We start from the raw sequence: 115,343 nt of genomic DNA, 5'->3' as shown, positions 1-115,343 counted from the left end.
TCGAACCCGTGCCGAGCGTACGCCGAGACCGCCCGGTCGCTGGAGTGGACGGTCACTCGCTCCAAGCCCAGATCACGCGCCCACGACAAGACCGCGTCGATCAGCTCGCCGCCCAGGCCGCGGTCACGCTCGTCCGGCACGACGTACACACACTGCACGTCACCCGACATCCGCTTGAACGCCGGGGATGAGGGACGCGCTGCGTGATCGCCAACCAGGCCATGCCAATGACCGAATTGTCACGAACCATCACCATGCACCGATGCGACGACTCTGCCTCCCGGGCCCATTCCACGAATCGAGGCACAAACTCGTCCAACGTGGCGTCGGGTGTTCCGTAAACCTCGTGCACCCACCGCCAGCGCAACTCGGCGACAGCAGCTAACTCATGGGGCTGGGCGGGGCGGCAAGCGATGTCATCCACGGCTTCATCCTGGCGCAGTTTCCTCAGCGCGACAGCCGCTCCCGCAGCATACGGGCGGCGGCCGGGGGCCACTTCGTCGGCCGACTCAGTTCTTGATTCCGCCTGCTGGGAGGGGCAATGGCCGCTCATGACACCACCGTCCCCACCCTCATCGATCCCGTCGACGGCACGGCATATCCGATAATGGCCAACCGGCCCCTCGGTTCCCCTGCCCTGGACCGCTACGGGGGTCATGACGACGGGGAAAAAGTACCCTTCCTCAAGGGCATCGACAACGCGTTGCGGTTCTACTTCCCGCCACTCATCGCCGCGCGGTCGGGGCTCGGCCGGTCCTGGTCCGGCGCCATGCTGGCCCTGGGCGCCGCCACCGCTGGCCTGGCCCTCATGGGGGGTGTGGTCAGGCGTGGGGCTCTCGGCCACGGCGTTGACGAACGCGCAGCCGCGGAAGCCTTCGACCTCCCCCGACAGCCATGCGTCGAGCGCATCAAAGACCGCCAGCATGCGGTCCCGCGGAGCGGACTGCTGTTCCACGGCTTCGGTCAGCCGGTCGCGCCACGCTTCGTCGCGCCGACGGAGATAGGCACTCACAAGCTCGTCCTTCGAACCGAAGGGACTCGGCGCGCGCCCTCCGCCCCCACGCGAGCGGCGTATTCGGCCACCCCCGCCGTGTTCTCTCCCGCCCAGCCCACGTAACCGTCCGGGCGGATCAGGAACACCCCCGCCCCATACCCTGCCGTCGCGCCCGTCCCCGCCTCCAACAGGGTCCAGTGCGGTCCTCGGAACACGTCAAACAACCGCACCCCCTCCACCACACCGTCCGGTGCTCGGTCACCCGCCCGCACAAGGCCCGGGATGTCGCGGGTTTCGACCGCCAGAGAGGAGGTCCGGTAACCCAGGCCGAGCTGGCCCGTCGCCTCACCGCGGCGGGCCTGGCCGCGGTGGATGCTCGTCGACAGACCGAGCATGTCCGCGGCGATCGGGCGCCGCTCCTCCTCGTAGGTGTCGAGGAGTGCGGCGGGCGCGCCGTCGCGCAGCACGGCGCCCAGCTTCCAGCCCAGGTTGTAGGCGTCCTGCACACTGGTGTTGAGGCCCTGGCCGCCAGCCGGTGAGTGGACGTGCGCCGCATCCCCGGTAAGGAAGACACGGCCCTCGCGGAAGCGGTCCGCCAGGGCCGCCCGCGGACGGAAGTCCGAGGCCCACCGCACCTCGGTCACGTCCTCGGCCGCGATGTGGGACCGGGCGGCGACGCACATGCGCACGCCGTCGAGGGACAGGTCCACCGCGGAGCCTTCGGGGAACTGCGCCACGAGCTGGAAGTCGGCCGTGCCCGCGAGCGGGCAGATCGCCATGAAGCCCTCGCCCTCCCCGCTCGGTGGGAAGATATGCCAGTGGCCGCGGTCCAGGCCGGTGATGCGGACGTCGGCCACCAGCATCGGGTTCGGGTCGACCGTCTCGCCGGTCATGCCGATACCCAGCGCCCGGCGCACCGTCGAGCGGCCCCCGTCGGCGGCGACCACATAGGTGGCCCGCACATCGGCACCGTCGGCGAAGCACGCGGTCGCCCCGTCGGCGTCCTGCGCCAGGCCGACGACCTCCCGGCCGAAGGCGATGCGCCCGCCGAGCTCTTCCAACCGCGCCAGCAGGATCTCCTGCGTACGCCACTGCGGCATCATCCACGGTTCGGTGGACGCCGAGTCCTCTGTCGCCTCGGCCGGATCGAACATCCGGTGCTCGCCCATGCGCTGCCCGTTTTGCCAGACCATCCCGACCGGGTAGGCGCCCCCGGCGGCGCGGATCGCCTCACCGACGCCGAGGTCGTCGAAGACCTCCATGGTGCGCGGCTGGATCCCCTTGCCGCGCGAGCCGGGGAACAGCGCGTCGGCCCGCTCGACGACGAGCGCCTCCACCCCGCGCCGGGCGAGGTCGATGCCCAGCGTCAGACCGCTGGGACCCGCGCCCACGACCAGTACCTCCACCTGTGCCACCACGCGCCCACGCTCCTTAATGCCATTAAGTTAAGTTGGCTACGACGATGTACTTAACGCCGTTAAGCTGTCAAGCGTGAATGCGAAGCGACGTGCGCCGCTCGACCGCAAACGGGTCGCCGACACCGCCCTGGACCTGTTGAACGAGGTGGGCCTGGAGGGCCTGACGCTCAGTGCCATCGGCCGCGAGCTCGGTGTCAAAGCACCTGCCCTGTACTGGCACTTCACCGACAAGCAGGCGCTGCTGGATGAGATGGCGACGCAGATGTACCGCCGGATGGTCAACGGGATGGCACTCGACCCTGCCGACACTTGGCAACAGCGGCTGCGCGCGTCCAACCACGGCCTGCGCGAGGCGCTGCGCGGCTACCGCGACGGCGCGAAGGTCTTCAGCGGCTCACGCTTCACCGGCATCGAGCACGCCGAGCAGATGGAGGACACCCTGCGCCTGCTCACGGCTTCCGGCTTCACCCTCTCCCAGGCAGTGCGCGCGAGTGCGACGACTTATGTGTACACGATCGGCTTCGTCACCGAGGAGCAGGGCGTCGAGCCGCTGCCCGACGAGCGGCGCGAAGGCTTCGATGTAGGGGAGCGTGCCCAGAGGATGGCCGACTTCCCGCTGTCCGCCGCTGCGGGCGCCGAGCTCTTCGACGACTACGAGCGGCACTTCGCCGAGGGGCTGGAACTCGTGATCGCCGGTATCGCGGCACGGTACAAAATCCACTGACCGAGAAAGCGGCCGTGCCGGGTGTGCAACCCGCTTCGGGCCGCGCACCCGGACTCCCGCAGAGCGCTTCTGTTACCTAGCGCCCGTCGGGAGAACCTCCCTCGTCTATCCGGGACTGCAAGTCCCGGAGGTAATTCCGGTCAGACTCCGCGCGCTCGCGTTCAAGCTCGACGATCTGCTCGTCATCGAGACGGTTCTGGGCATCGTAGACAAGACGGAAGTCGCGGTCGGTCTCGTGCTCGGCCAGCTCCACCGGCATGACCTTGTTGATCAGGATCCAACCGACGACGAACAGCGGAAGCATCACCACGACCAGCGGCGGGATGAACAGGGTCACCCCCACGCACATCACCGCAAGGGCGATCCGCCCCCAGACCCGGTTGCGGCGCGCCTGCTCCTCGGGTGCCCGCATGCGAGAACGGCGCGGGGTCGCGGCGGCGATCGCCTCCGCCTCGTCCAGCTCACCCTGCTGAATCCTGACAATGTCGCCGTGGCTCACACCACAGGCGTGGAGATAGCGAACGTGCTTACGCCTCTCCATGAAGCTTCCGTACCGCTTCTTCTCCCCCACCTGCCACCTTCCGGACCATCGCGCAGTATAAGTCCGGTGATCCTATCTCCAAGCGGCTGACAGCCAATCCTCTCGCGATGTCACGCGTGCATGTGCGCGCCCTTGACGACCTTGTCGACCGCGTTGCGCGGCCCGTAGAAAGCGATTCCCACCAGGTCGAGGTTCTCCTTTCCCACCGCTCACACAGCCGACCGGTTGTCACGGTCGTTGCTCGTGGCGAAAAGATCAGAGGTGCAGACAGACAGACGCATGCCGCGATTGACGGCGCGCCCGTGCGACGTGACAAGGGTCTGCTTGTCCCCTTCAAAGACGAGGACGGGCTGACGGAACTTGGGGAGGTACTCCGTGCCGCCCGCATCCGCGTAGGGCTCGCCGATCACCTCCGGCGCCATCCGACCGATTCCGCTCACCAGGAACGATGTGACATTGAGGCGCTGCCACACCGTCAAGTCGTCACGCAGCAGGACGGCGATCTTCGTATCGAAACGCACAGGCTCATTCACGGAACTCATGAAAGACATACAAGCGCGTTCGGCCCGGCGGATTCTTGTACGATCTTTGCATGATCGATCCGGGGCGGATCCGAGCCTGGCGGCCGGAACTGCCCCGGAATGGCAGAGGTCTTCCACGCCCACTTCACTGATCACGCCTATCCCATGCACACCCATGGCACATGGACGCTGCTGATCGTCGACGACGGGGCGATCCGCTACGACCTCAATTGCCATGAACACGGCGCGCTGGACCAGGTCGTCACACTTCTCTCCCTCCGCACGTTCCACATAACGGACAGCCGGTCAGCCGGTGCAGACGCTTGGGTGCCCTGACGGCCTGCTAGCCACTCGTCCTGGCCACAGCCTCGTGCGGCCTTTTCAACGGAGCAGATCAGGCCGAATCGGAAGACGCCTCGACCGACCAGAAGTCCACGGTCGACGTCCCTGAGACATTCGCCCGGGAGGTCATGCTCTTCAACAAGGACAGCGACAACGTGGCGGCCCGTCTCGAACTCGGCACGGTGGAGGCCACTGACGAGTCGATCGCGGTCTATCTGTCCCTCACCAATCAGGACGAGACGACGTCCAGTCTCTCGATCGACAGCACCAAGCCCCTGCTATTCGACCCGGTCGGCGGCCGGGTCTATCCGCTCATGGCCGACGGACCAGTTGATCGCCACGGCCGTTTCGAGGTCACCGGCAAGGGCAGCTCTGAGCCGGTCGCGAAGGAGGGCAGCGAGAACGACGAGGAGGCGCACAAGCGCAACCGCCGCGTCGAGCTGTCCTACGAGGTCACGGCCGCCCGCAATGACAAGAACGGCAACGGATCGGACAGCGGATCCGGAATCGCGGCGGCCGAGCGCCACGTCGCCCTCCCCGCGTCCTACCGCGCCGACCCGGGAAAGCCGGTCGCCAAGAAACAGGACGGGGAATTCGAGCTCGCGATCTACCCCTTGCTACGCGACGGTGCCAACGTGATCGCCGAAATCGAGCTGACCAACCGCGACAGCGGCCACGCCACACCCGACCTGGGCGACGACCCCTCGCGACGGACCCACATCAGCAGGCGCGGCGAGTCTCTCAGCGGCTTCCGGCTCCTCGAGTCCGACCCGCACATCGCCCGCTACCCGCTTCTGATGCTCCACGAGGACGAGTACATCCCGATCGCCGAACGCTCCCACGCGTTCGGCCCCGGCGAGACCTTCCGACTCGCCATGCTCTTCCCGGCACCATCACCCGAGACCAACGAGGTCACGCTCGACGCGGGCCCCTTCGGCGAGGTCCCCGTCCCGATCGCCTAGATCAGTGCTTACCGGGAATCACTGATCGAAGGACCGATTGGCCGGTATGGTCGTTCGGTCTCGCGTCGCCAGTCCGATCCGTGTCCCTGCCAGGAGCGTTTCCACGGCCGACACGCACCATCGGCCCCGGCCGGGCATCACCCGTGCATCCTGCGGGGATGAGCCTTGACAGATGTTCCTGTACCGGAAGTAGGTGTCCTCCCGACCGGGGAACACGGCGTACAGACAACAACAGGGACCCGAGGAGCAGGGCATGGCCTCCGGGACGGAGAAACGTGGGTGCCTGCGCCCGGCGCTTGGCTTCACCTGTGCCGCCGTGGCCGTCATCCTGGTGTACGTGGGGCTCATGTGGGGACTTCAGCGCTCGCTCATCTACCTTCCGTCCTCCGGCGACGTGCCACCAGCAGCGGAGGTCATCGACGGCGCCCGGGACGTCACTCTGACGACGGAGGACGGTCTGGAGCTGGGTGCCTGGTTCGTCCCCGCCAGGGAAACGGACCGGGGGATGGCAGTACTGGTAGCCAACGGCAACGCCGGAAACCGACAGGTGCGCGCCCCGCTCGCCGAGGCGCTCGCAGAGGCTGGGCTGTCCGTTCTCCTGTTCGACTACCGCGGCTACGGAGGCAACCCCGGGCGTCCCTCCGAAAGCGGTCTCGCGCTCGACGCGGACGCCGCGGCCGCCGCCCTAAAAGGGCTCGGCCCCGAGGAGGGATACGCCCCCGAAGACACGCTCTACTTCGGCGAGAGCCTGGGAGCGGCGGTCGTCACCAGCCTCGCACAGGAGCGGCCGCCGGCCGGGCTCGTCCTCCGCTCGCCGTTCACCGAACTCGCCGATGTCGGGCGCCACCACTACCCGTTCCTGCCAGTCCGAACGCTGCTGGCGGAGCGCTACCCGGTGACAGATTCGGTCCGTGGGATCGAAGCGCCGATCACCGTCGTCTACGGCACGGGCGACACGATCGTCCCGCCCGACCTCAGCCGCGAGGTGGCCGCCGCGTCCCCCCACCTGTTCGAGGAGATCGTGGTCGACGGCGCGGGCCACAACCACCCCGCGCTCCTCAGCGGCCCCGAGCTGACTGCCGCGGTTGTCCGCCTCGCCGACCACGTGCGGTGAATCGGGCGTCTGGATGACAAGACCCGAGGGTGCCTACTCCCAGCATGAGACGAGGGGGTTCCCTCCCCGTCTGCAAGGCGATCGCTGCGCACCCGACGCCACTACCGGACGTTTGTTGATGTACGGCCCCGGCATCGGATACGCGTGCTCCAGCTTCCAGGAGTCGACGGCCGTGCAGCTCACGCCGTCGTCGACCTCGGTGGTGACGTTGTGCAGCTCCTTGGCGAGCTAGAAGGCGATAGCGTGCTTGCCGAAGCTCCTACGACCCGAGTTGTGCCAACTTAGTGCGCACGTGTGTTGTGGCCGTGGATGGCCCGTAGCGCCTCGCCCAGGTCGCGGGGTAGGGGGTGGGCCGCAGTCAGGGTGTGCTTTCCGGCCTGGATATGGATGGTGCGGTAGCGGCGGGCCGTGCGAACGAACTTCCTGATCGACCACCCGCTGGCTGCCTCAATCCAGCGGGAGACCGCCAGGGCGGCGAACACGATGGTCAGGTGCGCTTCGATCGAGTCGCGTTTGCGGTGGTAGATCGGCCGGGCCCGTAGGTCGTGCTTGGACATGCGAAACGATTTCTCGATCTGGAACAGCCGGTGGTAGGCGTCGATGACGAACTGCGCGCTCACGCCCTGCAGGTTGGTCACATATCCCTTGATCCCGGCCAGAGCCCGCGCCTTGGTCTCCAGGTCCCGGTTGACACTTCGGGAGCCGCCGGACAGCGCGATGAACCGGTTGCGCTTCAGCGGGGCGCCTCCGGCCACCGCCTTCTTGGCCTTGGCGACCTGCTCATCGATGCCGCGCAGGGTGCGACGCGCCCTATCGTGTCGGTACTGGTAGTAGATGACCTGGTTGCGGCGCTTTTCGCTGGGTCCGGCGGGCTAGGGCTGGGTGAAGATGTGGCCGTCGGGGATCGGCTGGTCGGGGTGGTCGCGGCGCCACGTTTGGACGGCGTAGGGGACGTCGGGGATCCGTATCCCGAGGATGAAGGACAGCCCTGCGGCCTCGATGGCCCGCTTGTTGGCCTCGGAGATCATCCCAGCGTCAGCCACCACGGTCACGTCCGGTAGACGGTGGGCTCGCATGAACGCCTCGATCACCGGAAGCATCGTCGTGGTCTCGGCCTTGTTGGCCTCGAACGCGTTGACCATCAGGGGGAAGCCCGAAGCGTCGGTGAGCAGCCCGATGGTGATCTGCGGGTCCAATCGGCGCTCCTTGGAGAACCCCGGTTCGCGGAACCCGTCGCCGGTGTCGGTCTCGAAGTACAGGGTGGAGACGTCGTAGAGCACCAGGCTGGCCGGGCCCAGCCCGGTGTGCTTCGCGCATGCTGCCGCCAGTGCCTGGCGCCACGAGGGTTCGGCGAAGACGGGCAGCCGGCGCAGCACGGTGCGGTAGGCGGGCGGGTCGATCCCCGCTTCCTGCAGCACCCGTAGCGCGTCGAGTTTGCTGGTGGGCTCGATGATCCGGGCCAGCACCAGGGCCTTGAAGACCTCGTCTGCGCCGGTGGCCGCCTCCAGGCCGAGCGCCTGATAGCCGCGGGCCAGGGCGTCGGCCAGGTGTCCCATCCGCGAGGACGTGATCGGAAGCGGCCCTTTTGCGTTGCTGGTCATGCCCGCTGCTGTGTCGAGGCCGAGGTCGAGCTCGTCCTGGCCTGCGGCCATGCGCTGGTGCGCGGCCGCTTTGAGGACCTCCAGTTCCACATCGTCGTGGGCTGATCCGATGTGCTCGATGTCCCGCGATCCGCGCCGTGAGGAGTGCACGATCTGCACTGCGGTCGCACCGGAGGCGGTCTTCACCGTGCGCACATACGCGGCCATGGCCCAACCCTAGAGACGAGCGTTTAGTGCGCACATCCGGAATCTCTAGATCAGGAGCCCCGAGGTCACAGCCCTGCACCTCGGCCACACAGCCAAACCTGGCACAAGTCAGGTCTCAGCGGGACGCGCCTATGCCAAGGCACGTAAAGAACTGGGAATCTAGAGACCCCGCCACGCCTATTCAAGCGTCCGTCGAACGCGGCGCCCTTGATCAGTGCGTGTTCCACCGCCTCCCGACTGGCGTGCACGACCGCAATCGCCATCGTTCTGGAGACGGCGCAGGACGAAAAAGATCACCCACCAACGGGCCGTGGAGGCAGCACGGACATATTAATGGCGTCGACGCCGCCTTCATCATCCCCATTGATGATAACTCCGGAGCGCTCGACCCGGTGCCAGGTTTCCCCGACCACGAAAGGTTCACAGAGAACAACCGGGCTGACGTGCACCTCAATCATTCTGATCAACTCATCCAACGGGGGGATCGATATGGACTTCGTCTCGCCAATTCCAGTCGGAAGCTCAGCGACCCCTCCCGCCGCCTCAATTCCGATGTGCCGGAGCCGATCCTCCTGAGTGAACCCGAGTTCAAGGTCACCATATCGGCAATACACCGGGCTGCGGCTAGCGAACAGCTTCGCCTCTCCGAATTCCTCGACTATCCTGGAGTAGTCGCAGCCCAGAGTGATCCCTTCGATCGTTCCCTGCTTAATAAATGCCATCAAGGCATTCGTCTCAAGCACCATCCCTGCAACTCTTTCTAACGCGACTACTCACCCCACCATGGTGGATCACCAGCCGGACCGGGCGCAGCAGCGCCCGGCGCGGCCGGCAGGAGCAAGCAGTCTTGCGGCGACGCGGCATATAGGCCGCCGCGGAGCGTAGCAGGTACAGGACCCTCCTGGCTGACGCGTCATCGCCGGTCACCAGGTTCATGGCCGCCGCAGGAGCGGCGGCGCTGGGCGCGCTGTTGCGGCCCCCAGTACTGATCGGCGGCCCGCCAGCGGGGCCGAGACCCCGCAGACACCGTCTCAGGCGGCGCTGCTGTTCGCCGCGATGAGCATCTCCGCCGCGTCTCGGGCCGCACGCATCGCCTTGCCCGGTCGTTGAGCACGGTGGTGACGTTGTCCAACTCCTTGACGGACGGGAACGAGAGAGCGTGCTCTCCGAAGTTCCTTCGCCCACCACACCTCCGCCAGCCTCGTCGGTATCCCTCGCGTGTCACACCGCGACCAAGTGCACGTCGTCAGCGCCAATCGCCTCGACGTAGGCGGTGATGTCCCCTGGGTCACTCGTGAACACCACCGCGCTGCGGTGCTTCACCGCCGTCCAGGCGACAAGGGCGTCCACCGTGTCCGGTCGCTTCTTCGCAGGCAGATCCGCCATCCCGAGCACCGCACCGATGCGCCGCCAATCAGCGGTATCAGGAGGTGTCACACATGCGATGCACTGCGCCTGCCCGGCCTTCGTCGGACGCAGAGCAGCGGGAGACGTGCGGGCCTGGGGCACCGTGCATTCCTTGAGGACCGCGCTCATAGCGTGCACGGTCGCCGGATCGGGACGCCACACTTGGGCCAGGACCGGCCCCGGAACAATGGGGCGGTGCGGCGCCCGGACCAGTCCTCGGTGCATCTGGACAGCCTTCGCCTTGTGCGCGGCCAGCGCAATGAGCATCCCAGAGTCGTAGACGGGGACGCGGGCGTTCACGCGACCTCGCCCTGGCCCCGGGAAGTGGCCTCCCCTGCGCCGTACACCAAGCGCATGGCCTCGTCGACCTCCCGGTGCTCGTCTGCGGTCAGGGAGTCATCGGCCGCCTCGTCGATAGCCCGGTGGGCCTCAGCCCGCTTTTCGGCATCGGCGATCAGGGCGTCGACCCCGACGAACTCGGCCTCGGCGGCCTCGACCTCGGCCATCTGCCGAACGGCGGCATTGACCAGGTAGGACGACACGTCCATCCCCGCACGCTCAGCGTGCACTCTCACCCGCTCGGCCTCGTCCGGTTCGAGGCTGATACTGATCCGAACCTTCGCCATGCCGACAGCATAATACGCGTATTACGACTGGTCCAGCAGTTACCGCCCAGCCGGACCCGGGGCACTCTGACGCTCGTCGCGACTCGGGGAGGACGAACGAGCCAACCCCACGAGACGAAGTGAACGGCCTCCCCCTGCCGACGTCGAGGATGGCACGATAGGTGACCGCGTGGAGCCTTCCGCGGCAGATCGGCGGAGTGAGGGGTCCCCGGATGAGGGCACCCCCCACCATCTAGGGGCGGGTGGGCAGAAGCCGCCGGTGGTGGCATCTGCTCGCCCTATTCCCACCGCCCGTTGATTCCCAGGCCAAGCATCAAACTCCTGCTGGAGTGCTAGCTCTTCGCCTCTCTCCAGAATCGCTCGAACTCCTCCCTGGAGATATCTCGCGCACAGAATCCTGGACTGCTAGATATCTCCTCATTTGAAGGAAACGCAATCTCAGAAAGTCCTACAGTTTCGGTTTCGCGAGTCTCATCAGCCCACTCAGTTCGACCATCCCTGTAGATTTGCACTTTTCGCAGCTCATATCCATCCTCACCCAACTCACTTAGATAGACAACTGGATCGTCTTCAAAGTCGTGCTCCCACTTGACCCTAACATACCTCATTTCAACTTCTCCCAGACCCAAGGATTCGACCTGCGACGTTGAGCGGCCCCGAGTTTGGAACAACAACACCTGGACACCCTTGCAATATGTTCAACCCCCTCGCGTCAATCGCAATGTAATGAGTGAATTTTCTGCCCGCCCAGGGAACACGAACAAATGCGGCAGACAGCTGGCCCAGCGTCTTAGTTCCGGGCTCGATGTCGGTAAGGTATTACCCATCCCCATACCGTGCATCCTTAGGATTATTCGCCTTCCAAGACGGATACATCTTTCCACTCGAAAGGATTCCATCATGGCCAGCCTGATTGGTGTAGTGGTACAGCGTCCCTGGTGTATCGCCCCCACAGTTGTGGGTGAGCACGTCGCTCGACGCGCCGACTGCGACGTTGAAGGTGTGGACGCCCTCGACTGTCAGGTTATGGACCTTGGCGGACTGGGTCCATGCCCTGGTCGCAGTGACCTGGACCCACGTGCCTGCTGAGGTCTCCAGCCACATGCCCGGCCACAGGTCGCCAGCATCGACCCACTCCTGCAACTCAGGGACCCAGAACGGGTGACTCTCGGTGGAGATGACGATGTCTCCACCAGCCAGCGGGCCGGGCATACCGCCGCTGCCCTTCAGGCCGCCCTCGTCAGAGCCGAATTCGGCGCCGGTCGGATTCTCCGCGCTCGTGCCAATCGTGATTTCGACCAGGTCTTACGAACCCGAGCCGATGATCGTAGCGAGGACCGCTGTATCCGACGCGCCGCCGATAGCTTTCCAGAACCATATTCAGTAGCCCTGATACACCGCCGATGGGACCTGATATTCTACTCGGTCCTCAACCAGACCCACCTTCCCTGGAATCCAAAGTTGCGAGAGATGATCGGATCTGAGCAGCAAACTCAGCGTCTGTCAGATCTCCGTCGTCGCGCAGTTCAACATAGGGAGAGTAGTCTTCCATCGCATTAAATACCTCCTCCAGTGCAATCTCCAGCGCGCCTCGCACCCGTTCACCTTCGGCCAACGACCTACGCCGTTCTTCTTGCCAATAGTGAACGAACTCGCTTGAGGGCATATCCCCGCGAGAGAATGACCTCATCAGTTCGATCTGTCGAGCAACATGAGAACCCGGATCGACTTCATGAAGTGCAGACCATGCATTATGCCGTGGAGGAAAGTCCAGTGCCACATCAGCCAAGGCGGGGTATTTCTCAGCAAGCTTTTTCCCTTGCCGCATGAATCTGACCTTCGCCGCATCAACTCCCTCCGGAAAGAAGGCCCCTACAAAACGCTTTCCTCCCGCCGCGAGACTATATCCATCAGCGGTGATCAGAACGGCGAAGGAGAGATCACCTGCAGCGACGATGATGTCGGAGTATGTGGGATATCTGGAACTCATCCCGAGAACGTCGTTTGAATGGACAGCGAGTTCGACGATTGCGTCCTCCGCCAGCTCCCGGCTCGGCGACGCCATCATCAGCCTGGACACGCCCAATGCATACGCAGCCGCTTGCAGTCTCCTAAAGACAGAGGCGTCCAATGGCGATGGCGATGAGAGTGGAACGATCTGCTTTGAGTCTACGTCGAGCCACTGGCGATTGAAGACCCTGGAGCCCTCTAATAGATACCCAAGAAGGACATTTTTGGCCCCAGAATCGGATCCTTCCTCCCCAGCTACCAAGGAAACCCCTTATCTACAATACCGGAGAATTGCTTGTTCGAGAGCCGCCACCCTGACCAGAATTTCCCGTCATTTTTCAACATCACCATGAGCCTGGAATCAGGATTGATGAACCCGACAGCCGGACCCTGATTTCTGTAGTTGCATCGATAGATCTTTGTCCCACCATCAACCATGTGGTCCATCATGGCCCCTTTAAAAGCCTTGATATTCGCGCCGTTGCGATTCCCAGTAATTCCGAAGTCACCAGCACGCTGTCATACTTCTTACTCATGGTCTTTTGACTAGAGAAGTCAGCTTTGTTCGCCCATCCACCCTTGGCCCCACCGCAGTTGTGGGTAAGGACGTCACTCGACGCACCGACTGCGACGTTGAATGTATGGACGCCCTCAACCGTGAGGTTATGAACCTAGGCGGGCTGCGTCCAGGCTCGGGTCGCGGTGACCTGGACCCATGTTCCGGACGAGGTCTCCAGCCACATGCCCGGGCGCAGGTCGCCGGCATCCAGCCACGCACCCAGTTCGGGGACCCAGAAAGGGTGGCCTTCGGTGGAGATGATGATGTCTCCACCGGCCAGCGGCCCCGGCATACCGCCGTTGCCCTTCAAGCCGCCCGTGTCCGGGCTCAGTTCGGCGTCGGCCGGTTTCTCGGTGGTGGTGTCGACCGTGATCTCGACCAAGTCCTTCGACCCTTGCCCGATGATCGTGGCCAGAACCGTCTTGGCCGACTGCTCACTTGTCTCCGGGTCGGTTGCGACAACCTTGTCACCGACATCGGGTTCTCGATCGGCTATTTCAACCCATGGGGAATTAGGACTCTGCCACCCATGGCCTAAGCGAAAAATACGGGAAGCCCCTGTCGACACGTTAGCCGCAGAATCGACAGGGGCCGAACGCTTAGTCCCAGGCGTTCTTAATCTGTTCCTCGAAACTCCATCCTTGAGGTCGTTCGGATTCCACCCACCAACGACAACCTGAATCTATCCACTTGCGCCTAGCCAGGTGAATCCCCGCGTCGGTCGAGTCTTCATAACCGAACTCCACGCCACAGCAGTCGCATATTTCATAGGTCGGGCTCCTTCCGTCATCCCCCCACGGGGGATCCTCCTGAAGAAGGCCACAAACTCGGCAGTGAGAGCTAGACCTATTGGGCATTGAAGTAATCCAGATTTGACGAATACCCATGCTGGCCGGGATTTGGCTTGAAGTAGGTCCTGGGAACACCCGACGGATCCATAACGCCAAATTCATCTGTTGTCGGATTAAACCGCAAGACATCACCATTCGCTCGAGTTCGAGTCAGCACATTCGGGTCCCCGCTGCGAAGAAATCTATTTGCCGCTTCGACATACTGCTTCGCATTATTGAGCCCTGGAAACTCCGACTTATGCTTGTTCCAGTGCCCAAGGGCGTTTTGAACTGATGTCTTTCTTCTTGTGGAACTCCAGATTGACCCGCCGCAGTTGTGGGTGAGCACGTCGCTCGACGCGCCGACTGCGACGTTGAAGGTGTGGACGCCCTCGACTGTCAGGTTATGGACCTTGGCGGACTGGGTCCATGCCCTGGTCGCAGTGACCTGGACCCACGTGCCTGCTGAAGTCTCCAGCCACATGCCCGGCCGCAGGTCGCCAGCATCGACCCACTCCTGCAACTCAGGGACCCAGAAGGGGTGGCCTTCGGTGGAGATGACGATGTCTCCACCAGCCAGTGGCCCCGGCATGCCGCCGTTGCCCTTCAAGCCGCCCGTGTCCGGGCTCAGTTCGGCGTCGGCCGGTTTCTCGGTGGTGGTGTCGACCGTGATCTCGACCAAGTCCTTCGACCCTTGCCCGATGATCGTGGCCAGAACCGTCTTGGCCGACTGCTCACCTGTTTCCGGATCCGTAGCGAGGACCGTGTCGCCTACCTCGACGTCTTCGATCGGCTTCTTCGATCCATCCGACATCACCACGGATGTCCCTGCGACAAAGCTGTTGGTGAGACACGTGCCAGCTGGGTCGCTGCCACCGCCCCTCGTGCGAGAGAAAAGGCCGGACATTCTGCTCGACAGTCCGGAACGGCCGCCGCCTACTCCCACGCGACTGGCGCCGCTGCTGAACATCGACCCGATCTTGCTGGAGGCTGCCGAGGCGACCTTGCCGCCGAGGGCACCGCCGACCGCGCCGAAGGCGCCGCCCAATGCCGTGGCTGCTAACGCATCGGTGACGCTCCATTGCTCCTTGGGGGTATCCAGCTGGTATTGGACCAGGCCGGAGACAGCGCCGCCGAGGGCTGCGCAGCCAATGGTTCCGGCCCCGGCGGTCGCCACCGAGCAGGCGGCGCCGACTGCGATTCCGGCACCTGTTGCGATAATGGTGTTCTTATGTCGACGTACAAAGGATGACGTAGCGCGATACGCGCGCTTCACATAGCTCTTGGTCTTGTGGTACGCGCGGCGGGCGTACCTTCTGGCCTGGTGGTACTTCTTCCGGACGTAGCGCTTCGCCTGGTGGTACTTCTTCTTGACGTACTTCTTGACCTTCTTGTACTGGCGCTTAACGTACTTCTTGCCCTTGTTGTAGACCTTCTTGGTCTTGTTCCAGGCCTTCTTCCCGGCGCTCGTGACCGCGTTCCAGGCCTTGTCGAGGAACATCCCCGACGGGTCGCTCCAGGTGACCGGGTTGTTGTTCGAGTACACGTAGCCGTGCATCTGCTGGGCGTCGGTCGGGTCCATCACCGGGTCGACCGAGATGAACCGGCCGATCGCCGCGTCGTAGGCGCGTGCCCCCAGTTGGGTGAGGCCGGTGGACGCGTCGATCGTGCCGCCGACGAAGCCCTTCTCACCCGGCCACTCTCCGGTCGAGGAGCGCTCCTCGCCGAACGGGGTGAACCTCCGCTGGACGGCCTCACCCGTCGAGGCGTCGATCGCGAGCTGGCCGCTGCCGTGGTGGTCGGAAATGAGCCAGTGCAGCGACCCGTCGTTCTCGCGCATCGCGACCGTCTCGCCCGCGTGCTCGTAGTACCGCGTCGCCTCGGTCTTCTGGTCCGTGGCGTCGAACCGGAGCTCCATCCCCGGCAGGTAGAGCGTTGACGACTGGGCGTCGCGGCGCAGCAGGCGCTGGCCGTTGGCGTCATAGGTGTAGCTGGTCGCCTGGTCGCCCTCGGTGACCTTGACCAGGTTCCCCTCCGCGTCCCACTCCAGGTTCTGGTCGTGCTCCGCAGTGAGTCGGCTGGTCATGTTGCCCGACTCGTCATAGTCGTACTTCTCCAACCGGTCGCCCTCAGGCCCGGTCTCCTCGACCTTGGTGAGCGCGTGCGGCTGGAGCTTCCCCGGGTCGGGGTGGGTGTAGGTGCGGACAGTGTCGCCGTTACCGGACGCGGAGTGTTTGGTCTCCGTCAGCCGGTTGCCGACCTTGTCGTAGGTGTAGGAGTGCCAGTACGGTGCCGCGCCGCCCGGCTTGTCGCCCGACGGCTTCTCCGCACAGGACTGCTGGTCGTCGTCCTCTCCGGGCTTGGGGGTCCAGGCGTCGGTGAGGCGGCGCGTGCGGTGCGCTCCACTTCGGGAACGTCGTCGCCCGCGGAGTCCCACATGGCGGGGGTCGAGGCGGTGAACACCGACTCCCCACCGTTCTCACCCAGGGCTTCAAGGTTGCCCGCCTGGTCGGAGCTCATCCGAACGCCCTTGGTGCCCAGCGCCAGTTCCAACTCGGCCAGATCGGGGTTCTCAGCGGCCTTGCGTGTCTTGACCACCAGGACTTGGGAGAAACCGTCGGTTCCGGCCGTGAGCACCAGGTCGAAATCCGGCAGCACGTCGGCGTAGGTGGCGCGGTCCTCCTCCAGTGTCGGAGCGGGCAGCTCGCCGGGCCAGTCCAGCTCGACCGCCTTGGATCCGATTCCGATCCGGGCCATCGGCGCATCGCCACCGCCGGAGAATTCGACCTCGGCCGAGGACGCCTTGGGCTGCACCATGCCGTCACCCGCCGTGACCAGGGTGGTGTCGACCGGCTCCCACCCATTGGCCGTGCGTACCCGTTCGGGCACCGCCGACTGCTCCAACGTGAACGAACCATCCGGCTCGGCGAACACCCGCGACCGTTCGTCCGTCGCGGAGGTGATCTCCACCCGCTCGCCCGACCTCTCGGCCTTCTCCGCGGCCGAGCGCTCCTCCGCTGTCAGGTCGTGGGCTGGGGAGTCCGTGTCGGCTGGAGCCGGTGACACCGAGAGCAAGCTCCCAACCAGCACGCCCGCCACCACGGCGGCACTCCTTCTCACGGCACGCATCCGCTCCGACACACGTTTACGTCGTCATTGGTTCCGGTGCCTCCGCGCAAACCCGGCGGAGAAATAAAGCGCCGATAAAGCTGCCAGAGCCCCATCACCGCGTGCAACTGTGTCGCAACTCACATGCAAGCATTTCCTCCGGGGGTTGCCGACAATTCCTAGAAACGGAATTGCGCATCCACCTGCAGAAACGCATTCTGATCGACAGGATTCGCAGAGGCCATTGTAATTTTTTGGAAAAAAATGGCTCATCGTCGGCCTCAAGCGCGACCAAACCGCAACCTTCGGCGCACAGACCGGCTGGGGCACCGGTTATGATCCCTACCGGATTCTTCTGTCTGCGGGGCGAGGCTCGGCGGTGACAAAGTAGACGCCAGCACTGTGGATGGCTCCATTCCCTGGAGGGAATTCACCGTCCGATTCATTGGAAACCCGCAATGATCAGCAGTAACGCACCGGAAGGTGTTTGATTCCGTTGATCCACGACGAACGGAACCGCTCCGGTGGCCCCGTCTGGCGGATGTCGGGCATGTGGTCGGCGATCGCGTCGAAGATCAGGCCGATCTCCAGGCGGGCGAGGTTGGCGCCCAGGCAGTAGTGGGCGCCTGTGCCGCCGAAGCCGAGGTGGGGGTTGGGGTCCCGCGTGATGTCGAAGGTGAAGGGGGCGTCGAACACGTCCTCGTCGAAGTTGGCCGAGCTGTAGTACAGGCCCACGCGCTCGCCCCTGCGGATGGGCTGACCGCCGATCTCGGTGTCGGCTGTCGCGGTGCGCTGGAACGCGATCACCGGCGTCGCCCACCGCACGATCTCGTCCGCGGCGGTCCGGGGCCGCTGGTGCTTGTAGAGGTCCCACTGGTCGGGGTTGGCCAGGAAGGCCAGCATGCCGTGGGTGATCGCGTTGCGCGTGGTCTCGTTGCCGGCCACGGACAGCAGGATCACGAAGAACCCGAACTCGTCGTCGGTCAGCCCGCGGCCGTCGATGTCGGCATGGACCAGCTTGGACACGATGTCGGCACGCCGATCCGCGCGGCGCTCCCCCGCCAGCACCATGGCGTAGCCGAGGATCTCCGCCGCGGCGACGGTCGGGTCCACCGTGTACTCGGGGTCGTCGTAGCCGAGCATCTCGTTGGACCAGTCGAACAGCCGCGCGCGGTCCTCCTGCGCCACCCCGATCAGCTCAGCGATGGCCTGCAGCGGCAGCTCGGTGGCGACCTCGGTGACGAAGTCCCCCTCGCCCCGGGCCGCGGCGTCGGCCGCGATCCGCTCCGCCCGGGCGCGCAGTGCGTCCTCAAGCGTGCCGATGGCGCGCGGCGTGAATCCCCGCTGCACGATCTTGCGGAGTTTCGTGTGTTCCGGTGGGTCGATGTTGATCAGCATGTTCTGCCGCTGCACCTCTAACCCCTCCGTGCTCATCCCCTCGTAGAAGCGGACGATCGCGGTGTTGGCGTGGGTGGAGTACAGGTCGGCGTTGATCGACGCCTCCCGCACATCGGCGTGCCTGCTTAGGATCCACAGGCCGCCGTCGTCGAAACCGCTCGCCGCGGGCTGCGGGTTCCAGTAGACGGACCGCGTCGCGCGCAGGGCTGCGAACTCCTCGTGCGGAATGCGCTCGGCGATGAGGTCGGGGTCGGTGAAGTCGAATCCGTCGGGGAGAGTGGGGAGGCGAGGCTGGGGCGGCTGGGGAGGTTCGGGTGTCATGGGAATGCGTCTCCTCTTACTCCTGTCGACCGGTCCGCGTGGGGGACTGCTCGTGCGGGGGCGGCTCGCCCGCCGCCACCCGCCTGGCCCAGCGGTAGTCGGCCTTTCCGCTGGGCGAGCGCCGCACCTCGGGAACGACGCGGTACTGGCGCGGCACCTTGTATCCGGCGACTCTGCCGCGCACGAAGGCATCGAGGTCCGCCTCCGCGACGCTGTCGGCGACCGACACCACGGCGGCCACCCGCTGCCCGAAGCGGTCGTCGTCGACTCCCACCACGACGGCGTCGCTCACCTGCGGGTGGCCTTTCAGGACCGACTCGACCTCTTCGGGGAAGACCTTCTCTCCGCCGGTGTTGATGCAGACCGAGCCCCGCCCGTGGACGGTGACGGTGCCGTCGGCCTCGACGGTGGCCATGTCGCCGGTGAGCGTGTAGCGCACGCCCCCGGCCTCCACGAACGTCGCGGCCGTCTTCTTGCGGTCCTTGTAGTAGCCCAGCGGTACCCGTCCCGATCGGGCGACCTGGCCGATGTCCCCCGATCCCGGCGCCACCGGCCGCAGGTCCGGACCCAGCACCGTGATGCGCTCGTCGTCGAAGCGGTAGCGCAGCCCCGTCTCCGGTGTGGCCCCCACGACGCCCCACGCGACCAGGCCCGTCTCGGTGGACCCGTAGTTGTCCAGGACGGCCCGCCCCGGGAGCAGCTCCTCCAGCCGGGCGCGGACCGAGCCGGACAGGATGGCGCCGCTGGAGCTGATGACGTGGAGAGAGGAGAGGTCGTAGTCGCCCGCCGCCAGCGCGTCGGCGAGCGGTGCGGCCATGGCGTCGCCCACAAGGTTGATCGTCAGCACGCGCTCCCGCTCGATGGCGCGCAGCACCGCGTCGGCGTCGAACCCGCGGACCAGCACGATGGTGCCGCCGACCCACATGCAGATGAAGGCGGTGAACTGCGCCGCGCCGTGCATCAGCGGGGCCGCCGGCAGCATCGCCGCACCGCCGCCCGATGTCGCCTTCTCTACCAGCTCCTCGGGGGTGGCCACCGGTGCGCCGCCGGGGTTGCCGCCGCCGTGGCCGCTGAAGAACAGGTCCTCCTGGCGCCACATCACCCCTTTGGGCAGCCCGGTGGTGCCGCCCGTGTAGATGATGTAGAGGTCGTCGCCGGAGCGCTTCGAGAAGTCCCGCTCGGCACTCTGCCCGGCCAGCGCCGCCTCGTAGCCGGCGCTGCTGACGGGCGGTCGCGTGTCGAGGGGCGGGCCGCCGACGGCCACGAGGTGGCGCAGCGTGGGAACCTCGGGGAGCACGGCCGCGACACGGTCGCCGAACTCCGCGTCGTAGACGAGGGCGGCGAGATCGGCGTCGGTGTAGAGGTGCCGCAGCTCGTCGGCGACGTAGCGGTAGTTGACGTTGATCGGCACCGCCCGGATCTTCAGCGCGGCGAGCAGCGATTCGATGTAGGCGGCCCCGTTATACAGCTGCATGCCGACGTGGGCGCCGGGGCCGATGCCGGAGGCGGTCAGGTGGTGGGCCAGCCGATTGGCGCGCGCCTCCAATTCGGCGTAGCTGCGGCGGTCGTCGCCGCAGACGAGGGCGGTTCGCTCGCCGATCCGGTCGGCGATGCTCTCGAACAGGTCGGCGAGGTTGAACTGCATCCGGCCTCCCGGTGTGGTCACTCCCCCGGAGGTCAGTCCCGTTTGGTGTCGGTGGTCGCCCCGTTAGCCCCGTGCTGGTGCCGTTGATGATGTTGTCGTTGGTTTCGGTGGTTCCGTCAGGTCGTCATGGCCGCTCCGCTCCGACGACCCACATCGCGAAGAACTGGGATCCCGCACCGTAGGCGTGCCCGAGAGCCGTGCCGGCCCCGTCGATTTGGTGCTCGCCCGCCGCCCCGCGCACCTGCTGGGCCGCCTCGGCGAACCTGATCAGCCCGGACGCCCCGACCGGGTTGGCGGAGAGCACGCCACCCGACGGGTTCCACGGCGTGTCCCCGTCGAAGGCGGTCGCTCCCGCCTCGGTGAGTTTCCAGCCCTCCCCCTCACTGGTGAACCCGAGGTTCTCCAGCCACATGGGCTCATACCAGCTGAATGGCACGTACACCTCGGCCACGTCGATATCACGACGCGGGTCGGCGATCCCGGACTGGCGGTAGACGTCGGCCGCGCAGTCCCGGCCCGCCCTCGGGTTGACGGCGTCGCGCCCGGCGAACGAGATCGGCTCGCTGCGCATGGCGGTGCCGCGCACCCACGCCGGGGCGCCGCGCGCCGCCCGAGCCGCCGCCTGCCCGCCGAGCACCACGGCACACGCCCCGTCGGACGAGGGGCACGTTTCCAGGTAGCGGATGGGCTCCCAGAGCATGGGCGAACCCGCCACCGCCTCCGGTGTGATGTCCGGGATCTTCAGGTGGGCATAGGGGTTGCGCAGCGCGTTGCGCCGGTCCTTGGCCGCGACGATGTGCCCGATGTGGCCGGGTGCCTCCGCCCGCTCGATGTAGGCGCGGATGAACGGGGCGAAGTAGCCTCCGGCGCCCACCACCAGGGAGGTCGACATGGGGTGGGCGACCGTCAGCGCCCACGTCGCGTTGGATTCGGACTGCTTCTCCCACGCGACCACCAGCACCCGCTCGAACGCCCCGCTGGCGATGTGGCTCGCCCCGACGATGGCCGTCGATCCGCCGACCGATCCGGCTGTGTGCACGCGCAGCAGGGGTTTGCCCCGCGCCCCGAGGGCGTCGGCCAGGTACAGGTCGGGCATGATGACGCCCTCGAACAGGTCGGGCGCCTTGCCCAGGACCACCGCGTCGATGTCGGCGAAGGTCAGCCCCGCGTCCTCCAGCGCGCGCAGCGCCGCCTCGCGCACCAGCCCCGCGATGGAGACGTCCTCGCGCCGGGTCCGGTAGCGCGTCTGCCCGACCCCGATGACCGCCACAGGCCTGCCGCTCATCTCACCCCTCCAGTACCGTGACGAGGTTGTGCTGCAGGCACGGCCCCTGCGTCGCGTGGGCGACGCCGCGCTCGGCCGTACCCTCGGCGATTCGGCGGGCGACCTCGCCCACCCGGATCAGCCCGGTGGCCATCACCGGGTCGGCGCCGATCGGCCCGCCGGAGGGGTTCACCTCGACCTCGTCGCCGAGGCCGAGCGCCCGGCGCAGCAGCGGCTCCTCGTGGCTGAAGCGGGCGTGCACCTCGGCGATCTGCACCGGCGCCGTGCCCACCCCGGCCGCGAGCGCGGCGAGCTCGGCCGAGGCGCACCGCGTCAGGTCGCGGGCCGCGGGACTGTGCGCGTCGATGCGCTGCTCCAGCCCGCGGATCCACGCCGGACGGGTGCCCTGGGCCCCGGCGATGCGGCGGGCGGCGTCGCCGGAGGCGAGGACGACGGCGGCGGCGCCGTCGCAGGGCCGTGCGATGTCGCCCGCCCGTAAGGGGTGCGCCACATGGTCCTCCTCGTCGAGGAGCGCGTCGGGGGTGAACCCGGCCTCGGCCGAGAAGGGGTTGGCGCGGGCGGCCGTATGCGCGCGGGCGGCCACCTCGGCGAGGTCGTGCTCGGTGACGTGCCCGGCGTCGAGCAGAGCGCGGGCCTGCAGCGCCGACAGCGAGACATGGTCGATCTCCAGCGGGGCCAGGTAGTAGGGGTCGAGCTGCTGGGTGAGGATCTCGGGCAGCTCGCCCTGCGTGGCCTTGCCGAAGCCGTAGACGAGAGCGGTGTCAGTACCAGGGTCGCCGTGCCGCAGGCGCAGCCACGCCTCGTACAGCGCCCACGCCGCGTCCATCTCGACGTGGCTCTCGCTGATCGGCGGCCACGCCCCCACCGCGTCGAGCGCGCCGACGAAGGAGAAGGGGGCGCCGCCGAGGTAGTCCAGGCTGCCGGAGACGGTGAACCCGATGTCGCTCCGGTCGATCGCGGCGCGGGCGAGAACATCGGAGACCACCTCGTGGACGAGGACCGCCTCGGGTGTCCCGTTGTCGACGGCGCTGTGCCGGGTCTGGGCGAAGGCGACGACGGCGATGTCATGGTTTTCAGTGGTTTCGGGGGTGCTCACGCGTTCCTCCCCTCGTCCGCGTGTACGGGGACGAACCAGCGGATGCTCGGCCGGGTCCGGCTGCGCTCGTCGGGCGGCAGCCACTCGGCCCGCACCCGCATCCCGGTGCGCACCTGGGACACCTCCACCCCGCCGATCAGGGCCAGCAGGTCCACGTCGGCCCCGTCCAGGCGCACATAACCGGTGACGAAGGGGACGTCGGGTGCGCGGGGGTCGGGGACGTGGTTGACCGAGAACATGGTGAGCACGCCGGTGTCCGGTAGCTCCACCTCCTCCACGCCGGGACTGCCGTCGGTGGGGTCGAACTCCCGCAGGGGGACGTACACGGTGCCGTGCCGGGACCGCATGCCGAGGATCCGGCCCTCCACCTGCCCGTCGAGGTAGCGGGTGAGGGCCGTTCCGGCCCGGATCGTGTAGTCGAGCCGGGTGCGCGCGACGACCCGGGTGACCTCGGGGCGGAAGGAGGCGATGTCGGTGATGGCGCCGACGCGCTCGTCGCGCAGCTGGGGCCGGACCCGCAGTCCGGTGCGCAGGTCGCGCGGCGGGGCGCTGCCGTTGTCAGGGCCGAAGTCCAGGGTGTGCAGTAGCGGGGTGTCGGCGCCGTCGAGCAGGATCAGCGCCCAGGCGAAGGGGTGGCCGAGGGGGTGTTTGGGCCGGGGGGCGGCCACCCAGGTCCAGGTCGTTACCGTCCCGGCCGGGCCGACTTCGACGAACTCGTCGGTGACGGGGGAGCCGTCGTCCGGGTCGTACTCGGTGGGCGGCACCAGGACGCGTCCCGAGCGGGTGCGCACTCCGACCAGGCGTCCGTCGCGCAGTTCGGTGAGGAAGCGTCCGATCACCGGGCCGGTGCTGCGGGTGTAGCCGCCGGGGAACTCGACCGTGTGATCGCCGGTGAGGGGGTGGTGGGGCGGGGTTCCCAATGCTCACCTCTGTTCGCTGGTCGCGCCGTTGTCCTGCCAGTAGGGGTCCCGGAGTTTCCGCTTGATCAGCTTGCCGTTGGGTTCGCGCGGCATCTCGTCGATGAAGTCGATGCTCTTGGGCCACTTCATCCGGGCCAGGCGCCCGTCGAGGGAGCGCAGTAACCGGTCGGCCAGCTGGGGGCCGGGTTCGACGCTGTCCGCCGGTTCGACGACGGCCTTGATCTGCTGGCCCCACTCCGCGTCGGGAACGCCGAACACCGCCACGTCCATGACGTCGGGGTGGGAGAGAAGCTCGTTCTCGATCTCGGCGGGGTAGATGTTGACGCCCCCGGAGATGATCAGATCCGATCTGCGGTCGCTCAGGTACAGGTAGCCGTCGGCGTCCACGTGCCCGAGGTCGCCCATGGTGAAGTAGCCGCGCAACCGACCGGCCGCGGTCTTCTCGCGGTCGCCCTTGTACTCGAAGTCCGAGCCGGTCATCTTCATGTAGACGGTGCCGACCTGCCCGGTGGGGACCTCGTTGCCGTCGTCGTCGACGATCATCAGGTCGGTGATCGGCCAGGGGCGGCCGACCGATCCGGGGTGCGCGCGCCAGTCGTCGGGCGTGGAGATAGTACCGCCGCCCTCGGTGGCGGCGTAGTACTCGTAGACGCAGTCGCCCCACCACTCCAGCATCGCCTCCTTCACCGCCCGCGGGCAGGGGGCGGCGCCGTGGATGAGCCAGCGCATGGACGAGACGTCGTAGCGCCCGCGCACCTCCTCGGGCAGGTACAGCCACCGCTTGAAGTGGGTCGGGACCATGTGCGTGCTGGTCACGCGATAGGTCTCGATCAGCCGGAGCGCCTCCTCGGCCTCCCACCTGTCCATGTAGACGACGGTGTGCCCCATGTGCAGGGCGATGGTGCTGAACTGCGTGACGGCGGTGTGGTAGGTCGGCGAGGTAACCAGGTGGGTGTGGTCCGGCCCCGGTTCGATCCCGAACACGTGGAAGAGGAACGTGAGCAGCTCGGCGGCGTCATCGGGGTCAAGCCCGCTGAGCGGGCGGCGCACCCCTTTGGGCCGGCCCGAGGTGCCCGAGGTGTAGTGCATGGCGAGCCCGGCCGTGCGGTTCTCGGGGGTGGCGTCGGGATAGCGCCCCACGAGGTCGTCGAGCCCGACGCATCCGGGGACGCCGCCGACCGAGATGCGCGCCGCCGTCGGCAGGCCCGCGGCCTCGGCCCCGCGGATGCCCTCCTCGGCGTACCGCTCGTGCACGACGAACGCCTTGGCCTCGCTGTCCGCCAGGATGTGGGCGATCTCCGGGGCGGTGAAGTGCCAGTTGATCGGCGTGTAGTAGAGGCCCGCCTGGGCGGCGGCCAGGTAGAGGGTGAGCCCGTCAGCGCCGTTGGGCGTCAGCCCGCAGACGACGTCGCCGGTGCGCAGTCCCATGTCGCGCAGCGCGTGGACGAGGCGGTTCGCCCGGCCGAGCAGGTCTCCGGCACGGTGCTCCGTGCCGTCGGGATCCACGCATGCGAGTCGGCCGGGGTGGGCCTGGGCGAGCCTCCAGAAGCCGGGCCGCGTCACATCCGACATTGAGATCTCCCTCACATTAAGAGGCGCTCGGCGCTAAGTAGAGCACGTTCTCGTTTTATCGCGCAAGACGTGTCACCGTGGGTTTTAGCATCTAGAATCGGTTTCTCTTGCTGGATCCATTCACATCGTTAACGGTGTTCACAAACAGGAGGCCACATGGCCGAGCTTCTTTCTATTTCGACCCCGCACTGCCATGTGATAAGAGACGGCAACATCGTGACGGTGACCATGCACCGCCCCGAGGCCCGCAACGCGCTCTCGACCGACATGCTCGTCGGACTGGCGGACGCCTTCGCCTACATCGACTCCGAGCCCCGGGTGCGGGTGGGCATCCTGACCGGAGCGGACGGAGTGTTCTGCGCGGGCGCCGACCTCAAGGCCATGGGCACCCCCTCCGAGGACCCCCGGGTGCGGCGGCGGGCGGCCGAGATCGAGGACTTCCACTGGAAGGGCCTGCTCCGGCAGGCGCGGCCGAGCAAGCCGCTGGTGGCCGCGGTTGAGGGGCCCGCTGTGGCGGGCGGAACCGAGCTGCTCGTGGGCACCGATATCCGCATCGCGGCGCGCGGCGCGACGTTCGGCCTGTACGAGGCGCGGCGCGGCCTGTTCCCCATGGGCGGCTGCGCCGTCCGCCTCGCCCGGCAGATCCCCTACACCCACGCCATGGACATGCTGCTCACCGGGCGCTCCTACACCGCGCGCGAGGCCGCCGACATCGGGCTGGTCACCCGGATCGTCCCCGATGGAGCCGCGCTGGACGCCGCCCGGGCGGCCGCCGCGTCGATCGCGGACTGCGGCCCGCTGGCCGTGCAGGCGATTCTGCGGGTCCACCGCGAGACCGAGGGGATGGCCGAGGAGGAGGCACTGCCGGTCTCCGACCGGATCGGCTGGGAGGTGATGGCGTCGGACGACGCCAAGGAGGGCGCCCGCGCGTTCGCGGAGAAGCGCGCCGCGCGGTTCACCGGCACCTGAGAACGCGCCGCGCCCCACGGCTTCCCGGTCAGTCCACGGCCTGCGGTGCGTGGTCGTGGCCCTGCGCGAGCGGAGCGGAGTAGCGCACCAGCTTCCTGGGCAGCCCGCCGGAGACGGCGCCGCGAGTGACCACCCGCACCCCGGCCACCAGGTCGGACAGGCCCGTCTGGTCGCGGCGGGCCATGGCCGGGAGGCCGTGCAGGGCCGCCACCGCCAGCGCCCACCACGGGAGGTCGAGCACGAACATCACGGTGACGGGCGTGTAGAGCAGCGCCGAGCGCAGCAGCACCCGCCACCGCTCGGCCGGCAGGGGACGGCCAAGAGCCGCGAGCGCGAGGTGGACGGAGGCGCGGCCGGGCGTGCAGCGGTCGCGCCGCAGCAGTGGCACGACCAGCCCGAGAAGGACCGCCAGCGCGATGAGGGCGATGTCCATCGCCGCGGCGCCCGCATGCCGCGGAACCGCGCCGACGGCCACCGCCAGGGCGGCCAGCGTGCCCGCGCCGGACCACCACAGCCCCAGATCGAGCCCGTGGCCCAGGAGGCGGCGGGAGATCGCGGGCGGCATCATGTCGGCCATCGCGCCGGGCCAGGGACGCGGCAGCCAGCGAACCGCGGCGGTGCCGACCAGCCATCCGGCGAGCGCTCCCAGTCCGCCGAGGACGACGTCGTCGACGGCCGCGACCCGGTACGCGCACGGATAGAGCCCGAGCACCCCGGTCAACTGCACCGCCTCGATCAGCAGGGCGAGCAGGAGCCCGAGCGCGCCGGCGAACACCGCACCGCGCCGGTAGCGGTAGCGGGCGAGCAGGCCGACGGCCGCGTAGACACCGGCGGCGAGCGCGATATGCGCGGCGGAGGGCCACGCCAGGGGCGCCGTCTGGAGCACGGCCAGCGGGCCGAACCGCGGGGCGGCGCCGCCGCTGATAGCGCACAGGCCATCGACGCCGCGCGGCAGCGGGTAGACGGCGTAGGCCGCCACGCCAACGCCGACCAGCACCGTGATGAGGCCGACCTGCCCGGGCCAGCCGCGCATCGGCCCATAGCGCTGATGGTGGCGCGCGAAGAACAGCGCGGTACCCAAAAGGATGCCCAGCGCGGCCCCCGGGAACACGACCGCCGCCACTGTGGGATCACCCGCGAAAATCCCTGCCATAAGTACCTCAGGCTAACGGCCGCGGCCTCATTGCGCAGCGAAAACGTGGATCCCACGGTAACCGCCGCAGCGCCCAACAGACCGGACAAACGGCCCCACAGGCATCCCCTTCGGTAACTTTTTGATAATCCTTCTGCTGTCCCGCGAACCACTCCACACCCACACGCACACGCATACTCAGGGCGAACGCCCTGGTTAGGACCAAAGTCCCACCGCGACGCACTGGTTACTAACCGACTGCATAACGCAACCACCACGCAAACAGTTGATCTCGGGCGAGATACGATCCCCACGCCGACCCCTAGAGCAATGGTTTTTTCACCGGCGCACCCCTGATCCCCGGTGCCGTCGCGCGGTACATCCCCGACAGACGACGAGTGTCCCCGGTCCGGTGCGCCCGTCTCCGGGCCATAGGAGAGCAGTGCAGGCAGCAAAAGAACAGCGAGTCCACGGCATCGGCACTCGCCTCCGCAAGATCGTCCTGGCCCCCACGGCGGCTCTCATCGCCCTGTGGCTGGTGGTGACCGGCTATCTCGGCTACAGCGCCGTGCTTCAGTACGCCCTCGTCCAAGGGAACCGGGAGCTGCTGACCCCGTCGGCGGTCGCGCTCACGGCGGTCATGGACGAGCGCTCGGCCACCATCGCCTTCCTGGAGGACCCGGACGGGCAGCGCGAAGCTCTGCGCAAAGCGCGCGCGACCTCCGACGAGCACATGAGCACCTTCCTTGACAAGTTCAAGGACGTCCTGCCCTACTCACCCGAGCCCGTCCAGCAGCGCCTCCACGACCTCGACGAGCAGTTCTCCGAGATCGAGGACTTCCGCGCCCACGTCGACGACGACGTGAAGAACGGTGAGGGCTCGCGCAAGTCGGTCCTGAACTACTACAACGACCTCTCCGAGGCCGGGGCCGACCTGTTCGAGGAGGTCGGGCGCGCCGGGCACGCCGCCGAGACCATCGGCCCGGGCATGACCGCCGTCTACACCTTCCGTGTCGTCGACACCCTCGGGCGGGCCGACGCCCAGCTCGCCCGCGGCCTGGCCACCGGCCAGCTGTCCCGGGCGGACCAGGTGGAGTTCACCCGTCTCGTCGGCTCCTATCGCGGCATGATCGACGCGCTTCACGAGTACTACGGGCCCGATACCAGTCAGAAGCTGAAGGATCTGCGCGGAAGCGACGAGTGGGCGCGGCTGGAGAAGCTGGAGAACACGATCTCCGACCGTCCGATCGGCACCACGACGGACCCGATCACCGGTGAGTCCCGCCAGGACCTGTCCATGCCGGTGGACGCCGAGGAGTGGCACGCCGCCTATGACCCGGTGAAGTCGACCCTCACCGACATCGGCGCCGAGCAGTCCCTCCAGACATCGGAGATCCAGGAGGACGTGGCGGTTCGGGCCATCATGTACGCCGTCGCGGGCAGCATCGGCATCGCCGTGCTGTCGATCCTGGCGTTCGGCTACGCCCGCCGGGCCGCGGAGAACCTGATCCAGCGGCTCAACCGGCTGCGCGACGACACACGCGACCTCTCCGAGGTCAAGCTGCCCACCATCATGGACCGGCTCAGTCGGCACGAACCCGTGGACCTCGACTCCGAGCTGCCCGACCTGATCTCGCACCAGGAAAACGACGAGATCGGGCAGGTCGCCAACTCGTTCGACACCGCCCAGCGCACCGCCGTCCAGGCCGCGGTGCGCCAGGCCGAGCTGCGCGAGGGCATCAACCGGGTGTTCCTCAACATCGCGCACCGCAGCCAGACGCTGGTCCACCGGCAGCTTCGCCTGCTCGACAAGATGGAGCACGAGCAGGAGGACCCGGAGCACCTCACCGAGCTGTTCAAGCTGGACCACCTGGCCACGCGCTCCCGGCGCAACGCCGAGAACCTGCTGATCCTCGGCGGCGAGACCCCGGGCCGTACCTGGCACCGGCCGATGCCTCTGATCGACGTGCTGCGCGGCGCGATCTCGGAGTCCGGCGACTACACCCGCGTGGAACGGCAGCACATCGCGCGGGTCCAGCTCAAGGGCCCGGCCGTCGCCGACGTCATCCACCTCGTCGCCGAGCTGGTCGACAACGCCACCACCTTCTCCCCGCCGCACACCCAGGTCCGCCTCAGCAGCGACCAGGTGCCCAACGGCGTGGTGGTCGAGATCGAAGACCGCGGCCTCGGCATGCGCGAGGACGAGTTCGAGGCCGCCAACGAGCTGCTGGCCCACCCGCCGGAGTTCGACGTCATGCGGCTCAACGAGAAGATGCGCCTGGGCCTGTTCGTCGTCTCGCGCCTGGCGCACCGCCACGACATCAAGGTCCAGCTGCGTTCGTCGCCCTACGGGGGTGTGCAGGCGATCGTCCTGCTGCCCACGGCCGTCATCGCCGGAGACCCGCTCGCCCTGCCCCAGGGGGTCGAGAACACCGGGGAGCAGCGGATCATCTCCGCGCGGGAGGAACGCGCTGACGGGGACGGCACCGACGGCACCGACGGCAGCGGAACGTCGGGCGACGACACCGGCGCCGGGCCGGACACGGCGCCGGGCCCCTCGGCCCGTGGGCCGGCCACCATCTCGAACGGCACGAAGCAGAAGGATCCCACACTGGCGCCGGGCACGCTCACCGGCGATGTGCTGGCGAGCACCCCGACCCCGCCCTCGTCCTCTCCTTCTCCGTCCGACACCGGCCCGCGCCCGGCGCTGCCCCGGCGCGAGCCGCGCCCCGGCGTGTGGAAGGGCGCCGACGACCTGCGCCAGCACTCGCAGGATCGCCCCAAGCCCCCCGCACTGCCGCGTCGCCGGGAGGCGACCCCCGACGATGCGTCACCGGTATCCCCCGCTCCGGCCGACGCCTCGGCACCGACCGACACGCCCACGGCTTCTGAGGAGGGATCGGCCACGTCGAAGGACGGACGCCCGGCGCTGCCCCGCCGCACCCCCCAGGTGAATCTGGCCCCGCAGCTCTCCGAGGAACCCGAGGCGACCCCCGCCCCTGCCAGCTCCGCACAGCAGGATGCGGACCGCTCGGCGCGCCTGCGCCGCAACATGGCCGCATTCCAGCAGGGCACCGAACGAGGTCGGCTTGAGGCGAAACAGCGCCAGAACGACAGCGAGAGCGAGAAGGACTCCCGATCTTGACCAACAATGCCGCAATGGACCTGAACTGGCTACTGGACGAGCTCGTCGAACGGGCCGCGGGTGCCAAGTACGCCATCGTCCTCTCCGCCGACGGCCTGCTGATCGGCCGCTCCCAGGAGCTGAGCAAGGACGACGCCGAGCAGCTCTCCGCCGTGGCCTCGGCGTTCCAGAGCCTGGCCCGCGGCACCGGCCGACAGTTCGGCGGCGGACAGGTGTTGCAGACCGTCGTGGAGATGGAGCACGCCTATCTCTTCGTCACCGGCGCCGGGAGCGGCGCCTGCCTCGCGGTCATCGCCGATGAGGGATCCGACGTCGGCCTCATCGCCTACGAAATGAACGTCCTCGTGGAGCAGGCGGGGCGGTTCCTCAACGCCGCTCCCCGCGAGGAAGGTGCCGCCAGCGGAACGCCGGCTGTCGGCGGAGCCGCCGAGAATGCCACCGGTTGAGGCGGAGGTGAGCCATGTCAGATCACAGTGAGGAGCACGAGGCGGACGCGGCTGGTCCGTTGGTGCGCCCTTATGTCATCGCGCAGGGGCGGCAGCGCTCCGACACCGTCCAGTTGGACATGGTCAGCGTGGTCATCGCGGCCCGGGCCGAGGTGGACGAGATGTCCCTCGAACCCGAGCAGGTGCGGATCCTGGAATTCTGCCGCCGCCCGCAGTCGGTGGCGGAGGTGTCCTCGCACCTGGCCCTTCCGATCGCGGTGACCAAGGTTCTGATCGGCGACCTCATCGGCCGGGGCTACGTCCTGGCCCGCGCCCCCTACACAACCGAGAGCCCGGTCAGCCGGGACATACTCCAGGCGGTACTTGATGGCATCCAACGACTCTGACCGCGCCGCGGACCACATCCCCTCCGCGATCAAGATCCTCGTCGCAGGCGGTTTCGGAGCCGGTAAGACCACCCTCGTCGGTTCGGTCAGCGAGGTGACCCCCCTGAACACCGAGGAGGTGATGACCGAGGCGAGCCTCGGTGTGGACGACCTCGCCGGGGTGGAGGAGAAGACCACCACCACGGTCGCGCTCGACTTCGGCCGGATCACCATCTCCGACCAGCTCGTGCTGTACCTGTTCGGCACCCCGGGCCAGGAGCGCTTCTGGTTCATGTGGGAGGAGCTGGCGCTCGGTGCGCTGGGGGCGGTGGTCATCGCCGACACCCGGCGGCTGGAGACCTGCTTCGCCGCGGTCGACTTCTTCGAGCGGCGCGGGCTGCCGTTCGTGATCGCGGTCAACTGCTTCGAGGGGGCGCACCGCTACGACGTCGACGAGGTCGCCACCGCGCTCAACCTCCCCTCCGGCATCCCCGTCGTCCTGTGCGACGTGCGCGAGCGCGAATCGAGCAAGGAGGTCCTGCTGGCGCTCGTGCGGCACGTCGCCGAGAGCATGGCTGTGTCGGTGTAGGACCTCCCACCTCGCACGGCTCGGTGTAGCGGCCGTTTTTCCCCAGGGGCCACACCCGCGTAGCCGTAGGGTTTTCCGCCGTCCTACTCTTGCGGTGATGAGGGGTGGATCGCATTTTCCGTGCGCTCCACCACCTCTCCCCCACAACAACGGCGGAATCGGAAGAGTTCGCATGAAACGGTACGACTGGTACGACGAGATCCACCGGCTGGACGCGGAAGCCGACTGTCGGCGGATCACCCAGATCCTCGCCTGGCATGAGTTTCCATGGGACATCACCCAGGCCCTGGGGCTGGCCCTGTACCGCACCTACGCTGTCCCCAGCATCGGCGGTCTGCTCGACCGCACCCGCGAATTCACCACCCGCACCCAGTACCGCTACGACGACACCGCGCTGCTGCTCGGCGCGATGCTGCACCACGGCTTCGAGCCGGGCGAGGGGCGCGACGCGCTGCGTCGGATGAACCAGATGCACCGCTCCTTCGACATCAGCAACGACGACTACCGCTACGTGCTGAGCACGTTCGTGGTCATGCCGGTGATCTGGCTCAACGACCTCGGCTACGGGTGGCGGAAGCTGACCGAGCACGAGATCGCCGCCGGGACCAACTACTACCGCATGCTCGGCAAGCACATGGCGATCAAGGACATCCCCGCGACCTACGCCGAGTTCTACGATCTCTTCGACTCCTACGAGCGGGAGAACTTCGCCTACTCCGAGGGCGGGCGCGCCGTATCCGACGCCACCCTCGACCTGATGGTCGACTTCTATCCGCCGTGGCAGCGCCCCATCATCCGCCCCTTCAGCATGGCGCTGCTGGACGAGCGCCTGATCACCGCGTTCCGCTACCCCGCGCCCTCGCGGTTCTGGCGCTTCGCCGCCCGCGCGGGGCTGCGGGCGCGGGCCAAGGTCGTCCGCTTCATGCCGCCGCGCGTGGAACCCTTCCAGGAGAAGGACAGCCCGAACATCCGCAGCTACCCGCGCGGCTACGATGTCAACCGCATCGGCACCTTCCCGCAGGGCTGCCCGGTGCCGCACGACCTCGTCACCACCGAGGTGCCCGGCACCGACATCCGGGTCCCCGCCCCGGGCCAGGAGCTGGCTCCGGAACAGAAGGCGGGCTGAACCAGCCCTGGGCGTCACACCCCCTGCCGCCAGTGCCGGACGCGAGGGCCGCACGCCGCTCCGTCTCGCCCTTCTCCGTTAATCCCGGACACACCGGGGTCGCGACCGCCCGCGCGACCCCGTTTCCCCGGGATCCAACGGAACGTCAGTGGTCCCCCACCCGCTCGTCGGCCACCACCGTGTTCAGCCGCTCCAGGGTGTCGCCGAACTCCTCCATGAACTCGTAGACGACCTGAGAGGTGGACTTCACCCGGTTCAGAGTGCCCACGATCTGGCCGACGGGCGAGGGCGTGAGCGAAGGGTGACGCACCCGGCTGACCCGGCGCAGCGCGTCGGCGATCAGCATGAACTGCAGGGGCATGGGCAGTGTTCCGGGGGAGTCCGCGCCCTCCCACGCGTCGGTCCAGTCGTTGCGGAGCATGCGCGCGGGCTTGCCCGTCATGGACCGCGACCGGACGGTGTCGCGGGAGGTGGCGCCGAGGATCTGTTCCAGGGCGCCGGGCGGGGTGTCGGCCTCCTCCGTGGCCAGCCAGACCGATCCGGTCCACACCCCCTCGGCTCCCAGTGCCATGCCCGCGGCCATCTGCCGACCGCGGCCGATACCGCCCGCCGCGAGCACCGGTGCCGGGGCGACCTCGTCGACGATCTCGGGGACCAGGACCATCGTGGCCACATCCCCGGTGTGACCGCCGGCTTCGGTGCCCTGGGCGACGATGATGTCCACGCCCACCTCGCGCTGCTTGCGCGCGTGGCGCACGCTTCCGGCGATCCCGGCGACGGGGACGCCGCGGCCGTGCGCCTGCTCCACCACGTCGGCGGGCGGCGCGCCGAGGGCGTTGGCCAGGAGGCCGATGGGGTGGCGGAGCGCGACCTCGACCTGCGGCCGCGCGGTGGCGTCGGTCCATCCGAGCAGGAAGTGCGCGGTGTCCTCGTGGGTGATCTCGGGGACGCCGTGCTGGGCGAGCAGTTCGTTGACGAAGCGCCGGTGACGGTCGGGGATGAACTCCGCGAGCCGGTCCCGCAGCCCCTGGCCGTCGGCCGGAGCGAGGTCGTCCCCGGCGTAGGCGGCGGGCATAACGACATCGACGCCGTAGGGCCGGCCGCCCGCATGCGCGTCGATCCAGGTGAGTTCGCGTTCTAGTTCCTCGGGGGTGAAGTAGAGCGCACCGAGCACCCCCATGCCTCCGGCCCTGCTCACGGCGGCGACGACGTCACGGCAGTGGCTGAAGGCGAAGATCGGGAGGTCGATGCCGAACATCTCGGTCGCACGGGTTCGCATGCGGTTATGGAAACACGGAATTGAAACGTGTTCTAGATACGTTGTCTGGCGATTTTCCGGTTGGCGCCGGGACATTCGGCTCTCCGGCGGGCGCCGCCTAGCGCGCCAGCCGCCGCCACACCGGCCGCGGCAGCACGCGCAGACCGGCGAACACCAGCCGCAGCTTGCGCGGCACCCAGACGACGGCGGACCCCTTGCGCAGGCCGTCGGCGACCGCCTCGGCGACCTGGCGGGCCGTCGCCGGGAAGGGCGCGGAGGGGACGTGGGCGGACATCCTCGTGGGCACGTAGCCGGGGCGGACGACCATCACGCGGGCGCCGGTGCCGTGCAGAGCGTCGCCGAGCCCCTGGGCGAAGCCGTCCAGACCGGCCTTGGCCGCGCCGTAGACGTAGTTGGCGCGGCGTACCCGGACCCCGGCCACCGAGGAGATGACCACGATGGTCCCGTGGCCCTGTTCCTTGAGCCGCGCGGCCACGGCGATGCCGGCGGAGACGTGTCCGGTGAAGTTGGCGGTGGCGGCGTCGGCGGCGGCCACCGGGTCGGTGTCGAAGACGGCCTGCTCGCCGAGGACGCCGAACGCGTCGATGACGACGTCGAGGTCGCCGACCAGCTTCACCGCCTCGTCGACCACGTCGGCGTGGGTGTCGGGCCGGGCGGCGTCGAAGTCGATCGTGTGGACGGCGCTGGCGCCCAGCGCGAGGAACCGCTCGGCGGTCTCCTCCGCACCTCCCCGGTCCCGTGCCTGGCCGGTGCCCGCGTCCCCGCCGTGGCCCTCGCCGCCGCGGGCGGGGCGGGCCGCCAGGACGACCCTGCGCGCGCCGTCGCGGACCAGGCGTTCGACGACGGTCAGCCCGATCTCGCTCCGTCCACCCAGGAGGAGGACCGAGTCCACCGTCCCCACCGCGTTGCGCATGCGACCCCCTCCTCGACCGAGATCTTGGACGTAGCTTCCCAAACGGCGCCGCCCCAGGGAAAGGGTTGGCCGGGGAAACCGCGTATCAGCGAGGTCCCTGGCGGACCGCGACCGGGCGGCGGATAGGACGGCGCCGGTCCCGACCTGGTGCGCCCCCGGCTTGGCGCGCTCCAGGGCGCGCCGCCTGCTCCCCCCTCGTCGCCGCAGACGCGGTGGCCAGGCGCGGGGGATGCGGGCTGCGGCTCCGTACGGGGAGCGTTCCCCCGAGCGCTCCAGGTCATCGACGCAATTGCCCGAGCGCAATATCGACAACCGCTCACGACAGGACTGGGGTCGCTTACTCCGGGTAGGGGTGAACGGGGCATCCAGGTCCGACGGAAAATGGTGGAACAACCGAATAACAGGAGGCCTACGTGGTCGCGTTCTCTGTCGTCTGCTTCAGCTGTGCCGCATTGACCTCGGTCGTCGCCATCTGCCTGACCGGCGCCGCACTGACCGCGGTCGCCCTCGCCATCCTCCACACGGAGCGACGACGAAGAGACGGCTCGGCCGACGGGGGCGCCCCCCGCGCGGCCCAGCCCGATGGCGGGGACGACGCCTGGTACCACGTCCACCGGGCGTTCGGTCCGTGTTCCTCCTGGATGGCCGGGATCGTCGTCGTCACTGCCCTGCTCGCGAGCACCGTCCCGGTCGACGTGGTGGAACTGTCCGTGCCGCTGATCCTGACCGCGGCCGTCGCCGTCACGTTCGTCTGGAGCGCGACGGCGCGCCGCAGCCCCCTCCACCGCCGCACCTTCGAATGCGACGACCGGTGGGACTGATACCGCGGCCATCCCTCCGCTCCTGACCCAGGTTCCCGCTCCTTGAGCCCGCTTGAGTCCGCGCCGCCCGCCCCGAAGCGGCCCGGTCGGCCCGGCTCGGAAGCGACCGCCGGAGCAGCGGCACGCGGGGCTCGTCGCCGCCCTCGACGACCCGCACACCACCGCGGAGCGGCGCTCGGCCCGCACGGAGGCGCCCTGGTCGGACGCCTCACCCCACCGGCGGCGCCTTCGGTGCCTTTCCCGCCGCCGAGGAGGGAAGCGGCGGCATCACAGCTCCAACCTGCGGGACAGGTCGGAGACGAGAACCCCACGCGGGTCGACGCGCTCGCGGACCGCGCGCCACTCGTCGAGGCGCGGGTACATCGCGTGTACCGCCAACGCTTCGGCCCGGCTGTCCTTGGCCAGGTAGATGCGTCCGCCCGCGGAGAGGACCAGCTCGTCGCACGCGCGCAGCAGGCGTGCCAGGCCGGGGAGTTCGGCGGGCAGGTCGAGGGCCAGGGTCCAGCCGGGCATGGGGAAGGACAGCGGCGCGGGGGTGCCCGGGCCGAAGCGCTTCAGCACGGTGAGGAAGGACGGAGCACCGGCCGACGCCAACCGCTCGGCGATCCGGCGCAGGGTGGCCTCCTCGCCGAACGGCACCACGAACTGGTACTGCACCAGACCGTGGGGCCCGTACAGGCGGTTCCAGCCGCGCACGGCGTCCAAGAGGTGGAAGAACGACCCCAGGCCCTGGATCTCGTCGCGGCCGCAGCGGGGCGCGCGGGCGTAGTAGGCGGTGTTGAACGCCCGTACGCTCCACGCGTTGAGCAGCCGCGGAGGCACCCAGGGCGGTGCCCCGGCCACCGTCCGAGGGGCGTAGCGCAGGGGGTCGCGGCGCCGACGGGAGGGCAGGTCGGCGACGCGGGCGTGGTGGGCGCGGGTGAGGACGCCGCGGCCCATGGAGGCACCGCGGGCCAGCAGGTCGATCCAGCAGACCGTGTAGTGGTACCGGTCGTCGGACGCGCTCATCAACGCCAGCGCGGTGTCCAGGTCCGGCGTGCGGTCGGTGTCGACCCGCACAGAGGACGTCTCCACTCCGATGACGTCGAACGTCGCCTCGGTGATGATCCCGGTCAGGCCCATGCCGCCCACCGTCGCCCAGAACAGCTCCGGGTCTTCGGCCGGGCCGATGACGCGCTCGGCACCGTCGGGGGTGACGAGGGTCAAGGAGCGCACGTGCGCACCGAAGGAGGAGTCCACGTGGTGGTTCTTGCCGTGGATGTCGGCGCCGATCGCTCCCCCCACGGTGACGTGCCGCGTCCCGGGGGTCACCGGCACGAAGTAGCCGTGCGGCAGCAGGTGCTCCATGAGGTCGGCGAGGCTGGTCCCCGCCGAGGCGGTCGCGGTGCCGGCCCCCGGGTCCAGCCGCAGGCCGGGCGCGAGGTCGGCGCACTCGATCACCAGGCCCCCGGCGCTCTGCGCGGCGTCGCCGTAGCTGCGGCCCAGGCCGCGCGGGATCGCTCCGCGCCCCGCCGCTCCCGAGGCGCCCGACGTGCCGTGCCCGTTCGGCACACCCTCGGCTCCTGCTCGGCGCAGGAGCAGCGCCGCCTCCTCGGCGGTGCGCGGACGCGCGACCGTCGCGAGGCTGGGCGCCGTGCGGCCCCAGCCGGTGAGCAGGCGGCGGTTCACGCGTAGATCCCGAAGCCGATCAGCCCCACGAGCGCCAGCAGGCAGAGCTGGAGTGGGCGGTCGCGCAGGGCGATCTCCTCGGGCTCCTCGCCGACACCGCGGTCGACCAGCTGGTGATAGCGGAGCACGAACACGAAGAAGGGGATGATGCTCGCCGCGTGGAAGCCGTTGGGCTGGTGGGCGGCGCCGCCCTCCAGAGCCCACAGGCAGTAGGTGACGATCACGGCGGCCGACGCCATGGTGCGGATCTGCACCAGGTAGCTCCGGGAGTACCCGTTGAGGGACGCGCGGGCGCCCGCACTGCCGGGGCTTCGGAGCTCCGCCTCCCGCTTACCGGCCACCACCAGGAGCGCGGCCAGCGACACCACGATGATGAACCAGCCCGTGATCGGGACGCCGATGACCACGCCTCCGGCGACGGCGCGCAGCACGTGGCACCCGGCGACGGCGGCGATGTCGACGACGGTGATGTCCTTCAGCCACAGCGTGTAGGCGGTGGTGAGGGCGAGGTACCCGAGGAGCACCCCGAGCAGGGGCGGGTTGCCGCTGGCGATGGCAGCGATCAGCGCGAAGGCCACCAGGGCGGCGCCCGAGCCGACGGCGAGCGGGACCGGGACGACGCCTGAGGCGACCGGGCGGTTCCGCTTGCGCGCGTGCAGCCGGTCGTGGTGGACGTCGCGGGCGTCGTTGAGGAGGTAGGTGCCGCTCGCGGCGAAGCAGAACAGCACGAAGGTCAGAGCGGTCCAGCCGAGAACGCCCGGGTCGGTGAGCGTCCCGGCCGTTCCGGGAGCGGCGAGGACCAGGAGGTTCTTCAGCCACTGCTTGGGCCGAGCGGTCCGGAGAAGGCCAACCGCGCGTGCCCCCGGCCCCGGCGTCGACGCGGGGTGCGTCAATGCCGGGGCCGGGGGGCGGGACAGCGATTCGCCCATGCGGTCACCAGCTGTTCAGTGCCGGCCGTGGGCCGAGGTCCGGGATCCGACGAGCAGGACGCCGCCGAGGGCGATCAGCACCACGCCGACGATGAGCAGCGCCAGCGGCAGGGTGGTGCGAACGAGCGGGATCAGGTCGGCTCCCTCGGACGCGGTTTCGAGGTTGGACTTCTTGGTCTCGTCGGTGAAGCGCATGTCGCCGTCGAAGAGGACCAGCTTCTCCTCGCCGTCGACGAAGGCGCCGCGGTGCTGCTGTTCGCGCAGGTCGATCGGGGCGCCGGTGGTGGGTTCGATCCAGTAGGTGCGGGTGACGTTGTACATCACGTCGGTGGTGGCGTCGCCATCGCCCTTCATCCCCAGGAGGGACTTGGGCAGGGTGCGCTCCTCGATCTTGGTCGGCTCGATCTTCTGCGTGAACTTGTAGGTGTCGACCTTCTGGCCATCGACGTCGAGGGTCTCTTCACCCGCGAATTTGATGGGGAGGGTCTGCTTGGTGGCGGTGTCGAAGAACTCGTAGTCCTTCTTCTCGGTCAGGAAGGGGAATTTGAACGCCTGCCCCTTCTGCTTGACCGGCTCCTCGTTGACCGAGGCGTCGCAGCAGTCGACCGCCTCGCCGGTAACGCGGTCGTGGCCGACACGGCGTGTGTTGGACAGGAACGCGAAGTCCCGGTCGACGTCCTTGACCCAGGTGAACTGGTCCCAGACGGCGGTGTCGTCGTCGCTGGCGGCCACGTCGCCGCGGACGGTGGTGTAGGCCTCCACCTCGGCGTGCTCGACCAGTTTCAGGTCCTTGGCGCTGAAGTAGGTGGCGTCGTCATCCCGGTTGACCGTCTCGCTGTACTGGTCGAGGGGGGCCTTCATCGCGGCGCCGGCGACCCAGAACCGCAGCAGCGGGGCCAAGACCAGACAGAAGACCCCGAGCGCAATGCAGACGACTGCGGCGGTACGACGCATGAGTTCTCCCGGGCAGAGTTAAGCGGATCTGGAACTTGCTTCATTTTCGGGTAGAGTACTTCTCCATGGCGTGCAACGTCACCAGGGCGTGTCTGAATTTTTATAACATGTTCTAGTCTGCCACGGGGTCGGTGACCTGCCCCAAGGCACCCCCCGACTAGAGCTCGGCGCTCGCGCCACGCGCCCACACCCGCCAGCCGACGGCATGTGGAGGAGGCCGGCCTGTGACAGCACCGCCCGAAGCGAATGGGGCCGCGGTTGGAAACCCGCCCGCGGCCGACTTCGGGACCGGCAACGGCAGGGGCACCACCGCCCCTGCCACCCAAGCCAGACCCGACGTGCGATTTCTTCCCCAGGTCAGAGGGCATCTCACCGGGCTCGACGGCATCCGTGCCATCGCCGCCCTGATGGTGCTGGTGTTCCACGTCGCGATCGAGACCGGTGCGGCGCTCCACCCCGGTGTCTTCGGCGCTCTGCTGTCCGGCGGGCAGTACGGTGTCCCGCTGTTCTTCGCTCTGTCGGGACTGCTGCTGTACCGGCCGTGGGCGCGTGCCGCCCTCGACGGCACGCCGCGCCCAGCGGCCCTCCCGTACCTGTGGAGGCGCGCCCTGCGGGTGCTCCCCGCCTACTGGATCGTGGCGGTCACGGCGCTGCTGCTCTGGTCGGACAACCGGCTCGGGTCGGTGAGCGCGTGGGTCGAGGTGATGACGCTGACTTTCACCTACGACCTCGATCCCTGGTGGGTGGGGACGGGCCCCTACGGCCTTGGCCAGATGTGGAGCCTGTGCGTGGAGGTCTCCTACTACCTGCTGCTTCCGGTGATCGCGTTCCTGCTGGCGCGCTATGCCGCGCGCGGCGGACCGGGCGGAAGGCGCAACGGACGCGGCGCGGCGGACACCAGCGGCGCCCCCTCCGCCTCCATCGTGGACGCCCGGGCCAAGCGCCTGCTCATCGGGCTGGCCGCGCTGGTGGTCCTGAGCCTGCTGGCGTTCTTCCCGCAGTTCTATCCGGAGCCGCGCCCCTACATGCACTCCTGGCTGCCGCGCACGCTCGGGATGTTCGCCGTCGGGATGGGGCTCGCGGTGGTGTCGGAGTGGGCCTGGCGTGAGTCCGGCCCCGACGGCCCGGTGCGCCGCTTCTGCCGCACCGTCCCGCGCGCGGCGACGCTGTGCTGGGCGCTCGCGGCAATCGTCTACCTGCTGCTCTGCACGCCGGCCGCCGGCCCCCGGTTCGTCGGCGTGGACGGCCTGTGGGTCGGCTGGTTCAACACGACCGCCTCGATGGCCTTCGCGTTCTTCCTCATCGCGCCGGTGGCACTGATGCCGCGGCACGACACGGCCCCCGAGAGCACCGACGGCGCCGCCCCCGCCCCGCGCTCGCGCTGGAGCGATGGCGCCTGGCTGCGGACGCTGCTGGCCCACCCCGTGAGCGTCTACCTCGGCAAGATCTCCTACGGGATCTTCCTGTGGCAGTTCGTGGTCCTGTACCTGTGGCGCGGCTTCACGGGCCAGGAGATCTTCTCGGGGTCCTTCTGGTTCGACATCGTTCCCGTCACCCTGGGAACGATCCTGTGCGCGGCCGCCACGTACCGGTGGGTGGAGGGACCCAGCCGCCGCTGGTACAACGCGGTCGGCCCCGGGGGCGGACGGCGGAAGGCGGACCGGGCGGCCGCCACCGGTTGACCGGCGGCGGCCGGAGGAGCCGGACCCGGAGCGCGGGCGGGGCCGCGGTCACGACTCGGACCCCTCCGTCCCGCGCCGAGCTGGACTACGCGTCGCCCTTACCGTCCGTCCTCGCCGTCGTCCTCGTCCTTCTTCGTCTTGTCCCCGCTGCCCTCGTCCTTCGCGCCGTCGCCGCCGTCCTCATCCGCGTCCTGCCGCGCCCAAGGATTGCCGTCGGTCTGCGGCTCCAGCTCTCCGAAGGTCACCCACTGCATGCACAGCTCGTCCTTCCTTGTGTGCAGCAGCAGTTTGTTGCCCGCCCCGGAAACGGGGACGTACCACATGCCGCCCTTGGGGGCAGCGGGCAGCTCGGTGTCGATCCACGCGTCGCCGAGAACGACGCCGATGCGCGTCGAGGTCTCGGCTTTGTAGTTGATCGCGAGGATCATCGTCGGCCCGCCGAACGACTCGACCTGCCACATCACCTGTCCTTCGAGGGTGGACATGCACTTCTCGTCGTCCGGCTTGCCGAAGAAGGCGCTGTCGTCCTTGGGTTTGGCGGGGACGAGGTATCCGGCGTCGTTGAACACGAGTGCGGTGTCCGCGGGGCCGGGGTCGCGGAGCCGCTCGGCGACCCCCTCGTCGGCGAGCGGGCTCAGGACGTGCGAGCTCAGTCGGCGCGGTCCGTTCCATGGCAGCACGATGTCCGCGGGCACCGGACGCGGATAGACGCCCGCCTCCTTCGGTATCTCCGACATCTGGGCGCGCACGGTGTCCAGGTACCAGCGCACCCGGTTGCCGCTGAGGGTGTCGGCGAAGGCGTAGGTCGAGTACCCGGCGGCGAGGATGAAGGCCATGGTGGCGGCGATGGTGACGTCGCGGGCGCGCTTGGGCGGCGGCGTCCACCGGAAGGCGGTGGTGCCGTCCGCCCGGCCCGCGTGGGCACCGCGTCCGGTGCCGTCCGCACCCGGGTCCTCCTCCCGCGTGGGCATGTAGGCGAAGGCGAGGCAGAGAGCGAACACCAGCGCGGCGTCGGCGACGTAGCGGGGGTCAAAGCCGATGGCGTCCTCGTAGCGGCCGCGGGCGATGAGGGTCGGGATGATGTCGACGACCAGCAGATAGCCGAGCACGATCGCCCAAGCGCGCCACGAGCGGCGGCGCACGAGCAGGCTGACGACGATGACCAGGGCCAAGACGGCCCACGCGCCGATGACCACGGGCGCGGACGGGTTGAGCAGGCCACCGGCCGGGGTGACCGGCCCCCATTCGAAGGGTCCGCCGACCGTTCCGGCCGGGAACGTCTCGCCGAGCAGCCGTCGCGCCGCTGTCACGGCGGTGTCGAGCTTGGGCAGCCCGGCGCCCTCGCCCTGGGCGGTGTCCTGCTTGGCGAGGTAGAGCAGGCCGTGTCCCACGGACAGCGCGGCCATGCCGACCCAGAAGGGCATGTCGCGTTCCAGGGTCGCGGCGAAGGCTTTGGGGAACCTCCCGCGTACCAGGAATGCCGCGGCCACGACGAACAGCAGCGGCGGCAGGAACATCGCCTTGACGGAGAAGGCCATGCCGAGCACGACGGCGCCCGCGGTCATCCAGCCGTACCGGGGGTCGCCGGTCCGCAGGTAGCGCACCATCCACAGCAGCGACAGCGCCATGGCCAGCTGGAACGGCACGGCGTTGAGCGCGGCGGACCACCAGGCCAGGACCGGCATCGTCAGCGGGGCGAAGAGGTAGACGGAGAGCGGGGCGAGGATGGCCCAGCGGCGGCCGAAGAGCACCCACAGCAGCCGGAAGACGGCGGCCGACGCGCCCGCCTGGAAGGCGGCCATGATGCCTGCGGCCAGGCCCCAGTCGTAGGGCGCGATGGCGGTCTGAATGTAGGCGAGCAGCATCGCCCCGGGCATCAGGTGGCCTTTGTGCAGACTGGTCAGATAGTCCGGGGTGAGGTTGCTGGCGGCGGCGTTCCCGAAGAAGAGGAAGTCGTCCTCGACGAAGTAGGCGGAGCGCAGCACGTAGATTTTGAGCGCGATGGCGGCGAGGACCAGTACGCCGCCGAGCACCACGAGAGGATCGCGCATGCCGTGGTCGGCCGCGGCGATGGCCCGGCGCACCAGTGTCTGGTCGCTGCGTCCGTCACTGGACGTAGCGGCATCGGCTTGGGCAGGCGTCGAGGGGGCCGAGGTAACGTCCGGAATGGGGTCGCCACCGTTGAGGCCGTGGCCATCGGCCTCCTGCCTCGTGCCTTCGGGACCAGGCATGAGCTCTCACTTCCCAGGGGGTCGGTGCCGGGCCATTTGACGACACCACTCAAAGTGATGTCACAATATAACAAGTTTCACATGCCGCCGTGAGTGTCGCCGCAGCTCCATTGTGGCGGAATAGTCAGAACAAGAACCGGGTTCACCCCCGGGTGAGGGATACCGCCAGGGGGTGGGATCGTGGGCCTCGACGAGGTGCGTGAGGACTGGACCCGGCTCGGGTCGACCGAGCCGCTGTGGGCGGTGTGCGTCGACCCGTCCAAGCGCGGCGGCGGCTGGGACGACGACGAGTTTCTGGCTTCGGGTGCCGCGGAGATCGATGGTGCCATGCGGCGCCTTGAGGAACTCGGCATCCGGCCCGCGGGAGGCCGCGCCCTGGACTTCGGGTGCGGCGCGGGACGCCTCTCCAACGCGCTCGCAGCGCACTTCACATCGGTCGTCGGCGTCGACATCTCCGAGCCCATGCTGGCGGAGGCGCGCCGCCTGGACCGCAGCGGCGGCCGGATCGAGTTCCGCCTAAACGACACGACCGACCTGCGGGCGTTTCCGGACAACGCGTTCGACCTCGTCTACACCGACCTCGTGCTGCAGCACCTCCCCTCGGACCTGGCAGAGGGCTACCTGCGCGAGTTCTGCCGCGTGATCCGGCCGGGCGGGGCCATGGTCATCGGTATCCCAGCACGCGAACGGCGCACCTTCAAGGGCCTGGTGTTCAAATACCTCCCGTGGCCGCTGATCCGCGTCGCCCAGCGCGTCATCCTGCGCTACCCCGCCCCCATGCGGATGCACACCCTGACCCCGGACGACCTGGCATCGCTCCTGGCCCCGGGCGGCGCCCGCATCGTCGCCTCGGACGAGTACTGGGGCGGCGACCACTGGCAGCACCTCCGCCACTTCATCACGGTCGCGCAGGACGACGCGTCAGGACCCGCCGCGGAGGGCACGCCAACGGATAAGCAGGAAACAGACGGCCCCTCCGAGTCAGCGCCAGGAGCCACCCCATGAGCAACACGGGCCTGACAGGTGCCCCCGGCCACTCACCCGCCACCCCGTTCCGCGCCACTCTCGGCCGCTCGGTCGCACTGTTCTCGGCCTTCCGCAAGGAACAGACCGACCCCGACCACTTCTACGGCACCCTGGCCCGCGACACCGTCGCCCAGCTCCGCAGCTACACACCGCTCGACGGAGCCGTCGTCGTCGACATCGGCGGCGGCCCCGGCTACTTCTCCGACGAACTCCGCGCGGCAGGCGCCCACTGCGTCTGCGTCGACGCTGACGTCGACGAACTCCGACTGCGCGACGGCCATATCCCTGACACGGCCGTTCTCGGCAGCGCCCTCGACATGCCTATGCGCACCGGCTCGGTGGACATCTGCTTCTCCTCCAACGTCCTGGAACACGTCCCCCAGCCAGAACGCATGGCCGAGGAGATGGTCCGCGTGACCCGCCCCGGCGGGCTCGTCTACCTCTCCTACACCCTGTGGCTCTCCCCCTGGGGCGGCCACGAGACCTCCCCCTGGCACTACCTCGGCGGCCGCTACGCGGCCGAACGTTTCACCAGAAAACACGGCCGCCGCCCCAAGAACGACTTCGGCTCCACCATGTTCGCGGCCTCGGCCGCCCAAATGCTCACCTGGGTCAAGACCCGCACCGACGTCGACGTCGTCGACATCCTGCCGCGCTACCTGCCCACCTGGATGAAGCCCATCGTCCATATCCCGGGACTGCGCGAAATCGTCACCTGGAATCTGCTCCTGGTCCTCCGGAAGCGCTGATCAATCGCTGCCGTTGCAGCTATCGGCCCCGTCGGTGTCCGGCTTCTTCGCGACGAACGAGCCGAGGCCGACCTCTGGCCGGACGAGTCCCTCTGCCTTGAGGTAGGCCAGTGCCTTCTGGGCGGTGGAGGCTGCGATACCGAATTCAGTGGAGAGGTCCACGACAGAGGGCACCTTGGCGCCGATGGGATATGTTCCATCGGCTATTCGCGCCACGATTACGGACGCCACCTGTCTCCAGATAGGCCGTGTCCGGTCAAGATCCTCGCTCATCCCCCGGACGCTAGAACACTGCGATATACCGTGCGACCGCGGTAGACTGCGGTATACCGTGGTCACTTTGCTACGGCAACAGAAGACCCCGGCGAGTCGGCCAGGACTCCCGGGGTGCGGCCCCACTCGTATGAGGAGTGAGACATGTCCATACTGCCATCTAGGCAGAGCCGACGGATCCGCCCGTACATCACGGCGCTCGAAGCCCAGCGCGCCACAGAAGACCGCCGTTTCCGCCAGTTCGCCGAAACAACCACGGTGCGCGCCGTGGAGGTCAGCCGATGACTTCCACGGCGAACCGGGTCGTGTGGGGCGACTTCTCCGTCACCTACGACCCCGGCCTCTCATCAATGCTGCGCTTCACCGTTCGCGGGCTCGGCGGGCGGATCGTGCGCCTGCGCTCTCCCTACGACGAGGCCCACCGCGCCCTGGTCCAGGAATGCGGCCTCACGAAGGCCGAAGCGACGCGGCTCCTCGGTCAAGCGGCGGGGGTGGAGTCGTGATGGCCACCTACCGCGAGATCCGCGAGGTCTCCGACATGGCCGGCCTAGAGGCCTGGGCCGAGTCCCACGAAGCACCGATCGCCCGCGGCGGGCAGACCCTGAGCGGTCGCGCCATCTACAGCGCGACCTGCGGCTGCCTCACACTCGTCTGCGTCACCCCAGAAAAGGCCCCCGCCCCGCTGGTGTGGCGGTCGCCCTTCGAGTAATCCGGACCCCGCGCGCCTTCCGGGGCAGTGCAGGCGGAGGGCGCGCGGGCGGGGAGCACGTCATCGGCAACAACCTCCACGTCACTCCGGTCTACGAAGATCGCCGCCGTCTCAGCCGCCTCTCCCCCCAGCGCCCTCGTCCCTGTCCGGGCCACCTGACGGGCACGGTCTGGCCTGTCAGCGGCGGCGCAGGGCAGGGTCAGTCAGCGCCGGAGGCGTGTAAAAGGTTTCGTCTCGGCTGACGTCGGTGCCGGGCGGGACGATCTCGTCGATGCGGTCCAGGACGGACGCGTCGAGCTTCACGTCCACGCCCTCCAGCAGGCCGTCGAGCTGCCCGCGGGTGCGGGGACCGATGATGACCGACGTCACCGCAGGGTGGTTCCGCACGAACGCCGTCGCCAGGGTCGGCAGGGAGACACCGGCCTCGGCGGCCGTCTTCTTCAGCTCCGTCACCGCCGCCAGCTTCGCCGCGTTCTCCGGCAGCGCCGTGTCGAACAGCGAGCCCACCATGGGACTGCGGTGGGCCGTTGTCGGGTCGGCTCCGTCCGGGCCGCCGTACTTGCCGGAGAGCCATCCCCCGCTGAGCGGGCTCCAGGTCAGCACACCCATGCCGTACTTCTGCGCAGTGGGCAGCACGTCCGCCTCGATGTGGCGCGCCAGGATCGAGTAGGGCGGCTGTTCGCTGCGGAACCGCACGTGCCCCCTGCGCTCGGACATCCAGTGCGCCTCGACGATCTCCTCCGCGGGAAAAGTCGACGTCCCGACCGCCCGGACTTTGCCCGACCGGACCAGGTCCGACAGCGCCGACAGCGTCTCATCGATGTCGGTGCCCGGATCGGGGCGGTGCACCTGGTAGAGGTCGATCCAGTCGGTGTCCAGACGGCGCAGGCTGTCCTCCACGGCGCGGACGATCCAGCGCCGAGAGTTGCCCCCGTCATTGGCGTCCGGCCCCATCGGCCGGTTGAATTTCGTCGCCAGGACGACCTTGTCGCGCCGGCCCTTGAGCGCCTTGCCGACGATCTCCTCGGACTCGCCAGCGGAGTACACGTCGGCGGTGTCGATGAAGTTGATACCCGCGTCGATCGCGGCGTGCACCATCGCGATCGAGTCCTGGCGATCGGTGTTGCCCCAGGCGCCCAACATCATCGCACCCAGTGCGAACTCGCTGACGGAGATCCCCGTTCCGCCGAGGATGCGTCGCTGCATCTGTTCGCCTCCTCCGTATCCGGCGGCGCCCATCCCCTGGTGGGGCGTCCGCACCGCCAAACACTCTGCTCGCGGACGGGCGGGGCGACCAGGCCCGCTCTAACCGGGGTCTGCCAGTACCAGGCTAGATAACGTTGATGTCATGGTGCACGACCACGCAGAGATCGGGCGATTCCTCAAGGCGCACCGGAGCGCGCTCTCACCGGACCGCGTAGGTCTTCCCGAGGGACATAACCGGCGCCGGGTGCGGGGCCTGCGCCGTGAGGAGGTCGCGCAGCTCGCGGGCGTGAGTGTCGACTACTACACCCGCATCGAGCAGGGGCGCAGCGGCGCCGTCTCACATGAGGTCCTGGACGCGCTCTCCGACGCCCTCCACCTCACCCGCGTCGAGCGCGACTACCTGCAGAATTTGGCGAGGCGGTTCGCGCGGCGTTCCGGCGGGGCTGGGCGGGCAGCCGGGCCCGCCAACGGACCGTGCGCGCCGCCGGACCTGCCGCCCGAGCGCGTCCGCGGCCCGGTACGGGCTCTCATCGACGCCATGGACGACGTTCCTGCACTGGTACTCGGCGGCGGCCTGAACCTGCTCGCATGGAACCGAATGGCCGGCCGACTGATGCCCATCCTCGACGAAATCGCCGAGCCACACCCGAACATGGCCCGGCTGCTCTTCCTGCATCCCGACGTCGCCGCCCTCCACCTCGACCTCGACGAAATGCGGCGCGAGGTGGCGGCCAAGCTCCGGGCCGACACCGGCCGCCGCCCCGACGACCAGCGGCTGTGCCGAGTGGTGACCGGACTTAAGGCCGAAAGCCCGCTCTTCCGCGACATGTGGGAGGCCCAGGAGGTCCGCGAGAGGATGAACGGCGAATGCCGCCTGCGACACCCGGTAGTCGGCGACCTGTCGCTCCACTTCGAGAAGATGCTGATGCCCGCCGACCCCGGCCAGATGCTGGTCACCTACGTGGCGGAACCGGGATCGCCCGCCGAGTCGGCGCTCCGGCTGCTAGCGGGGGCCGAGGAGACCGTCTGACCGCGGACGCCGTCACCGCGAACAGTACGGGTGTTGCCGCCGTACGAAGGGCCGTTTCGCCCCTCATTTATTGGGCTGAAGCATCGCGATGCCCCGCCCGGGAGGACGAGGAAAGGCGACGCCGATGGTCATCCATTTCACCTCCGCGTGCGCGGAGCTTTGAGCAAACGACCTGCCACAACTCAGCTCGTTATCTTAATGCGACCTCGACCAACATTATTGCGGTCACTGTCCATCCGGGATTCCTCGTGCTAAGCCGTTTGGGCTATCCACCACGCCCGAAAGTGCGCTCTGGAGCGGGTTGTGTGATGTGACCAGAGGCCGGGTGCTTGGTTCTCCAGGAGGGCGGGCTCGCTTGCGCAGCAGATGGGGAACGCACCTTCCGTTGGCCCTGGGCCTGCCATGGTCGCGGAGCGAGGGCGAACGTTTACCGCTACCGCGTGGACCGACTATCGGACTCGACGGTTTCGGTGGCGCCAGTTCCGCCGCTCACTGGGCGCGCATCGGTGGGGAGGTCTGAGACAGCCGGGGCACGCACTCGCGCGGAAAGCGCTGGTCCGCGCGAGGGTGCTCACCCGGCTGACCGGGTGTTCCATGGTCTTTTTCGGGGTTTGTCCCAACCTCACCTGGGGCAACAGAGTGAATACATTGCGCATCCGACGCAGGGGTGAGCGTGGTCCGTAAGCGGTTCGAACGGGAGTGGGGGCCGATCTCGCCGGGGTTGGGGGCGCGTCCCGCCGACCTGTCCGTAACCGCAGGGGACCGGTCGTCGGTTCGTGGGTGAGACCCGTCCCGGGCTGGGGGCGCTCGGGTTCGAGAGGGAACGGGCGCGTCCGAAAGCGTCGGTGCGACGCGCCGGGGCGGTCTTCGTTCCGGGCCGCAGCAGTCAGGCACGGTCGGCCTCCGACAGGCGGAGAGGCGGGGAAGGAGCGGTGCGATGCGGGCGCCGGAGACGGTGGGACGGAACGTGTGCGAGCAGGAGCCACCGACGTTCGGGGAGGCGGAGCGGCACACAGGGCGAATCGCCGCCAGGTTAACGGAGGAGATCGCCTCCGGCGGACTCGATCTGCCCCTTCCCGGGGGCGGTTCCACCTGGCTGCGCTGGGAGCGCTTGCGTGACCTTGCCCAGGAGGACCTCTCCCTGGCCCGGTTGGCCGAAGGGCACACCGATGCCATCGCGATCCTGTCGGAACTCGGCGGCCCGCCCGCCGAACCCGGCAGCGTGTGGGGCGTGTGGGCCGCGCATCCCCCCGGAATGCCTCTGATAGCGGACAAGACGGGCGGGAACTGGAGGCTGCACGGCGCCAAACCGTTCTGCTCCGGCGCCCGCGTCTGTACCCACGCCCTCGTCAGCGCCGACATCGCCGCTGGAGAACGTCGGCTGTTCGCGGTGCGTACGGACGAAACGGAGCCCCGGACGGGCACGTGGGCGTCGGCGGGCATGGCGGCCAGTGACACGCTGACGGTCCACTTCGACGGTGTCGACGCCGAACCGGCCGGACGGCCTGGCGGCTATGTGGGCCGACCGGGGTTCCACCACGGCGGGGCGGGCGTGGCGGCCTGCTGGTTCGGGGGAGCCCTCGCCGTCGCGCGTCCCCTGGCCGCCCGCGCCGACCGGGTCGAAGCCGATGCCCACCTGCTCAGTGCGTTCGGGGCGGTGGACCGGGAGCTGTACGCCGCGGGTTCTGTGCTGCGCCGCGCTTCGCGTGAGATCGACGACCATCCGCGGGACGGAAGCCGCGCCGCCGTGCTCGCCGCGCGGGTGCGGGCGGTCGTCGCCGATACCTGCACCCGTGTTTTGCGCCGGACGGGAGAGGCGCTCGGCGCGGGGCCACTCGCGGGCGACGCGGCCTACGCCCGCGCCACGGCCGACCTGTGCGTGTACATCCGCCAGCACCATGCTGAGCGGGATCTTTCCGAACTGGGAACGCTTGTCGCCCCGGGAACCTGGATGGGTGCTGCCAATGACTACTGACACCACCCGCTCCTCGCATTCGTCGAACCCTGCCGACGACACCGGGACGCCCGAGGCGGAGTGGAGGCGGTGGCCGGAACTCGGCCGGATCCCCGACTTGGACCTGCGCGGTGTGCGTGAGGCGGCGGTCGTGGCCCCTCATCCCGACGACGAGACGCTCGGCTTCGGCGGCGGGCTCGCACTCCTCGCCGCGAACGGCGTCCGCCTGCGGATCATCGCGGTGACCGATGGTGAGGCATCGCATCCCGGCAGCACCGCGTTCACGCGGGACCAGCTCGTCGCCAAGCGCGCGGCCGAACGCGCGCACGCCTTGGCGGCGCTCGGAGCGGCGGACGCCGAGGTGGTGCGGCTGCGTCTGCCCGACAGCGGTGTGGGCGAGTGGGAGACCGCGCTGGCGGACCGGTTGGTCGATCTGTGCGGCGACGCGGACGTGTGCGTGGCTCCGTGGGAAGGGGATCCGCACCCCGACCACGAGACGGTCGGCCGGGCCGCGGCCACATCCGCGCGGACGCGCGGTACGCGGCTGCTGTCGTACCCGGTGTGGACCTGGCACTGGTCGTCTCCCGGTGACGCGTCCGTTCCGTGGGCCCGGGCGCGCCGACTCGGCCTGTCCACAGACGCCCGCTGCCGTAAGGACGCCGCCATCCTCTGCTTCGAGACGCAGATATCGCCGATAGGTCCGGAAGCCTCGGACCGGGCCGTCCTGGAACCGGAGATGCTGGCCCACTTCGCGCGTGATTTCGAGGTGGTGTTCGCGTGACGGTCGACAGAGCCTATTTCGACGCGATGTACGCCGTTTGCGACGACCCGTGGGGGTTTCGGACTCGGTGGTACGAGCGGCGCAAACGCGCCGTGAGTATGGCTGCAATGCCACATGAGCGCTACGCGTGCGCGTTTGAGCCGGGGTGCTCGATCGGGCTGTTGACCAGGGAGCTCTCGTTTCGCTGCGATCAGGTTCTGGCGTGGGAGGGCGCGTTTGAGGCCGCCTCACGGACGCGGGAGGAGCTGGCCGACGCCGGGAACGTCCGCGTGGTCTGGGCGCGTGTGCCCGAGAAGTGGCCGGAGGGCGAGTTCGACCTCGTCGTCCTGTCCGAGCTGCTCTACTACTTCGACGACCAGGACTTGGCCACCGTCCTCGACTTGGCGCGGGGTTCGCTCCGGCCAGGGGGAACGCTTCTTGCCGTCCACTGGCGCCATCCGGTTGCCGAGCACACGCGTTCGGGGGATGACGCTCACCGGGCATTAGCGGAACTCCCCCGGCTGGGACGGCTGGTCGAGCACCGGGAGGAGGACTTTCTCCTCGACGTCTACCAGGCCGGGCGCTGCGCGAGGCCCGCCTCTGTTGCCCGGGCCGGGGGGCTGGTGTGATCGCCGGGGTGGCGGTGGTGGTCCCGGCGCACCAGGAGGAGCGGCTTCTCGGGGACTGCCTGGGGACGGTGAACAGGGCACTGGACGCCTGCCCCCTGCCTCCGCACGCGCGGCATGTGGTCGTCGTCGCGGATGCCTGCACGGACCGGACCGCGTCGATCGCCCGCTCGGCGGGCGCACACGTGGTCTCCACATGCCACCGCAACGTGGGCAACGCTCGCCGTGAAGGGGCGAGGTATGCCTTGCGGTTGGCACACGGCTTGGCCCGGGACACGCTGTGGCTGGCCGCGACCGACGCGGACACGCTTGTCCCCGAGAACTGGATATCCGGACAACTGCGACTCGCCCGCGAATACGACGCCATGGTGGGGACCATCGACGTGCCGGACTGGTCTCCCCGCGCCCCTGGTTCCGCCCAGTGCTTCGCCCACCTCTACCAGCGGGGCGAGGGGACAGGCCACCCCCATGTCCACGGGGCCAACCTCGGTGTCCGGGCGTCGGCCTACTGCGCCGTCGGCGGCTTCCCACCTCTCCCCTGTTCCGAGGACCATGCACTGGTGGCCGCGTTGGAGATCGGAGGATATCGGGTGCACCGGTCCCGCGATCTCTCCGTGCTGACGTCCGCGCGGGTGGACTCGCGCGCACGCGGGGGCTTCGGCGACTACCTCACCCGGATCCTGTGAGAGAGGGGACCGCACCCGGCCGCCCCCATCTCCGACGAGTCTGTTCACCGTGGTCGCCGACACTCGCGTGCGCGGTCGGCCCCGCCACGTGGCGCGTGCCCGGGGATCCTGCCCGCTGATCGCCCGCCGCCGCTCCCAGCACCGTTCGGGGCTGGGCCCGACGCTGGGTGGTGGAGCGGTGTTGGGCCGACGTCGTGCTCGCCACGGCGCGCGGCCACTTCGCGAGAAAGGGGGGCCGTCCGCAGGGGCGGACGGAAGGGAAAAAATCCCCCTTGCCAGTTTCAACGTATAGCGCACCGGGGGGCTTGCGGCAAGACCCGGGTCGTGTCGCAGAATCGTCGATCGCGACCAGAACCCGCGAGAATCAGGGATCCGTGAAGCGCGGGCGCTTTTGCCCATGTGCCGGTCACGCGGGACATCGAACCGCCGCTGGGACGCGGCGCGCAGTCGCGGACACTCGCCACACGGGTACGGGTGTGCGCGTTGCCGGACCGCGCGCGGCGACTGGTCGAGACGCGGCCATTGTCGAATGGGGGGTTTTCTTGATTGACGTGATCGTGGTCGGCGGCGGGCCGACCGGCATGATGCTGGCCAGCGAGTTACGCCTGCACGGCGTGCACACGCTCGTGCTGGAAAAGGAGGCAGAGCCGACCACGTATGTCCGCGCGCTCGGCCTGCACGTGCGCAGCATCGAGGTCATGGACCAGCGCGGCCTGCTGGACCGGTTCCTCGCACACGGCCAGCGGTACCCGGTCGGCGGCTTCTTCGCCGCCATCCCCAAGCCCGCGCCCGACCTGGACACCGCCCATCCCTACGTCCTCGGCATCCCGCAGCCCACCACCGATCGCCTACTGGCCGAGCGCGCCACCGAGCTCGGCGCCGAGATCCGACGCGGCGGCGAACTGGTCGGGCTGAGCCAGGACGACCACGGGGTGAGCGCCGAGCTGGCCGACGGCACGCGGTTGCGCTCGCGCTACCTCGTCGGCTGCGACGGCGGCCGCAGCACGGTGCGCAAGCTGCTCGGCGTCGGGTTCCCCGGCGAGCCCGCCAGGGCCGAGACGCTGCTGGGCGAAATGGAAATGACCGAGGATCCGGAGACGGTTGCCGCCATCGTCGCGGACGTCCGCACGACCCACCAGCGGTTCGGCGCCGGGCCCCTGGGGGAAGGGGTGTACCGCGTCGTCGTACCCGCCGCAGGGGTGGCCGCGGACCGCTCGGTCCCGCCGACCCTGGAGGAGTTCCAGCAGCGGCTGCGTGCGGTGGCCGGCACCGACTTCGGTGTGCACTCACCGCGCTGGCTGTCCCGGTTCGGCGACGCCACCCGGCAGGCCGAGCGCTACCGGATGGGCCGGGTGCTGCTGGCCGGGGACGCGGCGCACATCCACCCGCCCGTCGGCGGGCAGGGGCTCAACCTCGGGATCCAGGACGCGTTCAACCTCGGCTGGAAGCTGGCCGCCGAGGTCAACGGGTGGGCGCCGGAGGGGCTGCTGGACAGCTACCACACCGAACGGCACCCGGTGGCCGCCGACGTTCTGGACAACACCCGCGCGCAGATGGAACTGATGTCCACCGAGCCGGGTCCCCGGTCAGTACGACGGTTGGTGTCGGAACTGATGGACATCGAGGAGGTCAACCGGCACCTGACCGAGAAGATCACCGCGATCGGGGTCCGCTACGACGCCGGAGCGGGGCATGACCTGCTCGGCCAGCGGATGCGCGACATCAGCCTGAAACGGGGCCGCGTGTATGAGCTGACACGCGACGGGCGCGGACTGCTGCTCGACCAGACCGGCCGACTCTCGGTGGCGGGCTGGGACGACCGGGTCGACCGCGTTGTCGACGGCAGCGAGGAACTGGACGTCCCCGCCGTACTGCTGCGGCCCGACGGCCATGTGGCGTGGGTCGGTGACGATCAGCAGGACCTGCTCAGCCGACTTCCCCGATGGTTCGGTGCTGCCGTCGGCTGAACGCACGGCCGTGGCCCGGAAAGAGGGGCCTTGATCGCGGCGCTGGAGTGGCTGGTGGAACGCCGCGACCGCGCAGTCAAGGCCCCTACTTGCTGCCGGATGACCGCCCTGCCGCACCGGAGTCGGCGGTGGCCGCGACGCTGCCGCTCAGCGTGGTCAGCCGGGAAAAGGCCGCCCCTGTCCGCGTCAACCACACGGGGCGTCAAGCCAGGGAATAAGGGCCCGGCGTCGAGCAACAGCACCGGTTTTGTCCACGATCACGCTGCGCAGAGTTCTCCGTGGTCGCTACCAGAGGTACCCGGCAGCACCCATCGCCACGACGAGGACCAGCGCCACGACCGCTATGGCGATCAGCAGCCACCGCGGGACGGGCTTTTTGGCACCAACGAAGTACAAGCCGCTGACGCCCGGAACGAGCTGGAGAATTCCAGCACCGGCCACCACGAGATCCACCGTGCTCTCCTCACTCAACATCGGGGTCCGTGTCAATCCGGGCCGCCGCGACTGCGCCCGGGACAAAAAGCGTCAGCAGAGGTCCAGCGATGCCAGACCCGAGGCATCCGGTCCGGCGGCCCGTGGTGTACCCGGAAGGATGCGCCACAACGATGGGTGAACCGGCGGCCACCGCTGGGGGCGCCCTTTTCGGTACGCGTTCCCGCCTCGATCTACTGTCCCGTGAGGTCGTGGCGCGGCCCGCGCCGCGCACGGGCCGCGGCCAGGAGCCCCGCGGCGAGGAGGACCGTACCAACCGCCCCCAGGACGATGGGGAGGTAGGTCCGCACCGCGATGAGGAGCAGGCGGGTAGAGCGCGCGTTCTCCGTGTAGGCGGAGACCTGGGTGTCCTGCAGGGTGAGGTCGGCGTCGAGGAGGACGCGCTCACCCCGGCCCGACTCCGAGCGCAGTGTCTCCGTGCGTTTCTCGGCGGCGTTCACCACGTTGCCGCTCACCGGTTCGATCCAGTAGGTGCGTTCCACCTCGACCCACCGGGTGGCGTCGACCGTACCGTCGCGGTCCAAACCCAGGGCCGCGGCGGGGACCTCGCGGGACGACTGCGGGACCTGGGTGGGGCTGATGCGCTGGACGAACCGGCGTGTGGCCGTCCCACCGATGTCCTCGGTCCCGTCGAACACCATCCGGGGCGCGGCGCGGATGTCAGCGTCGTAGAAGGCGTATTCGTCGTCGGTGGCGTTCGCGGGCCAGCTCAGGACGAGTCCGGCCTGCCGCACCGCGCGGTCTCCGTCGACATGTTCGCCGCAGCAGTTCACCGCCGTGCCGGTGGACCGGTCGACGATGACCCGCCGGTCCATGTGTTCGATCATGTGCTCCTTGGTCGCGGTGTCGGTGGACATGTCCCAGGCGCTCCACCCCGGGTTGCCGGGGCTCGTCGTGCCGGTGACGCCGATACTGCGCACCACCTCGGTGTCCTTGACCGTCTTCCAGGTGCTGGTGTCGAGGTACGTGGCGGCCTCGTCGGTCAGCCGCAGCTCCATCCGCATGTCCGCGGGGATCATCGCGATCTGGCTGTACAGGAAGAACCTCAGGAGGAGGGCGAAGGTGATGCAGAAGGCCCCGAACGCCGCCAGCAGCGGGGCGGCGTTGCGGCGGAGCACGCCAGGACCGGTTCGGGCGGCCTGTGCCTCGGGGGTCAGGGGCTCCCTGGCGGTTGCCGGGCTCACGTCGTCACCTCCTCGACGTCCCGTTCGCCGTCCGAGCGGCCGTCGCCCGCGGTCGCTCCTGCCCTGGCACCGCTGCCGCTGCCGTTGCCGTTTCCGGGCGGGGCCCCCTCCCGCGACGCGTCCGTCGCCGTGTCGACCATGAGTGGGCGCGTCCGGTGCGCGTCGGCGTCCGGCTCCGGCTGTTCCAGGATGGTGAAACCGCCTAGCGAGACCACCATCCGGGCGACAGCCGGCAGGCAGAACAGCTGCGCCACCCAGCCGCGCAGCGGGTCACCGAGCAGCTCCCCGATGTCGTGGAAGGGCATGTACATCGACAGGTAGGTGCCGACAGCCAGAGAGATACCCGCGCACGCGAGCGCGACGGTGACGGTCCACGGCCCGGCGAGCCAGCGGATGATGCGGCCGCCCAAGGCCGGGCGCTCGGGTCGGGCGTGCCGCAGTCGACCGGACGGGGCCCTCCCCAGCCACCACACGAACACCAGTACCGCGCCCGTGACCGCGGCACCGGACGCACCGGCCACCCACAGCCCCAGGCCGACGCCGGCGGGGACCAGCGCGATGCGGCCGACCCTGCCCACGCGCCCCGGCACGGCGGCGGCGAGGCGTGCGGCGGGACGGGTCTTCTTCGGGCGGCGCAGGGCGAGGACGCCGGCGAGGAGCGCGAGCACCGCGCCGACTCCCAACGCGAGGTGGTAGATGCCGTCCGGGGCATACGAGAGCGTGACCGTTCCGTGGGTGCCCGCGGGCAGCTGCCAGGCCTGCTTCCACCCGTCCAGCCGCACGGGCTCCAAGGGGTCGTCCGACCCCTCGACGGTCGCTTCCCACCCGTCGTTGAAGTTCTCGTTGACGACGAGGTAGCTGTCCTCGTCGACGGCCACATCGAACCGGCGCTCGCTGTTGCCCCAACCGGCCAGTCTGGGGACGTCGGCCGTCGTGACCGGTGTGACCGAGTCCCCGGAGTTCTTCTCGCCGCCGCTTCCGGCTGGCTTCTCGGCTCGGGCCGCGAGGTCGGTACCGTCCTGTTCGACGATGGCCGAGTCCACCTGGTACTGGTTCCCGGGCTTGACGACGAGCCGGTTGGACCCGGCCTTCAGGTCGACGTCGTCGCAGCTCTCGTAGCCCAGCGGTTTCCCGTTGAGCTTGTCCTCCAGCGTCCCGGAGACGATGCGGGTCTCCACGCGCTCGCCGTTGACGCGGAGCACCGGACCGAGCCCGCACGCCGTCGTGGCGTCACCGCCCTTGATCGGCTTCAGCGGTTTCACGCCGGGCAGGGCGATCCGCTGGATCTCCAGCGGCTGGTTCTCCGGCGGGTCGAAGGTAATGGTCAGCTTGTCGGTGGTGACCGGCGCGAAGTTCACCCACCCGTTGCCGTCGAGCCAGGCCTCGCGGACCGTGGATCCGGTGTCTACGGTGACGCGGATGGGCCGGGAGAGGCCGATGCCGCGCGGGAACTCCACGCGCATCCCGTTGAGCTTGGTCGACTTTCCCAGGTCGACGTCGAGCTGGGGCTGGTCCTCGTCCGGGTCGGGGTACCAGACGGTCTTGTCGTCGCCATCGAAGGCGTTGCGCCCCACGGCCGCGGGATGCCGGACCGACGTGGAGGACGAGGTGATTTTGGGGTATCCCCCGGCCCGGTTCGCCGCGTTCTCGACGTCGACCGGGTCGATGACGACGGCCTCGCCGCGGACGGTGTGCCGCTTGGACGCCGCGTCCTTTGACACCTCGAAGGTGCGGTCCATCCCGAAGGCGTCCTCGCCCTGGACGGCGAGCCTCGGGTTGCACACCCACACCTCGGAGCCCTCCATGCACCCCGGAACGGTGCCGGTGGACCCCGTGAACATCATCGTCCCGGCTCCGGCCACGCCCGGCACGTCGAGGGTCCGGGAGGCGTCCAGGCCGGGGATGTCGATGTCGGTGATGCCCACGCGGCTGCCGAACCGGTAGTCCGGCTCCCACGCGAGCTTCTTGATCTGGATGCGGAGCCGCTTGGTCTCCCCGCTGGGGAGGCGGAAATCCTGTGGTTTGCCGGTGGCGGACACGGGAGCGGTGACCCGGTCGTCGTCGGTGACCAGCGCGATCTCGGAGGGCGGCGGCTCCCCGGTGATCTGCTCGAAGGCGATGCTCACCTTGCGGAGGTCGCGCGGCTTGTCGAACTCGACTTCCAGCCACTGACCGATGGAGCCGGTGAACCCGCTGGACCGCCACGAGGTGGCGAACGAGTCGTCGAGCGCGGCGAACGGCGCCCGACCGGGGTCGCGGGTGCCGGGGCTGGCGTTGGCTCCGGCCTCCGACGAGGATGCGGTGACGGACGCGATGCCGCGGTTCTTGGCCACGGCCGTGTACCCCTCCCAGGCCGGGTCCTGGATGTCGGGCGCGGGCGCGTCGCGCTCGTACTCCTCGTCGGCGGTGAGGGTGTGGCTGACGTTGTGCCGGACGTCGGAGTAGACGACCTCGCGGCGCCGGGCGGTGTCGGTGACGACGGTGTTCTCCGGCGCGATGTCCTCGGCTCCGGGGTCGTCGCCGACGATGACCGGCCGGTCGTCGCGGAGGATGCCCTGCTCGGCCATGGAGAGCAGGGATTCGGGGCCGCCGGTCACGCGCAGCGCCTTGTCGGCGGGCACGGTGCCGACGACGGGCGCCGGTCCGCCGTCCCGGCCGTCGACCCCGTCGCCGACCTTGTAGATCTCCAGCGAGCGGTAGGGCTGGTCGTACCACTCGCTCGCCCGGTAGGCCTCCGTGGCACCGATCTCCGGGCCGAAGGCCACCACCCGCGTGATGCCGGGCGAGTCCCGCAGCGCCTGGTGGACGCGGGCGGGCCAGCCGCCGTTGTTGCCGGTGCGCTGCAGGTCGTTGCGGACGAGCAGGTAGGTGACGCCCATGCGGGACAGCGTCGCGGTCAGTCCGGCCGAGCCGCGACCCGAGGAGATCCGCTGGTCGAGCTCATGGGTCAGCCGGGAGACGCCCGCGGAGCCCCAGGGGATGATCTGCTGGTTGGTCCACGCGCTGCGCATCAGCGGCTGCATGGGTTCGTCCATGGGCCGCCCCCACTCGTACTCGCCGCGGGCGGAACCGGGAACGGCCATGGTCATGCCGCCGGGTCCGCTGTTGTGCGCGTCCAGCCACTTCGCGGCCTCGTACCAGTATCCGGGGATCCGCTCGAAACCGCCGCGTGTGGCCACGCCCACCGTCGCGACGGGGGTGAGGGTGATGAGGAAGGCCACCGCGACCGTTCCCGCGACGGCCCGGCGCACCACGTGGTGCGAGAGCCCCAGCGTGCGGATCCATCCGCTGCGGCGGTCGGCCGCGTCCAGCGCGGCGACCACGGGCAGGTGGGCCAGCCCCAGCACGAGCGGGAGCCGGATGAGCGCGTCGAACTTGTGGATATTGCGGAACGGGCTGAGGATGCCGTCGAACGCCGCCTGCATGGTGGGGGCGAGCGGACCGGTGAGGTCGCCGGTGTATCCGGCGACGATGATCGCCGTGCCGGTGAGCACGGAGACCACGAGGAACACGCGCTCGGGCATCCGGCGGTTGATCAGCCCGGCCAGGCCGAGCCCGGCGACGAGCGCGGTCGCCACTACCAGCCAGGGTTCGGTGGAGAGTTCGGCGCCGGCGGGCAGCGGAGGCTGGCCTTGCGTGGGGACGTAGCCCATCCAGTTGGAGGCGCCGCGCAGCGCGTTGATGAGGGAGGTGACGCCGGTGGTCGTGGCCGCGTCCTCGGTGAACGGCATGAACGAGAACACGTAACTGCCCATGACCAGCAGCGGGGCCAGCCACCAGAAGGAGACCAGGAACAGCGCCGTCAGCCACCAGGCCAGCAGCCGGAACTTGCGCGCCCCGTTGGCGCGGGTGAGCAGGTAGATCAACGGGACGACGAGGACCGCCAGCTCGGAGGCGGCGTTGGTGCCGCCGCACAGGAGGAAGGCGACGCCGGAAAGCATTGCCATGCGCATCGGGTCGCGCCCGTGGCGGGCCCCGTAAACGAGCGGCAGGATGATCCACGGCAGCAGCATCATCGGCTGCAGCTCCGCGGAGTTGTAGGAGATGAGCGTGAGCACGCGGGGCGCCAGCGCGTAGGCCACGCCCGCGATGATCCGGGTGTTGGTCGTGCCGATGCCGAGCGCGGCGGCAAGTTTGAAGGTGCCGAGGAACGCGGCGCACAGCAGCACGGCCATCCACGTGCGCTGGACCAGCCATTCGGGCATGTCCAGGGCGATGAGCAGCGCGTGGAACGGCCCGTTGGGGAAGAAGTACCCGTAGGCCTGGTTCTGCAGCTGGCCGAAGTAGGACGGGTCCCAGAGGTAGAGGGCGCGTTCCAGGAAGCCGAACGGGTTGATCGTGAGGTCGATCTTGGTGTCGCCGACGATCAGTTGCGGGTCGAGGCTGAACGCGACGGCGCTGAGCAGCAGGCAGACGCCCAGCAGCTTGAGTCGGCGCAGCAGGTTGGTGTCCGTGTCGGGGCGGGCCTCCTCGCCGGGTCCGCCCTGATCGCCCCGCCCGTTCGGAGCGTGCGTTGCGGGCAGGGTCACGTGGCGGCCTCGCCTGAGGGGGATGCCGTCGGGGCGGTGGACGCGGGTGCCGACACGGACGCGGTGTCGGGTGCGGTGGCGGCCACGCTGGTGGGCGCGTCGGCGCGGCCCAGGGTGGAGGCGATCAGGCGCGTCATGTTCGCCCCGCTCTTCTCCCAGGTGAAGCGGGCCGCCCAGGTGCGGCAGGCGGCGCTGATCTCGGCGGCGCGCGCGGGATCGCTGAGTTCGGCCAGCGCCTTGTCCACGACCTCGGTCAGGTCCTCGCCCTCGCGCACCAGCCATCCGGTTTCGCCGTGCCGCACGGAGTCGCGTAGGCCGTCGACGTCGTAGGCCACCGTCGGGACGCCGAGCCCGGCTGCCTCGATCACGGTGAGCCCCCACCCCTCGAACTCCGAGGCGGTGACGTGCAGGAGGGAACCGGCCAGGACGGCGTTCTTCTCCGCTTCGGGGAGGAAGCCGTGCAGCCGGACGTGGTCGTGGAGGCCCTCGCGTTCGATGCGCTCGGCGATCGGTTCGGTTTCCGGGCCGCGTCCGACAATGTGCACGCGCAGGCCGGGCCGGGAGTCGCGGAGCCGGCTGGCGATGTCCACGACGCGGGAGACGCGCTTCTGGACGACGACGCGGCCAAGGCTGACGATCGCCGGGGAGCCCATGGTGTCGTCGTGCGTGCCGGTCGGGGCATCGGTGCGGGTGGCCTCGCCCGACCGCGCGCGCCGGGCGGCACGCGCGCAGTCGAGCGCGATCGGCTGAACGGGCGGGCTGCCGTTGTGGATGACCGTGATGGGGGCGCGCCAGCGGAGCTTTTCGCGCATGGCGCGGCGCGACGACTCCGAGACCGTGACGGTCATGCACGAGCGGTAGACGCGGCTGGCCACCGTGCTCTCGATGAATCTGCCGAACCAGGCGAGAGGACGGTTGAAGTACGCGTTGAACTGCAGGTCGTGGACGTGGTGCACGACACTGATGACGCGGGTGCGGCGGGGCAGGAGCAGCCGGGAGAAGAACGGGATGCCGTTCATGCAGTCCAGGGCGACGTGGAACTCGCGCCGCCAGAGCAGCAGCCAGAGCATGACCAGCGGGTAGACGCTGAACTTCTGGCCCATGCGGCGGATGACGATCCCTTGGCGGGTCTCCACGCGCGCCTGGCCGGGCTCGCGGCTGGTCAGGAAGGTGACGCAGGCGCCGCGCCCGGCGAGGTGGCGGCTCATCCGCCAGGCGTACTCCTCGGCGCCGCCGGCGACCGACTGCCACGGGTCGCGCCAATTGATCATGACGATGCGGACGCCGTCGAGGCGTGGCTCGGTGGGCTCGTCCGGCTCCCTGGGGCTCTGCGCGCGCGCCGACTCCTGGGCGTGCTCCGCCTCGGGGCCACCCGCGGCCTCCGAGGGGAAGGGCACGCCCACCGGCCGGATCCGGCCCGCGCCGGAGGTCTCCGGCGCCTCGGGGTCGAGGGTCACCGGCGGCCCGTAGATCGGGTCGAGGAAGAGGGGGGTCTGCTGGTAAACCACATGCTCTCCTGTTCCGCCCACTCACCCAGACGAGCGCTCGTTCAGGCGTCGCGGCGACGGTTCCCAGGGCTGGGAATCTCTGGGCCGGACGGGGGAGGAATCAGGGCAAAAGGTGCACTGTAGTGGCGATCCTGACCGCCAACAACACCACGAGTTGCGGGTTCCCCCACCGGCCGGACCTGCTCTGACGGGCGGGCCACGCGGGACCGCGAGACGATGTCGGACGTCGGGGAAGACTCTCAGACGGCCTCGCTGTCGACACAGCGCAGCGAGGCCGCCCGCGGCGAATTAGCGGTCGCCGTAGTTGTAGAGAGACTCATTCACCGGCTCGGCCGATGAATTGGCGCTCGTTGCGACAGTGGACCCGACGAGGGCCAGCGTGCCCGCCATAGCCGCTCCGATCACTGAGGCGACGACGATCTTGATCACTGGGAGCTCTCCTTCCGCGATTCCGCCCCGGCACTGCGGGCCGGACGCATGAGAACGAGATTAGAACCTGATTCAGCACATGACCAGAGAATTGCCCCAACTGTAACTAACCAGACGGTAACTTCCAAGAGCGAGAGGTGGTCCTTTACCGCCGCGACGTGCTCATCTGGCAGTCGGATGAGGGCAAGACGCGCGCCGTCGTGGACCATCTCGGCCCCCTCGGAGGCAAACAGGAACTTGTTCTCTGTGGGGCGTTGGGAGGGGGGTTCGGAAGCGGGGTCAAAGGACTCCGAAGACGAGGACACCGCCTCGCGCTCGACGAGCATATAGCGGATCCCCAACCCGCCCAGGCGGGCGGCGGCGCCGGGGGCGCGCAAGGACGCCGGGATCTGCTCTGGGGCGACTGAACCCGCGCCGTCGGCGCCGATCACCTCAGCGGCCCGGCGGGCGAGGGGGTCTTCACCCTCGACAATGTGGACTTTTCCGGACTCCGCGACCCGAAGGTCATCGTTCCACACGACGCGCCGACCGAACAGCTTTGTCGCTGGATCGAGTACCACGATCGTACGTCCGCCGCCGGCCCAGTCAACGCCGCGGTAGGCGCTCCAGGGGAGGACCAGGACCGCGCCAGGGGCGGGGTCGGCGGCGGCGACGCGCTGCACCTGCCGCCACTCGGCGGGGTAATCGACCGGGGCCAGCCGCCCGGCGGCGCCCCAGGCGAGGCCCGGCAGCAGCACGAGCGGGGCCAGGAGCAACAGGAGAGCGGCGAAGGCGCCGGCGGCGTCCCCACGGCGCCCTGTCCACAGGGTGGAAGGTGGGAGTGGCGGGGTGGCGGGCGGCTCGGCTTGACTTGAAGAAAGGGGCTCCCCCCGAGCCTCGACCTCCGCATGCCCGCGAACTCCGTCGATCCCCCGCGCTCCCGCACGCCCACCGGCCCCGGCATCCGCCCGGACCACCGCGGGCCCGCCGGCTCCCGCAGGGGCCCGACCCCCTGCGTCGCCCTCGTCCCCCCGCGCGTCACGGGGGTCGCTCGCGTCCCCCCGCAGCCACTTCACCGCTCCGCCGAACCCGACGGCTTGCAGCAGCGCCAGCGGCGCCACGTAGAGCTGTCCGTCCCTCAGCGGGCCGAAGCCCGGCCACACGGCGATCAGCCCGCGCAGCAGCTCGCGCCCGATATCGGTGACGCCCAGCAGCGCGATCGCGAAGCCGATGGCCGCCGCCCCCGTCAGCGCCCCGGCGACGTCGGGCCGATGGCGCCGCACCAGCCACACCCACCCCCACAGCGCGGCGATCACCAGCAGGAGCCTGCACGCCGCGACGAACGGATGCCCGTACCACTCCGGCACCGCCTGCGCGTTCCAGACCCCGCCCAGCATCAGGAGCGACCCCACCGTCCCGAACGGCGTGTCCGCGCGCGGCGCGAACAGGTCCACCGCCGCCGGGTCGGTCCGCGCCCCGCTCTCCAGCGCCGGAATCAGCCACGGCAGGCTCACCACCAGCAGGCCACCCGCGACCTTTGCGACCGCCGCGCCCGCCGTCCACGGGCGCCACCGCCGCCCGGGCCGCCCTCCGCGCGCCACCGCCGCCGGAAAGGCGACTACCGCCGACAGCACGACCGAGGAGAACCCGCCCACCGCCGCCGGGACGAGCGCCACAACCAGTCGCGACAGGCGGGCCGAGCGCACCACCGCCCCCAGGACCCACGGCAGCCCGGCGTACCCCAGCAGCATCGCCCATTGCCCGAGCAGCAGCCGCTCCGCGACAAAGGGGTTCCACACGTAGAACACGGCCGCCGCCAGCCGGGGCACGACCCACCGCCCCGGAACCAGCCGGGCCGCGCCCGCCGCTCCGATCATGAAGATCGCCAGCAGCACCAGCGCCTGGACGGCGTCGGCGGGCAGCGGAAGGATCCGGTTCAGTGCCCCCACCACGGCATCGCTGGGCACGGCGCGCGGGAAGCCGTCACCGCCGCCCAGAGTCACCGCTGACAACGGCGGATCGGGAACGAACACCATGTCGTACCGCAGGGCGAACCCCGGCCCGAGCGCCGGACCCAGCGCGAGGGCGCCGGCCCCCAGGCCGATTCCCCATGGCGCGAGAGCCACCGGCCGGAGCCGTCCCCGCGCGGTCCGCGGCGCCCGCCAGTGCCGCCACATCCGCCGCCTCTGCCACCGCCGCGGCACTCGTGACCGCGGTGGCTCCGGCCCTCTCGCCGACCGGTCGCGCCCGCCACCCCGCATCTAGTCCTCCACGACGAACTCGACCGGATCCGCGGCGTCGCCTGCCAGGTAGTCGCGGTGCGAGACGACGACGAACTCGGCGGCGGGCTTCCCCGCTGTGTCGATGGCCCAGCGGCGCTCTCCGTTGACGACAGCGACGCTGGTCCAGCCCTCTCCCTTCCCCGGCCCCTTGGCGTCCCGCGGCTCACACGCGGGAGAGGCGGACGCGGCGCCGTCAGCGTCGTCCGCGTCCTCCCCGTCGGAGGGCTCCGCGCACTTCATCGGGCGGCGCCACACCTCGAAGTGGGTAGCGTCGGGGACGGCCGCCCACACCAGGTACGTGCGCTGATCATCGACCTTCACCCACCTCGGCGCCGCGGGCGGGTCCGAGTCGGTGCGAACCGTGACCACCCGTGAGCGCCGCCCGCCGTCGCCGCCCTTGAACGGCCGCACCACGAACTCGTAGGTCGCCCCGCTGAGGAGGTGGTCGATCTCCGCGGTCACCGGCCCCGCCCCCGTCCGTGTCACCTCGTTCAGTACCGGCACCTGCTCGTCGGGGTCGGGGCGCAGCCTCCGCTGCAGCACCTGGTAGCGGGTCGCGCCCAGGACGGGGTCCCAGGACAGAACGACTTTGCCGGGCTCCTTGCGCGCGACGGTGGCCTTCGGCCGGGTCTGCGGACCGACCGGCACGTCCGGCAGCGGCCGCGGGTACGGCTCACCCAGCCCGAGCGGACCGCCCAGGGCGTCGGCGAACGCCGCCGCGATCTTCAGCTCGCCGCGCGCGTTGGGGTGGGTGGTGTCCCAGTTGTCCTCGGACGCGGAGTAGTGCGCCGACGTGCGCGCCACGACGACCGGCGAGGCCTCGCTGGTCATGTCCTCGGCGATACGGGGCAGCGCCATGTTGAACTCGGCGATCTGCCGGTTGAGCCGCTCGTCATCGCCGGTCCCTCGCACCGGTGTGAGCTCACCGATAACGATCTGGAGGTCGCCGCGCACGACCCGCGCCGTGCGGATCAGATCACGGATCTCCTCCAGCGCCTCTGGCGCGTCTCCCCCACCCACGAAGTCATTGATCCCCGCCATCAGCAGCAGGTAATGCGGGTCGTATTCGGCGACCTGCTCCCCGATATGCTCGGAGAGCTTGTTCACGGGCGCGCCCCACACAGCTGCGTGCCGCTGGTCGAAGTCCGGGTCGGCATACCCCTGGGAACCGCTCCCGTCCCCACTCACATCGAGCACCCCGTTGTAGGGCCCGACGAACTCCACGTCGGCCCCGTCCTGTTCATCAAGGTGCTTCCAGAGCCGGTAGCGCCACGTGTAGTCCCCGCTGCTGCCCTGGGTGATCGAGTCACCGACCACCATGATTTTGGCCGTCCCCTCGGGCGGGGTGCCCGTCGCCGGGGCCGGCTCGCGCTCGGGCGCCTCGCCGCCGGGCCGGAACGTCCCGATGAAGCTCTGGATCAGCAGCAAGGTGACGAACATGGCGGCCAGCGCGACCCCGATCAGGCCGAGCGGTCCGGGACGGAAACGCGGCTTCGCGCCATCGGTGGAAGCACCGCCGGCGGAAGCCCCCTCGGTGGAAGCGCCGCCGGTCTCCTCGTCGCTGCGGTCGGTCGACACGGTCGCGGTCAGGCCTCCGGATCGCGGGGCAGGCCGAGCAGGCGCTCCCCGATGATGTTCAGCTGCACCTCAGTGGTCCCGCCGTAGATCGTCATGGAGCGTCCGAAGAGCATGGCCCGCGCCCAGACCCCGCTGGGGCCCTGCGGGTCCGCGCACGCGGCGGCGCTCCCCTGCCGCTCCCAGATGAAATCCGCCGCCCTCTGATTGAACTCCACACCCTGGAGCTTGCGCACGCTCGACTCGGCCCCCGGTTCGGTCCCCGACACCTGCTTGAGCGCCACGCGCAGCCCCAGCAGCTCGATCGCCTGCCCCTGGGCCACGAGGCGCCCGAGCTCGACGCGCACGTCGCGGTCGGCCGCGCGCGTCGGCTCCTCGGTGAAGAACGAGAGCAGCTCGGGCAGGCCGACCCCGATCCCGCTGCCGCTCGACAGCGCCACGCGCTCGTTGGTCAGCGTGTTGCGCGCGACCTTCCATCCCTCGCCCGGGGCGCCGATGACACAGTCGTCGGGGACGAACACGCCGTCGAAGAACACCTCGTTGAACATGGTGTCCCCGGTGATCTCCCGCAGCGGGCGCACCTCGATGCCCGGGGAGTCCATGTCCACGACGAAGTAGGTGATGCCGTCGTGCTTCCCCGCGGCCCCCGGGTCGGTCCGCGCGAGGCAGATCCCCCACTGGGCGACGTGCGCGATGGAGGTCCAGATCTTCTGGCCGGTGAGCCGGTACCCGCCCTCGACGCGCTCGGCGCGCGTCGACAGCGCCGCCAGGTCGGACCCGGCGCCCGGTTCACTGAACAGCTGGCACCACATGACCTCGCCGCGCAGCGTGGGGCGGAGGAAACGCTCCTGCTGTTCCGGAGTTCCGTATCCGGCGATCGACGGCAGTACCCACGCGCCGATGGCGAGCATCGGTCCGCGCACCCCGGCGCGCCGCAGCTCCTGCTGGATGATCAGCTGCTCCAGCGGGGAGGCGTCCCGCCCCCACGGGCGCGGCAGGTGCGGGGCCACCCAGCCTCCGTCGGCCATCTCCACGAACCGTTCCCGCTGGTCGGTGATGGCGGCGAGCCGGGCCGCCTCCGCCCTGATCCGCTGACGCGGTTCCTGGCTCTCGGCGTGGTCGAGCTCGATCTCCACCGGACGCCGCCGCCCGGCCAGCGCGGCGTCGGCGACGGTGGCGGCCCAGTCCGGCGCCGGTCCGGCGAGCGCGCGCAGCGTCGCGGCGCGGCGCAGGTAGCGGTGGGCGTCGTGCTCCCAGGTGAAGCCGATGCCTCCGTGCACCTGGATGCAGTCGCGCGTGCAGACCAGGGCGTTGTCGGGAGCGATGAGCCCGGCGACGGCCGCGGCGAAGTGCGCGCTGCCGTCCTGTGTCTCCGCTGCCGCCTCGCGCTCCCGCCCGCGGGCGTCCAGGGCCCGCGCGGCGTCCCACACCGCGGCGCGCGCCTGCTCGACGGCGATGGCCATGCGGGCGCACTTGTGCTTGATCCCTTGGAACTGGCCGATGGGGCGGCCGAACTGCTCGCGCGTCGTGGCGTAGTCGACGGCGGAGTCAAGGGCCCAGGCCGCGATGCCGGTCGCCTCGGCGCCCAGCAGCGCCGCCGCGATGCTCGCCACGTCTTCGGTGGTCAGGCCCGGCAGGGCCGCCTCGGCCGGAATGGTGACCTGGTCCGCGTCAACCTTGACGACGGCACGGTCGGTGTCCAGGCTGGGGAGCGCGGTGATACGGAGGGCGGTGGCGTCTAGTACCACCCAGGCGTCGCCCCCGTCGGTCGCCGCTGTTCCCGCGTCTGCTGCTTCCGCTTCTCTCACCGGCGCCACGATCACGTCGGCGCGGTGCCCGCCCAGGACGGGGGTGAGTGTGCCGTTCACGATCAGGGTGCCGTCGTCGCCGCGTCGGGCGGTGAGCGGGGGGCACAGGGCGAGCGCCGCCGTGCGCGTTCCGTCCGCGAGGCCGGGCAGCAGCTCGGCGCGCGTGGCGTCGGCCTTGTTGCCGCTGTGCGCGATGACCGCGCTGGCCAGGACGGTCGGCAGGAACGGTCCGGGGAGGAGCCCGCGTCCGAGCTCTTCGAGCGCGACCGCCAGTTCGAGGAGCCCGGCGCCCTGTCCACCGTATTTTTCGTCAATGTGGAGGCCGAGGAGCCCCTGCTCGGCGAAGCCCGCCCAGAATGGGGGCAACGTCGCTTCGGCAATTTCAGATGGTTCGTTTGGTTTGACCGATTCGGCCGCTGCCGCACCTCGCACGCGCTCGGTCCAGCCGCGCACCGCGGCGGCCAGCTCCTCGTGCTCGGCTGTCAGCCCGATGGCCATCGTCGACCCCTCATTCACGTCGTGGCAGTATCCCCAGACTAGAACTCGTTATATAAGCTGGGTCAACAAGGATCGGACTTCGCACCCCACGCCGATCCGAACACGTCCAGATGGTGGCGAGCTTAGCGGTAGCGTGCTGCCGCACTCCGGACAGGTCAGCGTGTGGGCAACACGTTCTACACGCCGGGCCCCCGGTGTTCCTTGCCCCGGTCATCCCTCTCAGGTCCCTAGGAAAGGCGGCAGCGTGTGCTAGGTCTGATCGCCGCGCTCCTTTCGGCCGCGATCTACACGATCGGGCTGACCATCGAACAGCGCGCCCTCCACCACGCCCCGGGCATCAGCCTCAACCGCCCGTTGCACTTGGCCCGCGTACTGCTGGGTAACCCCCGCTGGGTGGGCGGATGCGTCCTGGCCGCGCTCGGCAGCGTCGGCCTGATCGTCTCCCTCGGGCTCGCCCCCGTCTCGGTGGTGCAGCCGGCCTTCGCCGGCGGCATCGCGATGATGCTGCTGGTCATCACCCTGATCCTGGGCGACCCCATCACCCGCGGGGAGCGCGTGGCGCTCGCGCTCATGCCCGTCGCGCTGCTGCTCCTCAGCCTGTCCCTTGGCGACGGCGGTACGACCGGGACCACCCCGCACCTGACCGCGCTGCTGGTCGTCAGCGTCGGCACCGTCATCGCCTGCGTCGCGGCGATGACGCTGGCCGGAAGCCACGGACGCTACATCTCCGCGGCCGCCATCGGCGCCGCCGCGGGCCTGTCCCAGGGGGTCGCCGGTCTGCAGGGCAAGGGGCTGGGCGGGCTGCTCGTCGAACGGGGTCTGGCGGACGCGATCGTTCCCGCCCTGCTCTCCCCGTTCCCCTACCTCTACGCGCTCGGCTGGGCGGTCGGCATCGTGCTGTTCCAGACGTCGCTGCAGCGCTCCCGCGCGTCGATCACCGCTCCCGTCGCCAATGTCGTCGGCAACGTGTTCATGGTGGTTCTGGGGACCCTGATCTTCGCGGAGCAGCTGCCGTCCGACCCGCTGGTGCTCGCCCTGCGCGTCGCCGGGTTCGTCCTCACCCTCGCCGTCGTCGTCCTGGTACGCGGCAACGTCGCCGAGGCGGAGGCGGACACCACCCGGCTGCGCACGAACGCCGGGGCCACCTGATCAACGCAGTACGCGGGGGACGGCGGGGCGCGCCGTCCCCCGCCGCGGATCAGACGGCGACAGCGACCGCGTCGCGCAGCGCCGGGGCGGAGACGCCCGCCCACGCCTCGATGACACTGGTCGGGTCCGCCAGCTCGCCGCGCGTCAGCAGCAGACCCGGCTCGGCGACCCACGCCCCGAGGTCCGAGAGCAGGACCCGCAGGTCCTCCTCGATGTTGCGTCCGTTGCGGAGGTCGTCCACCACAGCCATCGGCACGGCCACCGCACGGCCGAGCCCGAGCTCGGGCAGCCGGTCCAGGAACACCTTGAGCAGCCCCGTGTAGCTGCCGTGCGCCTGCGGCGAGGCGACGAGCAGCACATCGCTCTCGCTCACCCCGCGCAGCGCCGCGGAGACGTCGGCGCCGGTGTCGGCCGCCAGCAGCGCCGGGCCGAGTTCGGCGAGGTCGATGACGTTCGGGGGGTCGGTAATGCCGGTGTGGGAGGAGATGGCCTCGGCGGTGCGGACAGCCGCGGCGCGGACGGCGGAGCGCGGATGCTGGTCGGCGATGAGCACGGTGAAACGGGTCATGGGATTCTCCTGGTGAGAACGGTCCGCGGGGACCGTGAAGCGCATGTGGGGTCGACCCGGCAGACCGCCATATGCGGGAGAGATCGCACGACGATGTGCGTACGCGCAGGGGGTTGTCTGCCGGCAGCGGTGGCTAAGTCGGGAACGGGAGGAGAACGACGGTTCCCAGGGCAGGACCGAAGAACGGGCCTGCGGAGGCACGTTAGCTACGACAGAGTGCGCTGGCCTGCTGTCGCAGATCGACATGCAGGCGCTGGACGAGCAGCTCACCGGCGGACATGACCCCATGATGAGCGGACGGAGCGCTATCGTCAATGCGTGATGGGCGGATTTGTCGCTGTCGCAGAGAGTCCGGCGACCCGCTCACCGCGACGCCGGACCCGGGTGCGGCCGCGCGATGCCCCGGCTCTCCTGGGGATTCCCGAGGGCCGTGTACGGCGTCGGCGCCCCGAACGGCACGGAATGTGGGATCGGGCACAGAAGGGCGTGGCATATGGACCAGGGCGTGACCGGGACGACGCTGACCAACGCACGGCTGGTCACCCCGGAGGGCACCCGCGTCGGATGGTTGCGGTGCGAGGGCACGCGGATTACCGACCTCGGCACGGGGGAGCCGCCGCAGCCGGGAGGCGCGCGCATCGACGTCGGCGGGCGGTGGGTCCTGCCCGGCCTGGTCGACATCCATATCCACGGAGGCGCCGGCGCGGCGTTCACCGCCGCCGACCCCGACCGCATCATGGCCGTCGTCGAGTTCAACCGCTCCCAGGGCGTGACCTCGGTCGTGGGCGGCCTCGTCTCGGCCTCCCCCGAGGACACGCTGCGCCAGGTCGCGGCGCTGGCGGAGGTCGCCGACGCGGGGGAGATCCCGGGCATCTACCTTGAGGGCCCCTACATCTCGGCGTCCAAATGCGGCGCGCACGAACCCGCGCTCCTGCGCGACCCCGACCTCGCCGAGTTCGACCGGATCGTCAAGGCCGGGCGCGGCCACATCAAGATGATCACCGTCGCGCCGGAGCTGCCCGGCGCCCTCGACCTGATCCGCGCGGCCACCGCACAGGGGGTCGTGGCCGCTATCGGCCACACCGACGCCGACTACGCGCAGACACGCGCCGCGATCGACGCGGGTGCGACCGTGGCCACCCACATTTACAACCAGATGCGCCCGCTTCGGCACCGCGACCCGGGCCCCATCGCCGCCGTGCTCAATGACGAGCGGGTGACCGTCGAGCTGATCAACGACGGCGTCCACGTCCACCCGGGCGCCGCCCAGGTGGTGTTCGACGCGGCGGGCAGCGACCGGGTCGCGCTGGTCACCGACGCCATGGACGCCACCGGCCTCGGCGATGGCGAGTACACCCTCGGCAAGCTCCGGGTCCGGGTCCGCGACGGCCAGGCGACCCTGGTCTCTACCGGGGCGATCGCGAGCAGCACCATCGTGCTGCCCGACGCTATCCGGCAGGCCGTGCGCAACGTTCACGGTGTGAGCGTCGAGGACGCGACCCACGCGGCCTCGGCCGTCCCCGCCCGGGCACTGGGGCTGTCCGGAGTCGGCTCCTTGGCCCCGGGGCACCGCGCCGACCTGCTGCTGCTGGACGAGGAGCTCACTGTGGCCGCCGCGATGCACCGCGGCTCTTGGGTGCGGTCCCTGTAGGGGCCTGCAGGGTGGGTTCGGCCGAACCGACAGCATCGCGGCGACGCCCGGGAGCGGCGGCACACCAGGGTGTCCGCGGCGTATCCCGCCATGTGCCTTTTTGGCCGCCTTACGGCGTGTCCTCTGCCTGGAATTGTCGCGCTGCGAAATAGTCTGATCGCATACGGCAATGATTTCGGATTCGCGGCCCCCTCGCGACTCCACATGACTCCAGGTACGGACATGGCCGAGGGGGACGATGGCATTGCTGAACACGTACCGGACCGTTCACGCCGCGTTCGGGCAGGGGCTGAAGCCGACGGTCCGAGCGGTCCTGAGGATCTTCGCCCGGCAGTTGCCCGTCTCCGTGCTGCTCATGCCAATGGCCCTGCGCTGGTGGCGGCTCCTCCGGGACAATCCCCGGCTGCGCCCCGCCCTGTTCCAGGGACGCCCCGTGCTCGCCCGTGTCTGGGAAGGGCCGCTGTCCGCCGACCAGTTGGCGCGCTCTAACCTGCGGCGCTGCGTCGACGTGCTGGACGCCGAGGGCGTCGACTACTTCATGGTGCGCGGCCTGTCCGAGCGCGAGTACACCGTCGGCGTCAACGCCGCCCACCGCACGCGCGTGGTGGCGGCGCTCGCGCGGCGCTACGGGCCAGAGGGGGCGTACGCCGCCCCCATCGGTCGCGGACTGCTCGACTTTCTGCGTCCGCTCGCCGACCGGCGCGGGCTGCGGCGCCTGAACTCGGCGGGGGCGATCCGCCTCGGCGTCTACATCACCGCCGGGGCCGACACGGCCGTTGTCGGGCCGGAGCACGGGTGCGTCATCGAGTTCTGGCGCAGCGGCCGGAGCGTGCTGGACGATCCCGCCCGCGACCGGATCTTGAAAACGCTGCGCGTCGCGGCACCCGAGACGGCGCTCAGCGACGCGCTCGTCGCCCCGCGCCGCAACCGGGTGAGCGAGGTTCTGCCCGCCGAGGAGCGTCAGCCCCAGCAGGTCCGGATCGGCAACCGCCATTTCCCGACCTTCCCCGCGTTCGTCCGGCGGCTCCCCGATGACATCACCTTTCCGATCGACGTGGTCTACACGTGGGTCGATGGCGCCGACCCGGAGTGGGCGGCCGAGCGCGACCGCCACCTGAGCCGGGTCGGCGCGCTGAACCCGACGGCGGCCTCCCACTCCCGCTACGTGGACCGCGACGAGCTCCGCTACTCGCTGCGCTCCCTGGAGATGTACGCGCCGTTCGTCCGCACCATCTACATCGTCACCGACGGGCAGTGTCCCGCGTGGCTCGACACCTCCTCCGACCGGGTGCAGGTGATCGACCACCGCGACATCTTCGACGACCACTCCGTGCTGCCGGTCTTCAACTCGCACGCCATCGAGACCCGGCTGCACCACATCGAGGGGCTGAGCGAGCACTACCTGTACCTGAACGACGATGTCTTCTTCGGGCGCCACGTGTCCGCCCGGAAGTTCTTCCACGGCAACGGCATCGCCAGGGTGTTCCCGTCCCCGTTCCAGTTCGGGCTCGGTGTCCCGCGCGTCGACGACCCGCCGGTGGACGGGGCGGCGAAGAACAACCGCGAGCTGATCCGCGGGGCGTTCGCCCGGTTTCCCGCCCACAAGTTCAAGCACGCGCCCATTCCGCAACTGCGCTCGGTCATGTTCGATCTGGAGGCGCGCTTCCCCGTCCCCATCGCGCGGACCACGGCCTCCCGGTTCCGGCAGCCCGGCGACGTGTCCATGGCCTCGTCGCTGCACCACTACTACGCGCTGCTGACCGGCCGCGCCGTCGAGGGCGAGATCGACTGCGCCTACATGAACCTGGCCGACCCGGAAGGCGTCGCCACCCGCATGCGCGCCCTGGAGGAGCGCCGTCCGTTCGACGCTTTCTGTATCAATGACACCGCGAGTCCCCCACGTAGCGCCGCTGCCCCCGTCGCCGACGCCGACGGGGTCCCCGAGAGCGCCATCGACCGGCGGGTCCGCGCGTTCCTGGGGTCCTACTTCCCGTTCCCGAGCTCCCTGGAGCTGGGCGCGGCCCGGGCCGAGGTCCCGGCGCGGATGCGGCGTCAGCACGGCGGCACCGAGCACGCCCCGTCGGCATCCGAGGCCGCGTGATCGCCCATGCTCCCTGGCTTCGCTGATCGCGCCGCCCCTCAGGTGCCGACACCTCCGCCGCCGAACCGGCGCCTCGCGCCGGTGGCCTGGCTGCAGACGCTGGCACTGCGCCGCCTGCGCGGGCCGGTCCGCGCGGCCCGGGGGGCGCGTCAGCGCGCCGCCCGGTTCGCGCTCCGGCTGCGGCGGGGGCCCATCCACCTGGAGGGCCTTTTCACCGGCTTCCGGGCCCGGTCCGACCACCTGTCCATCCTCGACGGGAGCACCCTGAACCTCTCCGCCGCACTGCCCCGGCCCGGCGGCGGTGCCGTGAACGTCCACATCGAGTTCGCTTCGCGCGGCCGCCGCGTGGCCGCCCTCGCGCGGGTGGTGCCCGACGCGGACGGGAACGACCGCGCGGAGGCCACCGTGCTGCTGCGCCTCGACCACGGGAGCGCGGCGACTGCCGCGTCGTCGAGCGCCGCCGCTCCCCACGGCGGGGGCGGGCAGGCGTACGCAACCGGGCCCGCCGAGGTCCGTCTGGGGGCGGGCCGGTGGAAGATCCGGCTGGTGGCGGTCTATCCGGACGAAACCCGTCGAGTGGCGCTGACACTGCCGCGTACCACCGGGGTGTCCCGGACCCCTCCCACGGGACGGCCGCGCCCGTGCCCGCGAACCCGTGCCCGGTTCACGCTCGTCGGCACCGCGACCGGGGCCGCGGCCCTGTCGGCCGCGCCGCCGCGGGCGGCGGCGGAGGTGCGGTCCGTCCTGATCCGCCCCTCCCGGGCACGCATCACCGGGGAACTACTCGACCTCCCCGACATCCACGGTGTGGACGCCGAGGTCGCGCTGCGCGGCGGCGGCTCGGCCCGCAAGGTGCGTCCGGAGGTCCAGCCGGGCACGCGCGGCATCGCGTTCACCGTTGATCTGCCCGTCCCGGACATGGCCAGGGTCGCCGACTCCGAGCTCCGCTGGGAGCTGCGGTTCCGCACCCCCGCCCACGGGACGCTGCGGGCCGGGCGCCCCGACACCGATCTGCGGTCGGTGGGCACGGTGCTGCGCATTCCCGCCCAAACCGTGCTCCCCGCAACCGGGCCGCCCGTGCTGGTGCGCCCCTACTACACCGACGCCGGAACGCTCACCATCGCGCTGACCCCGCTATCTCCGGGAGCCCAACCATGAAGATCACTTACCTGCTGACCTGGGGCGACGCTATGGGCGGCACCGAGGTCGCCGCGTTCTCGCAGGCCGCTGCTCTGGCCGATCACCACGAAACGGAGATCCTCAGCGTCTTCCGCACCAAGGACAGCCCGTTTTTCGCCCTGGACCGGCGCGTTCCCATGCGCTACCTCGTCGACGCCCGCCGCCCGGTCCAGCGCCCTGTCCGCGCCACCGGACTGGAGGAAAGCGAGTGCGAGACGCTGTCCCGGGCACCCAGCGACCTCATCCCGGCGAACTGGGAGGGCGCCTTCAACCGGCTCACCGACATCGAGCTGCGCCACGCCCTGCCCCGACTGCGGACCGACGTCCTGGTGAGCACCACGCCCGCCCTGATGTCGCTCGTCACCCGGCTCGCCCCGGCCGACGTCGTCACCGTCGGCCAGGAGCACCGCATCTCCGAACTGCGCGAGTCCAGCGGGGGCCCGCTGCTGACCTGCGCGCCTCTGCTGGACGCGCTGGTCGTGCTGACCACGCCCACGCGCTCCTGGTTCGCCGAATCGCTCGGACCAGCCGCGCCCCGCCTGGAGGCGATCCCGAACGCCGTCCCCGCCGGGTTCCAACCGCGCTCCTCCCTGGACAGCCAGACCATCCTGGTCGCGCGGCGACTCGTCCCGGAAAAGCAGGCGGACCACGCCATCCTGGCGTTCGCCCAGGTCGCCGACGACCACCCCGGATGGACCCTGCGGATCTGCGGCGACGGCCCCGACATGGGCAAGCTCCGCTCCCTGGCCGACGCCCACGAACTCCACAACCGCGTGGAGTTCCTCGGCACCGTCCCCGCGATCTCGGAGGAGTGGGCCAAAGCCAGCATCTGCCTGCTCCCCTCCCGCATCGAGGCGTTCGGCCTGGTCCTCACCGAGGCCTTCGCGGCCGGGGTACCCGCTGTCGCCTACGACTGCCCGACCGGCCCGGCCGAGATCATCCGGCACGGCGTCGACGGCCTCCTGGCCCCCGCCGACGACGTGAACGGTCTGGCCGTGGCCCTGGCCAAGCTGATGGACGACGACGATCTCCGACACGAGATGGGCCGGGCCGCGTTGCAGGGGCTGAGCCGGTTCTCCAGCGAGGACATCACCGCCCGCTGGGAGGGGCTCTACACCGACCTGGTGGAGATCCCGCCCGCCGACCGCGCCCACGCCCGTGCCGAGCGGGCCGCCCGGCACGCCGCCGCCACCACGCGCACCGGCATGGTGTTCCGCGCGCTGCCCTGGGAGCACACCAGGTCGCAGGCGCCCAACCTGCAGGCCGAGGAGGCGCGGCTGCTACGCGAGCACCCCGGGCTGACCCGGTCCGGCGGGCAGGTCGCGGGGGTCCGCGACGACCTGATGCCCGCCGACGCGCTACGCGCCAACCTCGACCTGGTCGTCCAGGCGCTCGACGCCGCGGGCATCCCCTACGCTCTGCTGCGCGACGAGGGGCCGCGGCACCGGGTCATGGTGACCGCCGATGTGCGTGAGGCGGCACTCGACGCCCTGGCGACCGTCCACGCCGACGCGCCGGTCTACGTCCGCCCGCTCAAGCCGCGCGGCCACCTGCCGCAGCCGGTTCTCGCGAGCATGGCGCCCAGCCTGACCGACATCTGCGGGGTGCGGGTCTACCGGCCCTGGATCACGCCCGGCCGCACGCTGCGCTACGGCGCCGCCTACGCGGCCGACCTGGAGTTCTGGACCTGGGACGCCGAGCTCACGGGCTACGCGGGTCCCGAGCCGACCGACATCGGCGACCGGATCCCGCTGGAGGCGATGCGCCCGGCCACGCTGCGCGTCCAGGGCCGCGACTACACCACCTACGAACCGTTCACCCGCTGCCTGCCGACCGATGTGCGGTTCCCCATCGACGCCGTCTACACGTGGGTGGACGGCGCCGACCCGAAGTGGCGCTCACGGCTGGCGGCCACCCTCACCGACCACGGGCCGGCCGCGTCCGCCGGCGCCACCGACGACCACCGGTTCACCAGCGCCGATGAACTCCGGTTCTCGCTGCGCTCGATCGCCATGTTCGCGCCGTGGATCCGGCACATCTACATCGTCACCGACGGCCAGGTGCCGACGTGGCTCGACGCGCTGCACCGCCAGATCACCATGGTGAGCCACCGGGAGCTGTTCGGGGAGCGCGGCGCCCTGCCGACGTTCAACTCCCACGCCGTCGAGTCGCAGCTGCACCGCATCAACGGCCTGAGCGAGCACTTCCTCTACCTCAACGACGACTTCTTCATCGGGCGCCCGCTGCGTCCCGGGCACTTCTTCCACCCCGACGGCACGTGCCGGTTCTTCTGGTCGCCCACCGCCATCCCGTTCGGCGCGCCGAGCCCTGATGAGCCCGCGCATGTCGCCGCCGCGAAGCAGAACCGGGCGCTGCTCGAACGCACCTTCCAAAGGTCGCTCACGCACGCCTTCCGCCACGCGCCCTACGCTCTGCGGCGTTCGGTGCTCGCCGAGATCGAGGCGCGCTTCCCCGAGGAGGTCGCCGCGACCGCCGCCAGCCGGCTGCGCGCCCACACCGACATCTCCATCCCGTCGTCGCTGCACCACCACTACGCCTACTTGACCGGACGCGCGGTGCCCGGCACGGTCGTCTACGCCTACGTCGACGTGGGCGACCCCGCACAGCATGTCAAGCTCACCCAGCTGCTCAGTGGACGCAACCGCGACGTCTTCTGCGTCACCGACTCCACACCGCACCGGGTCCCGCGCGCCGAGCAGGCCCGGATGATCCGCGCCTTCCTGCGCGGATACTTCCCCCTGGCCGCGCCCTGGGAACGCGACGCCGCCCCCGGCGGGGACGCGCGCTGACCGCTCTGGCACGATCACGCTCATGGATGTGCGCACAGCCCAGCGTCTCTGGTCCCTCGACTCCGTGTGGCTCAACACCGCCCAGTACGGCATCCCGCCGAACACCGCGCACCGGGCTCTTGTCGAGTCCCTGGAAGCCTGGCGGACCGGAACGGGCGACCCCGCCGCCTGGGGCGCCGCGGCCCAGGACGCGCGGCGCCGCTTCGCCGCGCTGATCGGCTCCACTCCCGACGACATCGCCCAGGGCACGACGACATCGCAGTTCATGGGCGTCATCGCTGCGTCCCTTCCCGATGGGGCACGGGTGGTGGTGCCCGAGGGGGATTTCACCTCGGCGGTGTTCCCGTGGATGGCCCACGCCGACCGGGGCGTGCAAGTGCGGGCGGTGCCGCTCGACGGGCTGGCCGACGCCATCGACGACGCCACCGCGGTAGTGGCGTTCAGCCTGGTGCAGTCAGCCCGCGGGGAGGTCGCCCCGGCCGAGGACATCCTGGGGGCCGCCGCGCGCCACGACGCCCTGGTCGTCACCGACGCCACCCAGGCGGCGGGGTGGTGTCCGATAGACGCCGCCCGCTTCGACGCGGTGGTCTGTTCGGCCTACAAGTGGCTGATGGCGCCGCGCGGGCTGGCCTACGCCCACCTGTCGTCGCGGCTGCGCGACCGGCTGCGCCCGATCGGGGCCGGGCCGAGCGCGGCGGCAGACCCGATGGCATCCTTCTACACCTCGCGGATGGTCCTGGCGGAGGGCGCCGCCCGGTTCGACGTCTCCCCCAACTGGTTCGCGGCGGTGGCCGCCGCCGAGTCCCTGCGGGTTCTCCAGGACATCGGCGTCGAGGCGGTCCGCGCGCACAACCTCGCCGTCGCCAACCGGTTCCGGGACCGGCTCGGCCTGCCGCCGGGCGACTCGCCCATCGTCACCGTGGACGATCCGAGCGCCGGGGAGCGGCTGCGCGCGGCCGGTGTGCGAGCGGCGGAGCGCGGCGGCCGCGCGCGCCTTGCGTTCCACCTGTACTCGACGGATGACGACGCGGACACTGCGGCCAAGGCCCTCGCCTGAACGCCGGATTCGAGGGGGGCGACACACCGGGTCAGGGATCCCCCGCACCGCAGGGGGTTGAGATCGGTGTCCGGCGTGTCGTGGTCATGTTGCGGATTCACAACAATACTTGGAGTGACAATGGCCGTCAGAGCACGTCAATCCGCCGACCGGAAGGACGCCGTCATGGCCCAGTCGAAGTACAGCCGGCCCTGCCCCGCGCCTACCGCGGTACCACGCTCCACCGAACGGCTCCACCTGTCACGGCTGGCCGCCGCACTCACCGGCTACGGTGTGTGGGCACGCATCATCGAAGACAGCGCGCCGTTCCTACGGGTGAGCAATCCCGATTCCCACTGCGCCATCGAGGACGTCGCCTGCGAACGCCGCACCCGCGACCACGTGTTCATCGCCTCGTCGGGTGTCTACATGGGCAACAGCGACAGCATCACGCTCACCGCGAAGAAGATCGCCTGGCTGGTCGGCACGATCGACCGCTGACCGCGCCACCGCCACCGAACCGCCGAACCGCGGCCCTGGGTGTCCGCCTCCACGTTCGGGAGGTGGGCCCCGAGGACCGCAGTGCCCGACCGGCCGCCGTCACCACCACGCCGAGGACGGTGATGTCCGGATACGCGACCGGTGGGAGGGCGAACCACAGGTGGAGCAGGCCCATGTCCTTGTCGAGGAACGTCGGGCCGACGAATCCCAAGGGCACCCCGAACCACGACGATGACGTCGATCACTTCGAGCACGGCCGCTCCCCCTGACTGGTCGGGTGGAACCGCTCCGCGGCGGCCGCCCCGCTTCGGCACTGTTCGGTGCCGGATGCCACCCGCGCCTGCCCCACCGCGCGGTTTCGGCTCCTCACGTCCACGCGGAGGGCCGATGGCGGGGCGCCGCGATACCGACCGCGGGAACCGCACGGCGAGAGAATCCCCGTGCGAGGCGTCCTGTTTTCGGGATAACATCCCCGCATGTCTCTTCCCCGGATCTATTAGCTCAGGACCGCGCGACCGCAGCACCACTGTGTCCTGAGCTAGATCCGGGAGTAATTCTTTGATCACCACACGTGATGTTTCCGTGCGCGTTGGCGCGCGCCCGCTGCTCGACAACGCGAGCTTCCATATCTCACCCGGCCACAAGGTCGGGCTCGTCGGCCGCAACGGAGCGGGCAAGACCACGCTCGTCAGGGTCCTCGCCGGGGAAAACGCACCCGCCTCGGGCGAGATCCGTCGCACCGGCTCGGTCGGCTACCTGCGGCAGTCCCCGCAGGACGACGACGCATCGGGCACCGTCGCGGACCGGATCCTGTCCGCCCGCGGCATTGACGAGGCGGTCCGCGGCCTGCGCGCGGCCGAGGCCGCTATGGCCCAGGCGGAGGGCCCGGAGCTGGAGAAGGCCATGCGGGCCTACGCCCGCGCCGAGCACCTGTTCCTCGCGCACGGGGGGTACGCGGTCGAAGCCGATGCCGCCCAGGTCGCCGCCAACCTCGGACTGTCCGAAGCGATCCTCCGGCAGCCCCTCGACCGCCTTTCCGGCGGGCAGCGCCGCCGGGTCGAACTGGCCCGCCTGCTGTTCGGTAACCACGACACACTGCTCCTGGACGAGCCGACCAACCACCTCGACGCGGACTCGATCCGCTGGCTGCAGCGGTTCCTGCGCGGCCGCAGTGGGGGGTTCCTCCTCATCAGCCACGACGTCAACCTCCTGGAATCCACGGTCAACCGGGTGTTCCACCTCGACGCCGACCGGACCGCGATCGACGTCTACAACGTGGGCTGGACGACGTATCTGACCCAGCGCGAGAGCGACGCCCGCCGACGGCGCCGGGAGCGGGTCGCCGCCCAGCGCAAGGCGGAGGAGCTGCGCGCTCAGGCCGAGAAGATGAAGAGCAACGTGAAGACGGCGGTGGCGGCCAAGAACATGATCCGCCGGGCCGACCACATGCTCGCCGAGGTCGGGCCCGAGCGCCGGTCGGACAAGGTGGCGCGGCTGCGCCTGCCCGAACCGCCACCGTGCGGCAAGGTCCCGCTGACCGCCGAGTCGGTGTCCAAGTCCTTCGGGTCCCACGAGGTGTTCACGGGGGTGGATGTGGCCGTGGACCGGGGGTCGCGGATCGCCATCCTCGGGCTCAACGGCGCGGGCAAGACGACGCTGCTGCGCATTCTGGCCGGACAGGAGCGGCCCGACAGCGGACAGGTCCGGCACGGTACCGGTGCGCGGCTGGGCTACTACGCGCAGGAGCACGAGACGCTGACCCCGGACCGGACGGTCCTGGAGAACCTGACCGACGCGGCCCCGCACCTCGCCGACAACGAAGCGCGTCAGATGCTGGGGTCCTTCCTGTTCTCCGGTGACGACACCCAGAAACCCGCGGGGGTGCTCTCCGGCGGGGAGAAGACCCGCCTGGCGCTGGCGACCCTGGTGTGCTCCGACGCCAACGTGCTGCTCCTCGACGAGCCGACCAACAACCTCGACCCGGCGTCCCGCACCGAGATCCTCCGGGCAATCGACTCCTACCGGGGCGCCGTCGTCCTGGTCACGCACGACGACGGCGCCATCGAGGCGCTGCGTCCCGACCGCGTGCTACTGCTGCCGGACGGCGTCGAGGACCTGTGGAACGACGAGTACAAGGAGCTGGTCTCCCTCGCCTGAATCCGCGTGGGAGCGCCGACGGCGCGCTCGCGGCGCTCAGCAACGCGAAGAGCCTCTGACCAATCCGCGTTGGCGGAGGTCAGAGGCTCTTCGACGAAAAGTGGAGGTGGCGGGAATCGAACCCGCGTCCTTCAGCACCGCATCAGGGCTTCTCCGGGTGCAGTTCGTGCTGCCGTTCTACTCGGCTCCAGCGCTCTCACGAACAAGTCGCTGACGAGCCCAGCCACGTAAGTGTCCCGCTCGGGCCCCGTGGCCTGATCCGAGCGGTGAGTCCTCTGAACGATGCCGGACACTGGGCCGAGGACAAGCTCAGGCCGACAGAGACGCTATCGCTTAGGCAGCGAGAGCGAACTCAGTGCGCTTAGAATTGGCACTTGATATTTAACGCGATGCAGGATTTACGAGGTCACAAACGCAACCCTCGACCCGCTTCCCCTGAAACGACTACCGAAGTCGAAACCGATCACCCCCTGTGGAATTATCAACAGGCCCGATGGGCCCGCAGGCAGGCACCACCGCGGTGGCCCCTGTGCTCTTACGCTACAGGTAGAACGCTCCGAAGGCCAAGCCGATTCCCGGCCGCGCCATCCGTTATGTCCCTGATACACCGGCCGTGTGATGGGGGGACCCGGCACCAGGACCCGCCGCTCCGGCTCACTTCCTCCCCCGAACATGAGAAACCCCCGCGGGTGCGGACGGGATCCATCGACGCTACCCGCGAGGGCGGCCGGCAGGGTCGGGCCGGCCTCTCATCCAGCAGGACCTCCCCCGAGACGAGGTCCCGCCTTCTAGGACTGGTGTCCGCAACCCCCTTTACGGCCTCCCAGTCATAGACAAAGACGCGTATTTGACCCGCGGAGGTTGCCTCTGACCAGGGCTGATTTACGGTCAGGGCACGAAGCGCCCCAGACCGCACCGTGTGCGGCGGTGACGGTCGCTAGGGGCGATTCCCACCGCTTTCGCGCGGCCCGGCCGGCCGATGGTCGAGATCGCTCTGACCGTCGGATTCGATCAGATCCCCGGGACGCCCGGCGGCCCCGGGGCACCCGGGGCCGCGCCTCCGGCGTCGCCGGCCTTACCCGCGCCCGGGTCCTCGACGTAGCCGTAGGGAAGGTTCTGCAGGAACCCGCTCCCCGCGCTGATCGCGTACTGGTCCCACTCCATGGCCGGATCCACCTCGGCCACCACGGCGAACGCCACGTTGCCCTGGTACCCCACGAACCACTGCACGGCGGTCTCCTCGCCGCCGACATCCTGCTTGACCGACGCCGCCTGGCCGTGTACGGGGACGGTGCTGAGGTTAGCGCGGGAGGCGCCGCCCTCGACGACCGCGGCGCGCATCATCTCGCGCAGCTGCTCGACCGTTTCCTTGGGCAGCTCGTGGGAGGCGTTCGGCTCGCCCTCGGCGGCGTCGCGCACCAGGCGGGGGGCGTGCCATGTGCCGTCGGCGACCGCCCCGGCCACCAGGGCCATCGACAACGGGCTGACCGCGACCCGGTCCTGGCCGACCATGGCGGCGGCGGTGTCGCCCGCGGACTCGGGAGCGATGAACTCGCCGTTGAAGGTCGGGACCGACAGCCGCCAGTCGCCATCGATGCCGAAGTCGGCAGCGGCGGACTCCAGTGCCTCCGCTCCCACGCCCTCACCGAGACCGGCGAACGCGGTCGTGCAGGCGAAGGCGAAGTCCTTGGTGAAGTTCGGCTCCCACAGCCCGCCGTTGTTGGGGGTGGCGAAGGTGCGATCGCCCACCGTGGTCTCGGGATCGCACGGCACGGTCGCGGAGGGCTTGGTCGCGCCGGACTCCAGCGCGGCGGCTGCCGAGACGATGGTGAACGCCTCGCCCGGCTCGTACTCCTTGGTGAAGGCGCCGTCGTTGCTCAGGTCGTTGGGGCTGCCGGCGGCGGCCAGGATCTCCCCGGTGCGCGTGTCGAGCGCGACCATGTAGCCGGGGCCGGGCAGCTGCGCCAGGGAGTTCTCGGCGACGCGCTGCGCCGTGGAGTCGAGCGTCGTGGTCAGCGAGCCGCTCTGCGTGCCCGGCCACGTTTCCAGGACGCCGGTCTGCTTCCCCTTCTCGTTGACGGTGACCACCTCGGTGGTGGCCGTGCCCGCGAGACGCTGCTGGAAGACGTTCTGCAGGCCGTTGAGGCCAACCGTGTCGCCGGCCTGGTAGGTGCTGACGACGCGGGACGAGACGTTGTGCTCGGCGGTACCGGCCACCTCACCGATGACACCGTTGGCCATCGTGGGGGTCAGCGGCATGGTGAGGTCGGTGGTTCCAACACCGGCGATCTTCTTGGCCTTGCGCACGACGGACGTCTTGACGTCGTTCTTTCGCAGCAGTACCAGGGGTTGGAACTCCTCGGGCGGCGCGGATCTGACCCGGTCGAGCATGGGGCCGGGCTCCTCGCCGAGCACCTCGGCCAGGGCGCCCACGCCCTCCTTCATGCCGTCCAGCTCGGCGGGGACGACACCGAAGACGATCAGTTGGTCCTCGCTGACCAGCGGCTCGTCGTTGCGGTCGAAGATCTCGCCGCGGTCGGGGACGTCGTAGCTGACGGCGAGCCGCTCGCCCTCGTTGAGGTCAGGGTGGATCACACTCGGGGACCAGGCGATCTTCCACCCGTCCTGGCCGCGCCCCAGCGACATCTCCCCGGTGTACCTCCACACCGGGTCGCCGATACCGAGGTCGGCTTGGACGTCGAACTCGGCGGTGGCCCCTTTGCCGTTCTGCCTGATGCGCCCCAGCCCGAAGCGCAGCCCCGCCAAGTCGAGCTGGCGGTGCGCCCCCTCCAGGGCGTCGGCGACCTCCTCCACGTCCCCGGTGGTCTGCCGGGCGGCGGCTTCGTAGTCACCGGCCTGCCAGTCGAGGAGGAACGTGCGGACGGCGACCTCCGGGCTGGGCTGGGTGGCGCAGGCGGTCATCACGGCCGCCATGACGACACCGGTGCCCGCGGCAAGAAACCGGCGGAGGGGAGGGGGAGTCACCGGAGGATCCTTTCGTTCAGACCTCAGCGCCGGCGGCGCAGCGCGCGCTCGATGTCACGCTTGGCCTCGCGCTCGGCGATGTCACGGCGTTTATCGTACGAACGCTTACCGCGTGCCAGCGCCAGCTCCACCTTGGCCTTGCCCTCGCTGAAGTACAGCGATAGCGGGACAAGCGTACGGCCGGCCTCCTCGGTCTTGCCGACCAGTTTGGCGATCTCTTCGCGGTGCAGCAGAAGCTTACGCGGCCTGCGGGCGGCGTGGTTGGTCCACGTCCCGTGGGTGTACTCCGGGATATGGACGTTCTCCAGCCACACCTCTCCATTCTTTACGTGCGCGAACCCGTCCGTGAGGGACGCGCGGCCGGCACGCAGCGACTTCACCTCGGTACCGGTGAGCACGAGGCCCGCCTCGTAGGTGTCGTCGATGTGGTAGTCGTGCCGGGCGCGTCGGTTCTGCGCGATGACCTTGCGCCCTTTCTCCCGTGGCACCGGAGTTCTCCTTAGTTACACCCTGAGGTAGCGCCGAAGCGTCAGGAACGACGCGACGGTACACAGCAGCACGCCCAAAATCAGCGAGACGCCGATGACGTACAGCAGCGAACCGGTCGACAGCGCGACAGGGAACGCGAACCAGTCTTCGACCTTGTCCAGTAGGAAGAACCGCGCGGAGACGATGAAGCCGGAGGCGATGACGCCGCCGATCAGACCCGCGATGGCGCCTTCCAACAGGAAGGGAAGCTGGATATAGAAGTTGGACGCGCCGACGAGCCGCATAATTCCCGTCTCCCGGCGTCGACTGTAGGCCGACAACCGGATGGTGTTGCCGATCAGCAGCGCGGCGGCACCGAGTTGGATGAACGACACGGTGAGCGCGCCCCACTTGAGGCCGTCGAGCAGTCCGAAGAACTTCTCCAGCACCTGCTGGTCGTCGGAGACCGACTCGACACCGGGTGCGCCCTTGACCTGTTCGGCCACCTTGTCGTACTGGTCGGGGTTTTCCAGCTGCACACGGAAGTTGTCCGGGATATCGCCCTCGCGGACGGCGTCGCTCATGGCCTCGTTGTTGGAGAAGCGCTCCTGGAAGTCCTTGAACGCCTCGGCCTGGGTCACGTAGGTGACGTCCGCGACCTCGGGCAGCGACTTGAGGGTCGACTCGACGTCGGCGCGCTGCTCCTTGGTGGCCTCGCCGCTTTCCTCACAGGCCGTGGAGGGCGCGTTCTTCGTGCACATGAAGACCGTGAGGGAGACACGGGAGTCCCAGTACCCGCGCATCTGCGAGACCTGCTGCATGATGAGCAGACCGCCACCGAACAAGGCGAGCGAGATGGCCACGGTGATGATCACCGCGACGGTCATCGTCAGGTTGCGGCGTAGGCCGATCCAGATCTCGGAAAGTACGAATTGTGCTCGCATGATGTGTTAAGGGTCCATCCTTAGGGGCTTCGCCGCGCTGCTACGGCCAGCGGGGGGACGCTTGGCCGACCCGGCGGGTCAGGAGGCTCAGTAGGCCTGGCCGTAGATGCCGCGCGTCTGGTCCCGGACGACGACACCCTCTTCGAGCTCGATAACGCGCTTGCGCATCGAGTCGACGATCGCGGCATCGTGGGTCGCCATCACGACCGTCGTTCCGGTGCGGTTGATTCGGTCGAGCACCTTCATGATGCCGATCGACGTGGCGGGGTCGATGTTGCCGGTGGGCTCGTCGGCCAGCAGGATCTGCGGCCGGTTGACGAACGCCCGGGCGATCGCGACCCGCTGCTGCTCACCACCCGACAGTTCGTCGGGCATACGGGTGGACTTGCCCTCCAGGCCGACGAGCTCGACGACCTCCGGCACGACCTTGCGGATGAACCGCCGGGGCTTGCCGATGACCTCCAGCGCGAACGCGACGTTCTCGAAGACGTTCTTGTTCGGCAGCAGCCGGAAGTCCTGGAAGACACAGCCGATGCGGCGCCGCAGGTGCGGGACCTTCCAGTTGGACAGGCGCGCGAGGTCTTTGCCCGCGACGTGGACCCTGCCCTGAGAGGGCTTCTCCTCCTTGAGGACCAGCCTGAGGAACGTTGATTTACCCGACCCGGAGGGACCGACGAGGAAGACGAACTCTGCCTTGTCCACGTCGAGGGAAACGCCGTCGAGAGCGGGGCGCTTCTGGGTCGCGTAGACCTTGGTGACGTTATCGAAGTGGATCACAGGTGCATCACAAGGTTCTCGGAGGTAGGGGAGCCCAGGCGGATGTTCACCTCCGCGCAGGGCAGTACCGGCCACGGGGCCAATCGACAGTGTAGAGGCGATCGCAACCCGGAATGTCCAGATCGACGTGCGAACTCACGTCAACGCCCGCGACCGGAGAAGTCCGGGCGGGCGATCAGACGTCGCCACTTCCCCCACACGGCCCGTTGGCCCCGGCTGTCCGCGCAGGACAGCACGTCCGAGCATATCGGAAGCGTCAACCACCTATAACATTCCCATATACCCCATTTGTCGCAAACCCGGCGCGCGAGCGGGATTCCCCGCCCGTGGGACGCGGCGGAAACTCATCCGTCACATCGGCCACACGTGCCCCGCTCGGTCTACGCGGCCCCGTTCTCCTTGCTGCGCATCCAGCGGATCTCGGCGTCGATGAACTCGTCGATCTGACCGTCGAGGACGGCGGTCGGGTTACCCGACTCCACGTTCGTCCGGGCGTCCTTCACGCTCTGGTAGGGGTGCAGCACGTAGTTGCGCATCTGCGTTCCCCAGCTGCTGGCGCTGTCGCCGCGCAGCTCGTCGATCGTGGACTGCTCCTCGCGTCGCTTGCGCTCCAGCAGCTTGGCCTGGAGCATCGACATCGCCGTCGCGCGGTTCTGCAGCTGGGAGCGCTCGTTCTGGCACGAGGTGACGATGCCCGTGGGCAGGTGGGTGATGCGCACCGCGGAGTCGGTGGTGTTGACGCCCTGCCCGCCCGGGCCGCTGGACCGGTAGACGTCGATCCGCAGGTCGCTCTCGTCGATCTCGATGTGGTCGCTCTGCTCGATGACCGGAACGACGTCGACGCCCGCGAACGAGGTCTGCCGGCGGCTCTGGTTGTCGAACGGCGAGATGCGGACCAGCCGGTGGGTGCCGTGCTCGCCGCGCAGCGTCCCGTAGGCGAACGCCGCCTTCACGGCGAACGTCGTCGACTTGATCCCCGCCTCTTCGGCGTACGAGGTGTCGTAGATGTCGGTCGGGTAGCCGTGGCGCTCGGCCCAGCGCAGGTACATCCGCTGCAGCATCTGCGCCCAGTCGGCGGCGTCGATGCCCCCGGCCTGCGCGTTGATGGTGACCAGGGCCTCGCGCTCGTCGTAGGGGCCGCTGAGCAGGGTGCGGACCTCCAGCTCGCCGATGTCCTTGCGCAGCGACTCCAGCTCGGTGTCGGCCTCGGCCTGGGCGTCGGAGTCGCCCTCGGTAGCGGCCAGCTCGTAGAGCACGCCGAGGTCGTCGAGGCGCTGGCGAATGTTGCCGACCTTGGTGACCACGGACTCCAGGTTGGCCAGCCGGCGGGTGACCTTCTGGGCGTTCTCGGCGTCGTTCCAGAGCTCAGGGTCGGCAGACTGCTCGCGCAGCTGGTCGATCTCCGTGTTCTTGGCGTCGAGGTCCAGCACGGACTCGACGCTCGCCAGGGTCGACGAGAGTTCCTTGATCTTTTCTGCGGGGTCTTGGTCTGCCACGTGCCCAAGTCTAGGGCGTATAGGACGCCGTCCTTCACACGGAGCGATGCGCGACCCCGGCACGGACCGCCACGGCCGAGGTCGGCGGCGCACACCACCATATTTCTCCGCGTTCGGCCCGCGGCGCCCCATCGGACCCACGGGCTCCATCGGATACGGAGAAGGGCCGCGCCCGATGTCGGGCGCGGCCCTGGTGGCTCCGGTGTGCGACCTCAGCCGTCGGAGCTCGCCAGCGAGCGGATCGACCGCAGCGCCACCGAGAGGGTGGCAAGGTCGAACCGCTCGGTCTCCCAGATGTCCGAGAGGGTCTGGCCGGCACGCTCCAGCGTGGCCTTGTTCTGCTCCATCCACTTCTCCCGCATGGCGTCGACCGGCTCACCGGGCTGGCCGGACTCCAGCACCCGGCCGGTGAGGTCGGCGTGCGTGCGGTACAGGTCGTCGCGCACGGCCGAGCGCGCCATCGTGTTCCAGCGGTCGTCGCGCGGCAGCGCGATGATGCGCTCCCGCAGCCGGGAGATCTGCAGCCGGTCGGCCAGGTCGAAGTAGACCTCGGCGACCTCCCGCAGCGGGCGTCCGGTCCGGTGGCCCACCTCCACCAGATCGAAGGTGGAGTAGGCCGGGACCATCGCGGCGACCTGCTCGGCCAGTTCCGAGGGGACACCGCGCCCGACGAACCTGTCCCGCCGTTCGATGAACGCGGCCAGGTCGCGCCCCCTGAGCAGCTCGGACAGCTGAGGCACGATCGTGGGCACGCCCTCCGCGAAGAACGCGATCTCCTCACTCAGGTCAAACAGGGACGTGCGGTTCTGCAGCAGCCAGCGCGCCGAACGCTCGGCGAGCTTGCGGGCCTCCAGCAGCATGTCCAGCTGGGTGGCGACGTCGACCTTGTGGTCCAGGTCCTCCACGGCCCGCCAGAAGTCGCGGAGCCCGAACACCTCCTGCACGACCAGGTAGGCCCGCGCGATGTCGTCAGCTGAGGCGCCCAGTTCCTCGTTGAGCCGGAAGGCGAAGGTCGATCCGGACCGGTTCACCATGTCGTTCACCACCTGGTTGGTGATGATCTGGCGGGCCAGCGGGTGGTCCGGCATGGCGTCGGCGAACCGCTCGCGCAGCGCCGTGGGGAAGTACTCGGTGAGCGTGTCCCGCAGGTAGGGGTCGGACGGCAGGTTGGAGTCGGCGATCGCGTCCTTGAGGGTGATCTTGGTGTAGGCGATCAGCGTGCCGAACTCCGGCCCCGTCAGGCCCTGGCCGCTGGAGCGGCGCGCGGCGATGGCCTTGTCGTCGGGCAGGTTCTCCAGCTTGCGCTTGAGCTGCCCGGAGCGCTCCAGCGCGCGCATGTAGCGCTGGTGGACGTGGAGCATGCCGTTGGCCTGCTTGCGCGCCGCCGCGAGCACGACGTTCTGCGCGTAGTTGTTGTCCAGCACGAGCTCGGCGACCTCGTCGGTCATGCCCAGGAACAGCTCGTCGCGCTCGTCCTTGGACAGGCGGCCGGCCCGGACCTCGCGGTCCAGCATGATCTTGATGTTCACCTCGTGGTCGGAGGTGTCCACACCGGCGGAGTTGTCGACGAAGTCGGAGTTGACCCGCCCCCCGGCCAGCGCGAACTCGATCCGCCCCGCCTGGGTGAGGCCGAGGTTGCCGCCCTCACCGATAACCTTGCACCGCAGCTCGGTAGCGTCGACGCGCACCTGGTCGTTGGCCTTGTCGCCGACCGAGGCGTGGGTCTCGGTGGAGGCCTTGACGTAGGTGCCGATGCCGCCGTTCCACAGCAGGTCCACCGGGGCCTTGAGGATGCACTGGATCAGCTCGAACGGGGTCAGCGAGGTGACGTCCGGGTCGATGCCCAGAACCTCGCGGACCTGCGGGGTGAGGTGAATCGACTTGGCGGTGCGCGGGTAGACCCCTCCCCCCTCGGAGATCAGCGACTGGTCGTAGTCCGCCCAGGTACTGCGGGGCAGTTCGAACAGGCGGCGGCGCTCGGCGTAGCTCCGCGCCGCGTCCGGGTTGGGGTCGAGGAAGACGTGCCGGTGGTCGAATGCGGCCACCAGCCGGATGTGCTCCGAGAGCAGCATCCCGTTGCCGAACACGTCGCCGGACATGTCGCCGACGCCGACGGCGGTGAAGTCCTCGTTCTGGACGTCCACGCCCATCTCGCGGAAGTGGTACTTGACCGACTCCCAGGCACCGCGCGCGGTGATGCCCATGGCCTTGTGGTCGTAACCGACCGAGCCGCCGGAGGCGAACGCGTCGCCGAGCCAGAAGCCCCGCTCCAGGGAGATGCCGTTGGCGATGTCGGAGAAGGTGGCCGTGCCCTTGTCCGCGGCGACGACGAGGTAGGAGTCGTCGGCGTCGTAGCGGACGACGTCGCGCGGGTGCTCGACGGCTCCCTCGACGAGGTTGTCGGTGACGTCGAGCATGCCGCTGATGAACTGCTTGTAGCAGGCCACGACCTCGGTCATGATCGTGTCGCGGTCGCCGCCGGCGGGCAGCCGCTTGCAGACGAAGCCGCCCTTGGCGCCGTTGGGCACGATCAGCGAGTTCTTCACCATCTGCGCCTTGACCAGGCCGAGGATCTCGGTGCGGAAGTCCTCGAAGCGGTCCGACCAGCGCAGCCCGCCGCGCGCGACCGAGCCGAAGCGCAGGTGCACGCCCTCCATCCGCGGGGAGTAGACGTACATCTCGAACTTGGGCCGCGGGGCCGGAAGGTCCGGGATGGCCTGCGGGTCGAGCTTGTAGACGAGGTAGGGCTTCTCGCCCTCAGCGGCGTGCTGGAAGTAGTTGGTGCGCAGCGTCGCCTGAATCATCGCCAGGAAGGACCGCAGGATGCGGTCCTGGTCGAGGCTGGCCACCAGGTCGAGTTCGCCGTTGATCTCCTCGGTGATGGCCTCGGAGCGCTCGGCGCGGCCGTCGGAGTGGCGCGGGTCGAAGCGCGACTCGAAGAGCCGGACCAGCAGGTTGGCGATGTGCACGTTGGCGACGAGGACGTCCGCGATGTAGGCGGGGCTGAACGTGCTCCCGGCCTGGCGCAGGTACTTGGCGTAGGCGCGCAGGATCGTGAGCTGGCGCCAGGTCAGCCCGGCGCGCAGCACCAGCGCGTTGAAGCCGTCGGACTCGCCGCGGTCTTCCCACAGGGCGGTGAAGGCGTCCTCGAAGAGGTGCTTCAGCCGCTCCTCCGGGACCTGTACGGCGTCGCGGATCGGGGCCAGGCCGAAGTCGTAGATCCAGGCGCGCCCCTCGCCGTCGCGGTCGGCGCCCGGGGCGGTGATGCCGTAGGGGCGCTCGTCCTCCACCTCGACGCCCATGTGCTCCAGCAGCGGCAGCACCTTGGACAGGGAGATGGGGTCGCCCTTGCGGTAGACCTTGAACCGCCACTTGGAGGCGTCGTCCGTCGCCGAGGGCGAGGGGTAGAGGTTGACGGCGAGCTCGCCGTCCGCGAGGGCGTCGATCCGCCCGATGTCGTCGACGGCCGTGGCGGCCGACGTGTCGACCTTGTACCCCTCGGGCAGGGCCTCCCGGTAGCGCCCGACGACCTCGGTGGCGCGCTCGGCGCCGAAGCGCTGGGTGAGCTCGACGAGGAGGTCGTCGTCCCAGGAGCGGGTGGCCTTGACGACCTCGGCCTCCAGGGCGGCGTGGTCGACGTCGGCGAGGAGGCGGCCGCGCTCGGCGCGCACCACCAGGTAGAGGCGGGCGAAGGGGGCCGAGCCGACCATGACGCTGTGCTCCATGGTGGCGCCGTGGAACGCCTTGGCCAGCACGTTCTGGATGTCGAGGCGGACCTGCGTGGTGTAGCGGTCGCGCGGCATGTACACCAGGCAGGACATGTAGCGGCCGTAGGGGTCGCGGCGCAGGAACAGCTTGCTGCCGCGGCGCTCGCGCAGGCGCAGCACGCCCAGCACGATGTCGTAGAGCTCGGGGACCGGGGTCTGCAGCAGCTCCTCGCGCGGGAAGCCCTCCAGGATCTCCACCAGGTCCTTGCCGTCGTAGCTGTCGGCGTCGAACCCGGCGAGGTCGAGGACCTCGGCCTGCTTGCGCTTGAGGATCGGGATCTCGGCGATGCTCGTCGTGGTGGCCTGGTGGGTGAACAGGCCGAGGAAGCGGCACTCGCCGACGATGTGGCCCTGGTCGTCGAACTTCTTGACGCCGATGTAGTCGAGGTACTTGGGCCGGTGGACCGTGGCCCGCGAGTTGGCCTTGGTCAGCACCAGCACGTGCGGCTCGCGCGCCTTGGCGCGGGCCTCGGGGGGCAGTGCCGCGAAGCTGCCGGACACCGGCGTGTCCATGCGCAGCACACCCAGGCCGGTCCCGGCCTGCGGGCTCAGCGCCTCGCGGCCTTCCTCGTCGCTGACCAGCGCGTATTCGCGGTATCCAATGAACGTGAAGTGGCGGTCGGCGACCCAGCGCAGGAACTCGACACTCTCGGAGATCTCCTGCTCGCTGACGCCTCCGGCGACAAGGGCGGAGGTACGCGCGGCGACCTCGTCGGCGAGGTCGACGGCGCGCTGGCGCATCCGCGCGCCGTCCTCGTCCACGTAGCGGACGTCGGTGAGCACGCGCGTCAGATCCGATTCCAGCTGCTTGAGCACCGTGGCGTCGGCCTGGCGGTCGATCTCGACGTGGATCCACGACTCGGCGATCGGGAGGAGGTCGCCTTCGGTCTCCGCGGGCTCGATCTCGCGCAGCTCGCCGCGGAGGTCGCGCAGAACGCGGAGCTGCGGGTGGACGACCAGGTGCGCGCCGATGTTGTGGCGCGCGAGTTCCATGGTCACGGAGTTGACCAGGAACGGGGCGTCGTCGGTGACGATCTCGACCACGGTGTGGCCGATCTCCCAGCCGTCCCTGTCCTGGGTGGGCGTGTGGACCCGCACCTTCGCTCGGCCCTGGACCCGGTTCTCGGCGAGCTGCCTGTGCGAGATGGCCGCACCGCAGATCTCCTCGGGCCTCCGCTCCTTGAGTTCTTCGGGGTCTACGTGCCGGTAGTAGAGCCTCAGGAAGCGCTCAAGCTCGTTCGTGTCGTGGTCGTCGGCCGAACCGCCGTTGGGTGCGGTCCACTGCGTGGCCGCATCGTGTAGCAACTGATCCTGTATGGCGTCTGACTGCCCGGACATCGTTGCGATCTCACTCCTTTGTGAGCGTCGGGGGTGGACCGGAAGCCGACCTGGAGACCGGCCCCAGAACATCGGGTGATGTGACTTGTGATGTTGTGTGTCGGTGGACCACCGCCCTCGGTGGTCCGGCTCCGGTGGAAGGAACCTGTGCGCACAGGCCGTGGCGTGTGGGGCTCGGACACCGTTGTCCGGCCGCCGCCATGGCCTAGGCTACTGCGTTTCACACGGTAGAACAGTGATCAACACCGTTAACGGTGCGTTTCAGCGGCTATGGACCGTATTGCGTGCGGGGGCATCCCCACCTAGGACAGTATGCGCGGGAGATACGTCACATTCAGGCTCCGGGCCACTTCCGGACACGGGGACAGGAAGCGGACGCCCGGCGCGGTGACCTGACGCAACCGACGCTATCCGGGCGGCGGTCGGGGTGGGGCCGAAGAGTCACCCCGCTGACTCACCCCGCCTGGGGCAGGCGCGTGGCGCCGCGGATCATGTGCAGCAGGGCCTGCTGGTCGGTGAGGTCCTCCAGGACGTAGCGCGCCCCGGCGGAGCGCAGCTGCGACTCGGTGGTCGACCCGCTGGCGACTCCGATGGGGGTGGCGTGGCCGATGAGGGCCGCCTCGACGTCGCGGGCGGAGTCGGTGATGTAGACCGTGGCGGACTCCGGGAACGCGGAACCGTGGGCCTCCGCCGCGCGCATCCGGGTGAACTGGATGAGGCTGGCCTTGGGGTAGTGCTCGGACCCGAACCCGCCGATGCTCAGGTCCAGGTAGCCGTCGAGCCCGAACGCGGCGAGCTTCGCCACCGCGTTGGGCATGATGGTTCCGGTGACCACGGTCTGCACCGTGCCGTCCAGGGCCGCGACGGCGGCCAGCGCCTCCGGCGCTCCGGGCATCGCCCGGCCGCGTGCGGGCAGCTGGTCGCGCCGCCGGGCGAACGCCTCGCCCAGGGCGTGCAGAAAGTCGGCGATCTGCGCCGCGCCGGACTCGGCGTCGACGTCGTTGCGGGCCAGGAACTCATAGAAGATCTCGGAGTCGGTGCGACCCGCGGTCGACGCCAGATAGACGAGGGGCTCGCCCGTCACCTGTTGGAACGCCTCGGCGTAGGCGGCCCGCGTCACCTGGGCGACGTCGACGAGCGTGAGGTCGATGTTCCACAACACCAGCCGGCTGATGGGAGTCTCCTCACGGAACACGAGGGGTGAGCGATGTCGGCCCCATTATCCCAGTCGCCGAAGTCACGCGGCCAGGGTGCGCCGCGTAACGGGGACGAACGGGAGAATCGGTCCGGATCCAGGGGTGCGCGGCGGGCCCGGCCGTCGACCGAGGAGCCACCGTGGGGAACCACGGTGTCACGCCATGCGTCCCAGTGCACCGGTACGCGATCGCCACGGGAACGAAAGGGGACGATGAGCAGCGGTAGAGGGAGCGGCTCGGATGACGTCGTGGATTTCTTCCTCGGCGACTGGAACATCACCGACCGGCGCCAGAACCAGCGTATCCGGGAGTTGCAGGAAGGACTGGACCAGGCCAATCAGCGCGTCTACCACGAGCGGAGCCGACTCCGCTCTGAGCTGAGCCAGGTGCGGGGTTCGCTGGAAAAGCGGTTGGACGCGATCTCCGCCTCCTTCGACGCCTTCGTCGAGCTGAGCGATATTCGCGCCACTCTCGCCATGTTCGACGGCACCGCGATGGCCCGCCACCGCACGCGGCAGATCCTCAGCGGCCAGCGGCCCGATGAACTGCGGCTCGACGACACGTCCGCGTATTGGCTGGTTCCGGCCGCGCTCGGCCTGCACGCCCTGACCGGTGGCGACCTGGGGACGGCGCGGGTCCGGTTCGCCGAGGCCGCCGAGCGCGACCCCCTGCGCGCCGAGGTCTTCTCGATCCTCGCGACAGCGGTCGCCGCCCCCGAGCACGCCCCCGCGTTGGCCGGCCCCGTGCTGCCGAAGCTCCTGCCCGCACTGCCCCACGAGGTGGACCGCTGGCAGCGGGCGCTGTGGCTGCTCGCAGCTGACGGCCTGCTGGGCGAGGACGCCCGGGAGGAGCTGCGGCTGCGAACGGACACGGCGCTGCGCGAGCAGGGCCTCCCCCAGGGTGACGACAGCACGCGGAGGATCCCGAGGGTCGAGCTCAAGCCCGAGCGGGCGCCCGTGAACCTCAGTGGCACGGGCGAGATCCAGCAGCGGCTCCTCGCGGCAGAACAGCTCAGCGCCCTGCGCGAACGGCTGGAGCACACGCTCGTGACCCCGAGCGCACCGGGTGCCGATGACGCTGGCAGGCGGCGCACAGCGCCCGCCCGCTTCGCGGCCGAGACCCTGCGGCTGCTCATCGACGAGGGCAGCTCGGAAGAGGCGCCGCTTATCGAGCGCGCCGCCCAGCTGCGCGCCGTGGTCGAAGGCAGTGGCAGCGCTTCCGCCGACTCGGGGCGGCCCCGGTGGGACGCGCGGGTCGGCACCCTGAGTCAGCTGCTGCACGCGGACGCCACCGACACCGGCGCCCCCGCCGACCGGCGCGCGTTCGCCCTCTCGTTCGAGAGCGCACGGACGCTGTCCGCCGCCGAATCCCTCGCCCACCGCGCACAACAACCGTGGAGGGGAGACGTCGTCATCACCGAACAGGGGCAGCGCGTCCCCATCACGCGCGACGGCCCCGTGGGCGACGCGCTCGCGGACGCCGAGGCGCAAATCGCGCGGCGCTACATGCGCGGCGGCTCCGAGCACCGACACATCACGCTCTCCGCGGCGGCCATCGGCGTGGTCCTGGTCGCGGTCGGGCTGAGCGTCGGTTCACCGGTGCTCTGGATTATCGGCATCGCCGCGTTCGGCTGCTCCGGCTGGGGCGTGTACAAGGACTCCAGCGGGCGCCAGCAGACCATGGAGTTCGCCCGCCACCAGCAGGAGCGGATGCGCACATCGGTCGATCAGGGGGTGGCCTACCTGGGCGCTCTTCTCGACAAAACCGAGGCGGACGGCGCCCGTGCCGACCGGGACCTCGACGCGATCCGGAGGCTGCTTGCCGACGGCTGATCCGGGGCGGCCGCCCCGGATCGGCTCGCAGCGGCGGGGCGGCGCGCGCTGGCTAGCCCATGTGCGGGTACCTCCAGTCCGTCGGGGCGACGAAGGTCTCCTTGATCGCCCGCGGGCTCGCCCAGCGGGCCAGGTTGAACAGGGACCCGGCCTTGTCGTTGGTGCCGCTGGCCCGCGCGCCGCCGAACGGCTGCTGGCCGACAATCGAGCCGGTCGGCTTGTCGTTGATGTAGAAGTTCCCGGCGGAGAACCGCAGCGCGGCGTCGGCGGTGGCGATGGCGTTGCGGTCGCGGGCGATGACCGCCCCCGTCAGCCCGTAGGGCGCGACGTCGGCCATCTGGGCCAGCACCCCCTCGTAGTCGGCGTCGTCGTAGACGTGCACGGCGAGGATCGGGCCGAAGTACTCGGTGCGGAACACCTCGTCCTCGGGGTCGTCGCACTCCAGTACCGTCGGCTGGACGAAGTAGCCGACCGAGTCGTCAGCGGTGCCCCCGGCGAGGATGGTGATCGAGTCGGTCTCCGCGGCCCGCTTCAACGCGGCGGAGTTCTTGGCGAAGGCCCGCTCGTCGATGACCGCGCCCATGAACGTGGAGAGGTCGCCGGTGACGTCGCCCATGGTCAGCGACTTGACGTCGGTGAGGAGGTCGTCGCGGACCGCCGACCACAGGCCGCGCGGCACATAGGCGCGCGAGGCCGCCGAGCACTTCTGCCCCTGGTACTCGAACGCGCCGCGGACCAGGGCGGTGCGGAGCACGTCGGGGTCGGCGGAGGAGTGCGCGACCACGAAGTCCTTGCCGCCGGTCTCGCCGACGATCCGCGGGTAGGACGCGTAGTCCGCGATGTTCTCCCCGACGGTCCGCCACAGGTGCTTAAACGTGCGGGTGGAGCCGGTGAAGTGGATCCCGGCGAGGTCGGGCTGGGCCAGCGCGACCCGGGACACCGCTGTGCCGTCGCCGGTGACCATGTTGATCACGCCCGGCGGCAGGCCCGCCTCCTCCAGCAGGCGCATCAGGTGCCAGGCCGCGAAGGTCTGGGTGGGTGAGGGCTTCCACACCACCACGTTGCCCATGAGGGCCGGGGCGGTGGGGAGGTTGCCCGCGATGGCGGTGAAGTTGAAGGGGGTGATGGCCAGGACGAAGCCCTCCAGCGGGCGCAGCTCCTGCCGGTTCCACACGCCGCGCGACGAGATCGGCTGCTCCTCGTACAGGCGCCGGGCGAAGGCGACGTTGAACCGCCAGAAGTCGATCAGCTCGCAGGCGGCGTCGATCTCGGCCTGCTGCACCGACTTGGACTGTCCGAGCATCGTCGCGGCGTTGACCCTGGCCCGCCACGGCCCGGCCAGCAGGTCGGCGGCGCGCAGCAGGATCGCGGCCCGGTCGTCGATGGACATCGCCCGCCACGCGGGGGCGGCGGCGCGGGCAGCGTTGATCGCCTCGTGCACATCAGTGTCGGTGGCATTGGCCATCCGGCCGAGGACGTGGGCGCGTTTGTGCGGTTGGACGGCATCGATGAGCTCGCCGACGCCGAGCCGGGTCACCCCGCCGATCGTCTGGCCGAGCTCGTACTCCCGGCTGGTCTGGCGGTCGATCTCGGCCGCCAGTTCCGCGCGCTCGGGGCTCCCCGGCGCGTAGCTCAGGTTGGGTTCGTTAACGGGAACGGGCACCCGTGTCACGGCATCCATGAACGCCTCCCGAATGGGTCTGCGTCCACTGGCATACCCGGATCGACCAGACGGGTATCGCGGCGTCGCGCCCTGGAGGTATGGGGGTGGGTGTGGATGCGCTGCGCTCGGCGCCGCATCGCCGCGAGGGCCAATGCGTACAGCCATTCCCCCCGCGCGGGGGGAATGGCCCGATTCGGAGACTACCACGCAGGTGAAGCCGCAGGTCGGCGACACCCCAGATCCTGACACCGCCCGCATTTTCGTCGTTCAATCCGATACCACAAGCGTTACTCGCGAGTTAAGCTGCGCTCGTGTTGGACACGACGGTGACGATCGACTGCGTGCGCGTGGTGCTCTGGGGAGCACGTCGGCGCGGGGTCGATGCCGTGCCGCTGCTGGCCGGCGCGGGCGTCCCGCCCTCTCTGCTCGATGCCGAGGGGGCCCGCGTGCCCGCCGACCGCTTCGCTGTCCTGGTACGTGCCGTGTGTGTGGCGCTCGACGACGAGTTCCTCGGGCTCGCCGACGACGCCGTCCGTCCGGGCACGTTCGCGATGATGTGCCGCACCGCCATCCACTGCCCCGACCTCGGGGCGGCCCTGCGCCGCGCCGGATCCTTCTACGCGCTGTTCCCCGGAGCGCCCCGCGGGTGGCTGAGCCGCGACCCCGCCGAACCCGAGGCGCGCTGGGAGTTCAGCGTGCACATGCCGCCGCGGTCGGGACCGTTCATCGAGCTGTGCCTGCTCGGCATCACGCTGCGGCTCGCGTCGTGGGCGATCGGGCGCCGGTTGCGGCCGTCGCTGGTCGAGCTCGCCCACTCCCGCGCCGCGGCGGTCGCCGACCACAGGTTCGTGCTGGGCGAGCGGATCCGCTACGAGCGCGCGCGCCCGGCTCTCGTGATCGGCGCCGCCGACCTCGCCGCGCCGATCGTCCGCGACGAGCATGATCTGCGGTCGCTGCTCACCGGCTCCCCGGCGGGTCTGCTGGCCGGGTTGCGCCCTGCTGTCGCCACCAGCGAGCGGGTGCGGCACATCCTCGACCGCGACATCGCCGGAGGCGTGCCCGCCGCCCACGAGGTCGCGGCGCGGCTGAACATGAGCCCGCAGACGTTGCGCCGCCACCTGCGGGCCGAGGGGGTCTCCTTCCGGGAGATCCGCGATCGGGTGTTGCGCGACGCCGCGGTGTCGGCGCTGGCCGATGGGGGGTGGAGCGTCGCCGAGGTCGCCGAGCACCTGGGTTTCTCCGAAGCCAGCGCCTTCCAGCGGGCGTTCAAGCGGTGGGCCGGGACTACCCCCGGCGCGTACCGCAGCGCGCGGTGCTCCCCGCCACCGTGCGCCGGAGGCGCACGTGGGGAGCACCGCGCGACGGCGGCCGAGCACGTGGAGGCGCCGACCCTCACACGGCCACCGGCCTGATCGGGTGACGAGGAGCCGGCAGCGCGGCCAACACGCGACCCCGCTACCGGCTCGGTGGCGTCACAGGCAGCGGGGTGACCGGGCCGAGTCAGGGTCGAGCGCGTTGAACACGAGCCGGTGCACCACCGGGTCGTACGCGGCGGCGATATGCCCGGAGATGTCGGTCCGGCACTCGTCCTGCAACACGATGTTGGTGACGTCGTCCCCTTCGAGGAACCCACTGGTATAGGGCTGAACGAACACGTCGTACTTGGTCATGATGGTGGTGTAGGTGACGCCGGGGACAGCGGCGCCGCCCTCGTTCATCTCCGCGAGGAAGTCGGATCCGGTCAGGAACTGCCGGCAGGGCCCGCAGATCTGGTCGATGGACCGCCCCAAGGTCGGATCCAGGCCCCAGGCGATGCCGAGCCGGTTGAGCTCGGCCGCCCCGAAGAAGGCGGTGCCGTCCCACAGCGGGGTGAGCGCCACGTAGTTGCGGACCTTCTCGGACCCGCCGAGGAACTTGACGTAGTAGTTGGGCATAAGGCTGCCCTCGGAGTGGCCGACGATGTCGACCTCCTCGGCGCCGGTGGACTCCAGCACCTTGTCGACATAGGTGGAGAGCTCTTCGGCGCTCTGCTCCAGCGGCACCGCTCCACCGACCGCGTTGAGCGGGAACGGCAGCTCAGTGCGCAGACCGTAGGTGGGGGCGAACACGCAGTATCCGCGCGCCGCCAGGCGGGGGGAGAGAAGCTGCCAGTTGGCGAACCCGTTGGCGCCATAGCCGTGCAGCAGGACCACCGGTCGGGGGTGCTCCTGCGTGGGGCGGCAGGAGAAGTCGTTGGCTCCGGGCGCGTCCGGCCAGGGGTCGGAGCCGGACCGCGGTTCGGGCATCTGCGGGATATCGACCCCGGGACCGGCCATCAGGAGGTCGTCGACCGAGGCGGTGGAGTCAGCGGGGGCGGAGAGCCCCGGGGGCGTGGTGTCGGCCGCGGCGGTGCCGCTGGCGAGCAGGCCTCCGAGCAGGAGCGCGGAGGCCGCCGCCGCGAGCAGGGGAATAGGACGCATGCGAAAACCCTTTCGTGGCGAATGAGAAGTGATCCGGTGCGGTGATGGCGCGGGGCAGCCCGCCCGTCAGGCGGGACGCGGCGTCTCGTACAGGTCGTCCAGGAGCTGCTGATAGCGCTGGGCGACGATGCTGCGGCGGAGCTTCAGCGACGGCGTGAGCTCACCGGTCTCCACGGAGAAGTCACCCGGGAGGATCGCGAAAGCGCGCACCCGCTCGGGTCGGGAGTAGCGGGCCCCGACGTCGGCCACGACCTCCTCGATGAGCGCGCGGACGTCGGGGTGGGCGGCGAGTTCGGCCTGGTCCTCGGGCAGGCCCCGCTCGCGTGCCCAGGGGATGATCTCGTCGGGGTCCAGGGTCACCAGCGCCGCGAGGTGGGGGCGGCGGTCGCCGAAGACGATGGCGTGCGAGATCCAGCGGGAGCCGCGCAGGTCGCCCTCGATGTTGGCGGGACTGATGTTCTTGCCGCTCGCCGGGATGATCAGGTCCTTTTTCCGGCCGGTGACGCGGAGGTAGCCGTCGGCGTCGAATTCGCCGAGGTCGCCGGTGTGCAGCCAGCCGTCACCGAGGATCTCGGTGGTCGCGGCCGGGGCGCGATGGTAGCCGGAGAACACGTTGGCGCCGCGGGCCAGGATCTCTCCGTCGTCCGAGATGCGGATCTCGACCCCCGGCAAGGGGCGCCCCACGGTCCCGAAGCGCCGGTCAGCGGGGCTGTTCAGGGTGAGGACCGCAGCGGACTCGGTCATCCCGTAGCCCTCGTTGACCGGAACGCCGCAGGCGTGGAAGAACTCCAGGATGTCCGGGGCGATCGGGGCGGATCCGGTCAGTGCCTCCTTGAGGCGGCCGCCGAACACGTCGCGGACCATGGACAGCCACCGCTCATCGGCGTGCGCGAACTCCGCCTCGATCTCCGGGTCGACCGGTTCGCCGCGGTCGCGGGCCATCCGAACCCGCCCGCCGAGGGTGACGGCGCGGTCGAAGGCTTCCCGGTCCGCCTCGGGGGCCTGGGCGAGCAGTGAGCGCACCCGCGTGTGTACCTTCTCGAACAGCAGCGGCGCCGAAGGCAGGTAGTCGGGGCGCACCTCGGCCAGGTCGGCGGCCACGCTGCGGATGTCGCCGCCGAAGAAGTGCAGCGTGGCGCCCCGGGAGAGGGCGACCAGCTGCACCACGCGCGCGAAGGCGTGCGCGAGGGGGAGGTAGAGGAAGATGCTCTCGCCTGCGCGTATCGGGAGACGGGAGTCGAGGCCGTCCAGGGTGGCCTGCCAGTGGCCGTTGCAGATCAGGCAGCCCTTGGGCGGGCCGGTGGTCCCGGAGGTGTAGATGATGGTGGAGAGGTCGCCGGAGCGCACGCGCGCCTCGCGGTCCACGACCTGGTCGGTGGTCGTGGCGCTGCCACGCTCCAGCAGCGCGTCGAGGGTGATGGCGCCCGACGCCTCCCCGTCCAGCACCACGATGTGCCGCAGCCGCGGGAGTTCGGCCCGCAGCTGCTCGACCTTGGCCACCTGCCCGGCGTCCTCGCAGATCAGCACGGACGATTCGGAGTCGCTGAGCACCCAGTGGCATTCTTCGGGGCTGTTGGTGGGGTACACGGGCACCGAGATGGCGCCCACGGCACCGACGGCGAGGTCGCACACCGTCCACTCCGGCCGGGTCTCGGCGAGGATCGCCACCCGGTCGCCGGGGGCGACGCCGATCGCCAGCAGCCCCCGTGCGACGTCGTCGGTGACGGCGCCGAGCTGCTCGTAGGTCAGTTCCGGCCAGCGGCTGGGGCGCACCGCACGGATCGCGGTATGCGCCGCGAAGGTGTCGGCGGCGAAGCGGGCCAGGCCCGCTGGAATAACGCCGGAGCGGTGGGCAGAGCGTTGAACGGATCCGGGCACTGGTGCCTCCTGCGGTCCGCGTGCGGGGGACGCCGCTCCCGGCGGCCATGCGGCCGAACCGGGAGCCACGCTCATGAAGCTAGATCCGGCCCTGAGCACCGGCGATGGCAAAGCCGCTCATCATGCGTGACCGTTGCGCTCAGGAGGGGACGGCGGCGAGCCGCCCGTGGCATTCCCCTCCCCGAGTGATTTCGGCCAGCTCCAGTTCGCCTCGACGCCCCTACCCCCCACCTGCGGCCCGCTGATCACCGACGTCCGGGTCACGCAGTTGTAGCCTCCGCCGCCGCAGCATGGAAAAAGGGCCCCGAGCACGAGATCCGAACGCCGGATTCTCGCAGCCGGGGCCTGTGTTCGCCGTTGACCGGGTGCGTGAGAAATGGCTGCCAGGGTCTGCTGGGCGGCCTTGTCTGCCTGAATGTCCTCCGGCGCTCTGGGGTGAAAAACAGCAGCGACGGCCGGTGGGGGTGGGGGCACCGGTCCTGTCCCGGGGAGAGGGGCGGGCCCGGCCAGCGTCGGGGGCAGGGGCCCGGCGCATGGTCCCGGTGGAGCGGGGAGGGCGGCAGCGAGGCCGGTGGGGGGTGGGGGGCCCGCCGCACCCCCACCGGCGATGATCATGGCGATTCTTCCGGCAAAACGGACAGAATCGGGACTTTCCCCATGATCATCGGCAGAGGGGGCCTGGGGGCGGGATCGTTCTCCCGCATCGCGGAAGGCCCTTCACGCGAAGCGAGAGGAGGCCGCATGCCTCGAACCTGGCTCCGCCGCACCCGTTGGGCCACCCGGTGGCCGAGACAGACCCCACCCCCACCGGCCTCGCTGCCGCTTTTCACCCAAGAACACCGGACAGGCAACCGCCGACAAGGCCGCCCAGCAGACCCCTGCTTCCCGACCCGCGGCCTACTCCACGAGGTACTTCAGCTCCTGGGTCGCGTACCACATGAGTTCGTGCTCGTCGTCGTGTCCCGACTCGGGGTCGGCGACGGCCCGGGCGATGTCGTCCGCGGCGTCCTCATCGTCGACGTGGGCGGAGGCCACCCGCTTGAGGGGGACCGTTCCGGTGAGGGCGACCTCGGCCGGGTGCGTGGCGTCCGGTGCCGGACCGATGAGCTTGTCCGGGAGGTCGGCCGCGAGGACCACGCGGCGGCGCGGTGCCGCGGGGTCGGCGGCCAGCAGCCGGAGCGAGGCGTCGGCGGCGGCGTACAGGGCCTCGTATTCGAGTTCTTCGCTGTCGCCGGGGGTGCCCTCGGTCAGCTCCGGGGTGACCGCGAAGGCCGTGATGGGATCGCCGCGCACCTCCCCGTCCGCGAGAACGGTGGCGAGTGCGGGGAGGGTACTCGGCAGGTAGATGCGCATCGTGGGACTCGGCATTCGGGCGGGCGGCGTTGACAGGCTGAGTATGCCGAAAATCGGGTCGAACCGCGCGTCGACGCGGCGCTAGGAGGGCAGCGGGTCCACCACGATGCCGCAGGCCTCGGCGAGCCGTTCGCGCGTTTCGGCGGGGTCGCGGTGCAGGATGCCGGTCATGCCGAGGTCGACGGCGGCCCGCACGTTGTGTTCGATGTCATCGATGAAGACGCATTCCCGCGGCGCGAGTCCGGTCAGTTCGAGGGCGTGCTGGAAGATCTCGGGCTCGGGCTTGCGCATGCCGACCTCGCCGGAGATGACCACGGCGTCGAAGGATTGTGCGAAGCGGTCCCGCGGGTATCCGTTGCCCCACGAGTTCGACAGCAGGCAGGTACGGACGCCCTGGTCGCGGGCTTGGCGCAGCAGGGTGTACATCTCGTCGACCGGGTGGAAGCGGGAGAACATCCGCTCGATCAGTCCGACGGCCGGTACCTCACCACCGTCCACCAGCCGCAGCTCGGCGGCGAGCGCGCGCTCGAACTCCCCCGTGTCCACCTCGCCGCGTTCCAGCGCGTGGATGGGGTTGCCGTCGCCGTTGCCGTAGGCGCCCTCGACCCAGGACCGCATCACCTCCCGGTAGCGGTCGGGATCGATCCGGTCGGCGTCCAGCCAGGCGTCGATCGTGTCGTGGAGCGGCGAGGTCAGGACCCCGCCCCAGTCGGTGATGATGCCGCGGCACGTGCTAGTCACTCCATCGCCTCCGTCTCCGTCGTCGTCCGCCGTCTCTTATCCGCGTCGCGGGCCTCCGCGGCGCGGACGTCGGCCCTGGCGACGCTGCGGCCCGAGGGCCGGGGAAACATCCTTCCCCGCCCGCCTCACGGCGAATCCTCTTCCGATACGCGCGTAAAGACACCCTCACCCCCGAGGGTACCGACCGGTCGGTTTGGTGGCATACTCAGGTCATGGACTTCGAACTCAGCCCCGCGGCGCGCGACCGCCTGGCCAACCTGCACGAGTTCATGGACACCCACGTCTACCCGGCGGAACCCGTCTACCAGCGCCAACGAGCCGAGGCGGGCCGCGACGACCACACGCTCCCGCCCGTGATGGAGGAGCTGAAGGCCGAAGCGCGCCGCCGCGGCCTGTGGAACCTCTTCCTCCCCGACGTCAGCGGACTGGGCGCCACCGACTACGCCCCGCTCGCCGAGCTGACCGGCCGCTCGCCCGTGCTCGCGCCGCAGGCGCTGAACTGCTCGGCCCCCGACACGGGAAACATGGAGGTGCTGCACATGTTCGGCACCCCTGAACAGCGCGAGCGCTGGCTCGACCCGCTGTTGGAGGGGCGCATCCGGTCGGCGTTCGCGATGACCGAGCCCGATGTGGCGTCCTCCGACGCCACCAACATCGCCACCTCGATCACGCGCGTCGGCGACGAGTACGTGATCAACGGACGCAAGTGGTGGATCAGCGGATCGGCCGACCCGCGCTGCGCCGTCTTCATCGTCATGGGACAGACCGACCCGGACGCCCCCGTGCACCGGCGGCAGTCGATGATCCTGGTCCCCCGCGACACCCCCGGTCTGGAGATCGTCCGCTCGCTGCCGGTCTTCGGCTACGAGGACCAGGAGGGGCACTGCGAGCTCCGGTTCACCGACGTCCGCGTCCCGGCCGCGAACCTCATCGCCGGTGAGGGCGAGGGGTTCGCGATCGCCCAGGCGCGGCTCGGCCCCGGGCGCGTCCACCACTGCATGCGCGCGATCGGTATGGCGGAGCGAGCCCTGGAGCTGATGGTCCGCCGCGCGGCCGAGCGGGTCGCGTTCGGCGGGCCGCTGGCGCGCCAGGGCGTGGTGCGCCAGCAGATCGCCGAGTCCCGGCTGGCCATCGAGCAGGCCCGGCTCCTCATTCTCAAGACCGCGTGGCTGATCGACAACCACGGCACCAAGGCGGCGCGCACCGAGGTCGCCGCGATCAAGGTGGCCGCGCCGCGCGTCGCTGTGGACGTCCTGGACCGCGCCATCCAGGTGCACGGCGGCGCGGGGGTGAGCGATGACGTCCCCCTCGCCCAGATGTACGCGCACGCCCGCGCGATGCGCATTTTCGACGGCCCCGACGAGGTCCACCTGCGCTCCATGGCACGCCAGGAGATCAAGAGGATCACCGAGTAGGGCTCCCCTCTCCGTTGATCTCGGCGATATCAACCGAATAACCGCCGAAATTCGGTCGATATCGCCGAGATCAACGCGGGAGTGCGGCGGTGGGCGCGGGGGCTCAGTTCTCGTATCCGAGCCCGGCGCCGACCTTCAGGTCGGTGCCGGGCAGGTCGACCGGGAGCCGTCCCGCCGGGTCGACCTGCCCGGCCAGGGTGCGGGCCGCGGCGACGCGGGAGACCTCGACCCCGGAGTAGGTCGCGAGGTAGGCGTCGACGTCCGGGAAGGCGGAGAGGTCATACGGCGTCCCCTGGGCGACGACTACCACCGGTTTTCCCGCCCTCAAAGCGTTGTCCACCATGGCCTGCTGCGCGCTGTCCTGGCGGGCGTCCGACGTGCCGACGACCGTGGCGTCGGCCCGGGCGAAGGTGGGCGCGAGCGTGTAGCCGAGCGCGCGCAGCTCCGCCCCGATCGTCTCGGCCCCCTTGCCGGACACGTACACCGACGCGCCCGCGGCGAGCGGCAGGACGTCGCCCTGGTTGCGGAGGAGGGTCATCGACGCCTCGGCGAGGTTCCGGGCCGCGGCCTGGTCCTCCTTCGATCCCACCGCCTTCGCGGCGGCGGCGGGATCGACCGGCTCGGCGCCGATGACACCGCGGCGGACCTTGAGCTTCAGGATGCGGAGCACCGACTCGTCCAGCCGCTTCTCGCTGATCCGGCCCTTCTCCACGGCGTCGGTCACCGCGGTGACCGCGGCCTGGGGGTCCGGAGGCATCAGGAGCTGATCGGCACCGGCCAGGATGGCACGTACGGCGTTCTCACCGTCGTCATTGGCCTGGCGGACCCCGTCCATGTTCAGCGCGTCGGTGGTGACGACGCCGTCGTAGCCCAGCTCGTCGCGGAGGATGCCGCCGATGATGTCCGGCGACAGGGTGGCCGGCGCTCCGGAGCCGTCGAGCCGCGGCATGACGACGTGGGCGGTCATCATGGCGTCCACGCCCGCGTCGACGGCCGCGCGGAACGGCGGCAGGTCGGTCCTCTCCCACTCCTCCCGGCTCTTGTCGATCGTGGGCAGGCCGGTGTGGCTGTCGACGTCGGTGTCGCCGTGCCCGGGAAAGTGTTTGGCCACGGGGACGACGCCGCTCGCCTGGAACTCCTCGGCCTCGGCGACCGCCATCTCGGACACGGCGTCGGGATCGGATCCGAACGAGCGGATACCGATGACGGGGTTGTCGGCCTGGGAGTTCACGTCGGCGACGGGTGCGTAGTCGAGGTTGATACCGAGCGCGCCGAGCTCGTCGGCGGTGGCGCGCGCCAGCGTGCGGGCCTGCTCGACGTCGCCGGTGGCGCCGACCGCCATGGCGTCGGGGAAGCGGGCGCCGATCGGGAGCCGGGCAACCATGCCCTGTTCCTGGTCGATGCCGAGGAACAGGGGGACGCCCGCCCCGGTGTCGGCGGCCCGCTCCTGCAGGCCGTTGGAGAGCCCGGCGATCTGTTCGGCCGATTCGAGGTTCTCGGGGAAGTAGATGAAGCCGCCGGGGCGGAAGTCCTCGATGGCCTGGGCGTCGACCTCGGGCGTGGTCCCGGAGGCGGTGAGTACCAGCAGCTGGCCGACCTTATCCTCCAGCTCCATTTCCGAGAGGAGGTCCTCGGCGATCCGCTGCTCCTCGGCCGCCGAACCCGCGCCCCGCGGCCCGTCCTCCCGGTCCTCTCCCGGCGCGCCGCCACCACCTCCGCTGCAGGCGGCAGTCAGCAGGATCAGGCTCGCGCCCAAAGGCGCGAGGGTGTGGCGCAGTCGCATGGCTCGTCTTTCGGACGGCGAGAAGCGGGCAGTGGGTGCCGGGACGCCAAGGGGGCCGCGGCACCGACGGTGCGGGGGTCACCGCGATCCACGATAATCCCGCGGCGGCGCTTCCTGCCCCTTTCCCGGACGACGGCGCGGGTCCGCAACGGGTCCGCGGGTCCGGCGAAGGGCGGGGAACGGCACGGGGCACGGCTGCACGACGGGGACGCCTTGCACGGGCTGGGCGTCCCCGCCTTCTGACGGGCGCGAGGCGTTTCGCGCGCCCCTCCCGCGTTACAGCCCTAGGTCAGAGAGGCCCGAGAGGTGGCCGCGGGCACTGGTGACGGCATCGTCGACCGTGCGGGCCGCCAGCGCGGCCTGTGCGGCTTGCCGGCACTGCTCCAGTGAGGAGCGGGCCAGGGCGGCGCGCACCATGGGCAGGGCGGTGGCGCCCATCGACAGCGTCGTCACGCCCAGGCCGACCAGCACGCACGCGAGGACCGGGTCGGCCGCGGCCTCACCGCACACACCGCACGGCCGTCCGGCCTGGTGTGCCGCGGTCGCGGTCGCCGCGACCAGCTCCAGCACCGCCGGCTGCCAGGGGTCCTGGAAGCGGCTGAGCCCGCCGACCTCGCGATCGGCGGCGCACGTGTACTGGGTGAGGTCGTTGGTGCCGACGCTGAAGAAGTCCGCGGACCGAGCGAGGTGGCGGGCGCGCAGGGCGGCGGCCGGCACCTCGATCATGACGCCAGCGTGCTCGATGCCCGCTGAGGCGGCGGCAGCGGCGAACCACTCGGCGTCCTCGACGTCGGTGACCATCGGTGCCATCACGTGCAGCTGCGCGTCCGTGTCGCGCTGGGCCTCGGCCAGCGCGGCCAGCTGGGACTCCAGCACGCGGGGATGGCGACGCATCATCCGCAGGCCCCGTTCGCCGAGCGCAGGGTTGGGCTCCGCGCCGGGGGCCGGCAGGAACGCCAGGGGCTTGTCGGCGCCGGAGTCCAGGGTGCGCACCACGACCTTGCCGCCGGGGAACGCCTCCAGAGCAGCACGGTAGGCGCCGACCTGTTCCTCGTGGCCGGGTGCGTCCGCGCGGTCCAGGAACAGGAACTCCGTGCGGTACAGGCCCACGCCCTCGGCGCCGTTGTCGAGCGCGGCCGGGAGGTCCTGCGGCCCGCCGATGTTGGCCAGCAGCGGGACGGCGTGGCCGTCGGAGGTGCGCCCGGGCCCGGTGCTCTCGGCCGCGGCCGCCGCCCGCGCCGCGGCGGTGGAGCGGGCCGCCTCCACCGTTTCGGTGGTCGGTTCGAGCACGACCTCACCGGTCAAGCCGTCGACCAGCACCCGCGTGCCGTCATCGATAGTGTCGGCGCCCGCACAGGCCACGACGGCCGGGAGCCCCAGCGAACGGGCGAGGATGGCGGTGTGGCTGGTCGGCCCGCCCTCGCGGGTGACGAAGGCGACGACGCGCTCGGGGTCGAGCGTGGCGGTGTCGGCGGGGGCGAGGTCACCCGCGACCAGGACGAAGGGGGTGTCGGAGTCGGGGATTTTGGGGACTGGGACGCCAAGTAGGCGGGAGACGATGCGGTCGCGCACATCGTCCAGGTCGGCGACACGGGCGGCAAGGTATTCGCCGGCGCTGGCGAGCATCTCCCGGTAGACGGCCATGGCCTCGGAGACGGCCCGCGCCGCGGTGGCGCCCTCGCCGACCCGCCGCTTGACGTCGTCGGCGAGCGCGGGGTCGCGCGCCATGAGCGCCTGGGCGGCGAGCACCTCCTGCGCCGCTCCGCCCGCGCGCTCGCCGCGTGCGGTGAGGTCCCGCGCCGTCTCCTCCATCGCGGAGATGGCGCACCGGATCTCGGCGTCGGCGTCCCCGTTGTGCCGCGCGTCGGCGGGGGGATCCGGGATGGAGCGAGACAGCCGCAGCGCCGGGGCGTACCCGACGCCGGAGCTGACCCCGACGCCTCTCAGCATGTCACCCATGGCATCCTCCCGAAGGCCGGTCTGTCCACACGGCTGGTCGCTCCCACTAGCCGGCGTTGGCGATCTCGACCAGGCGGTCGAGCAGCGCATCGGCGTCGTCGCCATCGGCGGTGATCACGATCTCGTCGCCGTTGCGCACGTCGAGGCCCATGATGGCCAGGATGCTCTTGGCGGACACGGGCGCGCTGCCGTCCTTGCTCACGGTCACGTTGCCGCTCGCCGTGGAGGCCGCTTCGACGAACAGAGCCGCGGGGCGGGCGTGCAGCCCGACCTCGGACTCGACTTTGACACGGCGTTCTGCCACTGGTCGCTCCTCTTGTCTCGTGTCGCTCGCTCAGGCGCGCCGGGTGATGTGCGGCCAGTCGACCTCGGTCAGGTGGTCGACGATGAGATCCGCGTCCCGCAGCGCTGAGCGCTCGTGTGTGGTGGTGATGCCGACGGTGCGCATTCCCGCGCGCCGCGCGGCCTCGATCCCGGCGGGGGTGTCCTCGAACACGACGATGTGCTCGGGGGCGTGGCCCAGGATCTCGGCCCCGGCGAGGTATCCCTCCGGGTCCGGTTTGCCCGTGGTGACGTCACCGGCCGCCACCACGCCGTGGAACAGTTCACGCATGCCCAACATGGTCAACGCGCGTTCGGCCCAATCCCGTCCGGCCGAGGTGACCAGGCCGAAGGGGACGTCCCAGGCGTGCAGCCGGTGAACGAACTCCACCGACCGCGGAAGCTCGGCGACGGGCGGAAGGTCGGGGTCCTTGCCGATCTCCTGGATCTCGGCGAGGATCACGTCCCACGTCACTCCGGGGAACAGCGCGGGGTTCTCGGCGATCACGTCCGGTCCGCGACGCCCCATGAACCGGTGCAGGGTGGCGGTGTCATGGGGAACGTTGTGCATGTCCAGCAGCCGGGACCAGGTCGCCAGGGAGCGGGGTTCGCTGTTGATCAGCGTGCCGTCCAGGTCGAACAGCGCGCCGCGGGGATCGAGGTCGCCGCCCGTGTTCATGCCCACTGGAACAGCTGCTCGCCCTTTGCCACGTCGCCGGTGGCCGCGCCGGACACGACGTCGCTTTCGGCGTCGAGGGCGACGACCGGGACGATCGCGGACAGGCCCTGCGCGGCGACCTCCCGCGGGTCCCAGCGGATCAGCGGAGCGCCGGCCTCCACCTCGTCGCCCTCGGCGGCGAGCTTCTCGAAGCCCGTGCCGTCGAGCTTGACCGTGTCGATGCCGAGGTGGACGAGGACACCCCGGCCCTCGCGGTCGACCACGACGAAGGCGTGCGGGTGCAGCTTGATGATCTTTCCGCTGATCGGCGCGACCGCCTGCTGCGGTTCGGCCAGCGGCTGGACCGCGGCCCCGGGGCCGACCATGCCCTGTGCGAAGACGGGGTCGGGCACATCGGAGAGCCCCACGGCTGCGCCCGGGACGGGCGAGAGCACGCTGAGCACGGGTTGCCTCCTAGGAATGGTGGATGGGTGGTCGGGGGTGCGGCGCGGGTCGGCGGCCGCACCCCCGCGGGTGCGGATGTCACTCAAGCAGGTCGGCGATGTCGTCGTTGAGGGCGTCGGCCTCGGGGCCGACCACGACCTGCACCACGTTTCCGGAGATCAGGACGCCATGGGCGCCCGCCGCTTTCAGCGCCGCCTCGTCGACCTTGGCGGGGTCGCCGACCTCGGTGCGCAGTCGCGTGATGCACGCCTCGATGTCGTCGATGTTGTCGGAGCCGCCCAGACCCGCAACGATCGCGGCTGCCTTGTCGGCCATGTGTTACCTCCGTGTGTGGTGCGACGGGCCGGATGGGCCCGTGTGAGAAGAATCGGTGAATTACCCCAGAGCTTAGGTCCCCGCGCAGGTCGCGCCTAGGACGTCTGGGTGACCTTGCCCAGGCCGCGGGGTGCGTCGGGGTTATAGCCGAGCCTGCGCGCGAGCCTCTCGGTGATCTGCTGGGCGGGCACGATGAGGCTGATCGGTGCCAGCCACTCCGGCACCTCCGGCATCGGCACGGAGAGGTCGCACGCGCCGGCGAGGGAGGTACCGCCGCCGATCCCGTAGGCGGGGGCGCCCGCCGACACGACACGTTCGGCCAGGGCAACGGTACCGGGCAGGGTGGGTCCGGAGTTCGCGGCGACCAGGATCGCGGGGGTGTCGCGGTCGACCACGGCGATCGGCCCGTGCAGCAGGTCAGCGTAGGACAGGCCCATCGCGTGCAGGTAGCAGGCCTCCTTGAGCTTGAGGGCGGACTCCAGTGCCGTGGAGAACGCCATCCCGCGCCCGGAGATCACCGCGCCCTGCACGCCGACGAGGCGCTCGACGATCGCGTCGAGCTGGTCGGTCGGCTGGGCGAGGACCTCGTCGATAGTGTCGGGGACACTCCGTAGTAGGCCGGGGTCGAGGTCGGCGCCCAGGCCCAGGGCGAGGACGGCGAGCGCGGCGAGCTGGGTGGTGTAGGTCTTCGTCGCGGGAACGGCGAGCTCGTCTCCGGCCCGGGTGACCAGGGCGACGTCGGCGACCTCGGTGAGAGGGGAGCCCTGGCCGTTGGTGATGCCGACGGTGCGCGCGCCGCACTCCGCGGCCCAGCTCATGGTGTCGACGATCTCCTCGGTCCGCCCCGACTGCGAGATAGCGACGGCCAGCACACCGGACAGGTCGATCTTGGCGTTGTAGGTGGTGGCGATGGACGGCGACGCCAGGGTGGCGAGGCGCCCACCGTGCGCCTGGAGCAGGTAGCTGCCGTAGACGGCCGCGTTGTCGGAGGATCCGCGAGCGATGAACAGCACCTGCCGGGTCTCGCGGCCGAGGCGTTCGACCTCCGCGGCCATGGGCAGCAGTGCGTCGAGGGTGGTGCGCAACGCCTCGGGTTGCTGCACGATCTCCGAGCGCATGACGCTCGTTGTGGTCGTCATCTGACTACGTCCCATCGTCGGTCCACCAGCTGTGCCGCGCGCCTGGGGGGTCGGAAAAGGCACTGAGCAGCACATATACAGGCTTGAAGGGTGTTAAGCCGTGTGCACGTCGTCTATATTGACACATGCGACCACACTGTGGTCTAGTCCGGCCTATACCAGTCATACCAGAATGTCACACGACCGAACAGGCACCCACACTCATGGCGATCGACCCCGCGAGCCCCGTCCCGAAATACGTCCAGCTGCGGGACCTTCTGCTCGACTGGATCGTTGAGGCGGGCCTCTCGGTGGACGACCCTGTCCCCTCCGAACGGGAACTCGGGGCGCGCTACGAACTGTCCCGCATGACGGTTCGGCAGACGATCGACCTGCTCGTCTCCGAGGGCAAGCTGTACCGGGTCCCCGGGAAGGGCACATTCGTCGCGCGACCCAAGATCGAGATGCCCCTCGCCCTGGCGTCCTTCACGCAGGACATGCTGGCGCGCGGCTACCGGCCGGGCGCCCGCGACCTCGTCCGCCGGATCGTGCCCGCCAGCGGGCACGTCGCGCGCATGATGGACATCGAGGCGGGGGCGCCCGTCCACCACATCGAGCGGCTCCGCACCGCCGACGATGAACCCATGGCGGTCGAGCGGTCCAACATCCCCGTCTCCATCGCCCCGAACCTCGACTCCTACTCGCTGTCCGGGCGCTCGCTGTACGAGATCCTCGAACAGGAGTTCGGCCTCCTCCTCGACTCAGGCGAGCAGACCATCGAGGCCGGGATCTGCGACGCCGCGGACGCCCGGCTCCTCGGGCTCGCGCACGGCAGTCCGGTGCTGTCCATGCAGCGCCGCAGCTTCAGCAACGGCGCCTGCGTCGAGCTGGCGACCTCCACCTACCGGGCCGACCGGTACCAGCTGCACTCCCGCCTTAACCCGCGGACGAACGGCGGCTGATCCCGCCCCGCCCCCGATCCCCCTTTTTTTCTCCACCCCCATGGGGCACGTGCCGTGGACGACTGGGATACACCACGGAACGCACCCCCGTCACCCAACCCGACCGTCACCTGAGGGAGGACCCGCGGTGAGCTCCGCACCTGCCGCATCGAGCGGCCCATCCGCCGCATCAAAGTCATCGTCGAAGGCGCTCGCGATCCTGCAGCGCATCGGCCGCAGCCTGATGATGCCCATCGCCGTGCTTCCGGCGGCGGCGATCCTGCTCCGCCTCGGCCAGGACGACCTGCTGGGCAAGGACGGCCTGTCCGGGTTCGCCGGCATGGGCTGGATGTCCCCTGTCGCCGGTGTCATCGGCACCGCGGGTGACGCCATCTTCCAGGCCATGCCGCTGCTGTTCGCGGTCGGTGTGGCCATCGGATTCGCCAAGCGCGCCGACGGCTCCACCGCGCTGGCCGCCGTCGTCGGCTACGTGGTCTTCGACCGCGTCAGCAAACTGCTGTTCTTCGACGCCGGCGGCGAGATGGGCGAGCGGGTCACGGTCGCCGCAGCGGACGGCCCCGCGATCGACTGGGGCGTTAAGAACCCCACCGACGTCCTCGGCGGCATCCTCATCGGCATCGTCGCCGCCGTGCTATGGCAGCGGTACTACAAGATCAAGCTGCCCACGTGGCTCGGCTTCTTCGGCGGGCGCCGCTTCGTCCCGATCATCACCGCGCTCGCCGCGATGCTGCTCGCGATCGTCTTCGGCCTGGTGTGGCCGACGCTGGGCGGGCTCCTCAACGACCTGGGCGAGTGGATCATGGGCGCGGGCGCGGTCGGCGCCGGTGTCTACGGCATGATCAACCGCCTGCTGCTCCCCTTCGGCCTGCACCACATCGTCAACTCCGTGGTGTGGTTCGTGTTCGGCTCCTATGAGGGGCCGGACGGCACCGTGCACGGCGAGATCTTCCGCTACTACGCCGGTGACCCCAGCGCCGGGGGCTTCCTCTCCGGCTACTTCCCGGTGCTGATGTTCGGCCTGCCGGGCGCCGCCCTGGCGATGTGGATGTGCGCGCACAAGTCCCAGCGCAGCGCCATCGGCTCCATCATGATCCCCGCAGCGCTCACCGCGTTCGTCACCGGTATCACCGAGCCCATCGAGTACGCGTTCATCTTCGTGGCTCCGCTCCTGTTCGGTGTGCACGTCGTGCTGACCGGTATCTCCATGGCGGTGCTCAACGCGCTCGACGCCCACCTGGGCTTCGGTTTCTCCGCCGGGCTGATCGACCTGCTGTTCAACGCGACGAAGTCGAACACCACCGGGCTGTTCCTCATCCTCGGCATGGGCGTGCTCTACTTCTTCGTCTACTTCGGGATCTTCTATCTGCTGATCCAGAAGCTGAACCTGCCCACGCCAGGACGCGAGCCGATCGAGGAGAACCCCTCGGTCGCCGTCAACCCCGACAACGCTGCGGGAACGGGCGCGTCGCCCGTATCCGCCGCGGACCCGGGCGACGCGGCCGGGAAGCCGGACTCCGGCGGCTGACAGGCGCCGCCCGACCCTGTGCAAGGAATCGGCGGCCGCCGCGCTGACGCGGC

91 protein-coding genes, 1 other RNA gene and 4 pseudogenes (1 of these 96 cut by a window edge) are annotated in these 115,343 nt (G+C 69.9%); 36 read left to right on the top strand and 60 right to left on the bottom strand.

The window, feature by feature from the left end; genetic code table 11:
• The 3 genes in view from ABD259_RS13490 to ABD259_RS13480 are tightly spaced (each overlapping or abutting the next) and all read right to left on the bottom strand, a layout consistent with a single transcriptional unit that may run on beyond the window.
• Positions 1–140, bottom strand: partial view of a GNAT family N-acetyltransferase gene (locus tag ABD259_RS13490; protein ID WP_344162622.1) — the 5' portion only. 52 nt of this gene lie to the left of the window's left edge; 140 of the gene's 192 nt are visible here — the first part of the coding sequence; it begins with the start codon at positions 138–140; its stop codon lies beyond the left edge, outside the window.
• Positions 101–1,012 carry a GNAT family N-acetyltransferase gene (locus ABD259_RS13485; protein WP_344162619.1) on the bottom strand — a complete coding sequence of 304 codons (912 nt, stop codon included), beginning with the start codon at positions 1,010–1,012 and terminating at the stop codon, positions 101–103. Before ABD259_RS13485 ends, ABD259_RS13490 begins: the two co-directional genes overlap by 40 nt.
• Complete coding sequence (locus ABD259_RS13480) at positions 1,009–2,412, bottom strand: FAD-dependent monooxygenase (protein WP_344101850.1); 1,404 nt, start codon at positions 2,410–2,412, stop codon at positions 1,009–1,011. The genes ABD259_RS13485 and ABD259_RS13480 overlap by 4 nt, the downstream gene beginning before the upstream one ends.
• 73 nt (positions 2,413–2,485) lie before the next feature.
• Between ABD259_RS13480 and ABD259_RS13475 the strand changes: the two genes are divergently transcribed.
• Positions 2,486–3,136 carry a TetR/AcrR family transcriptional regulator C-terminal domain-containing protein gene (locus ABD259_RS13475; protein ID WP_344101852.1) on the top strand — a complete coding sequence of 217 codons (651 nt, stop codon included), beginning with the start codon at positions 2,486–2,488 and terminating at the stop codon, positions 3,134–3,136.
• Between the two features lie 76 nt (positions 3,137–3,212).
• Here ABD259_RS13475 and ABD259_RS13470 read toward each other — a convergent pair whose 3' ends face one another.
• Positions 3,213–3,677 carry a hypothetical protein gene (locus ABD259_RS13470; RefSeq protein WP_344101854.1) on the bottom strand — a complete coding sequence of 155 codons (465 nt, stop codon included), beginning with the start codon at positions 3,675–3,677 and terminating at the stop codon, positions 3,213–3,215.
• Positions 3,678–3,787: 110 nt separating this feature from the next.
• Positions 3,788–4,198, bottom strand: a pseudogene (locus ABD259_RS13465) (DUF2000 family protein).
• A gap of 120 nt (positions 4,199–4,318) precedes the next feature.
• Between ABD259_RS13465 and ABD259_RS13460 the strand changes: the two are divergent.
• From ABD259_RS13460 to ABD259_RS13450, 3 genes are all read left to right on the top strand, one after another.
• On the top strand, positions 4,319–4,534 hold the full coding sequence (locus ABD259_RS13460; RefSeq protein WP_344101856.1) for an AraC family ligand binding domain-containing protein: 216 nt from the start codon (positions 4,319–4,321) through the stop codon (positions 4,532–4,534).
• A gap of 134 nt (positions 4,535–4,668) precedes the next feature.
• Positions 4,669–5,502 (top strand): OmpA family protein, encoded by an 834-nt coding sequence (locus ABD259_RS13455; protein WP_344162616.1) that lies wholly within the window; start codon positions 4,669–4,671, stop codon positions 5,500–5,502.
• A gap of 253 nt (positions 5,503–5,755) precedes the next feature.
• Positions 5,756–6,616, top strand: coding sequence for an alpha/beta hydrolase (locus ABD259_RS13450; protein ID WP_344162613.1), 861 nt, complete (start codon positions 5,756–5,758; stop codon positions 6,614–6,616).
• A gap of 281 nt (positions 6,617–6,897) precedes the next feature.
• Here the strand turns inward: ABD259_RS13450 and ABD259_RS13445 are convergent.
• The 17 genes and pseudogenes from ABD259_RS13445 to ABD259_RS13370 form a co-directional block, all read right to left on the bottom strand.
• Positions 6,898–8,424: pseudogene (locus ABD259_RS13445) on the bottom strand (IS1634 family transposase).
• A 293-nt stretch (positions 8,425–8,717) separates the two neighbouring features.
• The gene (locus ABD259_RS13440) at positions 8,718–9,170 is read right to left on the bottom strand and encodes a hypothetical protein (protein WP_344162610.1); all 453 of its coding nucleotides are present in this window, start codon (positions 9,168–9,170) and stop codon (positions 8,718–8,720) included.
• Positions 9,171–9,645: 475 nt separating this feature from the next.
• A complete protein-coding gene (locus tag ABD259_RS13435) occupies positions 9,646–10,131 on the bottom strand; it encodes a hypothetical protein (RefSeq protein ID WP_344162607.1) in 486 nt (161 codons plus the stop codon).
• Entirely contained in the window at positions 10,128–10,457 is a 330-nt protein-coding gene (locus ABD259_RS13430; RefSeq protein WP_344101868.1) for a plasmid mobilization protein, read from the bottom strand. The genes ABD259_RS13435 and ABD259_RS13430 overlap by 4 nt, the downstream gene beginning before the upstream one ends.
• 332 nt (positions 10,458–10,789) lie before the next feature.
• Entirely contained in the window at positions 10,790–11,086 is a 297-nt protein-coding gene (locus tag ABD259_RS13425) for a DUF6881 domain-containing protein (protein WP_344101870.1), read from the bottom strand.
• A pseudogene (locus ABD259_RS13420) lies at positions 11,067–11,669 on the bottom strand (HYD1 signature containing ADP-ribosyltransferase family protein). The gene ABD259_RS13425 and the pseudogene ABD259_RS13420 overlap by 20 nt, the downstream one beginning before the upstream one ends.
• A 217-nt stretch (positions 11,670–11,886) precedes the next feature.
• Entirely contained in the window at positions 11,887–12,537 is a 651-nt protein-coding gene (locus tag ABD259_RS13415) for a hypothetical protein (RefSeq protein WP_344162601.1), read from the bottom strand.
• Positions 12,538–12,722: 185 nt separating this feature from the next.
• A pseudogene (locus ABD259_RS25875) lies at positions 12,723–12,971 on the bottom strand (colicin D domain-containing protein); the annotation flags it as partial.
• A 167-nt stretch (positions 12,972–13,138) separates the two neighbouring features.
• A complete protein-coding gene (locus tag ABD259_RS13410; RefSeq protein ID WP_344162598.1) occupies positions 13,139–13,408 on the bottom strand; it encodes a hypothetical protein in 270 nt (89 codons plus the stop codon).
• A 464-nt stretch (positions 13,409–13,872) separates the two neighbouring features.
• A complete protein-coding gene (locus ABD259_RS13405) occupies positions 13,873–16,104 on the bottom strand; it encodes an RHS repeat-associated core domain-containing protein (protein WP_486348484.1) in 2,232 nt (743 codons plus the stop codon).
• Positions 16,101–16,922, bottom strand: a complete 822-nt coding sequence (locus tag ABD259_RS13400; RefSeq protein WP_344162595.1) for a hypothetical protein — start codon at positions 16,920–16,922, stop codon at positions 16,101–16,103. The genes ABD259_RS13405 and ABD259_RS13400 overlap by 4 nt, the downstream gene beginning before the upstream one ends.
• A gap of 504 nt (positions 16,923–17,426) precedes the next feature.
• Complete coding sequence (locus ABD259_RS13395) at positions 17,427–18,683, bottom strand: cytochrome P450 (RefSeq protein WP_344162591.1); 1,257 nt, start codon at positions 18,681–18,683, stop codon at positions 17,427–17,429.
• A 16-nt stretch (positions 18,684–18,699) separates the two neighbouring features.
• Positions 18,700–20,328, bottom strand: coding sequence for an acyl-CoA synthetase (locus tag ABD259_RS13390; protein ID WP_344101885.1), 1,629 nt, complete (start codon positions 20,326–20,328; stop codon positions 18,700–18,702).
• 124 nt (positions 20,329–20,452) lie between these two features.
• Positions 20,453–21,613, bottom strand: a complete 1,161-nt coding sequence (locus ABD259_RS13385) for a thiolase domain-containing protein (protein ID WP_344101887.1) — start codon at positions 21,611–21,613, stop codon at positions 20,453–20,455.
• A gap of 1 nt (position 21,614) precedes the next feature.
• Positions 21,615–22,709, bottom strand: a complete 1,095-nt coding sequence (locus tag ABD259_RS13380; RefSeq protein WP_344162588.1) for a lipid-transfer protein — start codon at positions 22,707–22,709, stop codon at positions 21,615–21,617.
• Positions 22,706–23,629, bottom strand: a complete 924-nt coding sequence (locus ABD259_RS13375) for a Zn-ribbon domain-containing OB-fold protein (protein WP_344162585.1) — start codon at positions 23,627–23,629, stop codon at positions 22,706–22,708. The genes ABD259_RS13380 and ABD259_RS13375 overlap by 4 nt, the downstream gene beginning before the upstream one ends.
• 3 nt (positions 23,630–23,632) lie before the next feature.
• Positions 23,633–25,201, bottom strand: coding sequence for an acyl-CoA synthetase (locus tag ABD259_RS13370; protein WP_344162582.1), 1,569 nt, complete (start codon positions 25,199–25,201; stop codon positions 23,633–23,635).
• Positions 25,202–25,357: 156 nt separating this feature from the next.
• Here ABD259_RS13370 and ABD259_RS13365 point away from each other — a divergent pair, with 156 nt between their 5' ends.
• Entirely contained in the window at positions 25,358–26,170 is an 813-nt protein-coding gene (locus ABD259_RS13365) for a crotonase/enoyl-CoA hydratase family protein (RefSeq protein WP_344162579.1), read from the top strand.
• A 28-nt stretch (positions 26,171–26,198) separates the two neighbouring features.
• On the opposite strand, the gene ABD259_RS13360 is transcribed toward ABD259_RS13365, so the two are convergent.
• Positions 26,199–27,323 carry a hypothetical protein gene (locus ABD259_RS13360; protein WP_344162577.1) on the bottom strand — a complete coding sequence of 375 codons (1,125 nt, stop codon included), beginning with the start codon at positions 27,321–27,323 and terminating at the stop codon, positions 26,199–26,201.
• Positions 27,324–27,744: 421 nt separating this feature from the next.
• Here ABD259_RS13360 and ABD259_RS13355 point away from each other — a divergent pair, with 421 nt between their 5' ends.
• From ABD259_RS13355 to ABD259_RS13335, 5 genes are all read left to right on the top strand, one after another.
• Positions 27,745–30,447: a sensor histidine kinase gene (locus ABD259_RS13355; RefSeq protein WP_344162575.1), complete on the top strand. Its 2,703-nt coding sequence runs from the start codon at positions 27,745–27,747 to the stop codon at positions 30,445–30,447.
• Positions 30,448–30,461: 14 nt separating this feature from the next.
• The gene (locus ABD259_RS13350) at positions 30,462–30,893 is read left to right on the top strand and encodes a roadblock/LC7 domain-containing protein (protein WP_344102236.1); all 432 of its coding nucleotides are present in this window, start codon (positions 30,462–30,464) and stop codon (positions 30,891–30,893) included.
• 14 nt (positions 30,894–30,907) lie between these two features.
• Positions 30,908–31,279 (top strand): DUF742 domain-containing protein, encoded by a 372-nt coding sequence (locus ABD259_RS13345; protein WP_344101902.1) that lies wholly within the window; start codon positions 30,908–30,910, stop codon positions 31,277–31,279.
• Entirely contained in the window at positions 31,260–31,847 is a 588-nt protein-coding gene (locus ABD259_RS13340) for a GTP-binding protein (protein WP_344101904.1), read from the top strand. Before ABD259_RS13345 ends, ABD259_RS13340 begins: the two co-directional genes overlap by 20 nt.
• A 172-nt stretch (positions 31,848–32,019) precedes the next feature.
• Positions 32,020–32,973 carry an oxygenase MpaB family protein gene (locus tag ABD259_RS13335; RefSeq protein WP_344101906.1) on the top strand — a complete coding sequence of 318 codons (954 nt, stop codon included), beginning with the start codon at positions 32,020–32,022 and terminating at the stop codon, positions 32,971–32,973.
• 145 nt (positions 32,974–33,118) lie between these two features.
• Here ABD259_RS13335 and ABD259_RS13330 read toward each other — a convergent pair whose 3' ends face one another.
• Both ABD259_RS13330 and dprE2 read right to left on the bottom strand, forming a co-directional pair.
• Positions 33,119–34,252: an NAD(P)H-dependent flavin oxidoreductase gene (locus ABD259_RS13330; RefSeq protein WP_344101908.1), complete on the bottom strand. Its 1,134-nt coding sequence runs from the start codon at positions 34,250–34,252 to the stop codon at positions 33,119–33,121.
• 97 nt (positions 34,253–34,349) lie between these two features.
• A complete protein-coding gene (gene dprE2, locus ABD259_RS13325) occupies positions 34,350–35,165 on the bottom strand; it encodes a decaprenylphospho-beta-D-erythro-pentofuranosid-2-ulose 2-reductase (RefSeq protein ID WP_344101910.1) in 816 nt (271 codons plus the stop codon).
• A gap of 413 nt (positions 35,166–35,578) precedes the next feature.
• On the opposite strand from dprE2, the gene ABD259_RS13320 reads away from it, so the two are divergent.
• Complete coding sequence (locus tag ABD259_RS13320) at positions 35,579–35,986, top strand: hypothetical protein (RefSeq protein WP_344101912.1); 408 nt, start codon at positions 35,579–35,581, stop codon at positions 35,984–35,986.
• 267 nt (positions 35,987–36,253) lie between these two features.
• On the opposite strand, the gene dprE1 is transcribed toward ABD259_RS13320, so the two are convergent.
• The 3 genes from dprE1 to pgfA (ABD259_RS13305) are packed head-to-tail and all read right to left on the bottom strand — an operon-like array spanning position 36,254 to position 39,537.
• Positions 36,254–37,654, bottom strand: a complete 1,401-nt coding sequence (dprE1, locus tag ABD259_RS13315; protein WP_344162572.1) for an FAD-binding oxidoreductase — start codon at positions 37,652–37,654, stop codon at positions 36,254–36,256.
• Positions 37,651–38,583 (bottom strand): decaprenyl-phosphate phosphoribosyltransferase, encoded by a 933-nt coding sequence (locus ABD259_RS13310; RefSeq protein ID WP_344101917.1) that lies wholly within the window; start codon positions 38,581–38,583, stop codon positions 37,651–37,653. The genes dprE1 and ABD259_RS13310 overlap by 4 nt, the downstream gene beginning before the upstream one ends.
• A gap of 15 nt (positions 38,584–38,598) precedes the next feature.
• Positions 38,599–39,537, bottom strand: coding sequence for a cell envelope lipid trafficking protein PgfA (pgfA, locus tag ABD259_RS13305; RefSeq protein ID WP_344101919.1), 939 nt, complete (start codon positions 39,535–39,537; stop codon positions 38,599–38,601).
• A gap of 338 nt (positions 39,538–39,875) precedes the next feature.
• On the opposite strand from pgfA (ABD259_RS13305), the gene ABD259_RS13300 reads away from it, so the two are divergent.
• Positions 39,876–41,219 (top strand): acyltransferase family protein, encoded by a 1,344-nt coding sequence (locus tag ABD259_RS13300; RefSeq protein WP_344102238.1) that lies wholly within the window; start codon positions 39,876–39,878, stop codon positions 41,217–41,219.
• 98 nt (positions 41,220–41,317) lie between these two features.
• On the opposite strand, the gene ABD259_RS13295 is transcribed toward ABD259_RS13300, so the two are convergent.
• Positions 41,318–43,450, bottom strand: a complete 2,133-nt coding sequence (locus tag ABD259_RS13295) for a hypothetical protein (RefSeq protein WP_344162570.1) — start codon at positions 43,448–43,450, stop codon at positions 41,318–41,320.
• 180 nt (positions 43,451–43,630) lie between these two features.
• Here ABD259_RS13295 and ABD259_RS13290 point away from each other — a divergent pair, with 180 nt between their 5' ends.
• Both ABD259_RS13290 and ABD259_RS13285 read left to right on the top strand, forming a co-directional pair.
• Positions 43,631–44,455 carry a class I SAM-dependent methyltransferase gene (locus tag ABD259_RS13290; protein WP_344162568.1) on the top strand — a complete coding sequence of 275 codons (825 nt, stop codon included), beginning with the start codon at positions 43,631–43,633 and terminating at the stop codon, positions 44,453–44,455.
• The gene (locus tag ABD259_RS13285; protein WP_344101926.1) at positions 44,452–45,225 is read left to right on the top strand and encodes a class I SAM-dependent methyltransferase; all 774 of its coding nucleotides are present in this window, start codon (positions 44,452–44,454) and stop codon (positions 45,223–45,225) included. The genes ABD259_RS13290 and ABD259_RS13285 overlap by 4 nt, the downstream gene beginning before the upstream one ends.
• Here the strand turns inward: ABD259_RS13285 and ABD259_RS13280 are convergent, their stop codons facing one another.
• Positions 45,226–45,498 (bottom strand): GntR family transcriptional regulator, encoded by a 273-nt coding sequence (locus ABD259_RS13280; protein ID WP_344101928.1) that lies wholly within the window; start codon positions 45,496–45,498, stop codon positions 45,226–45,228.
• A 144-nt stretch (positions 45,499–45,642) separates the two neighbouring features.
• Here ABD259_RS13280 and ABD259_RS13275 point away from each other — a divergent pair, with 144 nt between their 5' ends.
• Genes ABD259_RS13275 through ABD259_RS13265 form a run of 3 tightly spaced genes read left to right on the top strand, consistent with a single transcriptional unit; the run spans position 45,643 to position 46,207 of the window.
• Entirely contained in the window at positions 45,643–45,783 is a 141-nt protein-coding gene (locus tag ABD259_RS13275) for a hypothetical protein (RefSeq protein WP_344101930.1), read from the top strand.
• Positions 45,780–46,001, top strand: a complete 222-nt coding sequence (locus ABD259_RS13270) for a hypothetical protein (protein WP_344101933.1) — start codon at positions 45,780–45,782, stop codon at positions 45,999–46,001. The genes ABD259_RS13275 and ABD259_RS13270 overlap by 4 nt, the downstream gene beginning before the upstream one ends.
• Positions 46,001–46,207 carry a hypothetical protein gene (locus ABD259_RS13265; RefSeq protein ID WP_344101935.1) on the top strand — a complete coding sequence of 69 codons (207 nt, stop codon included), beginning with the start codon at positions 46,001–46,003 and terminating at the stop codon, positions 46,205–46,207. The genes ABD259_RS13270 and ABD259_RS13265 overlap by 1 nt, the downstream gene beginning before the upstream one ends.
• A 177-nt stretch (positions 46,208–46,384) precedes the next feature.
• On the opposite strand, the gene ABD259_RS13260 is transcribed toward ABD259_RS13265, so the two are convergent.
• Complete coding sequence (locus tag ABD259_RS13260) at positions 46,385–47,413, bottom strand: aldo/keto reductase (RefSeq protein WP_344101937.1); 1,029 nt, start codon at positions 47,411–47,413, stop codon at positions 46,385–46,387.
• A 142-nt stretch (positions 47,414–47,555) separates the two neighbouring features.
• Here ABD259_RS13260 and ABD259_RS13255 point away from each other — a divergent pair, with 142 nt between their 5' ends.
• The 6 genes from ABD259_RS13255 (at position 47,556) to rox (ending at position 54,436) form a co-directional block, all read left to right on the top strand.
• Positions 47,556–48,443, top strand: a complete 888-nt coding sequence (locus tag ABD259_RS13255; protein WP_344162566.1) for a helix-turn-helix transcriptional regulator — start codon at positions 47,556–47,558, stop codon at positions 48,441–48,443.
• A gap of 937 nt (positions 48,444–49,380) precedes the next feature.
• Positions 49,381–50,418 (top strand): acyl-CoA dehydrogenase family protein, encoded by a 1,038-nt coding sequence (locus ABD259_RS13250; protein WP_344101942.1) that lies wholly within the window; start codon positions 49,381–49,383, stop codon positions 50,416–50,418.
• Positions 50,408–51,178, top strand: coding sequence for a PIG-L deacetylase family protein (locus ABD259_RS13245; protein WP_344101944.1), 771 nt, complete (start codon positions 50,408–50,410; stop codon positions 51,176–51,178). Before ABD259_RS13250 ends, ABD259_RS13245 begins: the two co-directional genes overlap by 11 nt.
• Positions 51,175–51,786: a class I SAM-dependent methyltransferase gene (locus tag ABD259_RS13240; RefSeq protein WP_344101946.1), complete on the top strand. Its 612-nt coding sequence runs from the start codon at positions 51,175–51,177 to the stop codon at positions 51,784–51,786. Before ABD259_RS13245 ends, ABD259_RS13240 begins: the two co-directional genes overlap by 4 nt.
• The gene (locus ABD259_RS13235) at positions 51,783–52,469 is read left to right on the top strand and encodes a glycosyltransferase family 2 protein (protein ID WP_344101947.1); all 687 of its coding nucleotides are present in this window, start codon (positions 51,783–51,785) and stop codon (positions 52,467–52,469) included. Before ABD259_RS13240 ends, ABD259_RS13235 begins: the two co-directional genes overlap by 4 nt.
• A 542-nt stretch (positions 52,470–53,011) precedes the next feature.
• Positions 53,012–54,436: a rifampin monooxygenase gene (rox, locus tag ABD259_RS13230; protein WP_344101948.1), complete on the top strand. Its 1,425-nt coding sequence runs from the start codon at positions 53,012–53,014 to the stop codon at positions 54,434–54,436.
• A gap of 285 nt (positions 54,437–54,721) precedes the next feature.
• Here the strand turns inward: rox and ABD259_RS13225 are convergent, their stop codons facing one another.
• The 8 genes from ABD259_RS13225 to ABD259_RS13190 form a co-directional block, all read right to left on the bottom strand.
• A complete protein-coding gene (locus tag ABD259_RS13225) occupies positions 54,722–54,889 on the bottom strand; it encodes a hypothetical protein (RefSeq protein WP_344101949.1) in 168 nt (55 codons plus the stop codon).
• A gap of 212 nt (positions 54,890–55,101) precedes the next feature.
• A complete protein-coding gene (gene pgfA / locus ABD259_RS13220) occupies positions 55,102–56,112 on the bottom strand; it encodes a cell envelope lipid trafficking protein PgfA (protein WP_344101950.1) in 1,011 nt (336 codons plus the stop codon).
• A complete protein-coding gene (locus ABD259_RS13215; protein ID WP_344162563.1) occupies positions 56,109–60,641 on the bottom strand; it encodes an alpha-(1->3)-arabinofuranosyltransferase in 4,533 nt (1,510 codons plus the stop codon). The genes pgfA (ABD259_RS13220) and ABD259_RS13215 overlap by 4 nt, the downstream gene beginning before the upstream one ends.
• Entirely contained in the window at positions 60,638–62,149 is a 1,512-nt protein-coding gene (locus ABD259_RS13210) for a glycosyltransferase family 4 protein (protein WP_344162560.1), read from the bottom strand. Before ABD259_RS13210 ends, ABD259_RS13215 begins: the two co-directional genes overlap by 4 nt.
• A gap of 288 nt (positions 62,150–62,437) precedes the next feature.
• Positions 62,438–62,578 (bottom strand): hypothetical protein, encoded by a 141-nt coding sequence (locus ABD259_RS13205; protein ID WP_344101956.1) that lies wholly within the window; start codon positions 62,576–62,578, stop codon positions 62,438–62,440.
• Positions 62,575–64,734 carry an MmpA family trehalose lipid delivery protein gene (locus ABD259_RS13200; protein WP_344162557.1) on the bottom strand — a complete coding sequence of 720 codons (2,160 nt, stop codon included), beginning with the start codon at positions 64,732–64,734 and terminating at the stop codon, positions 62,575–62,577. The genes ABD259_RS13205 and ABD259_RS13200 overlap by 4 nt, the downstream gene beginning before the upstream one ends.
• Positions 64,735–64,818: 84 nt before the next feature.
• On the bottom strand, positions 64,819–66,417 hold the full coding sequence (locus ABD259_RS13195; protein ID WP_344101961.1) for a GDSL-type esterase/lipase family protein: 1,599 nt from the start codon (positions 66,415–66,417) through the stop codon (positions 64,819–64,821).
• 8 nt (positions 66,418–66,425) lie between these two features.
• Positions 66,426–68,720: an acyl-CoA dehydrogenase family protein gene (locus tag ABD259_RS13190; RefSeq protein ID WP_344102240.1), complete on the bottom strand. Its 2,295-nt coding sequence runs from the start codon at positions 68,718–68,720 to the stop codon at positions 66,426–66,428.
• 246 nt (positions 68,721–68,966) lie between these two features.
• Between ABD259_RS13190 and ABD259_RS13185 the strand changes: the two genes are divergently transcribed.
• The gene (locus tag ABD259_RS13185) at positions 68,967–69,869 is read left to right on the top strand and encodes a hypothetical protein (RefSeq protein WP_344101964.1); all 903 of its coding nucleotides are present in this window, start codon (positions 68,967–68,969) and stop codon (positions 69,867–69,869) included.
• 49 nt (positions 69,870–69,918) lie between these two features.
• Here ABD259_RS13185 and ABD259_RS13180 read toward each other — a convergent pair whose 3' ends face one another.
• Positions 69,919–70,437, bottom strand: a complete 519-nt coding sequence (locus tag ABD259_RS13180) for an NADPH-dependent FMN reductase (protein WP_344101966.1) — start codon at positions 70,435–70,437, stop codon at positions 69,919–69,921.
• Positions 70,438–70,930: 493 nt separating this feature from the next.
• Between ABD259_RS13180 and nagA the strand changes: the two genes are divergently transcribed.
• The 7 genes from nagA (at position 70,931) to ABD259_RS13145 (ending at position 81,872) form a co-directional block, all read left to right on the top strand.
• Positions 70,931–72,088: an N-acetylglucosamine-6-phosphate deacetylase gene (gene nagA, locus ABD259_RS13175; RefSeq protein WP_344162555.1), complete on the top strand. Its 1,158-nt coding sequence runs from the start codon at positions 70,931–70,933 to the stop codon at positions 72,086–72,088.
• Between the two features lie 238 nt (positions 72,089–72,326).
• Complete coding sequence (locus ABD259_RS13170) at positions 72,327–74,189, top strand: stealth family protein (RefSeq protein ID WP_344162553.1); 1,863 nt, start codon at positions 72,327–72,329, stop codon at positions 74,187–74,189.
• Positions 74,190–74,270: 81 nt separating this feature from the next.
• Entirely contained in the window at positions 74,271–75,347 is a 1,077-nt protein-coding gene (locus ABD259_RS13165; RefSeq protein WP_344162550.1) for a hypothetical protein, read from the top strand.
• Positions 75,344–78,178 carry a stealth conserved region 3 domain-containing protein gene (locus ABD259_RS13160; RefSeq protein WP_344162547.1) on the top strand — a complete coding sequence of 945 codons (2,835 nt, stop codon included), beginning with the start codon at positions 75,344–75,346 and terminating at the stop codon, positions 78,176–78,178. Before ABD259_RS13165 ends, ABD259_RS13160 begins: the two co-directional genes overlap by 4 nt.
• Before the next feature lie 22 nt (positions 78,179–78,200).
• Positions 78,201–79,235: an aminotransferase class V-fold PLP-dependent enzyme gene (locus ABD259_RS13155; RefSeq protein WP_344101978.1), complete on the top strand. Its 1,035-nt coding sequence runs from the start codon at positions 78,201–78,203 to the stop codon at positions 79,233–79,235.
• A 165-nt stretch (positions 79,236–79,400) separates the two neighbouring features.
• Positions 79,401–79,715 (top strand): hypothetical protein, encoded by a 315-nt coding sequence (locus ABD259_RS13150; RefSeq protein WP_344102242.1) that lies wholly within the window; start codon positions 79,401–79,403, stop codon positions 79,713–79,715.
• Positions 79,716–80,273: 558 nt separating this feature from the next.
• On the top strand, positions 80,274–81,872 hold the full coding sequence (locus ABD259_RS13145) for an ABC-F family ATP-binding cassette domain-containing protein (RefSeq protein ID WP_344162544.1): 1,599 nt from the start codon (positions 80,274–80,276) through the stop codon (positions 81,870–81,872).
• Positions 81,873–81,970: 98 nt separating this feature from the next.
• On the opposite strand, the gene ssrA is transcribed toward ABD259_RS13145, so the two are convergent.
• The 8 genes from ssrA to ABD259_RS13105 all read right to left on the bottom strand — a co-directional run bounded on the left by ssrA (position 81,971) and on the right by ABD259_RS13105 (position 94,806).
• Positions 81,971–82,343: a transfer-messenger RNA gene (gene ssrA / locus ABD259_RS13140) on the bottom strand.
• A gap of 540 nt (positions 82,344–82,883) precedes the next feature.
• On the bottom strand, positions 82,884–84,857 hold the full coding sequence (locus ABD259_RS13135; RefSeq protein WP_344162541.1) for a penicillin-binding transpeptidase domain-containing protein: 1,974 nt from the start codon (positions 84,855–84,857) through the stop codon (positions 82,884–82,886).
• A gap of 23 nt (positions 84,858–84,880) precedes the next feature.
• Entirely contained in the window at positions 84,881–85,345 is a 465-nt protein-coding gene (smpB, locus tag ABD259_RS13130) for an SsrA-binding protein SmpB (RefSeq protein ID WP_344101985.1), read from the bottom strand.
• A 15-nt stretch (positions 85,346–85,360) separates the two neighbouring features.
• On the bottom strand, positions 85,361–86,269 hold the full coding sequence (ftsX, locus tag ABD259_RS13125; protein WP_344162538.1) for a permease-like cell division protein FtsX: 909 nt from the start codon (positions 86,267–86,269) through the stop codon (positions 85,361–85,363).
• Positions 86,270–86,356: 87 nt separating this feature from the next.
• Positions 86,357–87,046 carry a cell division ATP-binding protein FtsE gene (ftsE, locus tag ABD259_RS13120; protein ID WP_017618715.1) on the bottom strand — a complete coding sequence of 230 codons (690 nt, stop codon included), beginning with the start codon at positions 87,044–87,046 and terminating at the stop codon, positions 86,357–86,359.
• 380 nt (positions 87,047–87,426) lie between these two features.
• Positions 87,427–88,542 (bottom strand): peptide chain release factor 2, encoded by a 1,116-nt coding sequence (gene prfB / locus ABD259_RS13115; protein ID WP_344162535.1) that lies wholly within the window; start codon positions 88,540–88,542, stop codon positions 87,427–87,429.
• A 212-nt stretch (positions 88,543–88,754) separates the two neighbouring features.
• Positions 88,755–93,647, bottom strand: coding sequence for an NAD-glutamate dehydrogenase (locus tag ABD259_RS13110; RefSeq protein ID WP_344162532.1), 4,893 nt, complete (start codon positions 93,645–93,647; stop codon positions 88,755–88,757).
• A gap of 454 nt (positions 93,648–94,101) precedes the next feature.
• Complete coding sequence (locus ABD259_RS13105; RefSeq protein WP_344162659.1) at positions 94,102–94,806, bottom strand: HAD family hydrolase; 705 nt, start codon at positions 94,804–94,806, stop codon at positions 94,102–94,104.
• 249 nt (positions 94,807–95,055) lie between these two features.
• Here ABD259_RS13105 and ABD259_RS13100 point away from each other — a divergent pair, with 249 nt between their 5' ends.
• Positions 95,056–96,675 (top strand): hypothetical protein, encoded by a 1,620-nt coding sequence (locus ABD259_RS13100; protein ID WP_344162529.1) that lies wholly within the window; start codon positions 95,056–95,058, stop codon positions 96,673–96,675.
• 52 nt (positions 96,676–96,727) lie between these two features.
• Here ABD259_RS13100 and pruA read toward each other — a convergent pair whose 3' ends face one another.
• Positions 96,728–98,356 carry an L-glutamate gamma-semialdehyde dehydrogenase gene (pruA, locus tag ABD259_RS13095; protein WP_344162527.1) on the bottom strand — a complete coding sequence of 543 codons (1,629 nt, stop codon included), beginning with the start codon at positions 98,354–98,356 and terminating at the stop codon, positions 96,728–96,730.
• A 293-nt stretch (positions 98,357–98,649) separates the two neighbouring features.
• Here pruA and ABD259_RS13090 point away from each other — a divergent pair, with 293 nt between their 5' ends.
• Positions 98,650–99,750 carry an AraC family transcriptional regulator gene (locus ABD259_RS13090; protein ID WP_344162524.1) on the top strand — a complete coding sequence of 367 codons (1,101 nt, stop codon included), beginning with the start codon at positions 98,650–98,652 and terminating at the stop codon, positions 99,748–99,750.
• 60 nt (positions 99,751–99,810) lie between these two features.
• Here ABD259_RS13090 and ABD259_RS13085 read toward each other — a convergent pair whose 3' ends face one another.
• The 4 genes from ABD259_RS13085 to ABD259_RS13070 all read right to left on the bottom strand — a co-directional run bounded on the left by ABD259_RS13085 (position 99,811) and on the right by ABD259_RS13070 (position 104,769).
• On the bottom strand, positions 99,811–100,797 hold the full coding sequence (locus tag ABD259_RS13085) for an esterase/lipase family protein (RefSeq protein ID WP_344162522.1): 987 nt from the start codon (positions 100,795–100,797) through the stop codon (positions 99,811–99,813).
• A 66-nt stretch (positions 100,798–100,863) separates the two neighbouring features.
• Positions 100,864–102,675 carry an AMP-dependent synthetase/ligase gene (locus ABD259_RS13080; protein WP_344162519.1) on the bottom strand — a complete coding sequence of 604 codons (1,812 nt, stop codon included), beginning with the start codon at positions 102,673–102,675 and terminating at the stop codon, positions 100,864–100,866.
• 897 nt (positions 102,676–103,572) lie between these two features.
• Positions 103,573–104,028, bottom strand: coding sequence for a DUF6912 family protein (locus tag ABD259_RS13075; RefSeq protein ID WP_344102008.1), 456 nt, complete (start codon positions 104,026–104,028; stop codon positions 103,573–103,575).
• A gap of 81 nt (positions 104,029–104,109) precedes the next feature.
• On the bottom strand, positions 104,110–104,769 hold the full coding sequence (locus ABD259_RS13070) for an HAD family hydrolase (protein ID WP_344102010.1): 660 nt from the start codon (positions 104,767–104,769) through the stop codon (positions 104,110–104,112).
• Between the two features lie 212 nt (positions 104,770–104,981).
• On the opposite strand from ABD259_RS13070, the gene ABD259_RS13065 reads away from it, so the two are divergent.
• Positions 104,982–106,184: an acyl-CoA dehydrogenase family protein gene (locus ABD259_RS13065; RefSeq protein ID WP_344102012.1), complete on the top strand. Its 1,203-nt coding sequence runs from the start codon at positions 104,982–104,984 to the stop codon at positions 106,182–106,184.
• A gap of 103 nt (positions 106,185–106,287) precedes the next feature.
• On the opposite strand, the gene ABD259_RS13060 is transcribed toward ABD259_RS13065, so the two are convergent.
• The 7 genes from ABD259_RS13060 to ABD259_RS13030 form a co-directional block, all read right to left on the bottom strand.
• The gene (locus ABD259_RS13060) at positions 106,288–107,967 is read right to left on the bottom strand and encodes a glycoside hydrolase family 3 protein (RefSeq protein WP_344102014.1); all 1,680 of its coding nucleotides are present in this window, start codon (positions 107,965–107,967) and stop codon (positions 106,288–106,290) included.
• Positions 107,968–108,243: 276 nt separating this feature from the next.
• The gene (gene ptsP / locus ABD259_RS13055) at positions 108,244–109,926 is read right to left on the bottom strand and encodes a phosphoenolpyruvate--protein phosphotransferase (protein WP_344102016.1); all 1,683 of its coding nucleotides are present in this window, start codon (positions 109,924–109,926) and stop codon (positions 108,244–108,246) included.
• Positions 109,927–109,972: 46 nt separating this feature from the next.
• Entirely contained in the window at positions 109,973–110,230 is a 258-nt protein-coding gene (locus ABD259_RS13050; protein WP_344102018.1) for an HPr family phosphocarrier protein, read from the bottom strand.
• A gap of 30 nt (positions 110,231–110,260) precedes the next feature.
• A complete protein-coding gene (locus ABD259_RS13045) occupies positions 110,261–110,926 on the bottom strand; it encodes an HAD family hydrolase (RefSeq protein ID WP_344102245.1) in 666 nt (221 codons plus the stop codon).
• Positions 110,923–111,369, bottom strand: coding sequence for a PTS sugar transporter subunit IIA (locus tag ABD259_RS13040; RefSeq protein ID WP_344102020.1), 447 nt, complete (start codon positions 111,367–111,369; stop codon positions 110,923–110,925). The genes ABD259_RS13045 and ABD259_RS13040 overlap by 4 nt, the downstream gene beginning before the upstream one ends.
• A 79-nt stretch (positions 111,370–111,448) precedes the next feature.
• Positions 111,449–111,685, bottom strand: coding sequence for a PTS sugar transporter subunit IIB (locus tag ABD259_RS13035; RefSeq protein ID WP_344102022.1), 237 nt, complete (start codon positions 111,683–111,685; stop codon positions 111,449–111,451).
• Positions 111,686–111,780: 95 nt separating this feature from the next.
• Positions 111,781–112,824 carry an SIS domain-containing protein gene (locus tag ABD259_RS13030; protein ID WP_344102024.1) on the bottom strand — a complete coding sequence of 348 codons (1,044 nt, stop codon included), beginning with the start codon at positions 112,822–112,824 and terminating at the stop codon, positions 111,781–111,783.
• 203 nt (positions 112,825–113,027) lie between these two features.
• Between ABD259_RS13030 and ABD259_RS13025 the strand changes: the two genes are divergently transcribed.
• The gene (locus tag ABD259_RS13025) at positions 113,028–113,765 is read left to right on the top strand and encodes a GntR family transcriptional regulator (RefSeq protein WP_344102026.1); all 738 of its coding nucleotides are present in this window, start codon (positions 113,028–113,030) and stop codon (positions 113,763–113,765) included.
• Between the two features lie 127 nt (positions 113,766–113,892).
• A complete protein-coding gene (locus ABD259_RS13020; protein WP_344102028.1) occupies positions 113,893–115,290 on the top strand; it encodes a PTS transporter subunit EIIC in 1,398 nt (465 codons plus the stop codon).
• Positions 115,291–115,343 lie beyond the last annotated feature (53 nt).

The organism is Nocardiopsis rhodophaea (assembly GCF_039530945.1).
Classification (GTDB): Bacteria; Actinomycetota; Actinomycetes; order Streptosporangiales; family Streptosporangiaceae; genus Nocardiopsis_C; species Nocardiopsis_C rhodophaea.
The sequence above is the reverse complement of the archived record's forward strand: the minus strand, read 5'-3'. Positions and strand labels throughout refer to the sequence as shown.

Coding starts and splice junctions, on each gene's coding strand:
- ABD259_RS13470 (WP_344101854.1), bottom strand. CDS start 3,677: ATGGAGAGGCGTAAGCACGTTCGCTATCTCCACGCCTGTGGTGTGAGC.
- dprE2 (WP_344101910.1), bottom strand. CDS start 35,165: ATGCGCAACGCGGTGGGGACGGTGGACTCGGTCCTCCTCCTGGGTGGA.
- ABD259_RS13360 (WP_344162577.1), bottom strand. CDS start 27,323: ATGGCAGGGATTTTCGCGGGTGATCCCACAGTGGCGGCGGTCGTGTTC.
- ABD259_RS13075 (WP_344102008.1), bottom strand. CDS start 104,028: ATGCGCATCTACCTGCCGAGTACCCTCCCCGCACTCGCCACCGTTCTC.
- ABD259_RS13430 (WP_344101868.1), bottom strand. CDS start 10,457: ATGGCGAAGGTTCGGATCAGTATCAGCCTCGAACCGGACGAGGCCGAG.
- ABD259_RS13250 (WP_344101942.1), top strand. CDS start 49,381: ATGCGGGCGCCGGAGACGGTGGGACGGAACGTGTGCGAGCAGGAGCCA.
- ABD259_RS13045 (WP_344102245.1), bottom strand. CDS start 110,926: ATGAACACGGGCGGCGACCTCGATCCCCGCGGCGCGCTGTTCGACCTG.
- ABD259_RS13100 (WP_344162529.1), top strand. CDS start 95,056: ATGAGCAGCGGTAGAGGGAGCGGCTCGGATGACGTCGTGGATTTCTTC.
- ABD259_RS13260 (WP_344101937.1), bottom strand. CDS start 47,413: ATGCAGCGACGCATCCTCGGCGGAACGGGGATCTCCGTCAGCGAGTTC.
- ABD259_RS13150 (WP_344102242.1), top strand. CDS start 79,401: ATGGCCCAGTCGAAGTACAGCCGGCCCTGCCCCGCGCCTACCGCGGTA.
- ABD259_RS13180 (WP_344101966.1), bottom strand. CDS start 70,437: ATGACCCGTTTCACCGTGCTCATCGCCGACCAGCATCCGCGCTCCGCC.
- ABD259_RS13285 (WP_344101926.1), top strand. CDS start 44,452: ATGAGCAACACGGGCCTGACAGGTGCCCCCGGCCACTCACCCGCCACC.
- ABD259_RS13170 (WP_344162553.1), top strand. CDS start 72,327: ATGGCATTGCTGAACACGTACCGGACCGTTCACGCCGCGTTCGGGCAG.
- ABD259_RS13295 (WP_344162570.1), bottom strand. CDS start 43,450: ATGCCTGGTCCCGAAGGCACGAGGCAGGAGGCCGATGGCCACGGCCTC.
- ABD259_RS13190 (WP_344102240.1), bottom strand. CDS start 68,720: ATGGCCATCGGGCTGACAGCCGAGCACGAGGAGCTGGCCGCCGCGGTG.
- ABD259_RS13160 (WP_344162547.1), top strand. CDS start 75,344: ATGAAGATCACTTACCTGCTGACCTGGGGCGACGCTATGGGCGGCACC.
- ABD259_RS13060 (WP_344102014.1), bottom strand. CDS start 107,967: ATGCGACTGCGCCACACCCTCGCGCCTTTGGGCGCGAGCCTGATCCTG.
- pgfA (WP_344101919.1), bottom strand. CDS start 39,537: ATGCGTCGTACCGCCGCAGTCGTCTGCATTGCGCTCGGGGTCTTCTGT.
- ABD259_RS13275 (WP_344101930.1), top strand. CDS start 45,643: ATGTCCATACTGCCATCTAGGCAGAGCCGACGGATCCGCCCGTACATC.
- ABD259_RS13345 (WP_344101902.1), top strand. CDS start 30,908: ATGTCAGATCACAGTGAGGAGCACGAGGCGGACGCGGCTGGTCCGTTG.
- ABD259_RS13365 (WP_344162579.1), top strand. CDS start 25,358: ATGGCCGAGCTTCTTTCTATTTCGACCCCGCACTGCCATGTGATAAGA.
- ABD259_RS13265 (WP_344101935.1), top strand. CDS start 46,001: ATGGCCACCTACCGCGAGATCCGCGAGGTCTCCGACATGGCCGGCCTA.
- ABD259_RS13270 (WP_344101933.1), top strand. CDS start 45,780: ATGACTTCCACGGCGAACCGGGTCGTGTGGGGCGACTTCTCCGTCACC.
- ABD259_RS13390 (WP_344101885.1), bottom strand. CDS start 20,328: ATGCAGTTCAACCTCGCCGACCTGTTCGAGAGCATCGCCGACCGGATC.
- ABD259_RS13385 (WP_344101887.1), bottom strand. CDS start 21,613: ATGAGCGGCAGGCCTGTGGCGGTCATCGGGGTCGGGCAGACGCGCTAC.
- ABD259_RS13460 (WP_344101856.1), top strand. CDS start 4,319: ATGGCAGAGGTCTTCCACGCCCACTTCACTGATCACGCCTATCCCATG.
- ABD259_RS13330 (WP_344101908.1), bottom strand. CDS start 34,252: ATGCGAACCCGTGCGACCGAGATGTTCGGCATCGACCTCCCGATCTTC.
- ABD259_RS13335 (WP_344101906.1), top strand. CDS start 32,020: ATGAAACGGTACGACTGGTACGACGAGATCCACCGGCTGGACGCGGAA.
- ABD259_RS13395 (WP_344162591.1), bottom strand. CDS start 18,683: ATGACACCCGAACCTCCCCAGCCGCCCCAGCCTCGCCTCCCCACTCTC.
- ABD259_RS13245 (WP_344101944.1), top strand. CDS start 50,408: ATGACTACTGACACCACCCGCTCCTCGCATTCGTCGAACCCTGCCGAC.
- ABD259_RS13350 (WP_344102236.1), top strand. CDS start 30,462: ATGGACCTGAACTGGCTACTGGACGAGCTCGTCGAACGGGCCGCGGGT.
- ABD259_RS13035 (WP_344102022.1), bottom strand. CDS start 111,685: ATGGCCGACAAGGCAGCCGCGATCGTTGCGGGTCTGGGCGGCTCCGAC.
- ABD259_RS13455 (WP_344162616.1), top strand. CDS start 4,669: ATGCTCTTCAACAAGGACAGCGACAACGTGGCGGCCCGTCTCGAACTC.
- ptsP (WP_344102016.1), bottom strand. CDS start 109,926: ATGGGTGACATGCTGAGAGGCGTCGGGGTCAGCTCCGGCGTCGGGTAC.
- ABD259_RS13110 (WP_344162532.1), bottom strand. CDS start 93,647: ATGTCCGGGCAGTCAGACGCCATACAGGATCAGTTGCTACACGATGCG.
- ABD259_RS13310 (WP_344101917.1), bottom strand. CDS start 38,583: ATGGGCGAATCGCTGTCCCGCCCCCCGGCCCCGGCATTGACGCACCCC.
- ABD259_RS13255 (WP_344162566.1), top strand. CDS start 47,556: ATGGTGCACGACCACGCAGAGATCGGGCGATTCCTCAAGGCGCACCGG.
- ABD259_RS13280 (WP_344101928.1), bottom strand. CDS start 45,498: ATGAGCGAGGATCTTGACCGGACACGGCCTATCTGGAGACAGGTGGCG.
- ABD259_RS13340 (WP_344101904.1), top strand. CDS start 31,260: ATGGCATCCAACGACTCTGACCGCGCCGCGGACCACATCCCCTCCGCG.
- ABD259_RS13450 (WP_344162613.1), top strand. CDS start 5,756: ATGGCCTCCGGGACGGAGAAACGTGGGTGCCTGCGCCCGGCGCTTGGC.
- ABD259_RS13030 (WP_344102024.1), bottom strand. CDS start 112,824: ATGACGACCACAACGAGCGTCATGCGCTCGGAGATCGTGCAGCAACCC.
- ftsX (WP_344162538.1), bottom strand. CDS start 86,269: ATGCGAGCACAATTCGTACTTTCCGAGATCTGGATCGGCCTACGCCGC.
- ABD259_RS13370 (WP_344162582.1), bottom strand. CDS start 25,201: ATGTCGGATGTGACGCGGCCCGGCTTCTGGAGGCTCGCCCAGGCCCAC.
- ABD259_RS13440 (WP_344162610.1), bottom strand. CDS start 9,170: ATGGTGCTTGAGACGAATGCCTTGATGGCATTTATTAAGCAGGGAACG.
- ABD259_RS13085 (WP_344162522.1), bottom strand. CDS start 100,797: ATGCGTCCTATTCCCCTGCTCGCGGCGGCGGCCTCCGCGCTCCTGCTC.
- ABD259_RS13155 (WP_344101978.1), top strand. CDS start 78,201: ATGGATGTGCGCACAGCCCAGCGTCTCTGGTCCCTCGACTCCGTGTGG.
- ABD259_RS13065 (WP_344102012.1), top strand. CDS start 104,982: ATGGACTTCGAACTCAGCCCCGCGGCGCGCGACCGCCTGGCCAACCTG.
- ABD259_RS13200 (WP_344162557.1), bottom strand. CDS start 64,734: ATGTGGCGGCACTGGCGGGCGCCGCGGACCGCGCGGGGACGGCTCCGG.
- nagA (WP_344162555.1), top strand. CDS start 70,931: ATGGACCAGGGCGTGACCGGGACGACGCTGACCAACGCACGGCTGGTC.
- ABD259_RS13025 (WP_344102026.1), top strand. CDS start 113,028: ATGGCGATCGACCCCGCGAGCCCCGTCCCGAAATACGTCCAGCTGCGG.
- pruA (WP_344162527.1), bottom strand. CDS start 98,356: ATGGATGCCGTGACACGGGTGCCCGTTCCCGTTAACGAACCCAACCTG.